The organism is Pseudoalteromonas sp. C8, assembly GCF_011378685.1.
In the GTDB taxonomy this organism is placed as follows: Bacteria; Pseudomonadota; Gammaproteobacteria; order Enterobacterales; family Alteromonadaceae; genus Pseudoalteromonas; species Pseudoalteromonas arctica.
Window position 1 is genome coordinate 1 of the sequence record NZ_WTKT01000015.1, and the last position, 115,243, is coordinate 115,243.

At 39.6% G+C, this 115,243-nt stretch carries 101 protein-coding genes; 43 read left to right on the forward strand and 58 right to left on the reverse strand.

Annotated features, from left to right (window positions below; translation table 11 throughout):
* Window positions 1-14: 14 nt before the first annotated feature.
* Window positions 15-578, reverse strand: a complete 564-nt coding sequence (locus GQR39_RS14325; RefSeq protein ID WP_007376691.1) for a hypothetical protein — start codon at window positions 576-578, stop codon at window positions 15-17.
* Between the two features lies 1 nt (window position 579).
* Window positions 580-1,035, reverse strand: coding sequence for a YaiI/YqxD family protein (locus GQR39_RS14330; protein ID WP_007376692.1), 456 nt, complete (start codon window positions 1,033-1,035; stop codon window positions 580-582).
* A gap of 130 nt (window positions 1,036-1,165) precedes the next feature.
* Between GQR39_RS14330 and GQR39_RS14335 the strand changes: the two genes are divergently transcribed.
* On the forward strand, window positions 1,166-1,687 hold the full coding sequence (locus GQR39_RS14335) for a lipocalin family protein (RefSeq protein WP_007376693.1): 522 nt from the start codon (window positions 1,166-1,168) through the stop codon (window positions 1,685-1,687).
* A 209-nt stretch (window positions 1,688-1,896) separates the two neighbouring features.
* Here GQR39_RS14335 and GQR39_RS14340 read toward each other — a convergent pair whose 3' ends face one another.
* From GQR39_RS14340 to GQR39_RS14350, 3 genes are read right to left on the reverse strand one after another with little or no spacing between them, the layout of a single operon-like run.
* Complete coding sequence (locus GQR39_RS14340; protein ID WP_007583595.1) at window positions 1,897-2,232, reverse strand: DUF3325 domain-containing protein; 336 nt, start codon at window positions 2,230-2,232, stop codon at window positions 1,897-1,899.
* The gene (locus tag GQR39_RS14345) at window positions 2,229-3,830 is read right to left on the reverse strand and encodes a PepSY-associated TM helix domain-containing protein (RefSeq protein WP_165735944.1); all 1,602 of its coding nucleotides are present in this window, start codon (window positions 3,828-3,830) and stop codon (window positions 2,229-2,231) included. Before GQR39_RS14345 ends, GQR39_RS14340 begins: the two co-directional genes overlap by 4 nt.
* A complete protein-coding gene (locus GQR39_RS14350) occupies window positions 3,827-4,168 on the reverse strand; it encodes a hypothetical protein (protein ID WP_007583591.1) in 342 nt (113 codons plus the stop codon). The genes GQR39_RS14345 and GQR39_RS14350 overlap by 4 nt, the downstream gene beginning before the upstream one ends.
* Before the next feature lie 343 nt (window positions 4,169-4,511).
* Between GQR39_RS14350 and GQR39_RS14355 the strand changes: the two genes are divergently transcribed.
* The 3 genes from GQR39_RS14355 to GQR39_RS14365 all read left to right on the forward strand — a co-directional run bounded on the left by GQR39_RS14355 (window position 4,512) and on the right by GQR39_RS14365 (window position 6,736).
* A complete protein-coding gene (locus GQR39_RS14355; protein WP_007583589.1) occupies window positions 4,512-4,868 on the forward strand; it encodes a VOC family protein in 357 nt (118 codons plus the stop codon).
* A 150-nt stretch (window positions 4,869-5,018) separates the two neighbouring features.
* Window positions 5,019-5,600: a uracil-DNA glycosylase family protein gene (locus tag GQR39_RS14360; RefSeq protein WP_165735945.1), complete on the forward strand. Its 582-nt coding sequence runs from the start codon at window positions 5,019-5,021 to the stop codon at window positions 5,598-5,600.
* Between the two features lie 257 nt (window positions 5,601-5,857).
* Window positions 5,858-6,736, forward strand: a complete 879-nt coding sequence (locus tag GQR39_RS14365; RefSeq protein WP_024591551.1) for a bile acid:sodium symporter family protein — start codon at window positions 5,858-5,860, stop codon at window positions 6,734-6,736.
* 317 nt (window positions 6,737-7,053) lie between these two features.
* On the opposite strand, the gene GQR39_RS14370 is transcribed toward GQR39_RS14365, so the two are convergent.
* Both GQR39_RS14370 and dgt read right to left on the reverse strand, forming a co-directional pair.
* Window positions 7,054-8,721, reverse strand: coding sequence for a cell surface protein (locus tag GQR39_RS14370; protein ID WP_165735946.1), 1,668 nt, complete (start codon window positions 8,719-8,721; stop codon window positions 7,054-7,056).
* Between the two features lie 72 nt (window positions 8,722-8,793).
* Window positions 8,794-10,260: a dGTPase gene (gene dgt / locus GQR39_RS14375; protein WP_007583580.1), complete on the reverse strand. Its 1,467-nt coding sequence runs from the start codon at window positions 10,258-10,260 to the stop codon at window positions 8,794-8,796.
* Between the two features lie 163 nt (window positions 10,261-10,423).
* Here dgt and GQR39_RS14380 point away from each other — a divergent pair, with 163 nt between their 5' ends.
* A complete protein-coding gene (locus GQR39_RS14380) occupies window positions 10,424-11,644 on the forward strand; it encodes an ectonucleotide pyrophosphatase/phosphodiesterase (protein ID WP_165735947.1) in 1,221 nt (406 codons plus the stop codon).
* Between the two features lie 91 nt (window positions 11,645-11,735).
* Here GQR39_RS14380 and GQR39_RS14385 read toward each other — a convergent pair whose 3' ends face one another.
* Both GQR39_RS14385 and GQR39_RS14390 read right to left on the reverse strand, forming a co-directional pair.
* Entirely contained in the window at window positions 11,736-12,479 is a 744-nt protein-coding gene (locus tag GQR39_RS14385; protein WP_007583576.1) for a zinc-dependent metalloprotease family protein, read from the reverse strand.
* A 126-nt stretch (window positions 12,480-12,605) separates the two neighbouring features.
* Entirely contained in the window at window positions 12,606-13,310 is a 705-nt protein-coding gene (locus GQR39_RS14390) for a hypothetical protein (RefSeq protein ID WP_165735948.1), read from the reverse strand.
* A 379-nt stretch (window positions 13,311-13,689) separates the two neighbouring features.
* Here GQR39_RS14390 and GQR39_RS14395 point away from each other — a divergent pair, with 379 nt between their 5' ends.
* A complete protein-coding gene (locus tag GQR39_RS14395; RefSeq protein ID WP_165735949.1) occupies window positions 13,690-14,847 on the forward strand; it encodes a benzoate/H(+) symporter BenE family transporter in 1,158 nt (385 codons plus the stop codon).
* 113 nt (window positions 14,848-14,960) lie between these two features.
* Here the strand turns inward: GQR39_RS14395 and GQR39_RS14400 are convergent, their stop codons facing one another.
* From GQR39_RS14400 to GQR39_RS14420, 5 genes are all read right to left on the reverse strand, one after another.
* A complete protein-coding gene (locus GQR39_RS14400; RefSeq protein ID WP_165735950.1) occupies window positions 14,961-16,010 on the reverse strand; it encodes a DUF2955 domain-containing protein in 1,050 nt (349 codons plus the stop codon).
* A gap of 10 nt (window positions 16,011-16,020) precedes the next feature.
* Entirely contained in the window at window positions 16,021-17,085 is a 1,065-nt protein-coding gene (locus GQR39_RS14405; protein ID WP_024591513.1) for an HlyD family secretion protein, read from the reverse strand.
* 8 nt (window positions 17,086-17,093) lie between these two features.
* Window positions 17,094-17,561: a MarR family transcriptional regulator gene (locus GQR39_RS14410; protein WP_007583567.1), complete on the reverse strand. Its 468-nt coding sequence runs from the start codon at window positions 17,559-17,561 to the stop codon at window positions 17,094-17,096.
* Window positions 17,562-17,695: 134 nt separating this feature from the next.
* Complete coding sequence (locus GQR39_RS14415; protein WP_121953523.1) at window positions 17,696-18,580, reverse strand: fused MFS/spermidine synthase; 885 nt, start codon at window positions 18,578-18,580, stop codon at window positions 17,696-17,698.
* Complete coding sequence (locus tag GQR39_RS14420) at window positions 18,573-19,196, reverse strand: fused MFS/spermidine synthase (RefSeq protein ID WP_165735951.1); 624 nt, start codon at window positions 19,194-19,196, stop codon at window positions 18,573-18,575. Before GQR39_RS14420 ends, GQR39_RS14415 begins: the two co-directional genes overlap by 8 nt.
* 275 nt (window positions 19,197-19,471) lie before the next feature.
* Between GQR39_RS14420 and GQR39_RS14425 the strand changes: the two genes are divergently transcribed.
* From GQR39_RS14425 to GQR39_RS14475, 11 genes are all read left to right on the forward strand, one after another.
* Window positions 19,472-20,125, forward strand: a complete 654-nt coding sequence (locus GQR39_RS14425; protein WP_165735952.1) for a thermostable hemolysin — start codon at window positions 19,472-19,474, stop codon at window positions 20,123-20,125.
* Window positions 20,122-21,591, forward strand: a complete 1,470-nt coding sequence (locus GQR39_RS14430; protein ID WP_165735953.1) for an AMP-binding protein — start codon at window positions 20,122-20,124, stop codon at window positions 21,589-21,591. The genes GQR39_RS14425 and GQR39_RS14430 overlap by 4 nt, the downstream gene beginning before the upstream one ends.
* A complete protein-coding gene (locus tag GQR39_RS14435; RefSeq protein WP_165726406.1) occupies window positions 21,584-22,273 on the forward strand; it encodes an iron-containing redox enzyme family protein in 690 nt (229 codons plus the stop codon). Before GQR39_RS14430 ends, GQR39_RS14435 begins: the two co-directional genes overlap by 8 nt.
* The gene (locus GQR39_RS14440; protein WP_165735954.1) at window positions 22,270-23,040 is read left to right on the forward strand and encodes an SDR family oxidoreductase; all 771 of its coding nucleotides are present in this window, start codon (window positions 22,270-22,272) and stop codon (window positions 23,038-23,040) included. Before GQR39_RS14435 ends, GQR39_RS14440 begins: the two co-directional genes overlap by 4 nt.
* A gap of 21 nt (window positions 23,041-23,061) precedes the next feature.
* Window positions 23,062-23,709: a hypothetical protein gene (locus GQR39_RS14445; RefSeq protein ID WP_165735955.1), complete on the forward strand. Its 648-nt coding sequence runs from the start codon at window positions 23,062-23,064 to the stop codon at window positions 23,707-23,709.
* 7 nt (window positions 23,710-23,716) lie between these two features.
* Window positions 23,717-24,376, forward strand: a complete 660-nt coding sequence (locus GQR39_RS14450) for a response regulator transcription factor (protein ID WP_165735956.1) — start codon at window positions 23,717-23,719, stop codon at window positions 24,374-24,376.
* A 26-nt stretch (window positions 24,377-24,402) separates the two neighbouring features.
* Entirely contained in the window at window positions 24,403-25,716 is a 1,314-nt protein-coding gene (locus GQR39_RS14455; RefSeq protein WP_165735957.1) for an ATP-binding protein, read from the forward strand.
* Window positions 25,709-26,062 (forward strand): cupredoxin domain-containing protein, encoded by a 354-nt coding sequence (locus tag GQR39_RS14460; protein ID WP_165735958.1) that lies wholly within the window; start codon window positions 25,709-25,711, stop codon window positions 26,060-26,062. Before GQR39_RS14455 ends, GQR39_RS14460 begins: the two co-directional genes overlap by 8 nt.
* On the forward strand, window positions 26,049-26,789 hold the full coding sequence (locus GQR39_RS14465) for an iron transporter (RefSeq protein WP_165735959.1): 741 nt from the start codon (window positions 26,049-26,051) through the stop codon (window positions 26,787-26,789). The genes GQR39_RS14460 and GQR39_RS14465 overlap by 14 nt, the downstream gene beginning before the upstream one ends.
* Window positions 26,786-27,502, forward strand: a complete 717-nt coding sequence (locus GQR39_RS14470) for a hypothetical protein (protein ID WP_165735960.1) — start codon at window positions 26,786-26,788, stop codon at window positions 27,500-27,502. The genes GQR39_RS14465 and GQR39_RS14470 overlap by 4 nt, the downstream gene beginning before the upstream one ends.
* 235 nt (window positions 27,503-27,737) lie before the next feature.
* Window positions 27,738-27,947: a cold-shock protein gene (locus GQR39_RS14475; protein ID WP_002959120.1), complete on the forward strand. Its 210-nt coding sequence runs from the start codon at window positions 27,738-27,740 to the stop codon at window positions 27,945-27,947.
* Window positions 27,948-28,772: 825 nt separating this feature from the next.
* On the opposite strand, the gene GQR39_RS14480 is transcribed toward GQR39_RS14475, so the two are convergent.
* The 3 genes from GQR39_RS14480 to udk all read right to left on the reverse strand — a co-directional run bounded on the left by GQR39_RS14480 (window position 28,773) and on the right by udk (window position 31,666).
* Window positions 28,773-29,483 (reverse strand): transporter substrate-binding domain-containing protein, encoded by a 711-nt coding sequence (locus tag GQR39_RS14480; protein WP_346774499.1) that lies wholly within the window; start codon window positions 29,481-29,483, stop codon window positions 28,773-28,775.
* A 306-nt stretch (window positions 29,484-29,789) separates the two neighbouring features.
* Window positions 29,790-31,016: a NupC/NupG family nucleoside CNT transporter gene (locus GQR39_RS14485; RefSeq protein ID WP_007583535.1), complete on the reverse strand. Its 1,227-nt coding sequence runs from the start codon at window positions 31,014-31,016 to the stop codon at window positions 29,790-29,792.
* A 17-nt stretch (window positions 31,017-31,033) separates the two neighbouring features.
* Window positions 31,034-31,666 (reverse strand): uridine kinase, encoded by a 633-nt coding sequence (udk, locus tag GQR39_RS14490; RefSeq protein WP_007583533.1) that lies wholly within the window; start codon window positions 31,664-31,666, stop codon window positions 31,034-31,036.
* Between the two features lie 192 nt (window positions 31,667-31,858).
* On the opposite strand from udk, the gene GQR39_RS14495 reads away from it, so the two are divergent.
* Both GQR39_RS14495 and deoD read left to right on the forward strand, forming a co-directional pair.
* Entirely contained in the window at window positions 31,859-33,091 is a 1,233-nt protein-coding gene (locus tag GQR39_RS14495) for a phosphopentomutase (RefSeq protein WP_010555228.1), read from the forward strand.
* Window positions 33,091-33,795 (forward strand): purine-nucleoside phosphorylase, encoded by a 705-nt coding sequence (deoD, locus tag GQR39_RS14500; protein ID WP_002959109.1) that lies wholly within the window; start codon window positions 33,091-33,093, stop codon window positions 33,793-33,795. The genes GQR39_RS14495 and deoD overlap by 1 nt, the downstream gene beginning before the upstream one ends.
* Before the next feature lie 667 nt (window positions 33,796-34,462).
* Here the strand turns inward: deoD and GQR39_RS14505 are convergent.
* On the reverse strand, window positions 34,463-35,353 hold the full coding sequence (locus GQR39_RS14505; RefSeq protein WP_007583526.1) for a tetratricopeptide repeat protein: 891 nt from the start codon (window positions 35,351-35,353) through the stop codon (window positions 34,463-34,465).
* Window positions 35,354-36,521: 1,168 nt separating this feature from the next.
* Between GQR39_RS14505 and katG the strand changes: the two genes are divergently transcribed.
* Window positions 36,522-38,702, forward strand: coding sequence for a catalase/peroxidase HPI (gene katG / locus GQR39_RS14510; protein WP_165735961.1), 2,181 nt, complete (start codon window positions 36,522-36,524; stop codon window positions 38,700-38,702).
* Between the two features lie 162 nt (window positions 38,703-38,864).
* On the opposite strand, the gene GQR39_RS14515 is transcribed toward katG, so the two are convergent.
* On the reverse strand, window positions 38,865-39,443 hold the full coding sequence (locus GQR39_RS14515) for a short-chain dehydrogenase (RefSeq protein WP_165735962.1): 579 nt from the start codon (window positions 39,441-39,443) through the stop codon (window positions 38,865-38,867).
* A gap of 192 nt (window positions 39,444-39,635) precedes the next feature.
* Between GQR39_RS14515 and arfB the strand changes: the two genes are divergently transcribed.
* Window positions 39,636-40,049 carry an alternative ribosome rescue aminoacyl-tRNA hydrolase ArfB gene (gene arfB / locus GQR39_RS14520; protein WP_007583522.1) on the forward strand — a complete coding sequence of 138 codons (414 nt, stop codon included), beginning with the start codon at window positions 39,636-39,638 and terminating at the stop codon, window positions 40,047-40,049.
* A 129-nt stretch (window positions 40,050-40,178) separates the two neighbouring features.
* On the opposite strand, the gene eat is transcribed toward arfB, so the two are convergent.
* From eat to GQR39_RS14535, 3 genes are read right to left on the reverse strand one after another with little or no spacing between them, the layout of a single operon-like run.
* Entirely contained in the window at window positions 40,179-41,582 is a 1,404-nt protein-coding gene (eat, locus tag GQR39_RS14525; protein ID WP_165735963.1) for an ethanolamine permease, read from the reverse strand.
* A gap of 59 nt (window positions 41,583-41,641) precedes the next feature.
* A complete protein-coding gene (gene eutC, locus GQR39_RS14530) occupies window positions 41,642-42,529 on the reverse strand; it encodes an ethanolamine ammonia-lyase subunit EutC (protein WP_165735964.1) in 888 nt (295 codons plus the stop codon).
* Window positions 42,526-43,932 carry an ethanolamine ammonia-lyase subunit EutB gene (locus GQR39_RS14535; protein WP_165735965.1) on the reverse strand — a complete coding sequence of 469 codons (1,407 nt, stop codon included), beginning with the start codon at window positions 43,930-43,932 and terminating at the stop codon, window positions 42,526-42,528. Before GQR39_RS14535 ends, eutC begins: the two co-directional genes overlap by 4 nt.
* Before the next feature lie 220 nt (window positions 43,933-44,152).
* Here GQR39_RS14535 and GQR39_RS14540 point away from each other — a divergent pair, with 220 nt between their 5' ends.
* Window positions 44,153-45,133 (forward strand): helix-turn-helix domain-containing protein, encoded by a 981-nt coding sequence (locus GQR39_RS14540; RefSeq protein WP_165735966.1) that lies wholly within the window; start codon window positions 44,153-44,155, stop codon window positions 45,131-45,133.
* A 907-nt stretch (window positions 45,134-46,040) separates the two neighbouring features.
* On the opposite strand, the gene GQR39_RS14545 is transcribed toward GQR39_RS14540, so the two are convergent.
* From GQR39_RS14545 to GQR39_RS14555, 3 genes are all read right to left on the reverse strand, one after another.
* The gene (locus GQR39_RS14545) at window positions 46,041-46,241 is read right to left on the reverse strand and encodes a ribosome alternative rescue factor ArfA (RefSeq protein WP_002963106.1); all 201 of its coding nucleotides are present in this window, start codon (window positions 46,239-46,241) and stop codon (window positions 46,041-46,043) included.
* Window positions 46,242-46,456: 215 nt separating this feature from the next.
* A complete protein-coding gene (locus tag GQR39_RS14550) occupies window positions 46,457-48,997 on the reverse strand; it encodes a TonB-dependent receptor (protein WP_165735967.1) in 2,541 nt (846 codons plus the stop codon).
* 253 nt (window positions 48,998-49,250) lie between these two features.
* The gene (locus tag GQR39_RS14555) at window positions 49,251-50,204 is read right to left on the reverse strand and encodes a HAMP domain-containing sensor histidine kinase (protein WP_165735968.1); all 954 of its coding nucleotides are present in this window, start codon (window positions 50,202-50,204) and stop codon (window positions 49,251-49,253) included.
* A gap of 199 nt (window positions 50,205-50,403) precedes the next feature.
* Here GQR39_RS14555 and GQR39_RS14560 point away from each other — a divergent pair, with 199 nt between their 5' ends.
* On the forward strand, window positions 50,404-51,732 hold the full coding sequence (locus GQR39_RS14560) for an HD domain-containing phosphohydrolase (protein ID WP_165735969.1): 1,329 nt from the start codon (window positions 50,404-50,406) through the stop codon (window positions 51,730-51,732).
* Between the two features lie 74 nt (window positions 51,733-51,806).
* Window positions 51,807-52,826: a ferrochelatase gene (hemH, locus tag GQR39_RS14565; RefSeq protein ID WP_007583511.1), complete on the forward strand. Its 1,020-nt coding sequence runs from the start codon at window positions 51,807-51,809 to the stop codon at window positions 52,824-52,826.
* Window positions 52,827-53,321: 495 nt separating this feature from the next.
* Here hemH and GQR39_RS14570 read toward each other — a convergent pair whose 3' ends face one another.
* From GQR39_RS14570 to GQR39_RS14600, 7 genes are all read right to left on the reverse strand, one after another.
* Window positions 53,322-53,642 (reverse strand): hypothetical protein, encoded by a 321-nt coding sequence (locus GQR39_RS14570; RefSeq protein ID WP_010555512.1) that lies wholly within the window; start codon window positions 53,640-53,642, stop codon window positions 53,322-53,324.
* Between the two features lie 9 nt (window positions 53,643-53,651).
* The gene (locus GQR39_RS14575; protein WP_165728790.1) at window positions 53,652-54,395 is read right to left on the reverse strand and encodes a nuclear transport factor 2 family protein; all 744 of its coding nucleotides are present in this window, start codon (window positions 54,393-54,395) and stop codon (window positions 53,652-53,654) included.
* A gap of 251 nt (window positions 54,396-54,646) precedes the next feature.
* A complete protein-coding gene (locus tag GQR39_RS14580; RefSeq protein ID WP_165735970.1) occupies window positions 54,647-55,390 on the reverse strand; it encodes a ferredoxin--NADP reductase in 744 nt (247 codons plus the stop codon).
* A 196-nt stretch (window positions 55,391-55,586) separates the two neighbouring features.
* Window positions 55,587-56,051 (reverse strand): transposase, encoded by a 465-nt coding sequence (locus tag GQR39_RS14585; RefSeq protein ID WP_121954143.1) that lies wholly within the window; start codon window positions 56,049-56,051, stop codon window positions 55,587-55,589.
* A gap of 869 nt (window positions 56,052-56,920) precedes the next feature.
* Window positions 56,921-58,519, reverse strand: a complete 1,599-nt coding sequence (locus tag GQR39_RS14590; RefSeq protein ID WP_010555514.1) for an ABC-F family ATPase — start codon at window positions 58,517-58,519, stop codon at window positions 56,921-56,923.
* Between the two features lie 294 nt (window positions 58,520-58,813).
* Window positions 58,814-59,554 carry a transporter substrate-binding domain-containing protein gene (locus tag GQR39_RS14595; protein WP_165735971.1) on the reverse strand — a complete coding sequence of 247 codons (741 nt, stop codon included), beginning with the start codon at window positions 59,552-59,554 and terminating at the stop codon, window positions 58,814-58,816.
* A gap of 13 nt (window positions 59,555-59,567) precedes the next feature.
* Window positions 59,568-60,308 carry a transporter substrate-binding domain-containing protein gene (locus tag GQR39_RS14600; RefSeq protein WP_165735972.1) on the reverse strand — a complete coding sequence of 247 codons (741 nt, stop codon included), beginning with the start codon at window positions 60,306-60,308 and terminating at the stop codon, window positions 59,568-59,570.
* 196 nt (window positions 60,309-60,504) lie between these two features.
* On the opposite strand from GQR39_RS14600, the gene GQR39_RS14605 reads away from it, so the two are divergent.
* The 5 genes from GQR39_RS14605 to GQR39_RS14625 all read left to right on the forward strand — a co-directional run bounded on the left by GQR39_RS14605 (window position 60,505) and on the right by GQR39_RS14625 (window position 66,573).
* Complete coding sequence (locus GQR39_RS14605; protein ID WP_165735973.1) at window positions 60,505-61,749, forward strand: UPF0149 family protein; 1,245 nt, start codon at window positions 60,505-60,507, stop codon at window positions 61,747-61,749.
* A 208-nt stretch (window positions 61,750-61,957) separates the two neighbouring features.
* Window positions 61,958-62,554, forward strand: coding sequence for a class I SAM-dependent methyltransferase (locus tag GQR39_RS14610; RefSeq protein WP_165722947.1), 597 nt, complete (start codon window positions 61,958-61,960; stop codon window positions 62,552-62,554).
* Window positions 62,551-63,651: an HNH endonuclease gene (locus GQR39_RS14615; protein WP_165735974.1), complete on the forward strand. Its 1,101-nt coding sequence runs from the start codon at window positions 62,551-62,553 to the stop codon at window positions 63,649-63,651. Before GQR39_RS14610 ends, GQR39_RS14615 begins: the two co-directional genes overlap by 4 nt.
* Before the next feature lie 495 nt (window positions 63,652-64,146).
* Window positions 64,147-64,506 carry a hypothetical protein gene (locus GQR39_RS14620; RefSeq protein ID WP_165735975.1) on the forward strand — a complete coding sequence of 120 codons (360 nt, stop codon included), beginning with the start codon at window positions 64,147-64,149 and terminating at the stop codon, window positions 64,504-64,506.
* Window positions 64,507-64,995: 489 nt separating this feature from the next.
* Window positions 64,996-66,573 carry a DUF262 domain-containing protein gene (locus tag GQR39_RS14625; protein ID WP_121954150.1) on the forward strand — a complete coding sequence of 526 codons (1,578 nt, stop codon included), beginning with the start codon at window positions 64,996-64,998 and terminating at the stop codon, window positions 66,571-66,573.
* A 134-nt stretch (window positions 66,574-66,707) separates the two neighbouring features.
* Here GQR39_RS14625 and GQR39_RS14630 read toward each other — a convergent pair whose 3' ends face one another.
* The 4 genes from GQR39_RS14630 to GQR39_RS14645 all read right to left on the reverse strand — a co-directional run bounded on the left by GQR39_RS14630 (window position 66,708) and on the right by GQR39_RS14645 (window position 71,885).
* Window positions 66,708-69,860 (reverse strand): DEAD/DEAH box helicase, encoded by a 3,153-nt coding sequence (locus GQR39_RS14630; protein ID WP_165735976.1) that lies wholly within the window; start codon window positions 69,858-69,860, stop codon window positions 66,708-66,710.
* Between the two features lie 817 nt (window positions 69,861-70,677).
* A complete protein-coding gene (locus GQR39_RS14635) occupies window positions 70,678-71,019 on the reverse strand; it encodes a hypothetical protein (protein ID WP_165735977.1) in 342 nt (113 codons plus the stop codon).
* Between the two features lie 234 nt (window positions 71,020-71,253).
* On the reverse strand, window positions 71,254-71,409 hold the full coding sequence (locus GQR39_RS14640) for a hypothetical protein (RefSeq protein WP_165735943.1): 156 nt from the start codon (window positions 71,407-71,409) through the stop codon (window positions 71,254-71,256).
* 209 nt (window positions 71,410-71,618) lie between these two features.
* Window positions 71,619-71,885 carry a helix-turn-helix transcriptional regulator gene (locus GQR39_RS14645; protein ID WP_165735978.1) on the reverse strand — a complete coding sequence of 89 codons (267 nt, stop codon included), beginning with the start codon at window positions 71,883-71,885 and terminating at the stop codon, window positions 71,619-71,621.
* A gap of 765 nt (window positions 71,886-72,650) precedes the next feature.
* Here GQR39_RS14645 and GQR39_RS14650 point away from each other — a divergent pair.
* The 4 genes from GQR39_RS14650 to GQR39_RS14665 all read left to right on the forward strand — a co-directional run bounded on the left by GQR39_RS14650 (window position 72,651) and on the right by GQR39_RS14665 (window position 75,961).
* On the forward strand, window positions 72,651-73,136 hold the full coding sequence (locus tag GQR39_RS14650) for a hypothetical protein (protein ID WP_165735979.1): 486 nt from the start codon (window positions 72,651-72,653) through the stop codon (window positions 73,134-73,136).
* A gap of 2 nt (window positions 73,137-73,138) precedes the next feature.
* Window positions 73,139-73,957: a DUF1570 domain-containing protein gene (locus GQR39_RS14655; protein WP_240918214.1), complete on the forward strand. Its 819-nt coding sequence runs from the start codon at window positions 73,139-73,141 to the stop codon at window positions 73,955-73,957.
* A gap of 332 nt (window positions 73,958-74,289) precedes the next feature.
* Window positions 74,290-74,538: a hypothetical protein gene (locus GQR39_RS14660; RefSeq protein WP_240918215.1), complete on the forward strand. Its 249-nt coding sequence runs from the start codon at window positions 74,290-74,292 to the stop codon at window positions 74,536-74,538.
* Window positions 74,539-74,866: 328 nt separating this feature from the next.
* The gene (locus tag GQR39_RS14665; protein ID WP_165735980.1) at window positions 74,867-75,961 is read left to right on the forward strand and encodes a Fic family protein; all 1,095 of its coding nucleotides are present in this window, start codon (window positions 74,867-74,869) and stop codon (window positions 75,959-75,961) included.
* A gap of 443 nt (window positions 75,962-76,404) precedes the next feature.
* Here GQR39_RS14665 and GQR39_RS14670 read toward each other — a convergent pair whose 3' ends face one another.
* The 3 genes from GQR39_RS14670 to GQR39_RS14680 all read right to left on the reverse strand — a co-directional run bounded on the left by GQR39_RS14670 (window position 76,405) and on the right by GQR39_RS14680 (window position 81,547).
* Window positions 76,405-77,904: a DUF2235 domain-containing protein gene (locus tag GQR39_RS14670; protein ID WP_165735981.1), complete on the reverse strand. Its 1,500-nt coding sequence runs from the start codon at window positions 77,902-77,904 to the stop codon at window positions 76,405-76,407.
* 110 nt (window positions 77,905-78,014) lie between these two features.
* Entirely contained in the window at window positions 78,015-80,111 is a 2,097-nt protein-coding gene (locus GQR39_RS14675) for a cupric reductase (protein WP_165735982.1), read from the reverse strand.
* A 131-nt stretch (window positions 80,112-80,242) separates the two neighbouring features.
* Complete coding sequence (locus tag GQR39_RS14680; protein WP_165735983.1) at window positions 80,243-81,547, reverse strand: NAD(P)/FAD-dependent oxidoreductase; 1,305 nt, start codon at window positions 81,545-81,547, stop codon at window positions 80,243-80,245.
* Between the two features lie 243 nt (window positions 81,548-81,790).
* On the opposite strand from GQR39_RS14680, the gene GQR39_RS14685 reads away from it, so the two are divergent.
* Entirely contained in the window at window positions 81,791-83,719 is a 1,929-nt protein-coding gene (locus tag GQR39_RS14685; protein ID WP_165735984.1) for a RecQ family ATP-dependent DNA helicase, read from the forward strand.
* A gap of 45 nt (window positions 83,720-83,764) precedes the next feature.
* The gene (locus GQR39_RS14690) at window positions 83,765-84,073 is read left to right on the forward strand and encodes a YkgJ family cysteine cluster protein (RefSeq protein WP_010554993.1); all 309 of its coding nucleotides are present in this window, start codon (window positions 83,765-83,767) and stop codon (window positions 84,071-84,073) included.
* A 72-nt stretch (window positions 84,074-84,145) separates the two neighbouring features.
* On the opposite strand, the gene GQR39_RS14695 is transcribed toward GQR39_RS14690, so the two are convergent.
* The 4 genes from GQR39_RS14695 to GQR39_RS14710 all read right to left on the reverse strand — a co-directional run bounded on the left by GQR39_RS14695 (window position 84,146) and on the right by GQR39_RS14710 (window position 88,372).
* Window positions 84,146-85,765, reverse strand: a complete 1,620-nt coding sequence (locus tag GQR39_RS14695; protein ID WP_165735985.1) for a methyl-accepting chemotaxis protein — start codon at window positions 85,763-85,765, stop codon at window positions 84,146-84,148.
* Window positions 85,766-85,989: 224 nt separating this feature from the next.
* Window positions 85,990-86,607, reverse strand: a complete 618-nt coding sequence (locus tag GQR39_RS14700; RefSeq protein ID WP_165735986.1) for a glutathione S-transferase — start codon at window positions 86,605-86,607, stop codon at window positions 85,990-85,992.
* A 50-nt stretch (window positions 86,608-86,657) separates the two neighbouring features.
* Window positions 86,658-87,686 (reverse strand): NADP-dependent oxidoreductase, encoded by a 1,029-nt coding sequence (locus GQR39_RS14705; protein WP_165735987.1) that lies wholly within the window; start codon window positions 87,684-87,686, stop codon window positions 86,658-86,660.
* Window positions 87,687-87,865: 179 nt separating this feature from the next.
* On the reverse strand, window positions 87,866-88,372 hold the full coding sequence (locus GQR39_RS14710) for a GNAT family protein (protein WP_165735988.1): 507 nt from the start codon (window positions 88,370-88,372) through the stop codon (window positions 87,866-87,868).
* A 149-nt stretch (window positions 88,373-88,521) separates the two neighbouring features.
* Here GQR39_RS14710 and GQR39_RS14715 point away from each other — a divergent pair, with 149 nt between their 5' ends.
* The gene (locus tag GQR39_RS14715; RefSeq protein ID WP_165735989.1) at window positions 88,522-89,727 is read left to right on the forward strand and encodes an anhydro-N-acetylmuramic acid kinase; all 1,206 of its coding nucleotides are present in this window, start codon (window positions 88,522-88,524) and stop codon (window positions 89,725-89,727) included.
* Window positions 89,728-89,764: 37 nt separating this feature from the next.
* On the opposite strand, the gene GQR39_RS14720 is transcribed toward GQR39_RS14715, so the two are convergent.
* The 3 genes from GQR39_RS14720 to GQR39_RS14730 form a co-directional block, all read right to left on the reverse strand.
* Window positions 89,765-90,250 carry a hypothetical protein gene (locus GQR39_RS14720; protein ID WP_165735990.1) on the reverse strand — a complete coding sequence of 162 codons (486 nt, stop codon included), beginning with the start codon at window positions 90,248-90,250 and terminating at the stop codon, window positions 89,765-89,767.
* A 376-nt stretch (window positions 90,251-90,626) separates the two neighbouring features.
* A complete protein-coding gene (locus GQR39_RS14725) occupies window positions 90,627-91,754 on the reverse strand; it encodes a zinc-binding dehydrogenase (RefSeq protein ID WP_165735991.1) in 1,128 nt (375 codons plus the stop codon).
* Window positions 91,755-91,852: 98 nt separating this feature from the next.
* The gene (locus GQR39_RS14730) at window positions 91,853-92,536 is read right to left on the reverse strand and encodes a glutathione S-transferase family protein (RefSeq protein WP_165735992.1); all 684 of its coding nucleotides are present in this window, start codon (window positions 92,534-92,536) and stop codon (window positions 91,853-91,855) included.
* Between the two features lie 173 nt (window positions 92,537-92,709).
* On the opposite strand from GQR39_RS14730, the gene GQR39_RS14735 reads away from it, so the two are divergent.
* From GQR39_RS14735 to GQR39_RS14750, 4 genes are all read left to right on the forward strand, one after another.
* Window positions 92,710-93,636 carry a LysR family transcriptional regulator gene (locus GQR39_RS14735; protein ID WP_165735993.1) on the forward strand — a complete coding sequence of 309 codons (927 nt, stop codon included), beginning with the start codon at window positions 92,710-92,712 and terminating at the stop codon, window positions 93,634-93,636.
* 120 nt (window positions 93,637-93,756) lie between these two features.
* Window positions 93,757-95,724: a hypothetical protein gene (locus GQR39_RS14740; RefSeq protein ID WP_165735994.1), complete on the forward strand. Its 1,968-nt coding sequence runs from the start codon at window positions 93,757-93,759 to the stop codon at window positions 95,722-95,724.
* 119 nt (window positions 95,725-95,843) lie between these two features.
* Window positions 95,844-96,302 (forward strand): thioredoxin family protein, encoded by a 459-nt coding sequence (locus GQR39_RS14745; protein ID WP_165735995.1) that lies wholly within the window; start codon window positions 95,844-95,846, stop codon window positions 96,300-96,302.
* A 453-nt stretch (window positions 96,303-96,755) separates the two neighbouring features.
* On the forward strand, window positions 96,756-97,202 hold the full coding sequence (locus tag GQR39_RS14750; RefSeq protein ID WP_240918216.1) for a hypothetical protein: 447 nt from the start codon (window positions 96,756-96,758) through the stop codon (window positions 97,200-97,202).
* Window positions 97,203-97,325: 123 nt separating this feature from the next.
* Here the strand turns inward: GQR39_RS14750 and GQR39_RS14755 are convergent, their stop codons facing one another.
* Window positions 97,326-98,204 (reverse strand): LysR substrate-binding domain-containing protein, encoded by an 879-nt coding sequence (locus GQR39_RS14755; RefSeq protein ID WP_165735996.1) that lies wholly within the window; start codon window positions 98,202-98,204, stop codon window positions 97,326-97,328.
* A gap of 121 nt (window positions 98,205-98,325) precedes the next feature.
* Here GQR39_RS14755 and GQR39_RS14760 point away from each other — a divergent pair, with 121 nt between their 5' ends.
* Entirely contained in the window at window positions 98,326-99,408 is a 1,083-nt protein-coding gene (locus GQR39_RS14760; RefSeq protein WP_165735997.1) for a YeiH family protein, read from the forward strand.
* Between the two features lie 224 nt (window positions 99,409-99,632).
* On the opposite strand, the gene GQR39_RS14765 is transcribed toward GQR39_RS14760, so the two are convergent.
* Entirely contained in the window at window positions 99,633-100,952 is a 1,320-nt protein-coding gene (locus tag GQR39_RS14765) for a DASH family cryptochrome (RefSeq protein WP_165735998.1), read from the reverse strand.
* A gap of 134 nt (window positions 100,953-101,086) precedes the next feature.
* Window positions 101,087-102,814 (reverse strand): DUF885 domain-containing protein, encoded by a 1,728-nt coding sequence (locus tag GQR39_RS14770; RefSeq protein WP_165735999.1) that lies wholly within the window; start codon window positions 102,812-102,814, stop codon window positions 101,087-101,089.
* A 228-nt stretch (window positions 102,815-103,042) separates the two neighbouring features.
* On the opposite strand from GQR39_RS14770, the gene GQR39_RS14775 reads away from it, so the two are divergent.
* The gene (locus tag GQR39_RS14775) at window positions 103,043-103,630 is read left to right on the forward strand and encodes a DUF4202 domain-containing protein (RefSeq protein WP_206007866.1); all 588 of its coding nucleotides are present in this window, start codon (window positions 103,043-103,045) and stop codon (window positions 103,628-103,630) included.
* A gap of 41 nt (window positions 103,631-103,671) precedes the next feature.
* On the forward strand, window positions 103,672-104,190 hold the full coding sequence (locus GQR39_RS14780) for a zf-TFIIB domain-containing protein (RefSeq protein WP_165736001.1): 519 nt from the start codon (window positions 103,672-103,674) through the stop codon (window positions 104,188-104,190).
* Window positions 104,191-104,270: 80 nt separating this feature from the next.
* On the opposite strand, the gene der is transcribed toward GQR39_RS14780, so the two are convergent.
* The 9 genes from der to ndk all read right to left on the reverse strand — a co-directional run bounded on the left by der (window position 104,271) and on the right by ndk (window position 115,004).
* Window positions 104,271-105,737 carry a ribosome biogenesis GTPase Der gene (gene der, locus GQR39_RS14785; protein WP_024592997.1) on the reverse strand — a complete coding sequence of 489 codons (1,467 nt, stop codon included), beginning with the start codon at window positions 105,735-105,737 and terminating at the stop codon, window positions 104,271-104,273.
* A 74-nt stretch (window positions 105,738-105,811) separates the two neighbouring features.
* Window positions 105,812-106,990 carry an outer membrane protein assembly factor BamB gene (gene bamB / locus GQR39_RS14790; protein WP_007583433.1) on the reverse strand — a complete coding sequence of 393 codons (1,179 nt, stop codon included), beginning with the start codon at window positions 106,988-106,990 and terminating at the stop codon, window positions 105,812-105,814.
* 10 nt (window positions 106,991-107,000) lie between these two features.
* Entirely contained in the window at window positions 107,001-107,621 is a 621-nt protein-coding gene (locus GQR39_RS14795; protein ID WP_007583431.1) for a tetratricopeptide repeat protein, read from the reverse strand.
* Between the two features lie 19 nt (window positions 107,622-107,640).
* Window positions 107,641-108,921: a histidine--tRNA ligase gene (hisS, locus tag GQR39_RS14800; protein ID WP_007583429.1), complete on the reverse strand. Its 1,281-nt coding sequence runs from the start codon at window positions 108,919-108,921 to the stop codon at window positions 107,641-107,643.
* A gap of 398 nt (window positions 108,922-109,319) precedes the next feature.
* The gene (ispG, locus tag GQR39_RS14805; protein ID WP_007583427.1) at window positions 109,320-110,438 is read right to left on the reverse strand and encodes a flavodoxin-dependent (E)-4-hydroxy-3-methylbut-2-enyl-diphosphate synthase; all 1,119 of its coding nucleotides are present in this window, start codon (window positions 110,436-110,438) and stop codon (window positions 109,320-109,322) included.
* Between the two features lie 5 nt (window positions 110,439-110,443).
* Window positions 110,444-111,313, reverse strand: a complete 870-nt coding sequence (locus tag GQR39_RS14810) for a RodZ domain-containing protein (RefSeq protein WP_101216262.1) — start codon at window positions 111,311-111,313, stop codon at window positions 110,444-110,446.
* Window positions 111,310-113,148, reverse strand: a complete 1,839-nt coding sequence (gene pilW, locus GQR39_RS14815) for a type IV pilus biogenesis/stability protein PilW (protein ID WP_165736002.1) — start codon at window positions 113,146-113,148, stop codon at window positions 111,310-111,312. The genes GQR39_RS14810 and pilW overlap by 4 nt, the downstream gene beginning before the upstream one ends.
* Window positions 113,149-113,274: 126 nt before the next feature.
* Entirely contained in the window at window positions 113,275-114,405 is a 1,131-nt protein-coding gene (locus GQR39_RS14820) for a bifunctional tRNA (adenosine(37)-C2)-methyltransferase TrmG/ribosomal RNA large subunit methyltransferase RlmN (RefSeq protein ID WP_007583420.1), read from the reverse strand.
* 167 nt (window positions 114,406-114,572) lie between these two features.
* Window positions 114,573-115,004 carry a nucleoside-diphosphate kinase gene (ndk, locus tag GQR39_RS14825; RefSeq protein WP_007377442.1) on the reverse strand — a complete coding sequence of 144 codons (432 nt, stop codon included), beginning with the start codon at window positions 115,002-115,004 and terminating at the stop codon, window positions 114,573-114,575.
* Window positions 115,005-115,243: the final 239 nt, after the last annotated feature.

The following is a 115,243-nucleotide window of genomic DNA, read 5'->3' on the forward strand; positions in this document are numbered from 1 at the left end:
ACCATTACATCAGGTTATTTAGTCATTTTTAGCTGCGCGACTAGTTCGCTTAATCTCGCAATTTTTATATTACTTAACTGTCTATAATCAAAATATGGGCACACAATAATGTTGTTACTGGTGTCTATTGCAAACTCGTCGTCGAGCCAATCAAATTGTGCATGTAACTTACCTTGTTGTAATAAGTTTTTAGCGTGCGTACGACCGGCAATTATGTGCAACTGGTTTTTATTGCTAGTAGCTTTATTTGCACACGTAATAGTAGTGTTAGGCGCGCTAAATAGCAGGGCAGTTTTACTGTTTTTTTGCAGTAAATACTCATCGCGATATTGTTGCCAAGTAGAGGCTTGTTTAGCAAATGAATAATGCTCACTTGGCAGGGCAAATAGCACTTTTGCGTACACGTTAAACACTTTGCGCCAACCATTACCACAGTGCTGGTTTATGGTATTTATTTGCTCATTTATAACCGGCTCAAGGCATTCGAGTGTTTCAAAAAACGGCATTGGCGGCGCTTTTGCTACGTATACCGCCACGCTAAATTGCGTATCACCTAAGCCAACTAATTGGGTATTCAAGTTAGTTAGCCTTGTTTTGCGCTAAAATACGGTCGAGGTTATTTGCAAAGTTTTGGCGATCGGTTTGGCTAAGTGGCGGCGGCCCACCACTCATTTCTACGCCACTTGAGCGCATGGTATCCATAAAGTCTCGCACGTTAAGTATTGAGCGGATATTCTCGGTGGTATAAAGCTCGCCACGCGGGTTGAGTGCTTGCCCGCCGTTATCAATTACTTCACTTGCTAGCGGAATATCGCCCGTAATAACTAAATCGCCTTTTTCAATACGTTTTACTATTTCGTCGTCGGCTACATCAAACCCTGACGATACTTGTACGCGGCTTATGTATTTTGACGGCGGGATACGCATTGCGTGATTAGCCACTAAAATAGTCTCGATTTTCATACGCTCAGCAGCTCTAAAAAGTATTTCTTTTATAACAACAGGACACGCGTCTGCATCTACCCAAATTTTCATGCTATGGTCATTTTTATTGCTTTAGAATTAATATGATCCTATAGCAATTTTTTTTAATCGGCTAGCAAACTTTATACTCATCTATATTTAGATAATACGTACTATTTATGTAATTTAAAAAGGAGCTTACATGAAGGCTATTAAATACGGTTTACTTATTACAGGGCTATTTTTTCTTAGTGCTTGCACCAGCCCTCCTGAGGGAATAACACCTGTTAAAAACTTTGATATACAAAAATATAAAGGAAAATGGTTTGAAATAGCACGGCTCAATCACTCATTCGAAGAAGGTATGGAGCAAGTTACCGCGACTTATTCAATTAACGACGACGGCACAGTAAAGGTCCTTAACAAAGGGTATTTAACGGATGATAAAAAATGGGATGACGCCGAAGGCTTAGCCAAGTTTGTTGAGGGCACTGACACCGGGCATTTTAAAGTCTCGTTTTTTGGTCCATTTTATGGCGCTTACGTGATTTTTGAACTTGACCAACCCGATTATCAATATGCATTTATAACCAGTTACAACAAAGATTACTTGTGGTTTTTATCGCGTACACCAACGGTTAGCAAAGAGCTTAAAGAACACTTTTTAACTAAAGCTAAAGAGCTGGGCTTTGCTACCGATGAAATAATTTGGGTTGAGCAATAAACAATGTAAAGCCCCTTTACAGTAGTAATAAAAGAGTCACCTAACTGTAAAGTAACTTAAATATATTATGGTTATATTGTGTGTACTTGCCGTGAGACAGTAAGTATTGGAAACACTGAATATCCCCTATTGTTGGCAAGCTATATAGCTTGCCATTTTTTTTGCCTAATCTATGGGAAAGTAACGGATCACGTTTTTACTAACTAAGGCTAGTTTAATGCTAAAAACAACCCACTTAGTACAACTAACACGCTATTTAAAACACTAAACCACTTTACGTAGCCTACTAAAAAATTATAAAAAACCATTATAATTAAGACACTTAGGCTCATAAACCCGCAAAATAGTAATGTTCCATAACCACCTTGAGTAACTATACAAAGCACCAAGCTTAGTAAAATACTGATCCAAGCAGCTAATAGCAGCTTTTTACGTTGGGATTCTGTAGGGCGTTTTTTAAATACATCTTTAAAATGATTATACTTAGCCAGCGCAAAACAGTTAAAACTGAGCAGGCATAGGCTAAACCCAAGTAAATCAATCATGGTTTTTGCCTTTTAAGGTTATTAGATTGACTAGGGCTGATTATTTTTGAGTTGTTTTTAGCAGTACGTAATTTTTCGGTTTGTATAAAAAATAATATACTAAATAACAAAAATAGTGCATCAAAAGTAAATAAAGCCCACTGTTTGTGCATCAAATAGCTAACTATATTACCGTTAGTTGTAAGTGCATTAATAACCGGTACGCTTAAACATGCAACAGCATTTATAGCTGCCATAACTCGCCATTGCAGTGTGTCGCGCTTTATAAGTGCTAAAAGAGCAACTGCTAGCCATGTTAAAAAGAACGCGAGTATTTCTTTATCGGCGCGCTCTGCGGTAGTTGGGCTAAGTAGTCTGTTAGCAATAAAAAATGCACACGTTGCCAGTGGAAGTCCCATAATAGTGGCTAGGTTTAACCCTTCAACTAGTTTTAAACCAAACGAAGGTTTAACGTTATTTTTAGTTCGCTCGCGAATTCGCTTAGCCCACATAATACAGCCAGAGCCAATCATTACACAGCCTGCAATACCGCCTAATACGTATAACCAGCGCAACAACCACGTAGCTAAACGCCCCGTATGCATTGAATTAAGCGACTCGTAAAGCGCTTTGCTGCTAGTTAGTTCGTCATCAGTTTTAGCGACCATTTGCCCTGTAGCACCACTAAATATTAAGCGTGGTGCTTGGTCACGTAGTGTTTTACCTGCGCTTACCAATACGGTAATTGTTGAAGCTGCCATATTTGGTTGGTTAACTTGTACGCGAGTAATATCTGCATGAGGCCACTTAGTATAAACCTGATCCAAAATGCTTTTAATCGGCACCATTGACGATTCGCCTTGGGCTTTATCGGTCATGGTGTTGCGAGGCGTTACATCATTAAAAAAGCCACGCATGCCGTCATCGTAAGACGTTTGCGCAGGGTAAGGGAACAACATAAATATAAGCGTAATAATGCCTGTGTAAGTAATCATTAAATGAAAAGGAAGGGCAAGCACAGAGCTTAAATTATGGGCATCTAACCATGTACGGCTGCCTTTGTTGCGTCTAAAGCTAAACATATCTTTAAAAATACGCTTATGAATAACCACACCCGATATAATGGCAATTAGCATAAAAAAGCTAGCAAAGCACACAATCCAGCGTGCGGTTATTGCATCCATGTAATGTAAATCATAGTGCAGCCGATAAAAAAAGTTACCACCTTTAGTATCTACAAAGGTCTCAAGCTCTTTCATGGTATTGGGGTTTAACTGTGTGTTTTTAAACTGGCTGCGGCGCTGGCCTGGCTCTTTTGGCTTTGCATAACCATAAATTAAATAAGGAATACGCGGCTCAGGTAATGTAATACGCCAGCTTGATGAGTTAGCTCCATGGTTAGCTAAGTAATCGAACCCTGTAATTATTTGTTGTTTTTGCGCTTCTATACGCTGTGTTTGGGCTTGTACATTATGTATGGCAGGTTGATTCCACAGCGTTATTTCGTCTCTAAAAAAGCTAAGTGTTCCTGCAAAAAATATTAAATATAATAACCAACAAACGAGTAACCCTACCCAAGTGTGTAACCAAGTCATCGATCTGAAAAAGCTGTCTTTCATACCCAACCCTTTAGTAATACAAGCAATCCGATAAACGCACCTGTACTTAGTAAAATACTGATCCACACTTTTCTTAATGATTTAACGCTAAAGGCATAAATAAATACTACGGCATAAATTAAAATGCTGATTGAAACACTAAACAGTACAGCGTCTTGCTTAGCTATTGGCAATACAAAACTTAATAACGCAGTACTTGCAGAGGTAAAGGCATAGCCACCAATTATGGCAATAAAAAAACGTAAAAATACCAAAACTCGATAACTGCTTACGCTTTTTACTATAAGCGCAATTACGTTAACCTTATCGAATGGCGCACTGTGCAAAGGTGCCTGCATAGTTAATTAATCCCTTTATTTAAAGCTGAGGATAAAACAAAGGCGCTATTATATATGTTACAAATACAAAAGATAGCTATTCTCATTTACGGCGACTAACTTTTAGTAAATTATCCTTCTTACTTAACCTGAACCTTGGTTAACAGGTTTTATACGTATTGAATTATGGTGATATTTAAATTTATTTTCTCTAGCGCTGAAAATAGCTGCTCGAGATAGATTTATTATCCAGAGTTCAGATTACTTAGTAAAATACTGATCTGTTATTGTTTAATGATATTGCACAGGCTGCATGTAAAGCTTAAGGTTAATAAACTGAGTAAAAATAAAGAGTGAAATAACGATGAGCGATCACGAAAAATTAAATTACGTAGAGTTTCCTGCATGCGACTTACCCGCAACTAAGGCCTTTTTTAGTCATGTATTTAATTGGCAGTTTACTGACTACGGCCCAGAATACACGGCGTTTAGTGGGCAGGGGTTAGATGGTGGGATTTTTCAGGCTCCATTAAAATCACTAACTCAGCATGGGGCAGCATTACTTATTTTTTATAGCGACGACATACACGCAACCTTTAAAAAAGTAGAGACATTTGGCGGAGTAATATTAAAACCTATTTTTGAGTTTCCTGGCGGTTGTCGGTTTCACTTTACAGAACCAAGTGGTAACGAATTTGCGGTATGGGCGAAAGAACACTAGGTACTATAAGGGCTGTAGGGCATTTAAGCTTAAAGATCAGGATTTTACTAACTAATCGCCATTTTAGATAAAATAAACCGATTTTTTACCAACTCATTTATCCTAAATGGCCATTTAGGATAAAAATTAAGCATTTAAGGCCAAATAAACATGAATAGTCACCAATTAATAGACCAAGTTAGTAAATGCGTGATCTGTGATCCTCATTTACCTTTAGGGGCTCGACCTGTAATACAATTTAACCCAAACGCACGTATTTTAATCGCGGGCCAAGCACCGGGTATAAAAGTTCACGAAACAGGCGTGCCGTTTAACGACGCAAGCGGAAACCGCCTACGAGAATGGCTTGGGCTAACAAGGGATGAATTTTACGATGCTAATAATATAGCAATTTTACCTATGGGCTTTTGCTACCCGGGTAGGGGTAAGTCGGGTGATTTACCACCGAGAAAAGAATGTGCCCCAGCATGGCGCGAGCAATTATTGGCTGCACTACCAAATATTGAGCTGACAATAGTATTAGGTAAATACGCGCAGGCGTATCATTTACCGGAGACTAAAAAAATGCCACTTACGGAGTTAGTAAAATCGTGGCATGAGTATTGGCCAAATTATTTAGTGCTTCCACACCCCAGTCCGCGTAATAATATATGGCTTAAAAAGAATCCATGGTTTGAGCAAGATGTACTTCCAGAACTGGGTAAACGCATTGCTACTATTTTAAATAAGTAATGCTTCTAGCATTAGGATTTATTGTAAAGGGGCGTTATACCAATCCGCAATAATACTTAATCATTTTGCGGGGCTAAACGTGTCGCTACCTGTGTTAAAAAATTCTCATTTAGAACAACTAAATAGCGAATTTTTTGCCTAGCTATCAACACGTTTTTCCATCCTCAAAATAGATCACTTAATTAAGCGAATTGGTATACAGTTAACTTAAAAATTAACACTCCAATTAAAAACAATAACAAACGAGGCTGTCTAATTTGAATGCATCTATATTAACCGAAGTAATACTTCCGCTCGCTCTTGCACTTATTATGTTTGGTATGGGTCTTGGGCTCACAACAAACGATTTTACTCGTCTATTTAAAAGCCCGCTTGCCATTGTTATGGGTTTAATAGGCCAACTTGTAGCAATGCCTTTATTAGCATTAGGGCTGTGTTATTTACTTAACCTACCAACGCCTATCGCTATTGGTTTAATGATATTAGCTGCCTGCCCCGGCGGTACTATGTCAAATGTAGTAAGCCAGCTTGCTAAAGCTAATTTAGCACTTTCGGTAAGTTTAACCGCTGCCTCTACCGCAATTAGTATAATAACCACACCGTTTATTATTGGCTTTGCTATGAGCCAGTTTGCCCCAGCAGACGATGCTACTTTTTCTATTTTAACTACTTCATTAGGGTTATTTTTTATTACCTTAGTGCCAGTTGCTATAGGCATTTGGTTACGTCACTTTAAAAGTGATTTTGCCATTAAAGCAGAGCCGTTTTTTAGACGCTTCTCGTTGTTTTTTATGCTTATGATGATTGCCGCACTAGTAATAAAAGAGCGCGATTTATTAGTTAGCTCATTTAACGATGTATTTTGGGCGTGCATAGCACTTAATATTGGTTCAATGGTTGTTGGTTGGTTAATTGCTAAGTGTTCAAAATTAAATTTAACGGATTCGCTGACGCTTTCAATTGAGGTTGGAATTCAAAATGCATCGTTAGCTATTTTAATTGCTATTAGCTTTTTGAATAAACCAGAATACGCGGTTACCGGTGGCGTGTATGGCCTTGCTATGTTTATAGGGCCACTGCTATTAATTGGCGGGTTAAAGCTTAAAAATAAACGTACCGCTAGGGCTGTTAACTAGGACTTTTAATTAGGGCATGTTGACCAAGTTACTTTAATTTAAGGCTACGGATAACGTAGCCGTAAACTCCAGTCTAAAAATACTACCTGTTAAATGTATGCTCTGCACCCATCGCGTCAACAAGTTGTAGGCTTACAAAAGACTCTTAAGCTTGAATATTGCACTAGGCGCTGAGCTTGTTTGCGCGAGGAGTGAAACTTCTAATTACTAAGGCGCATTTTAGGATGGGATAAGAGTGTAAGTAATACGGTGAAAAGCAGTTGATTATGTGGTTACTAAAACAGCGCCTCAAATATGAGGCGCTACTTTAAAACTTACTATTTGGTTTGCATGTTTTTAGCGCGTTCTTCTGCATCTATTAATGCTTGTGATTTAGGGGCGCGTTTTTTCTCTTCTATTGTGGGCTTTTCAGCCGAGTCAGGATCCCAGCTTGAGTCTAACGATAAGTTAGCAAATGGATTGTTACTGTCCGCTTTTTTAGGCTCAATTACTGGCTCATCAACTAGCGGTGTTGTTTGTGCTTGCTCAGGTATCGCGTCTTCTTTTTTAGGCATCGGCTTTTCACCAGGTAATGGTGCATCTGGGTTAAATGTACGCACCTCTGGTTCTTTAAAGTCTTGCTCGGTTGTATACGTAGTCGATTGAGCGTCAGATATTTGCTCTGGAGCGTGTAAATCTATAACCGGCTCACTCGCTGTTACTGGCTCAGGAGTAGTAATAACCGGCTCTACAGTGTTGTGTTCGGCTTCTATTGGCGCAGATTCCGTTACTTGCGCTGTATAGTGCTTACGTTGTTTTTTTACTTGCTTTGCATCTGGGTCAAAGTCGCGTACCTCTGGCTCATTAAAGCTGCTGGCATTTTTAATGCGCTCTAAGGTTGTTTTGGCGGCGGCTTCAAACTCGGCGGTATTAGGCTCTGGTTTTTGTTTTACTTCGTTAAACGTAGCGGTACTTGTTTGCTCTAAAGTATCTGCTGGCTCCATTTGTGCAGGCTCAATTTCGCTTGTTTGCGATGGAGTAACTACGTTATTTTGCTCATCTGAAATTTGCGGTGGTGTATGTTCAATATCAGCATTTTGTGTAGTGTTCGTAGGCTCTAAAGGCTCTTCATTTGTCGCTACGCTGCTCTCAACTGCTTTATTATTTTGAGTTGCTTCGTTAATGACGACAGGCTCAATCTCTGGCTCTTTTGTTGTTTGTACTGGCTTTGTTGCTTTAATTTCAGGTTTAGCTGGCGTAGCAATTTTTTCTGATTTAACTTCAGGTGGAGCCGCTATAGTCGGTTCTGCCATCGCTTTACTTTGTTTTGCACGGCGCAGGCGCACGACTATCATAGCGCCAATAAGTACCACTATAACAAGTATTAAAGTGGGTAAAAGTAACGAGCTTGGGCTCTGCGCTACAGGTTGCGGCGCAATTACAGGCGCTGGTTTAGTTAACACCGGTGCTGGTTTTACAGGTACAGGCTTTTCAGGCGTAGGTTGAACGCTTTGCTCTGGCGTCGCCGGTTTTACTTGCTCTATCACAGCTTCGTTTTTTTGCTCTATAACTACTTGCTCGGGTGCTGCTTTTGTTGGCTCTGCATCAATTACTATTTCGTTACTGTTGGTATTTAGCTGATCGTTTATTTGTTGTTTTTGATCATTAGTTAAATTAAGAGTTTGCTCGTTGATGCTTTCTTTAACAGCTTTTTCAGTGGGTTTAATTACAGGGGCAGGTTCAACAATTTTAGGTTGTGGCTGAGTAATAATAGTCGGCTCAGGCTCTATTATTTGGGGCTTAGGTTGTGCTTGAATTTCTTTTGGCTTATTACAGTTATTTTTGTAATCACGCGCAGCTTTACGATATTTTTGACTCGCTTTATTATTACTATTTTGCTGCATTTCTTGTTTAATTAAAATGCACATAGCTTCGTTGTATGCAGCACTTTGCGCACTATAAAATAAGGCAAAGCAAAGGGTAAATCTAATTAGTTTTGATATCATGAAGTTATGCGCGCTTAAATATTAATAGTTTGATTTTAAGCGCAAAATTAAAAATTATCCAGAGTAATACAACTAATCAATAACCATAAGGCTACGATATTCATCGTAAGCAAATTGGTCGGTCATACCGCTTATATAATCTTGGATTAATCTACAACGATAATAAAACTCGTATGCAGCAAAGTGATCGGGCTCTTCTTGCATCGCATCTATTGCGTGTTGGTAACTATTTAAGTGCTTTTTAGAGAGCTTTTTAACAAGTCGCGACTCTATTAATAAACGTGAATCGCCATTTAGTGCACGCTTAAAGTCATCCTTGTTTAGTAGCAGTAATGGTTTATAGCAATCGAGCAAACCATTAATTATGCGATACCCTTGTAGCTCTAATTTTTCGACTTCTTTGTTTGAAAATACATGCTCAAGCGCTACCTGCTTTAGTGTTTTAGTTACTGCATGTAGATGGCTTCTATCTTCTAAAAGCGCTTGGTTAAAATCGCCATGATAAATAGGTTCTATATTTTCGATAAAGCGTTTTGCGGCGTGATTTACTAGCGGATGTAGCAATGCAACCCGCAGGTATATAAAAAATTCACTATTAAAATTATAGGGTTGTGCTTGTGCACGCTCTAGTGCGTAGTCTACGGCTTTGTCTACAAAATTTTGATGTTGAGCGTCGTCGATTAACAGGTTTATTAATACTTTTTTGTAACTACTTTTAAGTTTTTCGCACAGCAACTCAGTGCTTATTATGTCTTTTTCTACGGCGTCTTCTATGTCGGCTAGGCAATAAGAAATATCGTCAGCGGCTTCCATTATGTAACTTGCAGGATGGCGGCAGTAAGGCTCAATAGTGAGCTCTTTTTGTAGCGCTTCAACAAAGTTTTTTTCGCTGTAGTAGTAACCCACTTTTTTCATTAAGTAGTTTTTATTTTGGGGTATGTCTTTTACATCAAGCCCAGCAGGGCGAGTGTATTTTAAAATACCAGCACTTTGGCTGTAGGTTAAATTAAGCGTTTGCAAAGAATGAATTATACGTATGCCTTGAGCGTTGCCCTCAAAGTTACAAATATCAAGCGCAAGGTGTTTAAAAACAACACCTATACCGGTGTTTGGTTCTTTACAGCGCTCGGGTGTTACGCTTGCTAGGTTGTTATTAAACCAGTGGTTAATAGCTGCTTCGCCAAAGTGCCCAAATGGCGGGTTGCCTATGTCGTGCATTAGGCAGGCCATTTCTACTAGGCTTTCTAGCGGGCGTTCTAGGTCGGTTAAGCCGTAATCTTTTTGTTGTTGGTAGCTTAAATTAGCAAAAATACGTTGCACTATAAAACGACCAACCTGTTGTACCTCAAGCGAGTGGGTAAGGCGAGAGCGTACAGCTGCGTTGCGCTCAAGCGGAAACACTTGTGTTTTTTGCTGCAGCCTGCGAATAGCGGCACTGTTAATAATACGGCCACGGTCGCTTTCTAGCGCCATCTGTAAGTTAGAGGTTGTGCGGTACATTCGTGCTGGCGTTATTTTTTTACTAAAATCTATGGTCATCTTTATACTTGTCCTTTTTTACAATTGATGACTGGCATAGTTTTTAGCACATAGTCATTTGTCTTTAATATACAGGGTTTAATCTATCAGTTTGTATCATAAAGTAACAACTTGCTTTAAAATAATTTTTTGAGTAATTGTTGTGCATTTATAGGTGTTTATAATGAAACAGTGGATTTTAAAGGCAGTATCAATTTGCCTAATGTTAGGAATGAACAGCGCATTTGCTGCAAAAGAGCAAACTGTGGTGCTTGTATCAATTGATGGCCTGCGTTGGGATTATATTGAAAAACACGGCGCGCCAAATTTAAAAGCAATGGCCGAGCGCGGTGTTCGCGCACAAAAGCTAATACCTGTTTATCCAACTAAAACGTTTCCTAATCATATTTCTATTATTACGGGCTTACTGCCGGTAAACCATGGCATTGTTGATAATAGCTTTTGTGATAAAGCGCGTAAAAACGACTGTTACAGCATGGGCAAAGCATTAGGCGATAGCACATGGGTAAAGGGTATTCCGCTTTGGAATTTAGCAAAAATGCAGGGGCTTAAATCGGCTACTTATTTTTGGCCTGAGTCAGATGCATTATTTAACGGCATGACACCAGATTACTTTTATCACTATTCTAAATACAGCGATTACCAAAGCCGTGTTGATCAAATTATTCAGTGGTTAAGCTTACCAAAAGCACAGCGCCCACGCTTTATTGCGAGTTACTTTTCGCTAGTTGATAGCATGGGCCATGAATTTGGGCCAGACGCACCACAAACGCGTGATGCAGTTAAACAGCTTGATGAATTAATGGGGCAATTACAAACTCGCTTAAGTAAATTAGAGCAAGAGGTAAACTTAGTTATTGTGTCGGATCACGGTATGACGAGTATAGATCCAGATAAAAGCATTGACACAACCACACTACCTCAAGATGAAAACTTTTTAGTTAAAAATACTGGCCCACGTTTACTTATTTATACTCAGCCTGATGCTAAAAACGCTGATATTGAAGGTTACAAAGCACGTTTACGAGATGCGTCAAACGGTCGTTATACAGTATTAACTGACGAACAATTAGTAGCGTATCATTACAATAAAGGCACTCGCGTAGGCGATATTGTGGTGCAAACTACAGCGCCAGCGGTATTTACCAATGGTAAAAAACCAACCTATTTAGGGACTCACGGTTATGCATATACCGAGGATATGGCAGCATCATTTATTGCTGTAGGCCCTGCATTTAAACAAGGTGTAAGCCTTAAAGAAGTAAATAACCTTGATATTTACCCAGTACTTGCAAAAGTGATGGGACTTAAATTGTTAAACAAAGTAGATGGCAATGGTAAAACATTAATGCCAGCAATTAAGCAAAAAATCGTTGTGCATTAGCTTAATCTAAAAGAGCGCGTAAGCGCTCTGCAGGGAAGAACATGTTAAAACTTTAAAGTGGGCTATTTAGCCCACTTTTTTATTGGGCAGCTTATTTAAAGTTAGCAATACTTGTTTTTGTAGCAGTAACTGTGCGAATTGCATGCGCTTGGTTTGTAATACCAAATGCAATACCGTTTACGCTCCAGCCAGGGTTAGAGAAGTAATCGTACTGAGTAGCGCTACCGTAAACGTGCGGGTAAGCCATTATACTTGCAAACTCGTTTTGTACGCCGTGACCCATGCCATCTACATATACACCGCCAGACGTATCACCTTGTTTGCGTGAATGCGCTAAACCTTGGTTATGACCAAGTTCGTGTACAAATGTAGTTGCACCACAATCAATTGCAGTGATTGAGTACATACGGCTGCTCATTGAGCTGTATAGATTGCCATTAGTGCCTTGGCCAACCCATGCTAAACCGCATGAAATAAGCCCATTGCCAGCACTTTGACCAGTACCTAATACGGCAATCATGTCGGCTTTCCAATCGCTGCGTAAACCATCTACGTAGCTGCTATTTGTAACCGAATCTAACCAATCCTCAGACGGCGTTACTGCATAGTCACCTAAGTTTTGTTTGCCAGCTAAGCGTAGTGTTATATCAACGCCATTTTGGCTATATACCTGATTACTAAAAGCAATTAGTTGATTTATTTTAGTGTCAATATTGCTAGTTGCAGCAGCTGATTGGTCGGTATATAAAATACCGATATCGATTGTTTCTGCTTGTGCAACACTTGCTGCACATAATGCCGCAGCCAGTGCGGTTGTTGTGATTACTTTTTTCATTATTGTATTTCCTTACTCTTGTTGTGGTTGGAACTTGTTTTTAACTTGGTTGAGCTCATAAAAAGCAGACACACTAAAGTTGCCCTATAGTGCAGCTTTAGTTGTTTTTTATATTTTGATTATTGGTTAGCCATCAATTTTTGGTGCAAATATATCGATGCTTTTATCTGATTTGGGTTTTGGTGCGGTTACATCATGCTCTATGTGGCTTTTATATAAATCGCGTTTTGCTGCAATCCATCCGTACTTACCTTTACTTTCGAATACATAATTGCCAGAAGGCGCAGTAAATTGACCATATACGGCATCTTTACCTACCGTTAAAACGGTATTATGCATGCGACCGTCAACACCCACTATTTTGCCAAATATGCTCTTATCGCCATTTTCAGACTCAACCACATTAGTCACTTCTGCGGTGAATGTTTCGGCTGTTTGCGGAATAGCTAAATCAAAATTTTCGCCAGTTTCTAAAGCCTGTAAAGAATTTAAATCAAACTCAATGTAGGCTTCGTTATGCAAGTCGGTAGGTAAAACTTTTGCGTTTATAAGCACTTGCTTTGCTTTGTCGGATAGGCGATTTACGGCATCAAATTCTTCAAACGGTAAATTATTGTTAGGGGCAACAATAGGTTTAACGGTAATTGGATCTTTACTCATATCAATAGGTGCAGGGGGATGTGTATTGCGCGTTTTTTGTAAATCAATAGGAACAAAATCAATAGCAACAGGCGCGATAGGTTCGCCCGTTTCATCTGCATTAAAAAATAGCCCATAAACTGCAAATGCCGATAATGGTATAGCAATTAGTAAGACGACAGATCTCTTCATTTGTTTCTCTTTTAGTGTTTTTAGTTAACTGTTTGTTACGTTTTATATTATTAAATGGATTAGATCAAGATAATAAATGTAACCGAAAAGAATTAATTCTAAATTTCATAATTCCTTATAAAATATAAGGATATTTATTTTTGGTATGTTTTTCACTCTTTTTAGTATTGGTTTTTTGTAGGGTTTATGCGGCCTTTGGCGCGTTTGTGGGTACTTGTTTGTTTAGTTAAATACAATGGTTAAAAGTGACTTTTTGACGTTAATTACAATGAAAAATAAAAAGTGAATTTTTTTCACTCTTTGTAAACTAATCGCTAATTGCAATGCATTTATCGGGCACGTATGTTGTGTGCTGCATAAATGGCATTACGAGGGATTTATGAAGGTGTCTGATCAGTTGCTTAACCGAATTACAGCAGGACTTGTGGCTGTAATTATTGGTTTTTCGAGCTCTATTGCATTGATTTATCAGGTAGTGATAACCCTTGGAGGCACGCCCGATTTAGTAGCTAGTTGGATTTTAATGCTTGGTTTAGTGATGGGCACAACGTCAATAGGTTTGTCGTACTATTACAAAGTGCCTGTTTTAATTGCGTGGTCTACCACGGGGGCTGCATTACTGATTTCAAGTGCACAAGGGTATAACTTAAACGAGGCTATTGGCGCGTTTATGCTCAGTGCATTGCTCGTTTTTTTGTCGGGGGTGACGGGCTGGTTTGAAAAAATAATGAACCGTATTCCAAGTGAGCTTGCGTGCGCCATGTTGGCCGGCGTACTTGTTACCTTTGGTATTGATGTTTTTAATTTTATGAACGACATGCCTTTAGTGATTGGCTTAATGGTTGTTATGTACTTTATTGGTAAACGCTTTTTTGCCCGCTTTGCTATGTTAAGTGTGCTTATTATAGGTGTACTACTCGCTTGGCAAATGGGCCATATTGATACCAGTGCACTGCATTGGAAAATGAGCGAATTTGCTTATATTGAACCCGTTTTTCACTTGCAAGCATGCATTAGCATAGGTTTACCACTTTATATAGTTACCATGACCTCGCAAAATTTACCGGGTATTGCTGTTTTAAAAGCGCACAAATATAAAGCGCCTATATCTGCATCTCTTAATGTGACTGGTTTTGTAAATATGCTTAGTGCCCCGTTTGGAGCTTATTCTATTAATTTAGCCGCTATTACTGCTGCTATTTGTATGAGTGATGAGGCGGATAAAAATCATGATAAACGTTATTGGGCGAGTATAGCGGCTGGCGTATTTTATATTTTAATGGCGTTGTGCGCAGCTACATTAGTTGGCTTGGTAGCAAGTTTACCCCAGGCACTTATTTTAGCTTTGGCGGGCATTGCGCTATTTGGCACCATTGCTAATAGTTTGCAGCAAGCCCTTAGTGGTACTGAATATACTGAGGCCGCAATAGTCACTTTTTTAGTAACTGCATCTAACTTAACATTGCTCTCAGTAGGGTCCGCTTTTTGGGGGATTATAGCCGGTGTGCTAACGCTTATTATCACCAGGAAAGACTAAAAACTGTGAATATGTAAAGCGAAATTATTGCTCATATAGATGATTAAAATAGTTTAACCAAGCTTATTAAAAAGGCTGCAATTGCAGCCTTTAGTTTTACAAACAGGGTTTACCTAATCATAAGTATGATGGCGAGTTACGCTAAACCGATTAAGTATGTGGTGCATAACATACACAACACATAAGCTTAAGATTATAGCCACAGATACCGAACTAAACCGGTACATTGCACTATAAACAAGATCTTGGCCTGGCCCGAGTGAATTTCCAAACAAAATACCAAATGTAGTCAACACACCAAAACCAATGCCAGGTATGCCTCCGCCTAAAATATGAAAGCGCGCAAAAACAAACGAAAGTATCCATAAAATAGCCATCGGAAAAAGTAAAAAATCAGAGTGACTATACAAAAATAGTTGCGATAGTAACGCTGCATTACAGCCTATAAGCGTTCCAATTGCTCGCTGCCAACCGGCCATACCTGCGGCTTTCCAGCACAACGAAAATAAAATAAGCACAGAAGCTGCCTGCGCAGATATTGAGTCTTGTAAATCAAGAACCTGAAAAACAACAAAAGAGAGCGTAGCCACGGTTGAGCATAACAATACCTCATGGCGAATACTTTCTTTTGCTTTAGCTGGCATTACTCGCCCAGGCCTTGCGGTTACATCAGGAAATAGGCCATGCATTAATGCTCCAATAATAACGGTTAAGAATATAGCCAAACCATTAGTTAAGATTAACGGATAAATACTGCTTCCTTGATCAACATAGCTGGAAAAATGTAGCTGAATAGAAAGGCTGATCACGCCTAAAGCGCCAAATAAAAAGGCACTACCGCTACTCATTTGGTAAAATAAAAAGCAAAAAACACCAAACACTAATAATGTCATAACGACTGGTAAGTGAGAAAACAATCCCTGCATTATCAGCACTATAAGCGCGCTAAATGCAGCAGATGCTATAAATTGATTTATAAGCCCACGACTTAACGTAGGTACCATGCCCAATATCAACATAGGATAAACGGTAAAAAATATACCATTAGGCCAGTTCATTAATTTACTAATAGTAAAGCCAAGGGTGCATCCACCTGCAATGCGTAGTGCTTGGCGAAGGCCATTAGAGTCTAATTGTGGGCCTTGGCTAACAATTTGAGTCATAAATCCTCCATTAATAAATGTAGTGTAACCAGCTAATAAACCTAATTTGTGCAGAGCCAAACCATTGCCCAATTGTCGATTCGGGCAATAATTGTACTGTTGCACGTGACCCGCTTGGCATGTTTGCTATTAAGTCTTGATGATTTACGAGCTTTAAATGAATACGTTGACGCTGTGCATCGCGTACCCAACGATTGCTGGTTTCTGTTGTACTTAGTAAACCATTAGCACTAAGTTGACCATTGCTAACACCTGCTTCAAATGTTTCTAGTATTGCGTCGTAAACTTCACCTGGGCGGCTATCAAATACTACGCGCGCTTGAGTGCCTTGCTTCATATTTGAGAGTGACTTTTCTCTAAAGTCGGCAACTAAATCGGCTTTTTTAGCGACAATAGCTAATAATGGGCTACCTGCAACAGCATACGCGCCGTCTAATAACTGTAAGTTAGCAACTACGCCGTCACTTAGTGCACGTACTTGCGTGTAGGATAAATTTAACTCAGCCTGCGCTAACTGGTTAGCAGCATGACGCATAGCTAAGTTTTTATTACCTGAGTCACCTCTAGCTAAAACTGCTTCAGCTAATTGCGCTTCTAGGGCCGCAACATTTGCTTTACTGGCTTCAAAATTAGCACGAATGCTTTCAAGCTCTTGCTCTGATATAGACTTTTGAGTATAGAGTTTTTCGCCTCTGCTTTTTAATAGTTTTTGCTCATGCTGCTTAGCATTTGCAGCGCTAATTTGTGCTTCAAGGGCTTTAACATTGGTATCAAGACGCTTATTTTGTAATTTGGCATCATCAAGCGCGAGTTGAGCTTGCTCTTTGGCTAAATTATATGGGCCTTCATCGATACTAAATAATATATCGCCCGCTTTAACTGATTGGTTATTATTAACTTGCACACTAGTGACTCGGCCACTAATTTGCGGTGATATTTGCACAACAGGGTGGTATACACGTGCCTGTGGTGTCACAGGCAAAACCATATCGGCCACTAAATAGTAAATAAATACTAAGATAAACCCTATGAGAGAAAACCTTACATAGCGTGCAAACTTTTGATCCGGTGTCATTTTTAGCCTTACTTATTAACTTGAATACATTTAAGGGCGTTTTGCTCTATTTTGATCAAACCAAATGCAATGGCATCTAGCTGCTCAACAGATAAACCGCTGTATAACTGATTTTTTATATCGGAAATGGTCTCTTGCAATGAATGTAAAATGGCATCACTTTGCTCAGTAAAATAGAGTCTTTTACTGCGCTTATCATGTTTGTCTACACGGCGAACGATTAACGATTGCTCCTCTAATTGCTTAAGCGTGCGAGTCAGTGAAGGCATTTCTATCCCTAAGCTATTAGCAAGTTCAAGTTGTGTTAGTCCCTCACCACGCATATTTATATGCATTAGTGCAGTCCAGCGCGACTGAGTAAGCCCCAAAGGCTCAACAGCAATGGTTACTGCTTCGCGGCATAAGCGATGAACTCGGCCCATATTACCGATAACTGTTAAATCGAGCGTCTCGTGAAAAGGTTTTTGTGTAGGCATAGCCATCCCAACATAGTTAGCAAGCTAACTATTTTATCATTACTTAGCAAGCTAAGTAAATATGTGTAAGTGCGGGAAGTGGCAAAATATTTGCTAAACCTCACCTGTATAAAAATGGTGAGGTTTAGGGAGTTTTAAAAGTTAAGTAAATTAGCTGGGGAGTATTGATCGGTAAGTACTTTTGTATCTGCAGGCCAATCTTGGCCGTCTTTAGTAAAGTGCATAAGTTGGCTAATCGCTTTTATATCTACACCGTATTTTACTAATTTAGGGGCGAGAGCATTAACACGCGTGTTAATTTGCGCTTCGCTCGGTATTGATTTAAGTCCCGCTAAAATAATACGGTTGCTGCGATTTTCGCGGCTTACATTTATAAAGTCGCCAAATACAGCGTGGTAAGTTGCCGACTCATGCTCATAAAGTTTACTACTTGAAAACGTATTTGCGGCAATGACGCCACCATCGGCTAATACGCTTTGTACTTCTTCAAAAAACTCTTTAGTGAGCAAATGCTCCGGAATATAGTCACCGTTAAACGCATCCAAAATAATCCAATCGTACTTTTGCTTTTTAATAGCGGCGCGCTTTATAAAAATACGGCCATCTTGCACGCTTGATGTCACTAAGTCGTTTTCTATAAAGTTAAAGTAATCGCGTGCAACTTTAGTTACTGCAGGATCTATTTCAACATTATGAATATTTGCAGTGGGGTATAGCTCATGAATAACGTTAGAAAGCGTACCGCCACCTAATCCTATAATAAGTACACTTTTAGGGTTGTCGGTTACTAAAAGGCTCGCAAACGTCAATTTTGTGTAATTAAAAACAAGTTTGTCGGGATTGCTTTTATACATGCAACTTTGGCTTGTTTGGCTACTTTTAGTATTAAATTTAAGGCAACGTAAGTCGCTCGTTTCTTCAACAATAATATTGCGATAAAGCGAGCGTTCTTCATGAATAACGTTACTAAACGCAGAACCTGAAAACACAATTAATGGCAGTAGCAAATATTTAAGCATGAGCAAGCTCCTTATTATTAACCAAGGTATTAATAGCAATCGCTACTAAACCCAGTGACCCAAGCGTTAAAGCAAAGGCGCTAATAATTGTATTCACGTCAAACGCGAGTACAAAGTAAAAAGAGGTAATTATAGTACCCAGGGCACTGCCAAGCGTACTTACAAAGTATAAACGCCCAGCCACTTGGCCGCTTTTATCGCTATCTGTTACCAGTAAGCGCACAGAGTAGGGCGAGATCATGCCTAAAATAACGGTAGGTATAAAAAATAAAGCAGTTGACGCTAAGAGTGAGCCGTAGCGGCTATCTTCAATATGGGTAAATATAAATTCCATTATAGGCTGCGAAAATAATGTAATAGGCACAACCATAATGCTGGCAATTAAAAATATTAAACCATATTTGGTAAGGGATGCATTTTTAGTGCTGAGTTTACCACCAAGTAAATATCCAAAAGATAAACTAAGCATAAACACAGTAATTATACTGCCCCAAATATGCACGCTACTGCCAAAAAAGGGGGCAAGAATTCTCCCACCTAAAAGCTCAATGCCCATAATGCAAAAGCCGCTGCAAAAAGCTAAAAAGTAAATTAACGCGTTTGTTTTTATGCTCATGTAATTATCGTTATGTAACTTAAATAGATCACCATACTAACGTGATGCATACAAAGCTGCTAGGGTAATAATTAACCTAAGTTTAATTTTAAAAAAGAAGTTTTGTTATAGCGATTTTTTAGTTAGTTGAATTCTGATCTATTTAGCTTGCCTAGGCCCTCGCGATTTAACACTTAAGACGCTTTTTCATTTAAATTAAATTTCTTAAGTTTTCTTTAAGTTTCACTCGTTAAGTTTAAACCCTGAAATATAAACAGGTTTAAATGAGCGAGCTTATGCAATTAGCCCACACTTCTACATCATTAGGTTTAACACAAAATAACAGTCAGTTTATTAGTGCTCGTATTGATGATGTGCATCGAAAAAATCTCGAAAACACAGTGAAAGAAGGTTTTTTAGTTACGTATAACGCTAAGCTTACTTCTTTTATGCCACTACTTTGCCAATACGTTGCCGAGCAAGGAAAGTGCACGTTAGGGCTAAGGCAAGCAACTTCGCCATTGTTTATTGAGCAATATTTAGCATCACCCGTTGAAGATTTTTTAGATGAGAGCATTTCTCGCAATAAGATTTTTGAACTTGGTAATCTCTGCTCTACAAACCGAAGAGCAACACTTGCACATTTTATTATTGTTAACGAAGCTCTGCAAAGTGTGGGGGCAAAACATTTAGTGTTTTGTGCAACCAACAAAGTGCGTGCTTTATTGCGCTTACTTGGTGTTACGTGTACCGAAATTGCACTTGCGAGCAGTTTTGTAGTTGAGAACCCATTAAAGTGGGGCAGCTATTACGCCAACCAACCAACAGTATGCATTGTGAGCCTAGAGCAAGCTCACCAACAAGTATTAAATACCCCAATGCTTTATAGTTTGATGCAGCAAAACCACTCAAGTATTAATTCTTTGGTAAATGCATTGGTGAATGTATGAATTACTATAATACACATTCAATATCGCCATTAATTATTGCCCATAATAAAGAGCAAACACTTGAAATTAACGGTGGTGAGTTTAACCAGCAAATACAAAAAGTAGTAAAAATACTACAAAGCTTTAACGGCAAATGTGTCGCTTATAAGTTCGATAATACGCCAGCTTGGCTTGTTATTGATGCCGCTACTGCAGTTTCTAACAAAGTGGCTGTGCCAATTGCTCACTTTTTTAGTGAACAACAAATTCAATATGTACTAGCTCAATGCGGCGCTAATTTACTTATTAGCGACACGCTAAACCCTTTACTTGGGGAGCCGACTGCATCGATTACTTTATTTGAGTTTTACACATTATATATTTACGAAATCGTTGTAGCTAAACCCGTCAGTTATTTTCCAGAAACTCAAAAAGTAACGTTTACATCAGGATCGACTGGGCAACCAAAAGGCGTGTGTTTATCTGCAAAGAGCCAAATGCAGGTAGCTCAATCTCTGTGCGATAAGATTAATATTAAAAAGCCTGTTCATTTATGTTTATTGCCGCTTGCTGTATTGCTTGAAAATATAGCCGGTGTGTATGCCCCCTTAAAAAGTGGCGGTACAGTGCATTTAATGCCGTTAGATAAATTAGGATTTGTTGGAACTGCATTAAAACAGCCCGCACAGCTTATAGCTGCTATTGATAAAGTTAAGCCAAATACGCTTATTTTAGTGCCTGAACTATTAGCATGCTTAGTTACTTTTGCAGAAGATGGGTGGCAACCGCCTAATTCGTTACAGTTTATTGCCGTAGGTGGTGCGCGTGTCAGCGAAATGCTATTAACCAAAGCGCGTAGCTTAAACTTACCGGTATACCAAGGTTATGGGCTTTCTGAGGCGGCATCTGTAGTTAGTTTAAATACGCCCACAAACGATAACTTTCACAGTGCAGGCTCTGTGTTACCTCATATTCAAACCAAAATTGAAAATGACCAGCTTTTTATAAAAGGCGATTTGTTTTTAGGTTACTTAAATCATCAACCTCACAACAAAAACCAGTGGTATGCAACCGGCGATCTGGTCGAGCAGCGTAAAAATACTTTATTTATTAAAGGCCGATTAAAAAACCTAATTATTACCAGCATGGGTCGCAACATCAGTGCCGAGTGGCCTGAATCACTATTACTAAGTCAAAGCGGAATTTTACAAGCGGTTGTGTTTGGTGAAGGTCGACCTTTTTTAACCGCCATTATTTACGCCGATTCAAAGCTAAGTAACCCAGCGTTAGCTCAATACATTAACGCAATTAATAAACAACTACCTGACTATGCACGAATTCAAAAATGGCATCGTTTAGCTGCCCCATTAAGTGTGCAACAAGGATTATTAACCACAAATAATCGCCCAAAACGAGATGCCATAAGTAAGCAGTACCATGCTGTGTTTGAGCAATTTTACCGACTTGGAGAAGTAATTAATGAGTGATTTTTTTAACACCCTTAAAGAGCAAACTAAACAAGAGCAAAACTATCTGCTTGCAGCACCTATTATTCAGCGTGTTTTTAAAGGCGAAGCATCACTTGAAGAATACGCCTCGTTTTTAGCACAAGCGTATCACCATGTTAAGCACACCGTGCCATTAATGATGTCGGTTGGTGCGCGATTAACCGATGATCAAGAGTGGCTGCGCGAAGCCGTTGCAGAATACATTGAAGAAGAGATAGGCCATCAAGAGTGGGTACTTAATGATATTGCAGCCTGTGGTTTTGACAAAGAAATAGTACGGTGTAGTCAGCCGCAATTTGCTACCGAAATGATGGTGTCGTACGCGTACGACTCTATTGCACGTAAAAACCCATTGAGCTTTTTTGGCATGGTACATGTGCTTGAAGGCACTTCTATAGCACTTGCTGATGGCGCAGCTTCAAACATTGCAAGCGCTGTGGGCTTACCTAAAAAAGCATTTAGTTATTTAACCTCTCACGGCGCACTTGATATAGAGCATGTGAAGTTTTTTGAAAACCTAATGAACCAAATAACAGATGAGGCGGATCAACAAGCCATACTTCATGGTGCAAAGCGCTTTTATCGTTTATACGGCGATATATTTCGTGGACTCGATGACGAACCGTTTTTTAAAGCTAGTGCACAAGGCAAATTGGCATGAGTAGCACTTTATGTGTGCTCACTGGCGCAACAGGCGGAATAGGGCAAGCGATTGCTAAAGCCCTATATGCAAAAGGGTGGAAGTTACTGCTTGTAGGGCGAAATACCCAAGCCCTTGAAAAACTGAGCCGTGCATGCCCTGACAGTGAAATATTTGCTGGCGATTTAACCGACGATACAACACGTATTAACTTAGCAATAAAAGCCAAGCAACTCGGCGGCGTTAAGTTACTTATTAACAATGCCGGTATAAATACAATGCAAAGCTTAGAGCACACAAGTAATGAGCAAATAGACAATATGCTCATTACTAATTTGTCGGTGCCTATTAAATTATGCCAGCTATTTTTAGGGCAGTTAGCGTATACCAAAGGCACCATTGTTAACGTGGGCTCATCGTTTGGCAGTATTGGCTACCCGTTTCAAACACTTTATTGCGCCAGTAAATTTGGTTTACGTGGTTTTACAGAAGCGCTCTCGCGTGAGCTTAACGGCTCAGGCGTTAAAGTGACCTATTTAGCGCCTAGAGCAACAGATACATCTATTAATAGCAGTAAAGCGCGTGCAATGAATAAAGAACTCGGTAATAAAATGGACTCGCCAGAATTAGTTGCTCAAGAGTTATTAGCACTTATAAATTCGAATCAAACAAGGCGTTTTATTGGTTTTCCTGAAAAATTATTTGCACGCATAAATGGCGCATTCCCAAGCGTTGTTGATAACGCTATTGCAAAACAACTTCCTAAAATTAAACGTTTTTTAAGTTAACAAACACACAAGGGCAAAATTATGTATAAATTTATACTCGCATTTTATTTAGTATTAACAACTGTATTTGCAACCGCAGTACACGCAGATGAAACACAAGACTTAACCTCTATTCAACAAAAGTGGGCAATTGCTAATTACGAACTTGAAGATGATGCGCAAATAGACGCGTTTACGCAACTAAGTGAGCAAAGTGCATTGTTTGTTAAAAACTACCCAAACTCGGCACAAACACATATTTGGAATGGTATTGTGTTAGCCAGTTTTGCAGGCGCAAAAGGCGGGTTGGGTGCACTTGGTTTAGCAAAAGAGGCAAAAACGTCACTCGAAAATGCACTCTCAATAGATGGCAGTGCATTAAATGGCTCAGCTTACGCAAGCCTTGCAACGCTTTATAGCAAAGTACCCGGTTGGCCAATTGGTTTTGGTGATGACGACAAAGCTGAAAAATTATTTAAACAAGCGCTCGCTTTTAATCTCGAAGGCATTGATACTAATTACTTATACGGTGAATATTTGTATGACGAAGGCGATTATAAACAAGCTAAAGCACGACTACTTGTAGCACAAGCTGCGGGCATTCGTGATACTCGGGCAAAAGCAGATGAATATCGCCAACAAGCAATAAGCCAGCTATTGGTAAAAGTAGATAAAAAACTAAAAAGATAAACACATAATGCATTTATTACTCGTTGAGGACGATCATTTAGTGGCGCAAGGGCTTATTCGCTCTTTGCGTCAAGAGGGCTACAGCGTAGAGCATAGTGGCACAGTTAAGCATGCCTTAGAGTGCCTTTCTAGTGGTGAGATTGAGCTTATTATTCTCGATTTAGGATTACCTGATGGCGACGGCTCGCAAGTTTTAAAGCATATTAAAGCACAAAAAAAAGTTATTCCGGTGGTTATTTTAACTGCTCGCGGCAGTATTGATGACAAAGTCCAAGGGCTTGACATGGGCGCTGACGATTACCTTGCAAAGCCGTTTGACCCCGCTGAGCTATTTGCCCGTTTACGTGTAGCAAGTCGGCGCATTAACCAAACACAATCAAGCTTATTGCGCTGTGGTGATGTGGTAATGGATACATCTGCTCATACAGTTACACTAAGTGGGCAGTCACTTACACTGCCGCGAAAAGAATACATGCTTTTAAAAGCGCTGATGGAAAATCAGGGAAGGGTGCAATCAAAACAACAGCTCGAAAACAAACTTTACCAATGGGGTGAAGAAGTTGGCTCTAATGCCATAGAGGTCCATATTCATCATCTTCGTAAAAAATTCCCTAGCGATTTTATTAAAACCTTACGTGGCATTGGCTACGTAGTTGGTAAGCGTTAGAGTGTGTTTGTTTTTCGAGGTTGAAAATGTCTATTCGTAAACGCCTGACCTTAATTTTACTTTCAATGATGGTGCTAACTTGCTTTTTAGCTTTAGTAAAAGGCTACCAAAAAAGCATGCACCACGGCGAAAACTTGCTTGATAATGAACTTAAAATAGTGGCTGGCGTTTTAATTGAGCAACCATTAGCACTAAGCACAAATGCAGTACAGGTAAGCAATAATAGTGCTCAGTTGTTGTATCAAATCTGGCAAAACAATAGTTTACTTAGCGGCTCATCGAGTTTAACGAATAACCAAATTAGTTTTAGCGAGGGCTTTCAAACTGCCAATGTAGCAGGGCAGCGTATGCGAGTGTTTGTGATGAGAAAAAATACTCGTAAAGTCATCGTTGCTGAGCCTATGTCAAAGCGGTTTGAATTAGCTGAAGCCGTTATTTTATCTGCAATGTTACCTATGCTATGGGCAGTCCCTCTGCTTGCTATTTTTATTAGCTTTTTTGTTAAATACGCATTAGCCCCTCTTACTCGATTATCTAAGCAGCTGGCTACTCGCCAAGCAAACGACTTTACGCCAATTAACTGGCAGGTAACCGACGAGGAAATTAAACCTGTTATTAATCGTTTAAACGACTTATTTAAGCGCGTAGAAACTGCCTACTTACGAGAGCGCTTTTTTGCCTCAGATGCAGCTCACGAATTACGTACCCCGCTCAGTAGTTTAAAAATTAATGTACACAATTTAGCTAGTAAGCAAAGCAACTCGCAAAACCATCAAGAATTACAAGCCATGTCGCAGGGCATTAATCGCTTAAGTAATATTGTTGAACAAATGCTAATTTTAGGGCGCACCCAGCCTGAGCAATGGCAGAGGCAGTTTAGCGAACAATCATTACTAACGATTACTCAGCAAGTCGTATCGGAGCAATACGACAAAATAGATGAAAAAAACCAAACTATTAGTCTTGAAGGTGATGATTTTATTATTAATGGTGATGAGTTTACATTAACCACACTCATCGCTAATTTACTTAGCAATGCCATAAAATACACCCCCAATAATGGTCAAATAATAATTAAATTAGCATCAAATAATAACAGCTATAGTTGGCAAATTGATGATTCTGGTGCGGGCATGACTGAAGAGCAAAAAGAGCGAATATTCAATCGCTTTTATCGCGTAGGTGGCGATCAGCATCCATCAGGCGAGCAAGGTGCGGGTTTAGGTATGGCGATTGTTCAACACATAATTGCTATTTATGGCGCAAGTATTCATTTAGCGAATAGCCCTTTAGGCGGACTAACCGTTAAGGTTACTTTTACAGGAGTAAAAAGTGACTAAACGTTTATTCAATCAATGTCTTTGTTGTTTGCTATTTTTGTCGTTTAACGCGGTGAGTAAAGAGTACCTTATTATTTTAAAAGATCATTTGTTTTATCCCTCGCAAATAATTATTCCCGCAAATAAAAAAGTAAAACTATTGATAGAAAACCAAGACAGCACACCAGAAGAGTTTGATAGCTTTGATCTAAACAGAGAAAAAGTACTCTACCCAAATCGTAAAAGCATTATTTATATAGGGCCACTAAGTAAAGGGCATTACGAGTTTTTTGGTGAGTTTTCGCCAAATACAGCAAGGGGCGTTGTTATAGTTAACGATGAAGGGGCGCAGCATGCTAATAACTAGTTTAGTCATGAGCCTTAACCAATTACTACCAGTGGCTATTTTATTAGTGCTACTACAAGTAGTTAAAAAACAAAGCTCTTTAAAAATAGGCTCTGCTTTAGTAATAGGCGCGGTAATGTCGTTTTTGTACATGCAAAGTGCGTCGTGGGTTAGCCAGTGGTTTGAACACCAAGGGTTAGAGTACTCACAAATAGGGCTATGTATCACTATATTTATTGCTGTATTGGTATTTGCACTAAAGCAAAAGTCAGCGGCATTTTATATCGCAATTATAAGCACAATAACGCTGTATTTAAGCCATTATATTATTTACCTCACCAGTTTTTGGCAAAATAATGATGCAGGGCAAAGCTTATTTATTGGCACTTTATTAGGTGTGGGAATTTGTTTAAGTTTTAGCGTATTGCTGTACTTTTTAATGAATGCAATTAAGCACCGTTTTGGTATGTATCCGCTTTTTACTTTGCTTGCTTTTAACAGCGCGGCTAAGTTATTAGTTGCACTGGATTTAGCGAGTCAAATAGATTTAATTACAAACACCTCAACAGTGTGGGATTTACGTGATTTGTTAAACGAAAACTCTGAGCTAGGCCGCGTACTGCGTGCTCTTGTTGGTTACGAGGCCACTCCTGATTTAATGAGTGTACTTATATATAGTACAAGCAGCGTGTTATTTTTATTACTTTGTTATGTTATTCCAGCCTCAATAACTAAGGAACGTGTATGAAAGCACTCAACCTATATTTAGCGCTTAGCTTTACCGTTTTTTGTTTGTTGGTACTTTCAACCCCAGCAAAGGCCGATGGAATTGTTGTTGATAAGGTATATCACCCCTATGTTTTACCTTTTGAGCGAGAGTTTGAATGGCGGTTAGTGTCGCACCAAACAGATAGTGGCAACATACTAGCGCAGCGTTTGGGTGGCGGTGGTGCTATTAACGATACAATGGCACTCGAAGGCTATTTAGTTGGTGAGCGAGACGATAACGGCGACTTTGGATTAGAAGCTTATGAGCTTGAGCTACGTTGGCAATTAATTGAGCAAGGTAAATTATGGGCTGATTGGGGCGCGTTATTTGAGCTTGAAAAAAAACATAACGAAGATGTGTATGAGGCAACTTCGGGTTTTGTGATCGAAAAAGAGTTTGGTAAAACAAGCTTAACTATGAATGCCTTTTTAGTGTACGAGTGGGGGCAAGACATTAAAAATGAATGGGAAAGTGAGTTTAGAGCACAATATCGCTATCGATATCGCTCTGCTTTCCAGCCCTCTATAGAGGTTTACGCAGGAGAAGACTTTATTGGTATAGGACCTGGCTTTATAGGTTTACAGCGCTTTGATGGGCAAAAGCAATTAAAATGGGAGGCGGGTTTCATCACTGAGATAAGCCAATCAGAAAAAAACCATAGTTTTAGGCTCGCATTAGAATTTGAATTTTAATAACAACTAAAAGTAGTTTTGATTGTTTATTATTCTGATTATAGATAGGTACTTGACATATTATTTAAACTCTATATAGTGGGCCGCAGCTAGAAAGAAAGCATGTAAGCTATAAATCTCCATTTCGATATAAGTAATACTTGTAGTACCGTCCTGAAGTTTTTAAAGTACCATCTCATTTTTTGCTACACCCGCTCTTATGAGCATATTTTTATTTTTATTTCAGGATATTACAATGTCTAACATCGTATCAGGTACAGTTAAGTGGTTTAACGAGTCTAAAGGTTTTGGTTTCATCGAGCAAGAAAATGGCCCAGACGTTTTCGCACATTTCTCAGCAATCAAAAGCGAAGGTTTCAAAACTTTAGCTGAAGGCCAACGTGTAGAGTTTACTCTTTCACAAGGTCAAAAAGGTCCACAAGCTGATAACATCACAGCTGTATAATTTTACTTTTTAAGTAAAATGAAAAAAAGCGCTTAAGGCGCTTTTTTTGTGTCTGAAATTTGACTCAAACCAAGCAACGCCCATTATCAATGTAAATTAACTAAATGATATTGCTATTATTTAGCCCCTCCTAATATTCGTTTTTCTATTCTTCTAAGCCATTGCGCTAATGCAAGTGAGTTTAAGCTTGTAATTTATACCGAACATTTCTCCCTTATAATTTCAAAACAACAAATTCAAAACGACAAAGACCAGCTTGTTAGTAGTACTCTCGATATTGTAAAAGATATTTGCACAGCTATTGATATAACCTGCGAGTTTAAATTGCTTCTTTGGAAGCGTGCTTATAACTTAGTTCATAAAGACCCTCACTTAGGCATTGTTTCAATAGCGAAAACACCGAACGTGAACCTCTATTTATTGGAATTGGTATTAGTATAAATAATCAAAAAGATGCAAAGCTGTTTTCTTTAAAATTGTAAGGGGTGATATATACGAATCATAGTAAATAAAATTGGTTTTAAAGCGGGTAAAAACTTACTAATGTTTGGAGGCGAAAACAATATATGGATTTGTTTTTAAAAAGAAAAATAGATCTAATTTTGGGCTCATAATGACAATAATGCATCAGCTGGAACCTTTGACTATAGAGTTTGGAAGGTGCTGAAAGGCTGCAAAAATTACATCTTTGTGCGCTTGCTAGCAATTGCATCGCATTTAATAAGTAAGTAGTTGTGTGTGCCATAAAGCGATTTAACAAAGAATATAAAAAGTTAAAAATGAAAGATGATTTTGCCGCCTATAAGCATACTTACCTTCAATGATTTATCTTTCGTAAGGCAGCCCTTTATTTTGCTTTATTTTTAAAAATGCAGCTTGCAGTGCTTCTATTAAATGCATATCTGTTTTTTTATTTGCAGCTAAATAAGCATCAATTGTTAGCTCATCTATTTTATAAATAAACTTTAAGTGTGCTGGTTTGAGCTTTAGATAATCACTCATCTGCTGCATGAATAAAGGATCGTCTACAATTAAATCTACTTTTTTAGCTAATAGTAAGGAGTATGATTTTTGAATATCAGAGGTTAAAACAACTTCAAAGCCAAGTCCCGTGAGGGTTTGTGTTGAAAAGTCATTGCGTTGCATTGCAATTTTATACACTTTTGCTTGTTCAGTATTATTTATAATAAGATCATTTCGCTCTGATAGGCCGATAAAGCCCATCTCAAATCGTCCAACTGGTCCAATCCAATAAAATTTATTTTCTCGCTTTACAGTGCGTGCAAGGCTGTATATAAAGGTGTTTTTTAACTCATCTGCAATTTTATAAGCACGTGCCCAAGGATACATTTGAATGTTAGGTGTGAGATCAGCCTCAGCAAATATATCTCTAATAAACTGAGTACCTTCACCTGCTACCTCGCCATTAATCAATACTTGGTTTGGTGGTGCTAACTCTGTAACAACAAGCAGGGCTTCCTTTGCTTGAACATACACAGAACAAATTAAAAAAAGAGAATAAAGAATATATTTCACAATAGCGAATCGTCATTCGGTTAGCTTAAGTAATAATAAGTGTGGCTGAAAATATGAAAAACACAAAAATTATTTATGTGAACTTGTTACTAAGATATTGGTTTATTTGAGTTATGTATAACTATAAAGGGGGCTAGATAGATAAGTGGTTCGAGGTTAGAAGTAGTTGAGGCTAAAAATTAAGGCCTAAAACGATAAAAGGGCCTTGCGGCCCTTGGTGAAGTATCGTTCAAGTCAGATAGAGCTTTAACCCCTTAAAGCGCTATCCTCTTGTTTTGCAACACCGGTGTTCATCTCAATAAGTTTCTAAGCTAGCGAGAGGAAAAACCCAGCAATTGCTGCGCTCATAAGGTTAGCCATAGATCCTGCTAACACTGCTCTGAGCCCTAAGCGTGCGATATCCTTCCGCCGACTAGGCGCCATACCGCCTAACCCACCTAGTAAAATGGCTATCGATGATAAGTTAGCAAACCCACATAAAGCAAAAGTAACGATTGCTTGTGTGTGCGCGCTTAACGTATCGCGATAATTTATAAAGTCTAAGTAAGCAACAAACTCGTTTACTACTATCTTTTGACCAATAAAGCTGCCGGCTATAATCGCTTCATCCCATGGCACACCTAGTAACCATGCAACTGGAGCAAATACATAACCTAATATTTCTTGAAGCGTTAATGTTGGGTAATCAAACCACCCGCCAATACCGCCTAATAAACCGTTTAATAATGCAATTAGCGCTACAAAAGCAAGTAACATTGCACCTACATTAAGTGCTAAATGCATACCGTTTGCAGCACCTGATGCAGCTGCATCAATTACATTTACAGGCTTATCTTCGTCATCTAAATCTAAATCAGCTAAGTTATCTCTAGGCGTTTCAGTTTCTGGCACAATCATCTTGGCCATTAAGAAACCACCTGGTGCAGCCATAAAGCTCGCAGCAATAAGATACTTAAGATCTACGCCAATAATTACGTAACCGGCCATTACAGAGCCTGCTACAGTGGCTAAGCCACCTACCATTACTGCAAACAATTCCGATTTTGTCATCGTTGCTATAAATGGCTTAACTATTAACGGTGCTTCAGTTTGGCCTACAAAAATATTTGCAGTTGCTGAAAGCGATTCTGTGCGCGAGGTCTTCAATAATTTTTGTAAACCGCCGCCTAAAATCCTAATTATCCAATCCATAATGCCAAGGTGATATAACACAGCAACAAGCGCTGAGAAAAACACGATAACTGGCAAAACTTGAATTGCAAAAATAAAACCTAATGTGTCTTGTGAGGCGAGTGGACCAAATAAAAACCCAATACCATCATTAGCATAACCAATAACCGATGAGACGGCTGATGACATGCTAGTTAACACATTTTTTCCTGCTTCGAAAAACAGAACAAAACCGCCTATAACAATTTGCATCGCAAATGCTATACCAACGGTTCTTAAATTAATTGCCTTGCGATTAGTTGACGCAGCAAAGGCAATGCTTAGTAGCACACACATGCCTACTAAGCTCATAAATGTTGTCATACAAATGTTTCCCGTTGTTATTCTTGTAGTAAATATTTAATTTTACTTTTTATTATATCAATCGCAACGCGGTTCATGCCGCCTCGAGTCACAACTAAATCAGCATTATGCTTAGAAGGCTCAATGAATTGATAAAACATCGGTCTAACAGTTGCCTGATATTGCTCAACAACAGATTGTAATGTTCTGCCTCGTTGCTCCATATCACGTTGCATACGACGCATTAAACAAATATCTAAAGGTGTGTCTATAAACACCTTAATATCAAATTCTTTATTAAGCGCTTTATCACTCAATAGTAAAATACCTTCAACAATCAGTATTTTAGCAGCTGGCACTCGGCGTGTGGTTGCGCTACGCGTGTGCTGTGCATAATCATACGTTGGTACTTCTACTGAGTTACCACAACGAAGTTGCGTTAAATGCTCAAGCATTAATGCGTGTTCAAATGCATCTGGATGGTCGTAATTTGTTTGCGTACGATGAGCCATCGGCAAATGCGACTGATCCTTGTAATAAGCATCTTCTTCAATAATGGCGATAGCGCCTGGTTCAAGCTCATTAACCAATTCATTGTAAATTGTTTGGCTAAAAAGAGATTTGCCCGACGCTGATGCGCCTGCAATGGCTATAATAGTAGTTCGTGTCACTAAAGTTCTCATCCACACAGAAAGATATATTGTTGGTAGATCACAATAGCAAAAAAGACACGATTAATCTCTTTTGCTTCGCTCAAGGGTGCAAATTTATAATGTTTAGGTTTTATGAAACAGGACTTTTGTCCTGTACGGAAAATTCGATCAGCGGATAAAGTAACCACCTAGAATCAAAGTGAGGTCAAAATGGCAAGAGCAATTATTTTAATGGCAGATAGCCTAGGAATCGGTGCAGCACCAGATGCAGATAAATTCGGCGATCTTGGGGCTAATACATTCGCTCACTTACTAAAAGCATATTACGACGAAACAGGCAGTGCGCTGTCGCTTCCTAACCTATCAAAACTTGGGTTAGTGGATGCATGCGAAGCTGCCGGTGGCGAACCGTGTTTAATTTCAGACCGCCAAGCTCCTCAAGGTGCATGGGGTTACGCTAAAGAAATCTCTAGCGGAAAAGACACGCCATCAGGTCATTGGGAAATGGCAGGCGTACCTGTGTTATTTGATTGGGGATATTTCCCAAAAACACAGCCAAGTTTCCCACAAGAATTTATAGACGAGTTTATTGCTCGTACAGGTATTCCAGGCATTTTAGGCAATTGCCATGCATCAGGAACTACCATTTTAGAACAGCTAGGTGAAGAGCACGTAAAAACAGGTAAACCAATCTGTTACACCTCAGCTGATAGCGTGTTTCAAATAGCCGCGCATGAAGAGTCATTCGGCCTAGAGAAGCTTTATCAAGTTTGCGAAATCGCACGGGCGCTACTTGATGAAATGAATATAGGACGAGTGATTGCGCGGCCATTTTTGGGTTCAAATAGCCAAGACTTTGCTCGAACGGGTAATCGTCGTGACTATTCAGTACTTCCGCCTGCACCAACATTGCTAGATGTACTAGCAAAAGACGGCGGCGAAGTAATTAGTATTGGTAAAATTTCAGATATTTACGCGCATCAGGGCATAACCCAAAAGCATAAAGCACCTGGACTTATGAACTTGCTAGAAAAAACTAGCGAAGTAATGGAAAGCGCGCCAGATCGTAGCTTAATCTTTACTAACCTAGTTGATTTTGATGAAAAATTTGGTCATCGTCGTAATCCAGTAGGATACGCAAAAGCATTAAAAGAATTTGATGACTATTTACCAACTATACTAAATCAGTTAAAAGCAGATGACGTATTAATGATCACTGCAGATCATGGCTGTGACCCAACCTTTCCAGGTTCTGAGCACACTCGTGAATACGTACCTGTTATTGCATACCAGCCAGGTATGAGTAACACACCATTAGGTGAACGCAACAGCTTTGCAGATATAGGTCAAACACTGGCACAGTGGTTTAGCTTATCTGCGCTTGATTACGGCGACAGCTTTTTAAATGAGCTAAAAACGCCAAATAAAAAGGAAAACAATTAATGAGTACTCCGCATATCAGTGCAAACGTTGGTGATTTCGCCGAAACAGTATTAATGCCAGGCGATCCGCTACGTGCGCAATATATTGCTGAAAACTTTTTAGATGATGCAGTACAAGTTACAGGCGTTCGTAACATGTACGGTTTCACTGGTACTTACAAAGGTAAGCCAGTAAGTATCATGGGTTCAGGCATGGGCATTCCATCAATGTCTATTTATGCACGTGAGCTAATTGTAAGCTTTGGCGTTAAAAATATTATACGTATTGGTACGTGTGGCGGTATTGGCACAGATATCAAAATTCGTGACGTAATTTTTGCACAAGGTGCAAGCACAGATTCAAACGTAAACCGTGCACGCGTACGTGGCTACGATTTTGCTGCTATTGCTAACTTTGACCTACTTTTAAACGGCGTAAACGCTGCTAAAGAGCTAGGAATTAAAGCAAAAGTAGGTAATGTATTTACGACAGACACATTCTATCAAGCAGATGACTCGTTCTATAAAGACTTAGACAAGTTAGGCATGCTAGCAGTAGATATGGAAACAGCAGGTTTATACGGCGTTGCAGCTGAATACGGCGCAAACGCAATGGCATTATTTACAGTAAGTGACCACGTAATCACTGGCGAAGCAACACCTGCTGATGAGCGTCAAAGCACGTTTAACGAAATGGTTAAAATTGCTTTAGAGTCAATAGCTTAAATAATACATAACAGTTCCTTGGTAACGTATTCACTAAGTTTTGGAGACACGCCCAAAGTGAAGTGAGACTAAACCTCCAAAGCCGCATTTATGCGGCTTTTTTTATGCCTGAAGAAAATGGGTAGCAGCTTCTAATTACTTATACCAATTCGCTTAATTAAGTGATCTATTTTGAGGATGGAAAAACGTGTTGATAGCTAGGCAAAAAATTCGCTATTTAGTTGTTCTAAATGAGAATTTTTTAACGCAGGTAGCGACACGTTTAGCCCCTAAAAATGATTAAGTATTATTGCGGGTTGGTATTAATTCAACCATCTAAAAACTGCGTTTTTAAACGCCTGCAAGCAGCGCGTCTACAGGTGGATTTTAGCCACCGCGTTAAGTTTTCCACGTAGGCGCAGAGCTTGCTCGCGCGAGAAGCGCAGCTTCTAATTACTTAATCACCCATCCTAAAAACTACGTTTTTAAACGCCAGCAAGCAGCGCGTCTACAAGTGAATTTTAACCACCGCGTTAAGTTTTCCACGTAGGCGCTAAGCTTGCTCGCGCGAGAAGCGTAGCTTCTAATTACTTAATTACACAACAAACATAACCTTTAAAAACAAAAAAAGGACCAAGGCCCTTTTTTATGATGTTGCGCCTAATCATACAGGCCAAATACTGAGTGCTTAAACAACTTCACCAGCTACTATCGTATTAAAGCTGTCGTTGTCATGTAAGCTTGCAAATGCGCTCTCATGTAATAGCTCATTACGTAAATTTGGAGAGTATTCGAGTGCCATTTTAATGTCGGCTAATGCATCAGCATGCTTATGTGTTAGCGCATAAGCACATGCTCGTTGCCAATAGGCATAACCATAGACACTATCTATATCAATGGCTTGATTACACAACTCAATGGCTTGTGCTGTTTCATTTATTTCTAATAACGCATCGGCCTTATAAGCAATGGCTTCAACATCCTCTGGTTTGCGTTTTAAAATCTCATCAAATATTTCAATTTTATTAGCAAAATCACTTTCTAAATTGGCACGCATCCATAACGAATGAACCTCGTTGGTAACCGATATGCGCTCTTGGTTACTGAGTATTTCTTCTGAGCGTACGCGTAGTTTTTCTTCAAGAATTTTTAATCGGTCTTCATACTCGTCAGTAATTACACTTACACGTGTATTTACAATATCTTCTACTTTGTTTTTAACATCGCGTAGTGAGTTCCAGCCCACTAAAACCAAAATAGAAGCCGTAGCGGTAATTATAAAAAATACATTATTAATAGTATCGGTAGTGTATGTTAATGCGCGATCTGCAGTATCAAGCTGTGCATGAGTAACTTGCTTAGTTACATCCTCACGGAGTTTTTGTTGATCTTGCCTTACGGCTTTTAGCTCGTCGAGTATGTAGCGCTCCATTAGCGGTTTAAACATAGACTCTTTAAGTTGTTTGAGGGCTTGTTGCTCTTGTTGTGCTGTAGGGGCTGCTGGTTTTTGTTCAGCAGAATTTACTATGCCCGAAAAAAAAGTTAAACAAACAAAAAGTGTAGATAGGTAATAACGCATCGGTACGCCTAATTAAATTAATTACTGTAATAACTTTAACATGCAGGGCTGAATGGCACTAGGGCGCGTTGTTATTTGTGGATTAAAATTGACCTAATTTAGATAGGAGCAATAGTTGTAAGAATTTTTTAGTCTAGAGGCTAGGGCGTGTTGATCTTTCGTGATTAATTTTGCAGCTGTATATTTGGTTTTTAGGCAAGGCAGAGCCTATGTAGTGTGGTTATTCCCCATAAATAGGCGATAACGAAGCATAAATGCCAAACATGCGCTGCCCTTAGGGTTCTTTCTAGGGACGATTTACTCTTTGTTGCTCGGTTTTTACTTAGCCCACTAGGTTACAAACCTCGCGCCGGATTAAATCGTCCCTAGATTAAACAAATTTCAATCCACAAAGGTCAACACGCCCTAGCAATAACAGGTTAAAGCATGAGCATTTTGCTAATACTAAGGTGGTTTTAGGAAAAAATAGGCAAAAAAAACCAGCTCAATATGAGCTGGCAAAAACTGCTTAAAACAACAATATGTCGTAGGGATTCACAGGAGAACAACTTCATACTAACTGAATCTTTATGAACAAATACTTAATTCAATTCAATTAGTTAAAAATATAAGAATACTCAAAGTATTCGGTTTATAAAGTAAAGGTGCATTGGGCTTAAGTAATGCACCTTTATAATTATAACTATATAACTACAATTTCATGGTGAAGGGGGGTATTCCAATGTGCGCTTCAAATAAATTAAAGCCACTTTCAAACCCTTCACATACCATTACGCCGAAATTTTTCAATTCGATCACAGGTCTAGTAAAAAGGTTAAGGTTAATTCACTAATTTGTTTTTTTATCTTACGTAATACCTTACACGAGCGTCGTCAGATTTATTTTTACTATTATTTTGAATGTAATTACAAGCTATTGTTAAATACATCATTAGCAAAAGGCCAATCAAAAATATAAATTGGAGCAATCGTTTTAAATAGTATGTTGAGGCTGGCGAAGCATAATTTATGCGCCTATATTAAGGATACGTAAGTGTTTAGGCAGGCACACTAAATAATAAGTAAGCCGATTAAATAAAAATAACCGTTACTTTTTAAAAAGTTATAAATACATAAACAACAATACTGATTGATTAAGTATTTTACTTTTCTATTATAAGGATTCCAGAATGAGCAACCCTAAAGCAGGCCAATGTCCGGTCATGCACGGCAGTAATACTAAAACGTCTAATCCCAATACTGATTGGTGGCCAAATGCCCTAAACTTAGACATTCTTCATCAGCACGACACCAAATCAAATCCATACAATAGCGACTTTAATTACGCTGAAGCATTTAAATCAATCGATCTTGACGCGCTAAAAACAGACGTAAAAAGCTTAATGACCGATAGCCAAGATTGGTGGCCAGCCGATTGGGGACATTACGGCGGTTTAATGATTCGTTTAGCATGGCACTCAGCGGGTTCATACCGTTTAGCCGATGGTAGAGGGGGCGGTGGTACAGGTAATCAACGTTTTGCGCCACTAAATTCATGGCCAGATAACGGTAACCTCGACAAAGCGCGCCGTTTACTTTGGCCAATAAAGAAAAAATACGGTAACAAGCTTTCATGGGCCGACTTAATTATTTTAGCGGGCAACATGGCATACGAATCAATGGGCTTAAAAACCTTTGGTTTTGCCGGCGGCCGAGAAGATATTTGGCATCCTGAAAAAGACGTTTACTGGGGAGCCGAAAAAGAATGGTTAGCGCCAAGTGACGGCCGTTACGAAAGTGTAGATAAACCAGACACCATGGAAAATCCATTAGCCGCAGTACAAATGGGCTTAATTTATGTCAACCCTGAAGGTGTAAATGGTATTCCTGATCCGCTTAAAACAGCGGCCCAAATTCGCGAAACTTTTGCACGTATGGCAATGGATGACGAAGAAACCGCCGCATTAACGGTAGGCGGACACACAGTAGGTAAAGCGCACGGTAATGGCAAAGCAGAAAACTTAGGACCAGAACCAGAAGCAGCTGACGTACACGAGCAAGGCCTTGGTTGGAATAACACTACAACCCGTGGGATTGGCCGCGATACAGTTACATCAGGTGTAGAGGGCGCATGGACTACGCACCCAACACAATGGGATAACGAATACTGTAAGCTTTTATTAACCTACGAATGGGAACTCACTAAAAGCCCTGCAGGCGCTCATCAGTGGGAGCCTATTAATATTAAAGAAGAAGACAAACCTGTCGATGTAGAAGATTCATCAATTCGTTTAAACCCAATGATGACAGATGCTGATATGGCCATGAAAGTGGACCCAACGTACCGTAAAATTATTGAGCGTTTTTATAACGACTTTGACTACTTTTCAGACGTGTTTGCACGTGCCTGGTTTAAACTAACTCACCGCGATTTAGGCCCTAAATCATGTTACTTAGGTGCTGACGTACCAAGCGAAGACTTAATTTGGCAAGATCCAATTCCAACCGTTGATTACACATTAACAGACGACGAAATTAGCAATTTAAAAACGACATTATTAAATTGTGGTGTTAGTGCCGCTGATTTAATAAATACAGCTTGGGATAGCGCACGTACTTATCGTGGTTCTGATAAACGTGGCGGCGCAAATGGTGCACGCATTCGTTTAGCACCGCAAAAAGATTGGCAAGGTAATGAGCCAGAACGTTTAGCATCAGTACTTAGTGCGCTTGAAAAAGTGCAGGCTGGCTTGAGTAAACCTGTTAGCATCGCCGACTTAATTGTTTTAGGTGGTACAGCAGCCGTAGAACAAGCTGCAAAACAAGCCGGTGTTGATGTAAACGTGCCGTTTGCTCCAGGACGTGGAGATGCAACAGACGAAATGACTGATGCAGAATCGTTTGATGTACTAGAACCCATTCACGATGGTTTTAGAAACTGGCTGAAAAAAGATTACGCAGTGTCAGCGGAAGAGTTATTACTAGAGCGCAGCCAACTAATGGGATTAAGTGCACCAGAAATGTCGGTACTTATTGGTGGGATGCGAGTACTAGGTACTAACTATGCTGGCAGCGAGCATGGTGTATTTACAAATAGCGTAGGCTCATTAACCAACGACTTCTTTGTAAACTTAACTGACATGTCAAACCGTTGGGAGCCAACTCAAAAAGGTTTATACAATATAGTAGACCGTAAAAGTGGCACTACTAAATGGACTGCAACACGCGTTGATTTAGTATTTGGATCAAACTCTATATTGCGCGCACTTGCTGAGTTTTATGCACAAGACGACAACAAAGAGCGCTTTGTACATGACTTTGTAAATGCATGGGTAAAAGTAATGAACGCAGACAGATTCGATCTTAAATAATCTGTACGCTAAATAAAAACGGGGGAGTAATAATTTACTCCCCCGTTTTTGCATATAGTCCCGGTCAGTATTACTTATAAAATATTGTAATTTATCTAAGTCATATAAAAATTAGGCATTAAAAAAGGCGGCAAAAGCCACCTTTTTATAAAACAATAAAACTTATAGAAGTGCAAAAAGCTTTTGTAGTTGTGGCATGTATTCGCTCACAAGTTCAAGGTTGCTTTCGCTTACTAAAGACTCTGTAGACTCCTCAGCTGCGCTTGACGATTTACCAAACGAACCCATTAACGAACTAGCGCCTTTATCTTTAGCACTTTTCATACTTTGAAAACCGCCCATTACTTTATTCGCTGTTTCTTGATTATCAGCAGATAAACCCGATTTAAGGTTTTCGATATAAGCCATTGATACTTCAGAACCTACAGTTACTAGTTGCTCTGGTGTAAAGCCGTAGCGGCCTGTAACACCCGCGAAGCTTTTGTATAGGTCTTGCTCTTTAATCATGCTTAGTGCGCTATTAGCTAAAGAGCTTTGTTCGTCAACACTTTGATCTGCAGAACCACCTAACATACTTGCTAAGTCTAAGTCTAAGTCTTTTAAAGACTCTTGGCTGCTTGCCCAGCTCGTTACAGCTGGCAGTGCTTTCATATAGCTTTGAAGTTGACCTTCGTTAATATCTACTGCAAGGCTTGAGAAACTCATTGCTAATAAGCTAAGTGATACAAGTATTTTTTTCATTGAGCATTTCCTAGTATTAAAGTTGTGCCAATTAGAAACTAATAAGCAACACTTGCCAACACAAAATAATATATTGGCTGATTTTATAGTACAATTTATGAGAATTTATTTAAGTTCTAAGAATTTAGTTCATTCACCACAAGCTAATGTACTGATGATATAATACATTTTTGACAAATAGAGCTGAACACAATGTTAACAATTTCAAATACTGTCACTATCGATGAATGGGAACTAGAGCTAACGGCTATTCGTTCGCAAGGTGCCGGTGGTCAAAATGTTAACAAAGTCGCAAGTGCAATTCATTTACGCTTTGATATTAACCGCTCTAAATTACCTGATTTTTATAAAGAGCGTTTGCTAGCCTTAAATGATACAAGAATTACCAAAGAGGGCGTTTTAATAATTAAAGCGCAAAGCCATCGTACTCAAGAGCTAAACCGAGAAGATGCCCTTAAGCGCTTAAAAGATTTAATACTTAGTGCTACCGTTGTTAATAAAGCGCGTCGTGCCACCAAACCTAGCCGTAATTCACAGCGAAAGCGCATGGACAAAAAAACCAAACACGGGCAAAACAAAGCGCTACGCGGCAACATAAAGTTTTAGTTTTAAACGGTATTAATAAAGTAGATAAAGGACTTGATGCCTACATGCAGGCACCATTTTTACATCGTATTGTACGTATAAAAATATAAGTGAGGGGTAGCCTCACTTATATTTAATAACTATTAATACCTACTTAGCCATTTCTAAATCAGATTCTGCATTTGCCAACATTGCAAACTCTTCATCAGCGCTTTTAGCAACTAAGTGTTTTGAGCTATAGCCAAAGTAATATGCGGCGCCCACAATAAACAGCACCATAGTGTATAAAAATGCACGAGGGTCAAACGCATACACACCCGTTAATGCTATAAGCGAAAGTACTAAAGCAATACTTGACGTAACTACGCCACCTGGAGTTTTGTACGGGCGAGGTAAATCAGGTTGTTTAACGCGAAGTAAAATATGGCTCAGCGCCATTAATGCATACGAGAGCGTTGCACCTACTACTGCCATTGCAAGTATTAAATCACCCTCACCACTGAGTGATACTAAAAAGCCAAATACTGCAGGTACAATCAACGCACGTGCTGGCACTTTGCGATTAGTCGTAATAGACAACGAACGTGGTAAATAACCGGCTCTAGATAGAGCAAACACTAAGCGACTATAACCATAAATAATAGAGAAAAACGAAGCAACTAAACCCGCAAGCCCTAATATATTTACAACGGTTGCTAAGCCCTCACTACCGGATGCATTTAATGCATCAACTAAAGGCACTGCACTTGCCCCCATTGCAGCAGCACCGCCAGCACCAGGCACTAAAACAACAACTAAAAAAGCAGTAAATAACAAAAAGATCATTGCACCAATAATGCCTTTTGGCACATCTTTAGCGGGATCTTTTGCTTCTTCAGCAGCAAGCGGTACACCTTCAACCGCCAAAAATAACCACATGGCAAACGGTAATGCAGCCCAAACCCCGTACCAACCTAAAGGTAAAAACTCACTAGCTCCCACTGCATCGGTTACGGGGACGTCAAATAAGCGCGATGCATCAAAATTTGTGATTAAAACAAAAGCCGTTGCAATAATAGCTAATACCGCTAAACCACTTATTACCATCATTACTTTAAGCGCTTCTCCTACGCCCGCTAAATGAATTCCCACAAATAGTAAGTAAAATAATGCATATACCCATGGGCCATTAAATCCGGTGAGGGCTTCAACTGCCGAGCCTATAAAAATAACAATAGCAGCGGGCGCTAAGGCGTATTCAATTAATACGGCAAGCCCGGTTAAATAGCCTCCCGCTGGCCCGATAGCTTGACGCGCAAAACTATAACCTCCGCCTGCAGCAGGTATTGCAGCTGACATTTCAGCAAGCGATAGTACAAGCGCTAAATACATAACCGCCATTAATACTGCAGCAATGGCAAAACCACCCCAACCGGCTTCGGCGATACCAAAGTTCCAGCCTGCAAAGTCACCCGATATTACATACGACACACCCAAACCTGCGAGCAATAACCACCCCGCAGTACCCTGTTTTAACTGTCTTTTAGCAAGGTACTCTGTATTATTAGTAGACATAACCTTTCTCCGTTGATGTTTAGTTTTTATTTTTTTATTTCATGTGTTTTTAATTAAAATTACTCAGCAATTAAAAAGTTAGTGGTTGAAACCTGATGCTCAATTACATCATCTTGTGTGCGGTCTTTTAAATTAACCCCAGTTAGTTTTAGTTTTTTAGCTTCACGTAATAAGTACAGTGCGCGTCTCGCCGCTTCTGTATAAGATAGGCCTGCAGGGCGAATATTCGATATGCAATTACGACATGCATCGTTAAGTCCTGTTTTGGGCTCCCATGTTAAATACAAGCCAAGGCTATCTGGCGAACTAAGTCCTGGGCGCTCTCCTATTAACACCATAACCACCTGCGCATTTAGCAACTCACCTATATCGTCGCCAATCGCTACTCGCCCTTGCTCAACCAAAGTAATGGGAGCAATTTTAAATTGCTTGTCTGTTGTAAGATGCGTTAATAGCTCTGTTATAAATGGGTATGCATTTTTTTGTACCGCCAACGACGAAAGTCCATCAACCACTACAATTGCTAAATCGTATTTAGCCTGCGCAGTGTGCTTTTGTTTATTCATATAGCTGAGAAGTACTTGCCTACCATTTTCATCAAGTTTGCGGCCTAAATCGGGTCGCTGAAGGTAAGTAACCCTGTCAACGGCTTGGCTGTGTAAATGCAGGGGAGGGGCAACCTCTTTTAGAGCACTAATACTGCCTAGTTGCTCAGTCATTTCGTTAATATCAAGCGGAAAACTCACCGCATCACGCGCTTGTGCATGAGATAGCTGAAAAGCCAGCATTTCTGAGGTTGGCAAACTTATACCAGCGCGACCAAGCCCAATACGGGCGTCGGTAAAACGCCGTAAATCACTCCAAGGATTGTGCACTACATTACCGTTATTTTTATGCTCGTTTACTGAGTTATCTAATGGAGTGGTCGGTTTTGAACGTGATTTCATGAGCCACCTCCAGTAATTGCACCCAGAGGTTTAGCAAAAGCGGGAGGCAAGGTATCTGAAAGTGTGATGTCGGTAGTGCTTTGCATAATTTTCATTTTGCTTAGCCATGCTTCAAACTCAGGGGCGGGTCTAGAGCCAAGAACTCGACGCACATATAATGCATCATGAAACGACGTAGTTTGGTAGTTAAGCATAATATCGTCAGAGCCAGGTATTCCCATTACAAACGAGCAACCTGCAACACCTAATAGCGTTAGCAAATTATCCATATCGTTTTGATCGGCCTCTGCATGATTGGTGTAACACACGTCGCACCCCATCGGTATGCCTAGTAACTTAGCGCAAAAGTGATCCTCAAGTCCTGCTCGGGTAATTTCTTTACCATCAAACAAATATTCAGGGCCAATAAACCCCACCACGGTATTAACCAGTAACGGATCAAACTTACGAGCAACTGCATAAGCGCGAGCTTCACACGTTTGCTGATCAAGCCCATGATGCGCATTTGCTGAAAGCGAACTGCCTTGCCCAGTTTCAAAATACATCACATTATTGCCAACAGTGCCGCGCTTTAAACTCAAAGCGGCATCTTGCGCTTCAACTAAGGTATTTAAATTAAAACCAAAACTTGAGTTAGTAGCCTCCGTGCCGCCAATCGATTGAAATACCAAATCAACCGGTGCGCCAGCTTCTATACATTCAATAGTGTTAGTAACATGGGTAAGCACACAGCTTTGCGTCGGTATGGCGTATTTTTGAATAACATCATCCATTAATGTCATTAATTTAATGGCTTGGGCAACGTTATCGGTTGCTGGGTTTATACCTATTACGGCATCGCCATTACCGTATAGCAGCCCATCAAGCATGCATGCAGCAATACCGTTAATATCGTCAGTTGGATGATTTGGTTGTAAACGTGTAGATAAATGCCCAGGAAGGCCAATAGTGTTTCTAAAAGCACTCGTAACATGGCACTTTTTAGCAATTAATATGAGATCTTGATTGCGCATTATTTTGCTAACAGCAGCAGCCATTTCGGGCGTAATACCTTGCCTTATACTTGCAAGTATAGCGGGTGTTGCAAAGTCGCTTAAAAGCCAATTACGAAAATCGCCTACGGTTAAATGTGCAATAGCCATAAAGGCATTGGCATCGTGCTCGTCAATAATTAAGCGTGTAATTTCGTCATCTTCGTAGGGAATAAGTACCTCATTTAAAAATGTTTTAAGAGGTACATCGGCCAATGTCATTTGAGCCACAGCACGTTCTTGTGCTGATTGTGCAATGACGCCCGCTAAGCGATCACCCGAACGTTGCGGCGTTGCTTTAGCCATTAACTGGGCTAAGTTCTTGAATTTATAAGTGTGTGTACCTAAAGTGTAACTGTACGCTTGCCCCATGATTTACTCCACATAACTAATATGATAAACCTTGGTATAGGTTTTGCTGCATCTTTAGCTATAAATCAATTTTCAATAGTTACAAGACAGCTTATTTTGTACCAAGTAACTATCGAATTTCGGCAAAAGATTATTTATTAATCCAATTCAATTGGTTACATACGCAAAGCGGTGTTAACTTAACCATAATAAAAGTGTAACGAAAAAGAGCATCCCCTATATGGCGCAGCAAAGTAGCTACAACGCACCACTAAAGAGCAAGGTGCAAACACATGACATAGACGAGCAAGCGCATAGCCTTACTCAATGGCAGCAAAAATACGATCAAATGAGCGACGGCAGCTTTTATGGTTTTATTGAAGAAACAGATTACGTCAATATTCATGTGTTTAAAGAATACACCGAGCGAGCGCTTCGTCAGCAATGTAACATCGCCCCCAATTCTGTTTGGCTTGGCATTCCTTGTCAGTCGCAGCAAAGTAAGATTAATGGTCTAAGTGTGGCAAGTAATCAATTTATGTGCCGTACAAGTGATAATGACTTTGAGCTGATAACCCCTGAGCAATTTAATATTTATGGTTTGGTAATCGATTGGAATTCAATTGAATATATGGCGCAACTACAAGGCGTAACATTGAAAAACCTATCATCTGCCCAATCAGCTCGCTTATCGGTGAGTAACTCATCATTGCAAACGGCAAGGCAAATAATTAATAGCATGGTTGTAGGCAAGGGCTTTGGACTTAAAACCGAATCGCAACAAGATATGCTAAACATGTTGGCACTACACTTATTACAAGCAGATAATCCACAACAAAATATTGCGCCAAGTTATAAACATAGAAAAGCCGTAGTAGATAAAGTAAAAGATTACGTGGCCACAAATCCACAAAACCCAATAACCATAACCGAGCTGTGCGAGCTTGCTTTTGTAAGTAGGCGCACACTTCAGTATAGTTTTGAGAGTATTTTAGGAATTAACCCTTTGCGGTTTTTACGTTTAACACGCTTAAATAATGTAAGGCGGGAACTAAAAAAATTAAACCAAGATAAGCCAATTTCAGTAATAGCAGCCAATTGGGGATTTTGGCATGCGGGACAATTTGCTAAAGATTACACGCAACTATTTGGTGAAAACCCATCACAAACAGTTAAAAATTCAGCACAGCAGTTTAAACCACCGTGCTCTACAAACTTGTAGGTGCGAATTTACTTCGCGCTCATGTAACGTAGCTTTAATGCTCTAAAAGTGAAAGCGAGGTATAAAACCTCACCTACATCGTGCAAACACCAAACCCGTAGCTGCGAATTTATTTCGCGCTTATGTAACATGGCTTGAATGCTCTAAAAGTGAAAGCGAGGTATAAAACCTCACCTACATCGTGCAAACACCAAACCCGTAGGTGCGAATTTATTTCGCGCTAATGTAACGTGGCTTAAATGCTCTAAAAGTGAAAGCGAAGTATAAAACCTCACCTACATCAACACCGAACCCGTAGGTGCGAATTTATTTCGCGCTCATGTAACATGGCTTTAATGCTCTAAAAGTGAAAGTGAGGTATAAAACCTCACCTACATCGTGCAAACACCAAACCCGTAGGTGCGAATTTATTTCGCGCTTATGTAACATGGCTTTAATGCTCTAAAAGTGAAAGCGAGGTATAAAACCTCACCTACATCGTGCAAATACCAAACCCGTAGGTGCGAATTTATTTCGCGCTAATGTAACGTGGCTTAAATGCTCTAAAAGTGAAAGCGAAGTATAAAACCTCACCTACATCAACACCGAACCCGTAGGTGCGAATTTATTTCGCGCTCATGTAACATGGCTTTAATGCTCTAAAAGTGAAAGTGAGGTATAAAACCTCACCTACATCGTGCAAACACCAAACCCGTAGGTGCGAATTTATTTCGCGCTTATGTAACATGGCTTTAATGCTCTAAAAGTGAAAGCGAGGTGTAAAACCTCACCTACACCGTGCAAATACCAAACCCGTAGGTGCGAATTTATTTCGCGCTTATGTAACGTGGCTTGTATGCTTTAAAAGTAAAAGCGAGGTATAAAACCTCGCTTACTATATTCAAAAGCCCTATTTGATCGGTGCTATTTAAGCCGCGATTAAATAGGACTCTTGTCCTGAATGCTTGTTGTTGCGTTTAAACGAACCTTTGCCTTTTTTAGCTTTAACCACTTGTGGTTTAAATAATTTAGAGGTGACCATCGCCGCTAGTGCATTGTGGTTTATAACGCCTCGCCCTGTATCTACCGCGCTGGTGTTTGCGGTTTTTGCTTTAGATTTTTTAGTCATATATTTCCTATCAACTAATGGTTATTTTAAGTTAAATAATAAAGAGGCTTTTATATTAGCCTATTTAAGAGATGGCGATTGTAGGCTTAATTTTCAACCGCGCAAGTATTTTTAATGCCCAACAGGTACTTTTTTATAATAAAAAAGCATAAAAAAAGCGCAGTTAATAACTGCGCTTAATATTACTTAGTTTGCTTTACTTTTTTATAAGATAATTAAAAACTAAAGCTTACTTTTGCATAGTACGTTCTGCCGTCAAAGCCGTATGGCAATGCGCGTACAGGGTATTTAAATGCACCGTTGGTGATAAAGTTAAGTACTTCGTCGTCGCCTAGCTCGTCTGGCGTTTCGTCAAATACGTTATCGGCACCCACTGAAAGCGCAAACATGTCGTTAATTTGGTAGCTAACATTTAAATCAACTAACACAGCAGACTCAACCGTACTTGTTGGTTTAAACGATCCTGTTGGCGAAAGCTCACCTGGTAATGAAATATGGTCATTACCAAAGTATTTTACATCTGTTTCGCCAAAGTAGTTAAAGCGAATGGTTGATGTGTAGGCATCGCGTTCGTAGTCAAACGTAAGCGTTGCACGTTCACTAGGTTGTCCGTCGGTAAAAAAGCTACGTTGTAAATCATCAAAAGCAACCGCTTCAGGAATACCGTCTTCAGCATTTACGCCGTCAATTTTAGTATCGTTTAGGTTACCTGCAAAGGTTACTCCTAAATTGCCACCTTCAACTTCTGTACGGTACGATGCAATAATATCAACGCCTTGCGTAGTAGAATCAACCGAGTTTGAGAAGTAATTAGCTTGTACTGCTCCCGTTGCTTGTAGCGCTGCTACAGCGTCTGAGCTAAACGATACGTCGTCAGCCGTAAGTAAGCTGCCAAGCGTAATACGGTCTTCAATTTCTACGCGGTAAAAATCAACCGTTAGCGAAAGCTCGCTTGTTACATCGTAAACAAAACCAGCACTGTAGTTTGTTGATGTTTCAAGCTTTAAGCTGTCTACACCTAACGCACTTGGGAAGGCTGTACCGGTGTTTGCAGTGAACGACTGCGTTAATGTACCGTCTGAGCCTAAGTTAGTTGTAAAGGCTGTATAACCACTTTGTTGAAGTGATGGTGCTCTAAAACCAGTAGATACCGCACCACGTACAGCAAAGTCATCTGAAAATTCATAACGTGTTGCTAATTTACCAATTAAATCGTCGCCAGCATCTGAGAAATCTTCATAACGTAGCGCACCACTGACGTTCCATGCGTCGGTGATCATTGTTTCTACGTCTACATAAACTGCGTAGCTGTTACGGTCGCTGTCGTTAGCCGCTTCAGGGCGTAGGCCGTTATAAGCCTGAAAACCACACTGTGCAAATTGGTCTGGATCGTTTACTGATGGGTACGAGGTATCCATATTTGCTAGTCCACAGGCGTATGATGCTTCATCGCCAGGTACTATTTCGTAGTTTTCTTTACGGTATTCAGCGCCTACTGTTACATATAAAGGTTCACCACGGCCAATATCTACAATACCGTTTACATCAAGGTTAACCGTTGTTTGATCAAATCTAAAACCACCTGAGTAACCGCCACTAGGGCCTGAATTTGCTGCAATATCGGCATCGCTTGCACTTGGGTTGTTAAATAAATACTCAGCCGCGTAAGAAGCGTTTAATGTATTGCGTGATGTAAAGTCGTATTGATTTTCACCATAAACGGCCGATACATCGTAATTCCAATCTGTGTTTATATCGCCTTTAAAACCAAGCGCGACTGAAATATCTTGTGCTTCGTTATATATGCGCGGTAAAAAACCATCGCTATATACTTGGGTTACGTTTTTAGACGCTTCGTTAAAGTTACGGTAAAAACCATTACCCAGCGCCGTGCGCTCTGAGTAGCCACCAAACGAGTAAAGCTCGCCGTCGCCCATTGGTAAAGCCATGTTGTAAAATAACGATGTAAATTCACTTTCTGAGTTACCTTGGCCCCAGCGCACATCTTCACTTAACGTACCTGGTTCAACATTAAGCGAACCACCCGTATCACGCTCGGCGCGGTTAGTGCCATCGGCATCACGGTACTCAAGCGATAGGTTAATAAAGCCGCCTTCGTTACCTAATTCAAAACCACGGTTTAAACCTGCTGAAATAGTGTCGCCGTCACCTTCACTTGTGCCGCCGTATTGTACAAAACCCGTTGTAATACCGGTTGAGTTATTAAGAGATAAGTTAATTACGCCTGCAATAGCATCAGAGCCATACTGAGCCGCTGCGCCATCGCGTAATACTTCAACGCCTTTAAGGGCCGTTAGCGGAATGGCATTCATATCGGTACCCGCAGCGCCTGCGCCAACCGTACCGTTAAGGCCAAAAATTGATTGGTTATGGCGACGTTTACCATTTACTAATACAAGGGTTTGATCTGGCTGTAAGCCACGAAGTGTGGCGGGTCTAAATAAATCAGAACCGTCAGATACTTGTGTACGCGAAAAGTTAAATGAAGGCGCTGTCGCTTGCAGGCTTTGGCCAAGCTCGGTAAAGCCACCTTTGGTTAAATCATCTGCGTCAATTAAATCAATAGGAGAAGAAGACTCAGTAGAAGTACGGTTAGATACACGCGATCCTAATACAGATATTTGCTCAATGTTTTTAGCAGCTTGCACTGGTGCTTCTTCTGCGTTAACAATGCTTGGTGCGCTAAACGCGAAAGCAACGGCTACAGCAAGTGTGTTTAAACGGTATGTTGGCATAGTGACGACCCTGTTTTTTTGTGTTCTTATAATATGTGTGTGGTTATGATGCTCATAACCTGTTGCAAACATCCTAGCAACATATGCAAACAAAAAGAAATGAAAAAAACTAAATATTTGGTCTAAGTATGCAAATAAATTTCAAGATAAGAAAAAACCACCTTTAATCGATTAAAATACATGCTGCAAGGGCATTAAACTTCAAAAAAAGATATATTAACTTTTTATTTACATTGTGGTTTTGTTCGTTAGTTTACGCTTTTAAAGGTAATAGGCAGCGGATGGTCGTACCTGTCCCTAATGTGCTGTTAACTTCTATTTTTCCACCATGATCGCTCACCATAGCGTATACAAGTGTCATACCCATACCGGTACCTTCACCAACTTCTTTTGTTGTATAAAAAGGGTCAAACATATGTGCTATTGTGTCTTCACTCATTCCACAGCCATTATCTTTTACCTCAATACATATATTTGTGCCTTGTTCAAAAATACTCACCTCAATAATGCAGCCTTTTTCTAAATCAAGCTCGCATGCTTGCCAAGCGTTCATTAATAAATTTACAAAAATCTGATTAATAGATGATAAATTGCACCAAATAAGTGGTAGTGGTTCAAAGCGTGTTTTTATTTCGCACAACTTAAGTTTGTTACTCAATAATCTTAAAGCGTTATTAGCGCCAGTCGTTATATCGGTGAGTTGTTTATCTTGCGAAGAGGTGGGGTGAGCAAAGTTTAATAAGTCATGCACAATTTGTTTTATTCGTTTGAGTCCTTCAACGCTGTCGTTAACTTGTCCCTGCAAATTGTTATAAAGCCACGCATATGGATACTGTAAATTGAGTATGTCGATTTCGTGTTTAAAACGGCTCTCTTTAATTTCGTTGTTTAAGTATTGCTCGTTAAGCTTTAGCAACGTGATGACCAAAGGGGTAGAATTTTGTAAGCTTTCTATATTACTCATTGCATAGGCAAGCGGGGTATTTATTTCGTGGGCTACGCCTGCACAAAGCGTTCCTAAGGTCGCCATTTTTTCAGTTTGCACAAACAGCATTTGTTGATGTTCTAAATCGGCTACTTTTTTTTGTAATTCATTATTTATGGCAACTAAAACGGTGCTTTTATCTTTAAGTAATTGTTCTGCGGCCAAGCGCAGCTTTTGTTCGTTTAAAAAAGCACGTTCAAAATTACCATCTGATCCATTCATTCCTTTCATCCATATAGATAACTTTATACTTAATGTTTAGTTGGTTACACGCAAATTTGCAACTTTAGTGTTAGCAATTATCTACTTATGGGTAATAACTACATTACTTAGATCCAGCTATAAATAAAGGCAGGACAAACTCACCATAGAATATTTTTTTAAGCTATTATTTAGCCAGAAGTAATTTAAAGGCGGCGCAATGACTCAAGCAACACCAAACACACCAATGAATCAGGTTGATGTACTTTGTATTGATGATGACGAAATAGTACTACGTACGTTAACACGACTACTTGAAGTAAATGGCTTAACGGTTATTGTTTGCGATAATCCGCAAAACGCATTAACACTTTTTAAAAATCATGAATTTGGTTTAATTATTAGCGACATGCGGATGCCAGTAATGAACGGTGCCGAGTTTTTAGAAAAAGCGCGTGCGCTGGCACCCGACACTCAACGCATTTTATTAACCGGTTACGCCGATATACAAACAACCCTAGCAGCTGTTAATCAAGGGCAAATAAATGGTTATATTCAAAAACCATGGCAAAACGACTTATTACTTCGAAGCATTAAAGATAGCCTAGAAAAATTTGCGCTAAAAAAGCAAAACAAAAAATTAGAAACACAAGTTAAGGCACAAAACCAAGAACTACTTGAGCTAAACAACACGTTAGAGCAACGAGTAGAAAAACGTACCTTACAAATCAAACAAGTTTTAAAAAAGCTTGAAGACGCCAACGAACGCGAAAAACAAGAGCACAAATCGACCGTTGAGCTGCTATATAATTTTGTTAACGCGAATCCTTACCTTGATGGCAACAAAGCACAAAATATTGCAAATACCTGCACACAAATAGCGCTTTACCTAAACCTGTCGCAAAAAAGCATTGATCTTGCCCCAATGGCTGGTTATTTAGCACAAATAGGTTTGCTTGCTATGGACCCTGAACTTTATAAAAAACCGTTAAATCGGTTAAATGAGCAACAGCGTAAGACCTTTTATACTCACCCAAGTACTGCACAATTAATGCTAATGCCAGCAATACATTTACACGATTTGTCGGATGCTATTTATTATCAGTTTGAACGTTTTAACGGAAATGGAATGCCCAAAGGCCTTGCTGGAAACGATATACCGATAGGGGCTATGGTATTAGGGTTAGCGCGCGACTATTGGGATGCGTTTGAGCAGAGCAATGCAAGCGATGAAAAGCAGCGCCATGAGGATGCACTCGAAAGTGTAAAACTTTATAGTGGTTCGTTTTACCACCCTAAAATAGTTCGTGCGCTTGAAGCAAGCCATGCAAAACTACACGAACAAAAAAGTTCAGCAGGATCAGTATTAATTTGTAATGCTCATGAACTCAAAGATCAAATGATACTCGGCCATGCTCTGCACAGCCATTCGGGTATAATGCTGCTGCCTAAAGGTCATGTGTTTAGCCGCAAATCAATAGAAAAACTGCAGCAACTAGAATCTAAAAAACCAGCCCCATTTAGAATTATGGTTAAAACTGCTAAATGATTGATCTAAACGGCAGTTTTTTTCGTTACAATGTGCATAAAATACATTATTGAATTTGCTTGAAGGAGCACTCTGTGTCGCGATTTTCTGCTGTTACTGACAATCCCCATGATGGGCGTTTTAACCAAAAAACGGGAATACTACTTACTAACCTAGGTAGCCCTGATGCACCAACAGCTGCTGCGCTTCGTATATACTTACGTGAGTTTTTATCAGATCCACGCATTGTAGAAATACCACGCCTAGTATGGATGATAATTTTACATGGCATTATTTTGCGTGTGCGCCCTAAGCGTTCGGCTAAATTATACGAAAGTATATGGACCGAAAATGGCTCACCGCTTACTCACATTACTCGCCAACAAAGCGTAAAGCTAAATACCTTATTAAAAGAACAAGGTTATACCAATACTGAAGTGGTAATGGCTATGCGCTATGGTAATCCCTCAATAGAGGCCGGCCTTGAGGAGCTTCGTGATAAAGGCTTAACGCGTATTATTATATTGCCAATGTATCCGCAATATTCTAGCCCAACCACGGGTTCAACGTTCGATGCTGTATCAAGCGTACTGCGTAAATGGCGCTGGGTGCCAGAGCTTCACTTTATTAATGGCTATCATAAAAACACCCGTTATATTGAGTCACTTGCTAATAGTATTAGTGAGGATTTAGAAGCGAATGGTATGCCACAAAAAATTGTTTTTTCGTATCACGGTATGCCTAAACTCTTCTTAGAGCGCGGCGATCCGTACCATTGCCTATGTTTACAAACCACGCGCTTAGTTGTCGAAAAACTAGGTCTTGATAAAGACAAAGTAATTAGTACTTTTCAAAGTCGATTTGGTAAAGCCGAGTGGTTAAAGCCCTACACCGATGCAACGCTTGAAGCCCTGCCTGATGAGGGTATTACCGATGTAGCCATTATCAGCCCTGCTTTTAGCGCCGACTGCCTAGAAACACTTGAAGAGCTAGAAGGTGAAAACCGTGAAATATTCGAAAATGCAGGCGGCAAAAAATACCGTTACATAGCGGCACTAAACGACAGAGACGATCATATAGAAGCTGTGTTTGATGTTATAAAACCTATGTTGTAACCCAAGCTTACTAAAGCACATAGCTAAACATATTTCGCATTAAGCGGTGTTAAAATTAACACCGTTTTTTTGTTTTTAGGGCTTTTAAAATTTTGTTGTAGAGGGGCAGCCATGGCAGCATGTAAAAACATAGTTTTTAGGTGAGTAAGTAATCAAAAGCTGTGCTTCTCGTGTAAGAAAGTGCTCTACAAGTCATACTCTTAAACTTTGGTATAAACACCTGTAGACGTGCAGCTTGCTGGCGTTTAAAAGCAACGCTTTTACAAAATTGTTAAGCTACATATGTATCAAACCCTATACACAAAACAAGGAGAAGCTAAGCTTCTAACGTGAGCAAGCTCTACATCTACAAAACAACGTATTACGTCAAATTCGATGCAATGTTTACCGTAGACGCGCAGCTTTTTGGCGAGTAAAAACGTAGTTTTTTTAATAATAATTAAAATAAAAACGTATTGTGGAGGGGGAGAATACCTAAGCAACAGCAATTAAACGCTATCGCTTAAAGTATAAATCAATCGCTTTAGTGAGGAGCTCGTCGAGTTGTTCTTCAAATTCTTCAATATTAATATCAAAGTGCTTTAAGTAAGCCCGAGCCTGCACAAGGGATAAATTACGGCTGTTAACGCTATATTGTCGCTCGTCTATGGCTTTATCGTAACGAGGTAAAAATACAAATTGGCCATAAAATGGTGACTTAATATGTTTATTTGCAAAACGACAAAAATCTTCAACATGCTCAGCACCCTTAGGGCCAAGGCAACCGGGCTCGATGCGATACATTAAGCGAATTTTTTTGTCGTCATTTATTTGCATATAAAGCCTTTATCTAAAAAACAGTACGCGTACTATTTTTCCATCTTTAATTTGGTAACTCGAAATAAGTTCTGAGCGTTTATCAACTACCTTTTCGTCAGTTGAGCAGGTTTCTGATAGTTCGTGATCAATCACTATATCACCGTGCACTATGCGCTTAATTGGTGATGAGTGAATACACTTTAACTTTTTAAACATTAGCCCATAACGTTCTATTAGTTTTTCTTTACCTTTAAATAATAGCTCATTAGGGAAAATATAAAACTCAACATCTTCGGCATACACACGAAGAAACTCTTCAATGTTACGCGCGTTATACGCTTTAACTAACTGCTCTACTACCGCAAGTGATTCGCGCGATTGCTTAGCTTTAGTTTGTTGCTTAACTGTCAGCGCTTCTTTTGCTTGCGTAACTGCTTTTTCAGCTTCGGCTACAGCCACTGCTTTTTCTATTTTATTTTTAGGCTTTTCAGTAGGTTTAATCTGCTCGTTACCCAATACCTTTGAATCGTCTGGTTTAGTCGCATCAATTGTTGGCTTTTTAAGCTCAGGTGCTTTGTATTCAAGCGTATTTACTTTGTCGTCAGCTTTGACTTGAGTTACTGATTGCTCATCTTCAACTTTTGGTTTTTCAACGTTTGCTTGAGCTTCAACTTGCTGCTCTTTTTGCTCAGGCTCGCTTTGTTCTGCGGCGTAAGTAATAAGCGCAACGGTGGTAATTAACGAGGCAAAAATAATAGATAACGGTTTCATAACTTTCCTAAAATGAACACTAAACACGTGTAATACCAATTACATTAAATAAGCGATCTATTATAGCGTCAAGAAAATAGCACTATAACAAGGCGAAAATTATGACATATAGTTGTTCTATATGAATAATTTTTAACGCAGTTAGTGAGTTATTTAATGCGATAGAATGATCATATTTTTGATAAAATTGGCATAAGGGTGCAACATAGCAAATTTTAACGTTATCGGGTAGTTAATACCACCACTGTAGCTTACCAGTACTGCTCTACGGTAATGTTACCGGGTGCTTTGCGGCGGTTACGCGTAAAGTTTTTATCGAGAAGTAGCGCGGTTGTGTCTTTTACCATTTGTGGATTTCCGCAAATCATAAATTGCGCGTTACTAGGCTCAGGGTTTAATTTTACATGTTTAAACAAGCCGTTGCTCTCAATAGCGTTAGTAATCCGCCCACTTAAGCCTTGTAATGGCTCTTCTCTACTTACAACAGGAATATAGTTGAGTTGTTCTGGGTACACTCTTAATAACTCGTTAATAAGTGCCTGATAGCTTAAATCGTTATTAAAACGTACACCATGGACTAAGTTTATGCTTTTGTATTTTTTCCACACATCGGGCTGTTGCAATATTGATAAAAAAGGCCCTATGGCAGTGCCAGTACCTAACATCCAAAGCTGATCGCTTTGTGGTATTTCATCAAGGGTAAAAAAACCAGTTGCGCGTTGTTCTATAAGTACGGTTTCGCCAGGCTGTAATTTAGCTAAACAGGGCGATAATAAACCGTCAATAACGTTAATAAGGTAAAATTCAAGATCGGGATTTTCAGGGGCATTCACATATGAATAAGCCCGAGCAATACGCTTGTCGCCATCCATAATAGAAAGCTTTGTAAATTGCCCTGCTTTAAACGGCTCTACATTAGCATTAACGGTTAAGCTAAAGAGCGTTTCGCTCCACCATGTTACGCTTTTTACTGTTGCTTCAACCCAATTAGACATAGTTACCTCTTGGTTTAGCCATTAAAGTTTTAAATAACTCACTCCATAAACATTAGCATTAAGTGACAAAGACTTACAGGAGAATATGACTAGATTTAAAGCAGTAATGTATGCAGAATTTACCAATAAAATAATGTGAATAATTAGCTCTGCGATGCTGTATACGTTGAGCTTGCTCACGTCAGAAGTGAAGCTTCTAATTACTTAACTCATGATCACAAAGATAAACACAATCCCAAAATGGATATTCCTCAGCTTTATTCACAAGCCCAGCGCGTAAAGGGTTAGCGATTATATAACGTGCTTGGTTAATTAAATCATCCTCTGCTTTAAGCTGGTGCTCAAAATAGTTTTGCTGCCAAATTTGCCCATTAGAACAATTAAACTTATTAATGTTCACCGTGGTAATACTTTTATATTGCCTTACAACGTCATTAAGAGGTAAATCTTTCAATTGAAACAACCAATGGAGATGATCTGGCATTAGGGTATAGCAGATTGTATTCACCTTATTTTGCATATAAACCAAACCTCTTGTGGCAATACATGCATTTTCAAAGCTCTTGAATAACGGAGTTCTTTGTTTTGTGCATATTGTTACAGAGTAAAATTTATTTTTTGAGGAGTGACGTCCTGTTAATAGCTTTTTAGAGGAATACATAAAGATTTTAATTTATTGGTTTTTATAAATATAGATAAAATGTGTTATACGACAAGTTAAATAAAACCACGGCGTTAAGTTTGGCGGTAGGCGTAGAGCTTGCTCACGCGAGAAGCGCAGCTTCTAATTACTCAACCACCTATAGTAAAAGCGTTGCTTTTAAACGCCAGCAAGCTGCACGTCTACAAGTTAAATCAAACCACAGTGTCAAGTTTTGTGGTAGGCGTAGAGCTTGCTCACGCGAGAAGCGTAGCTTCTAATTGCTCAATCACCTATTGTAAAAGCGTTGCTTTTAAACGCCAGCAAGCAGCGCGTCTACAAGTTAAATCAAACCACAGTGTCAAGTTTTGTGGTAGGCGTAGAGCTTGCTCACGTGAGAAGCGCAGCTTCTAATTACTTTGTATATATAGGAGTAATTGTATGTGTGGTTTGAATTTTGTAAAAGCGCTGCTTTTAAACGCCAGCAAGCAGTGCGTCTACAGGTTAAATCAAACCACAGTGTCAAGTTTTGTGGTAGGCGTAGAGCTTGCTCACGCGAGAAGCGTAGCTTCTAATTGCTCAATCACCTATTGTAAAAGCGTTGCTTTTAAACGCCAGCAAGCAGCGCGTCTACAAGTTAAATCAAACCACAGTGTCAAGTTTTGTGGTAGGCGTAGAGCTTGCTCACGTGAGAAGCGCAGCTTCTAATTACTTTGTATATATAGGAGTAAATGTATGTGTGGTTTAATAATTTTTGTAAAAGCGTTGCTTTTAAACGCCAGCAAGCTGTGCGTCTACAGGGATTATGACCTCTAAAAATTTAACTATTCACCACACATAAAAAAACGGTGCTAAATTTAGCACCGTTTTTATAAGCAATTAGAAAAAGTTTACGCTTTTTTCTCTTCACAACTTGCTAGGTATTCGTCAAACGTACCTTGGAAGTCGATTACTTTTTTATCTTTAATATCAATGATACGCGTAGCTAATGACGATACAAACTCACGGTCATGGCTTACAAAAATAAGCGTACCTTCAAAGTCTTTAAGCGCATTGTTAAGCGCTTCAATAGCTTCCATATCCATGTGGTTAGTTGGTTCGTCCATAACAAGCACATTAACGTCTTGCATCATTAACTTACCAAATAACAGGCGGTTTTTTTCACCACCAGAACAGTTACGCGCTTTTTTGTTTGAATCGTCTGCTGTAAACAACAAACGGCCTAACATGCCACGAACCATTAAATCGTTGTGCTTAGCTGTACGCCATTGCGACATCCAATCAAACAACGTTAAATCGTTTTCAAAATCTTTTGTGCTGTCTTGCGGGCAATAACCAAAGGTCGCATTTTCAGACCATTTAATTTCGCCTTCATTACTTTTAAGCTCATCTACTAAACAGCGTAAAAATGTAGTTTTACCCACACCATTTTCGCCAATTACAGCAAGCTTAGCGCCAGCTTCTAGTAGTAAGTCGCCACCAGTAAATAACGTTTCGCCATCAAAACCATGGCCAAGCTTATTAACTTCAAGCGCTTGACGATACATTTTTTTACCTTCGTCAAACGAAAGTGATGGGCTCATACGGCTTGAAGATTTAACTTCATCAAGCTTGATTTTATCCATTTTTTTAGCGCGCGAACTCGCTTGTTTAGCTTTTGAAGCGTTAGCACCAAAACGGTTAACAAAGTCTTGTAGCTCGTCAATTTCAGCGCTCTTTTTAGCGTTTTCAGCTAAAAGTTGCTCGCGTTGTAGGCCCGCAGCATCTAAAAACTTCTCGTAGTTACCAGGATAAATACGCAGCTCGCCGTAATCAATGTCGGCCATGTGTGTACATACCGAGTTTAAAAAGTGACGGTCATGCGAAATAATAATCATCGTACATTTACGTTTGTTAAGCTCGTTAGCAAGCCATGTAATTGTATGAATATCCAAGTTATTGGTAGGTTCATCCAGTAGCAAAATGTCAGGATTTGCAAATAACGCTTGTGCTAAAAGCACACGTAATTTCCAACCTGGTGCTACGTTTGCCATTAACCCGTAATGAAATTCTTTATCGATACCCGCTTCAAGCAAAATTTCTTCAGCGCGGCTTTCTGCCGTGTAACCGTCCATTTCAGCAAATACGCTTTCAAGATCGGCTACTTTCATGCCGTCGTCTTCGCTCATTTCTGGTAACGAGTAAATACGTTCGCGCTCTTGCTTTACTTTCCAAAGCTCCACGTCGCCCATAATTACCGCGTCTACAACGCTGTATTGCTCAAAAGCAAACTGGTCTTGGCTTAGGTTTCCTAATTTCAACCCTGGAGTAATAGATACATTACCCGCACTTGGAACAAGCGCACCGCTTAAAATTTTCATGAAAGTCGACTTGCCGCAGCCGTTAGCGCCAATTAAACCGTAACGGTTACCGTTACCAAATTTAGCTGAAATGTTTTCAAACAACGGCTCTGCGCCAAACTGCATCGTAATATTTGCGGTGGAGATCAAAAAGGGTAATCCTAGATTAGTACTGACAGGAGTACGCTGCAGCAACACGCCACAAACAAGAACCAGACAATAGGGTAAATTAGCTGGCGAATTATACAGATCAGCCACAACTAATGAAAGATAAAAGGCAGCTAATTTATAACCAAGCGAAAATAACGGCAATTCTCGTTTTTAAGCCACTATTTTTAGCGTATGTAGTGTTGAATGTGCTTACAGCCACAATGTAAATAATTACTAACGCCAGGCAATATTAAAGAAGTGTTGCAGCTAAAGAGCTAAGTTATTGCCCATGCTTTAATGCACAGGTTGATAAATTAACTTTATAGCAGCCGCATTTTTAGTAATTAATTGATTAATGGTCGCCACGTCATCAAGTGTTAGCGACTCCTTGCTTAGCATAAAATGCACATTGTTAACGTTAATCGGTGTAATAGACTTTACCTGCGTAATTGAGGGGTGTTTTTTTACAAAGTACTGCGCAACCACTGAGTCTTCAATAACATAGTCGATTCGTTTTTTATCTAACATGCTAAATCGATTATTTGCTTGAGCAGTAAGCACTACCTGTGTTGAATACTTAGTTTTTAGTTGTTCAAGCTCGTTACCAGAAAAGCTTCCTCGGTTAATACCAGCTGTAAACTCCTTACTAAAAAGCTCAGGTAAGCTTGTCACATCAGGCGAGTCTTTATGTTTATAAAGATGCATAACTTCTTCGCGGTAGGGCAAACTAAAGTGCGCATATTGAGCGCGTTTTTTTGTGTAACTTGCCGCGTAGGTCATATCTACTCGGCCATTTTTAAGCTCAGCTTGAACACGCGAAAAACTCGGAAAATAAGTCCATTTAATACAAAATTTTGAATCTTTAAAAATAGCGTTTACAGCATCCACTTCTGTGCCTAAAAATGTATCACCTTGTTTAACAAGATAAGGCGGCCAATTGGTTTCGTTAGTGCCCATTACTAATGTTTTTGAACACGCAAGGGCATTAAAGTGAGTAAATAGCAGTGTAGTAAATGCTAAAAATAAAGTTTTCATTACACTCCTTAAATTAGTGTTCAAACAACGCTTTAAGTGCTGTTTTATTTTTGTTTATATATTCATTAATTACCGCAAGCTCAGTAACCGACACCGTTTGTTTGCTAAACATTAAATAAATATCGTCTTTATTTACATGCTCAATATTGGTTACTAATTTTATATTTGAGCCTTTTTTGCCAAAATAAGCCCCCACTAACTCGTCTTCAATAGCAAAATCAATACGTTGTTTATTAAGCATTTCAAAGCGTTTACTGGTTGCACTGGTGTATTCAATCTGCTTTTTATATTTAGTTTTATATTGCTCAAACTTCTCGCCGTAATAGCTTCCAAAGTTAGCGCCAACAATAAAGCCTTGTTTAAAAATGTCTTCGAGGTTTTTAACACTATGCTGATTATTTTTGTTTTCGTATAAGCGCATAACCTCAGTTCGGTAGTTATCACTAAAGTGCACATATTTAGCGCGCTCGTCTGTATAACTTGCAGCCCATCCTAAATCAATACGGCCGTATTTAAGCTCAATAAAAGCCCGCTTAGAATTTGGCAGTAACTTAACTTCAAAACAAAAAGGGGAGTCAGCAAATATAATGTTAAGCGCATCAACCTCCAAGCCTTGCAGCTTACCGTTAATGCCCATTACATAAGGCGGCCAAAAAGCATCGTGCGATGCCACGCTAAAGGTTCTCTCACAAGCAAATACATTAAATGGAGCCGTAAACAGCAAACATAAAAATACAGTAATTAATTTATTCATTGCGCCTCATAGTTATTATTTTTGCTTATTATTACAACAGTATAAACCAGCTTTTGTATTTTAGCGGCGCGGGCTTGTTAAATTTGTAAATATTCCGTTAAAAATTCATTTTTAGGATAAAACAACTAAACTAGCGTTGTTGGTAGCTTTATCTATGGGTACACTAATAATAAATTTATACATAGCAGGGCACGTTATGTCACCAGCCAAAATACGCAGTGATGTTATAAAACTCAGTGAATTAAGCACTAAAAAACCAGATTATTACTTTATCCAAGGCTACTTAATGGGATTAGGTGTATTACCTCAACTACTTGTTCCCAGTGAGTGGCACCCAGATCTATTTGGAGAGTTTAATATTCAAAACGAGACTGAGCTAAAATACCTCGAAAGCTTAATGGCTCTGTATAACCAAAGCATGGATAAAATAATTCAAAACGAATTAAAAATGCCAGCAAAATGCAGCCTATCTAAACAAGACTACCGTGAGTCACTAAAGCCGAATATGCCCCTACCAAATTACTGTAAAGGGGTTTTACAGGCGCTTAAACACATAAATAAACGTGCACTTAATGCACTACAAAAACAGGCTGTTGATAGCCTAAGTGGCGTTTTAAAAGCTTTTACTAGCGAAAAAGCAGCGGCAAAAGTATTTGGTGAATTTGCCCAATACAATGCTCAAGAATACAAACGTAATTATGTTTATTACATGGCCGACGCTATTTTTGAGCTTCGCTTTAGTAACGACCTAACTTTAAGTGATGAAGATGAGGCCGAATTTAACAGCACCTTTTTAGACGAAGAACCAAATGAATTAGATGAGCTTGATGAATTACTTGAACTGGTACTTGCCGATACAGAGCTAAAAGCACTTGAACCAATGCAAATGCTTTTAGAAATAATGGAAAGTGGGCTCATAACAAAGCAATTTATTAAAGACAACACCGGGTACTTTTGGGGCTTGCACGAAACCCGACCTTATATGATGCTTCGCGCGCATCGAGCCAAAATACACGCACTGCATGGTTATACCCAAAAAGCGCAATCAGAACTCGAAGAGTTATTAAAGCTAAACCCAAACGACAATCAAGCAAACCGCTTTTTATTAATGAACTGCCTAATTATTAATAAACAATGGGAAAAGTTAGAAGCGCTATTGGCCGACTTTGATTTTCAAGAACTACACACAACAGCAAGCCGTGCGCTAAGTGCTTTTGTAAAGCATGGTGATTCAAAACCAGCTAACGATTACAAAAAAATGCTCCAGCAGCAAAATAAACACTTTACCAAAATACTCACCGGCCAAGAAAAACTAAAAGAACAACAGCCGCCATATTTCAGCCCAGGCAGTAAAGAAGAGGTAGGTGTTTATCTTGATTCGTTAGGTAAACAAGCGTGGATTTCGGTGCCTGCGAGCCTTTTTTGGTTGAGAAAAAAGTAATAACAATTCGCGTAAAAAGTGCTAAGCGTGATTTATGTCGCGCTCAGTGCTCAACATAAGCACTTAATAACAACGGCGTATTAATTTAAAAATTTCTACTTATTAAGCCTATATTTAATGCGCTTGTTCCTGTAGATTAAACAAATAATGAATGCAGTATTAACAGTGTCTTAGCTGTTAAACGATTAGCCAAGGAGCGGTAAGTCTCGTGTCAAACACCACACTTACTTATTACAACCAAAATGCCAAAGCCTTTAGCGACTCAACACTTAACGTTGATATGTCGGCGCTTTACGCTGAGTTTTTACCGCACGTTGCACAACATGGACGTATTTTAGATGCCGGTTGTGGCAGCGCGCGCGATGCCGCATTTTTCAAAGCGCAGGGTTTTACTGTAAGTGCGTTTGATGCAAGCCCAGAGCTGGCAGAGTTGGCAAGCAGTTACTTACAACAACCTGTAGCGGTTAAAACATTCCAAGAGCTAAATAGTGTAAATCAATACGACGGTATTTGGTGCTGCGCTAGTTTATTACACGTTCCAAAAGCTGAGTTACCGCAGGTATTTTTAAACCTACGAAATGCGCTCAAACCGAATGGTGTTTTGTATGTATCGTTTAAATATGGCGATACAGAGCGTGTGCATAATGGTCGTGAATTTACCGATTTAAACGAAAATGCTTTAACGCATTTACTTAGCCATACGCAGTTAAAAGCTATTAAACAATGGCAAAGCGTTGATCAGCGCCCAGATCGCGAAAGTGAAGTGTGGCTAAATGCGCTTATAAAAGTAGTACACGTTTTATGATTGGATCAATGCAGCAACAGCTCGACTTTATTGCTTACATTCAGCGCTTATTAGTTGAAGGTGATTTTAGTGCTACTTATAAGTTTGCACTTTTACATGCACTGGCTGATATTAGTATCGAAAAACATCACGCCGATCCGCAAGCACAGTTACAAATAAAATTTGATGAATTAGTCGATAAATTTATTACTTTATATTGGCACCAAGCATCGCCATTTGGTGCAATTGGTAATAATAGAGAGCAACTACTTTTACAAAATACCAACTCTAATAAACAAGCCAAAATTATAACCACGCTTCATGATGCAAAATTAAATAATATTAATTCAATTAGCCAATTAAAAAAGAGCCAAGGTTGGAAAAATATACGTAGCTCAACACTAAAAACCATTAAAGACGGCCCGCTATGGCTCTTACAAAAATTAAATGGCAAAGAAGAGTGTTTCTTGTATCCCCATATTAAAGGCCAATCATACATTACCTTAAATGAAGGTATTGCAGGCTGCTTTAGGCGTTTTTACGACCTAGTTGTTTATTTAGCAAAAAATGCATGGCTGCAAAAAATTCAAAGTATTAAGCATAACCAAGCCTTAATTGGCCCACAAAGCCAACTACATGATTTTTTATTCGGCTTTGATCGCAATGCACTGAGTAAGGCAAAGCCTGTGTTGATAGAGCTTCAGCACGGCAATTGTTTTTATTGCCAAAAACCGTTGAACAGTAAAACCGAGGTTGATCACTTTATACCGTTTGCTCGTTACGCAAATGATTTAGGTCATAACTTTGTGGCAGCACATAGCACCTGTAATAACAGTAAAAGTGACTTTTTAGCTGCGCAACTTCACCGTGAACGTTGGCAAGAACAAAATTTAGTGACTAATAGCCAGCATTTAACAAATCAACTTAGTGATTATTTTAATTGCGATTCAGATAAGTCGCTTTCGGTTAGTGATTGGGCGTATCAGGTTGCACAGGCTAACAGTGCAAAGTTATGGGTAAAGAAAGGTTATTTTGAAGAGGCGGCTGGTTTTAAATATCAGCAACCAAGTACAGGGCTTGATTTAGTGGCGGAAGAAAAGCCAAGGTATGATGTTTAAGGCAGAACTTGTAGTTCGTGCCGTAGGCGGGAGTTTATCTCGCGCTTTTGGGTTGTAGGCGCAGAGCTTGCTCGCGCGAAAAGCGAAGCTTTTAAATTTCGGTGTAATTAATGTGTAGGTGCGATTTTATATCGCGCTCATAAGTTGTTTTTTACTTCGGATTCAAGGGATTAAAAACCTCTATTCGAGGTTATATCGCGTTGGCGATGGCAACCAAAGGGCGGCTGCCGCCGACCGCCCTTTGGAATCCCACGGCGCACCCGAGGATCACACTGTATCTTCAACTTACGTTTATGATGTGAACGTAACCAGCGTAGATAGGCCATCCATGGCCAAGCTACGCTTTGTACAGCATCCATGCTGTACATTACTCATCATTAACTAAGTTTCAGGTGTGATCACGGGGAATTGGAGTGTGTTGGTAGATTGGTGTTTATGAATACTTGCAGGTATTTATTCATGCTTTTAGTTATATGAGACATATACAGGAAAATTATGTACGAAAATCGTTTTACTAATTGGATGCGCTGGGTTGATCGAGAACAAAGTGAGGGTATCCAATATCCGGGTATTTATATCTGTGCAATTACAGATGAAGATTTATCTAGTAAAGATTTTTCATGGATTACAAACATAGTGTATGTAGGAATGACGAACTCTGTAAAAGGCTTAAAAGGAAGGCTAAAACAGTTTGATAACACAATAAAAGGCAAAAGTGGTCATGGTGGCGCGGATCGCATGCGATACAAATATCAAAATTATAATGAGTTAGTAAACAAGTTATATGTAGCTGTAGCACCATTTACATGTAATGTTAAATCAAACAGTCCTGAAGACTTACGAACTATGGGTTAAGTAGCAAAGTTCGAATATGATTGCTTTGCACGCTTTACAGAATTATTTGGTTATCTTCCTGAGTTTAATGATTACGCCAAATCGCCTAAATATAGTTTAGCAACAGGGCATGAAGAATAGACTTTTGAGGGAAAAATATATTCAAATAGCTTTAAAGATTAGATACATGCTTCACCTTGATTGGCAACAAAGCGCTATTAGCATTGACTAAATATAATAGTTAATTGAATGGTGAAATTATTGTTTGCTTATATATTCAAACAAACAGTGTGCGCATATTTTCCATTTCACTTTGTTCAGAGATAATGAAAAACTTATTTATAGCAATATGTTAGGTGATTTATTAAAACTATATGAAATAGATAAATGAGCGTGAAGGCTGCAGAAATGTGCGATTCACGCACTACTTAATTGTGATAAAACTAATCGGGCACCGAGTATTATCGTAAAGTTTTTACTGTCAGAGAAAATAAAATAAAAGGAAGTAACATGGCTGCTAAGTCAAATTTGGTAAACCTAGATGCAATGATCAAAAGAGCCGATTTTGCACACAAACAAGATGAAAATTCATCTTTCGAAACCTTTAATAGTATTCCTGCTAGGGAGCTAGCCTCGGGTAGTCCTATAGTGGCTTTACTAAGAAAGCCTGATTTTCAAAGAGAAACAAACCATTGGACGCCAGATCAAGTTGTTTCTTTACTTGAATGCTATATCAATGGCGATCTAATTCCTTCTGTAATTTTATGGATGTCTCCTTCGTTTTTATTTGTTATTGATGGAGGGCATAGACTAAGCGTAATCCGCGCATGGATGGAAGATGATTATGGTGATGGGCAAATATCACACAAGCTATTTGGGCATGATATCTCTTCTGAACAAAAAAAAGCAGCGGAAAAAACGAGGAAACTAGTTAAAGAAAAAATCGGTGCATGGAGTTATTATCAAAGTCTTTTAAAAGACAATGATAATGACGATATAACACATGAACAAAGAAAAAAGTTAAGTACTTTGACTGCCCGTGGGTTACCGGTGCAATGGGTGAAAGGAGATACTGATAAGGCAGAGACATCATTCTTTAACATAAATATGAAAGGGACTCCCCTAGATCCTCTTGAGGAGTTGCTATTGAGGAATAGAAAAAGACCTGTCCCAATCGCTGCACGAGCAATTATTCGAGCAGGCAAGGGACATCGTTATTGGTCATCATTTGAGAAAGAGAAAACAGAAGTTATTGAAATGCAGTCTCTTAAATTGCACCGTTTATTATTTGACCCCGAGATAAAAAAGCCTATAAAGACTTTGGACTTGCCACTAAGTGGTTCAAAAGGTATTAGAACAGCAATTCAAATACTGATCGATTTTATCCTAATTGCAAACTCCAATCAGAAAGATGGTGTGCTGAAATTAGATAAATACCCTGAAGATCTATCTGGTGAGGGCACTCTTAATGTTTTGAAAAAAACGATCACGTTAGCATCAAGGATTACAGGTAATGATCGCGGTAGCCTTGGGCTTCACCCTGCAATATATTTCTATGGTCCTACAGGTCGTCACTCAAGCGCTATGTTTTTAGGTGCTATAACTCTTTTCAATGAAAAACTAATACAAAACAATAAATCTTTTTTTACTAAGTTCACAGATGTCAGAGCACAGTTAGAAGAAATACTTATTAATAATAAAGAGCTCGTCGCTACTATATTACAAAAACACATTAGTCATAAACGGGTTGATATCTTTAAAGACTTGCTAGAGAAGATTGTTGTTAAGTTATCAGAGAGAGAAGAAATAACTCAAAATGACTTAATTGTATTCTCTCAATTGGACGGTAAGTTAATTTCTGGTGATGTTCAAAATGGTAACTCTAAAATAACAGATGAACAGAAAAGTAAATTATTTATTAATGTGGCTTTAAAGAATGCTCTTACATGTCCTATTTGTAATGGTTATTTAGATGTAGATAAATCAGTATCTTATGACCACATACAAAGAGTTAGAGACGGTGGTGTGGGCAGCTCGAATAATGTACAGCTAACACACCCTTATTGTAACCAATCTATTAAGCAGTAAGTATTTATAGCAAGACGTTATCACTGTCCTTTCATGGTATATAACAGTCAACGAAGAGAATTGTTGACTGCTTTTAATTTAGTTAATTCCTAAATTAAAACTGTATAGACCCATCCTTAAATATATCAAATCCATTACCCAACAGCCAACTTCCCAGCCTCATGCCACATTTCACTCGGCATGGGGTTGGTTAACTTCCACGTTATATTCATTGGCTGGCTGCCGTTGTGGCTTTGGTATTTTACCTCGCCGTAGTTTACAAATCCCATAGTTCGGCCGTTTTCATCTTTGCCTTGTTCGCGCACAAATAACAGGATGGTTTTGCCTGTTTGCTGGTGCTGAATATAACTAAGGCCACGGCCGTGTTCTGGGCGGGCGCTGTTTTGCGTTTGCCAATGGAACAAAGTAGGGCTGATTGCGTAGTCGTGATACAACGTGGTGGGTGAATAGGTTTTTTCACACTTATTAAGTGTTACAAATAACAGCTCTAGGTTTTGGTTTTTAAATTCTAAAACACCTTCGCGGGCGGTCGATTTTTTATCAAACGCGTGCGCGCCAAAAGCTGCTAGTATTTGCTGGCGAGTGTAGCGGCTGTGTAATTTTATGGCGTGATTTGGCAGGCTCGCTAAATAGCTTTCTTGCTGGTGAATACGGTTTATTAATAGCGTAATTACTTGAGCAAGTTCGTGCTGTAGCTCTTTGTGTTTAAGCGCTTGTAAGCTTTGTTCAAGCGTTTTAAACCCCAAGCTTTTACCAGTGCTATCCCAAAAATTGTAATGCGCCATAAGCGCGTACTGTTGGTTTTGTGATGTTGGCGTAAAACTAAAGTCGTTGTTACATAAATCACGTAAAAAGCATAAGTAGCTGAGCGAGTCGCAGCCGAGTAATTGAGTGTTGATTGCGCGGTAATACGCGGCGTAGACATCGGCTTGGTCTGCGGGTATTTCATCACCTTTTAACCATTGCCAGCCGCCGAGCTTTTTATCTTTTGGTTTGTATATATCTTCAAGCGTAACTTGCGGGTTTATACGTAAAAAGTTACTTAGTGTAAGCGCGTCATTAGTGTGTTGCGAATAGCTATTTATAAGCTGCTGTAAACGGCGTTTAGAGTTTATAGCTTGCTGAATATTTTTTAATATTGTTTGTTGTGTGCGCTTTTGTAGCTCAATACGGCAACCCAGCGGTAAATGCGGGAAGTTGTTTTCAATCTCGGTTTTTATTGGCTGGTTACTTTTACCAATAAGTGCGCGAAATTTACTAGCAAAGTCGTATTCTGGGCGGGCATTGCCTACAAAGTCGAGTACGGTACAGCACTGCTTTTGGCTGTTATCGGGTAGGCGTAAACCTCGGCCGAGTTGCTGTAAAAACAGCGTTAGGCTTTCAGTCGGGCGTAAAAATAACAGAGTATCGACCTCTGGAATATCGACACCTTCGTTAAAAATATCAACCACGCAAAGTATTTGTATTTCGCCTTGGCGTAGTGCTTGCTGTTTGGCCGCGCGCTCATTGGTGTTTTTACTGGTCAGCACATCGGCGTTTATGCCTGCTAAGCTAAACTTTTTAGCCATAAATTCTGCGTGTTTTTGGCTTACGCAAAACGCGAGTGCTTTAATAGCGTGAACATTGGTTACGATATCAGCAAGGCTGGATATAATTTTGTTAGCGCGGCTGTTCTCGCCTGTATAAAGGTTACTTAGCTCGCTTATATCGTAACGGCCGCCTCGCCATGTTATTTGGCTTAGGTCGGTATCGTCATCTAGTCCAAAGTATTGAAATGGGCATAAATGGCGTTGATTTATAGCCTCTGGTAAGCGAATTTCAGCGGCTATTACCCCGCAAAAATCATCGAGTATATTTGCGCCATCTTGTCGCTCTGGTGTAGCGGTTAAGCCAAGTAATATTGTGGGTGTAAAGTAACTTAAAATAGTGCGATAACTGGCAGCGCTTACGTGATGTACTTCGTCTATTACTATGTAGTCGTAGTAATCATTGGTTAAATTGAGCGATTCAATTTGGCTATTAAGCGTTTGGATGGATGCAAATAATTGGTTATAGCGTTGTGGTTTGTAGTTACCTACCCACAGCTCGCCAAAGTCGTTATTTTTAAGCACGCCACGGTAAGCGCTTTGCGCTTGTTTAAGTATTTCTTCGCGGTGGGCTACAAACAAAAAGTGTGCGTTTGGGTTTTTATCGTAAACAGTTTTAAAGTCGAACGCCGATATTATGGTTTTACCTGTGCCGGTTGCGGCAACTACTAAGTTTTTAAAACGATTATGTACGCTGCGCTCAGCACTTAGCTTTTCTAAAATAGCGAGCTGATGCGTTTTTGGTGTTATATCAAAATAAAACTGGCTGCTTGATTGCCCAACACCGCGCTGCTCGTTAAGTGAATTGATGAGCTTTTCTTTACACTCAACAGCGCCTGTAAATAGCTCGAAGTCTTTTGATTCCCAGTAGGTTTCAAACGTACTTTTGGTTTTAGCTATTATGTGCGGGATTTCTTGTGCGGTAATTTTTAAGTTCCATTCAAGGCCGCTGGTAAGCGCCGAATGCGATAAGTTAGACGAGCCAATATAGCCTGTATGAAAACCCGTATTGCGCATAAATAAGTAAGATTTAGCATGTAGGCGTTCTTGCTGATTATTATAACTTAGCTTTACTTCGGTATTTGGTAGGTTTGCTAAAAACTCAACGGCTTTAGCATCCGTTGCGCCCATGTACGAAGTAGTAATAACTTTGAGCTTATTACCGCTTTTGGTAAACGCTTCAAGCTCATTTTTAAAAATGCGCAGCCCTGTCCATTTTATAAATGAGACTAGCCAGTAAATAGTGTCGGACGATTTAATCTCGCGCTTTAGCTCGGTTTCGAGCGATATACCTGCATTAGCACCGCTAAATAACTCGCTTTGTGTGAGCCCTGTGAGTGGAAATATATCGCTTGAGTAATCTTTAAGGTTGGCCGCAATAGGGTTTTGGGTATTAAATAGCGCGGTAAGTATTCGGCCTTGGCTGTCGATAAGATTTTCGTTGATTAGTTCGTCATCACGAATGTGATCTTTAAGCCAAAGTACAAGGCTATTAGCTAGGCTAATTTGTTCTTGTAGGCGCTCGTTCGAGTTAGGAATGGCATCGATTGCATGCGTTACAAGTTTACTTAAAAAGCGTGAAAGCCATGTTGCGGCTTCGGCCGTTTCAAGCTGGCGTTCGCCCACATAAAATTGATCACTATTTAAGTTTTGCTTAATTACTTGCGTAATTAACTGCTCGTAAATACCAATTTGCTGCATTAAAACCACTCCCTGTTTGCGAGTGGTTAGTTTACTAAAATGCGGTACAGCTACAAGTATTAATCGACTAAGTTACTAGTAATTAAGTACAAACGTGTGAGTTAAGTATTAGCCGATAGAGCAATTAAAGGATGGTGCTAAGAAACCATCCCCTTCAACTTCACCTGCAAACACATAATTAATGAGTAATTACTTCGCATGGATTCGAGGAAAGCGATGCTTGCACATGGATGTGCGTTCATCGCGTTTACGTTCAAATTAATTTAGTGTTTAAAGATAAGTGAAATTGAGGGGCGCCGAGAGATTCCAAAGAGAAGTCGGCGGTTACTTCTCTTTGGTTGCCATCGCCAACGCGATATAAGTAAATTATTTTAAAAGCTGCGCTTTTCGCGCGAGCAAGCTGAGCGCCTACAGCCAATTTTAAGGCCCCTGCTAAGGAATTTCCCCCTTCGACTTCACCTGCAAACACATAATTAATGAGTAATTACCTCGCATGGATGCGAGTAAAGCGATGCTTGCACATGGATGTGCTTTCATCGCGTTTACGTTCATATTAATTTAGTGTTTAAATATAAGTGAAATTGAGGGGCGCCGAGAGATTCCAAAGAGAAGTCGGCGGTTACTTCTCTTGGGTTGCTATCGCCAATGCGGTATTTGTAAATTATTTTAAAAGCTACGCTTTTCGCGCAAGCAAGCTGGGCGCCTACGGTGAATCATCAACCTTGAGTAAATAGCTGTGTTTATACCTTGTAGACGCAATACTTGTTGGCGTTTAAGAGGTTCGCTTATTACATTATGGGTATGCATTAATGTGTAACTAGTCAGAAAAATAAGAAACAATACACAGACACAGCATCATCCCTGTAACTGAAATTAAGTGGATCATGCCTATTGTTTTATCAACGGGACGTGCATATTTGGTTACAAGACGACCATCAAACATCGGAGTTGGTATGCGGGAGCGTTCAAAAAACATCGAAAATATATAAAATGAAACACTAGCGCCAATGCCTTTATCCCAACTGGGGGGAAGCACACCATCTTTTTCCATATTTTTATTAATATGTTTAACAGAAATTCTTGAAAACAATATGCCAGAGGCAAAGGTACCTATCATAAATACGATAAGAGAATATCCAGCAAAATGAGCTGCGGGCATCTAAAATACCCCTTCAAATATAGGTTTTCTGTCGTATATGTTTTCAGAGGTTTGTTTCATAAAATTATTCATTTTAATACTTGCTGTAAAACCGACATATAACCCTACACCTATATCAATAACCCATCCATAAGGAGTTAACATAAGTAAAGAACTTAAAGCTGTTGTTGTAATCGTTCCGACATAAATACCAGTTGCAGTATTTGCTTTTAAATTATTGGCACTTAAATACTTTTAAAAGCCTTGAGGAAGAGACACTTTTTGCTCTTTGGCTTGCATATCTTGTAGTAAGCTGTGAAATATCACTTGTTCATCCTTGATTATTGAAAAATAAAAGTACGTACGACCGCGCTTTTCAAACTTAAGCTCACCACGTTCACGTCGATGCATTAACTCGCAGTCTGTTATTTTTAGATGTTTTAGGGCTTCTTTACTTGAAAGCCATTTCCCTTTTTATTTTCCATTTAAGCCACTCAAATTATATAAATAACTCTTCGTATATCGATAATTTTGCTTTAGTTCTGTAAATAAGCGTTTTTGGCCATAGGAAAGTCCTGGCTACTTCACGCTTTTTGAGTCGTATAAAATTTAATCGATGTTTAATTTTTTTGCTGCATGTGCTTTTTTTGAGCTTCTAAGCTGAAGAGTGTTTCTACATCAAAGCCAAAATGATGGCTCAATTTAGCCGCTAAGCTAATGCTTAAGTCAGAACCATTAAAAAAACGACTTAGCGTTGATGGATTAACACCTATTTTATGGGCGGCGGTGCTTGAGTTTATGCCCTTTTTGTCAAGTTTGCGTTTAACAATTGAAGCCGCTCCTTTTGATGTAGATATTACGCCTAATAAATCTTTATTTATATTCATGTAATGGTGCCTTTCTATAGATATTGGAAACTTAATCAGCAAGGGCTTTTGACCGATATAGTTATCCTCTTTGGTATTAGATATAAATCATACTAAATAGATAAGTACAAACGATAGCTCTTTTTGCGTCAGCAAGTTTAACGCCTTCAGTAAACTTAAACGCCGAGGTTAATAACTCTCCCCATGATCACACCTGAAATTGAATTAATGATGAGTAATTAACTACATGGCGGAATTTTGTTCCCGACAAATTCCAAGTACCTAAATCCCTTTAGGCAATGCTGTTAAAAGCGTAGCTTGGCCAAGGATGGCCTATCTACGATGGTTACGTTCATATCATTAATTTAAATTGAGGAAATAGTGTGATCCTCGGGGCGCCGAGAGATTCCAAAGAGAAGTCGGCGGTTACTTCTCTTTGGTTGCCATCGCCAACGCGATATTTGTAAATTATTTTAAAAGCTTCGCTTTTCGCGCGAGCAAGCTGAGCGCCTACAGGTGTTTTGTTGAGCTTTGTTTGTTGATTGGGGTAATGAGCTAGTTACTAAAGAGAAAGCGCGATGTAAAATCGCACCTACGGTTTTGTTGAGTGTGGTGGTTTAAATATTGTAGGTGAGGTTTTATACCTCGCGGGTGCTTTATAAAAACCAGACACAAGGTGCACTCCCACCCACAGCTTTAATTTTTGCTTTTTGGATTAGTAATGTTGATGTGTTTTTTCACATTTATAGGTACACTCTTTTAAAGTTTTAATTCAGGGAATGAATAATGATTAAATGGATTTTACTGGTATTTATTAGCGTATTTACAACTTTTCCTCAAGCTGGTGAGGCTTACACACAAGCCCAATGCGATAGCATTAAAAAGCAGCGCGAAGCTATTCGCTCTCAATTTAGGAGTGGCTACAGTAATAAAGAAGGTGAGCGTTTAACTGCGCGCGATAAAGCGCTATTTACCTTACTTGCTAATCACTGCAGTAAGCCTAAAAAGAGTGGTAGCGCTTATCAGGCTACTTCTTCTACCCCAACTCGTACGCCTAATAGCAATTGGTTACTCAATCAAAAAGTGTCAAACATGTCTTTGCACAGCGATAGCTATAAAGATGCCGCTAAGCTTGATGCTTGGTCGAAGTTTTATAAGTTGCCTAAACGTTGCCGCAAAAAAGGGATGGAGTCGGCCGACTTTGTATGGTGTAGCGAGTATCGGGGTCAGCAAAAAGAGTTGTTTGAAGCACAGTGGCAAGGGCGCCAATAAAGATGTTTAAAACAAAATTGCGCGTGGTGTTTGTATTTTTTGTGCTGCTAATTGCATCGGCGCTCATTGCTAATCATTTTACTGGGCGGGTATTTAATTATCATGATCCTATAGGCGAGGTTAAACGAATTTATAGTAGTTTGTCGTCGCAGGTAGCTACTGAACCGTTAGCAACTAAACAACTCAAAAATGTAAGCTCGGCAACTTTACAAAACGCATCAGTACCTGCCGATAATCATTTATCGCAAGCTAACAATACGCGCTGCGTGGATGTGTCGTTGGGTAAGGTTAAATATAAACGCAATGGCGATATATTTACATGGACAGACAGTGACGGTGTACCGCATTTTAGTGATAAAAAACCGGATTTTGCAGTAGCAACTTACGATACTGGTTTTATTGAACCGTTAGATTACTTTGATCTCACTCTAAATACGCCTAATTTACCTTCGTCATTTAACCAAGAGTTACGCATAAAACTCAATACTGTATTTAAAGTATACGGGCAGATTATTGGCGTGCATGCACTTAAAAAGGTAAAGCTTAATTTAACGGTATTGCCTACGCGCCGCGCTTATGAGGCCGCAATAAAGCAACGCAGTGCTGACCCGACAAACACTGCGGGTATGTATTTTCACGCGAGTAATTCTGCTTTTATTCATTATGATAATGCACGCAGTGCAATGCGAACTGCAGTACATGAAGCAGTGCACGCCATTAATAAAGCTGTGTTAGGTTACACACCAAGATGGTTAAATGAGGGATTTGCAGAATACTTTGAGCTTACTAAAAATAATATGCAAATGGCTAGGGCGTGTTGACCTTTCGTGATTGATTTTGCAGCTGTATGTTTGGTTTTTAGGCAAGGCAGAGCCTATGTAGTGTGGTTATTCCCCATAAATAGGCGATAACGCAGCATAAATGCCAAACATGCGCTGCCCTTTGGGTTCTTTCTAGGGACGATTAACTCTTTGTTGCTCGGTTTTTACTTAGCCCACTAGGTTACAAACCTCGCGCCGCGATTAAATCGCCCCTAGATTGAACAAATTTCAATCCACAAAGGTCAACACGCCCTAGTGTTGAGCCGAATAGTTCATGGACGAAAAATAACAATATTACTAAAAATGTATTTTCGATTGATTCGTTAGTTGGTTTGGATGACTCGTGGAAAAAAGGTGATATCAGTAAGTTGTATGCAAGCAGTTGGGCTGCAATTTACTTTTTAATGGATACCCAAGCAGGGCGATCGTTACTTAAGAATATAATGCTTGCTGAGCAAGAATTTCTCTGTAATAAGCTATCTGAAAAGCAATTAAAAACGATGATATATAAGCAATTTCCTAATCTTAATCGTGAATATTCTAAGCGGTTAAAAAAGCCTTTAAAAGCGCATATATTTTAAATTATAAACCAAAAGCGCGAGGTAAACTCCCGCCTACAGCTTTTCGCGCGAGCAAGCTGAGCGCCTACAGGTGTTTAGCTTGGCCTTATTTCAAAGGCAAAGCGCGATGTAAAATCGCGCCTACGGGTTTGTTAAGAGTGGTGTTTACATTAATGTAGGTGAGGTTTTATACCTCGCTTAAAAATGGATTGTTTTTACCACAGAAAAGTGAATTATTGTTCTATGTAGCGCTTAAAAGTAATGAGGCAATTAACCCTGCTATTCGCCTCATTGCATGAGGCAAATAAATAACATAGACTGAAGCTAATTACCTTTAGGACTAAAGACTATGTGGATATGGCAACAGCAAAACTGGCCAAACTTTACGTGGGATGCTGCAGCGCTTGCTCCTTTACTAAGGGAGCTTTCATATAATCAAGGTTTATTAGTAGGGCGTATGGGCGCGCAAAGTGCTCAACAAAAGCAGCAGGCCCTTGATATCTTACTAGCAAATATTATTCACTCCAGTGCGATTGAGGGCGAAAAGCTTAATGCATTTTCGGTTCGCTCTTCTCTTGCTAAAAAGCTCAATATTAATGAGCAACCTTACCCAACAACAGTGCAAAGCGATAATCTTGCAGAGATTATGCTTGATGCAATAAATAACACAGACTCACCGCTTAATTTAGAGCGAGTGCTTAATTGGCATCGCTTATTGTTTGCAGGTGAGCAAAGCTTATTTACTAAAATTGAGGGCGGGCAATTGCGTGCTGACGAGCCAATGCAAGTGGTATCGGGGCGCTTAGATAAACCGGTATTACATTTTACGGCGCCTCCTAAAGAGCGAGTAAATAAAGAGCTTTCGCTATTTTTTAACTGGTTTAACAAAACGCAAAACGATCCTCAAATAGACCCTTTTATTCGGGCAGCTATCGCACATTTATGGTTTGTAACAATACACCCACTTGAGGATGGTAATGGGCGTATTACACGGCTTATAACCGACCTGGCATTAGCGCAAGAATATGCTGAGTCAATTCGGTTTTACGCTATGTCGGTGGCTATTTTAGAAGACAGAAAAAGCTACTACGAGGTGCTTGAAGCGACTCAACGTGGAGAACTTTGTATTACGCAATGGATTAAGTGGTTTTTATGTACGCTTAATAATGCGATACACCATACGCTTAATAATATTGAGCAAACAATTTTTAAAACCAATTACTGGGCAAGTAAAGATCAAACAAAGTTAAGTGAGCAGCAAGTAAAAGTGCTTAATAAGTTACTTGATGGCCAATTTGAACAGGGTATTAGTGCGAGTCAGTATCAAAAGGTGGCTAAGGTTAGCCGTGCAACCGCAACACGCCATTTATCGGACTTGCAAGCGCTTGGATTTTTAACAAAAACCGCCGCAGGTGGGCGTAGTACACGTTACAAAATTGCCTAATGAGGCAATTACACATATTGTTTGCCTCATTGTGTGAGGCGAATAGGTGTTTTAAATTGTTACAGGTGAGGTTTTATACCTCGCGGGTGTTTTTATAAGAGCAAAGCGCGATGTAAAATCGCACCTACGGGTTTGTTGAGTGTGGTGTTTGAGTTGTTGTAGGTGAGGTTTTATACCTCGCATGGTGTTTTTATAAGAGCAAAGCGCGATGTAAAATCGCACCTACGGGTTTGTTCAGTGCAGTGGTTTAATTGTTGTAGGTGAGGTTTTATACCTCGCGGGTGTTTTTATAAAGCCAAAGCGCGATGTAAAATCGCACCTACGGTTTTGTTGAATGTGGTGTTTGAATTGTTGTAGGGAGGTTTTATACCTCGCATGGTGTTTTTATAAAGCCAAAGCGCGAGATAAACTCACGCCTACAATTTTAAATACTGTGCAACCTCTTATCCCAACCGCGTTACTTTCACTTTTATTTTACCGGCATTAGCGCCGTAAAAGCGGCTTAGGTCGTTTGCGAATGGGCAAAACTCGCCTGATTTATCTATTTTAATATCGGCGCCGTTGGCTATTTCAAAAAGGTGGTCGTCGTTTTTATTTATAGCACCAATGAGTGAAAACCATTGTGCGCGAGGAAATCGTCTAAATGGTTCGAGTACGGCCATTGGGATTTCTTTTACGCCAAGTTGTACGTTGTCGCGGTTCCAGCCTAATGGCGTGCACTTTATGCCATCGTCAAACCAGTATTGATTTGGGTATGGGGTAAAGCGGTACGTAGCGCTTTGCTCTAGCATGAGCCCGGTTGCGTTGTATTGCTCAGAGGCAAATACCATTACATCTTGGCTTTGGTTAATGCTCAGCACACTCATGTTTTGATTAGCTAGTTCTATATGTTGGCTTAAACCAATAAAGCTAAGTGTGGTGTTGTCGTTGTAGCTAATTTTGTAATGCAATTTTTTAAGCGATTCTGGGCGGTAACTGGTTAGCTTATTAATGCGTTCGGCTACGCTGTAGTGTACTAAGGGCTCAAGGTTGCTGGCTTCGTCATCAATTAATACATAGCACTCTCTATCTACTAATTTAAAAAACGGGTTAAACCAAAAGTAATTTTGTTGATGACTTAATGCGAGCGGATCGGGCGTTACGGTTACGTCATCTTGTGCTACTAAGTTGCTATCGGGGAGTAGGGTTTCGTAATCTATGTCGTGGCTAGTGAGTAACGATATATTAAGCGGTTGTTCTATTAACCACTCAAGTGCATAGCGCAAGCTAATATCAGCTAGGCCATCGCGGTAGTAACCGCCGCCAATGTCTGAATGCGCACCTGCAAACCATAGCTCGGTAATATTGTTTTGATGGTTCATGAGTGTGGGTTCAAAGGCGCGGCGTTTTTCGTCAAGGGCTACGCAGTGCAGCGCGTGAGTAATATTGTTGGCAATGGTGTGGTTTTCAAAAATAACGTGTTCTGCGCCGCGTGTAGCTTTACTTACTTTTGATAAGCCAATAGAGGCAACGGTATCAAACACACATATGTAAACATTATCAGCAACTAAAGGTTCTAGGATTTTGGCAAAACGCCTTGCAAGTGCAGCGCCTCGGCTAAAACCCGTTAGCAGTATGGTATCGCCTAGTTGATAGTGAGCTTTAAAGTCGCTTAATGCTTGATTTAAAATACTGGCTACGTCGTCACCACGAGGTGCAAGAGTTTGGTTTAAAATACGTTTAAGGCGGCTGCCTTTAGTACCAATACCTTGATAATAAAAACTGAGTTGGTTAGCAAAAGGAGTAATAGGGGAGTCTTCTAATTTACCGCCAAGCAGTAAATGCAGTTTTAGAATGTTGGTAATATTAGAGTCTTCTTTAAAATGATCTGAGCTAAATTGTTCTGCGTCACGGGGCTCGTTTCCTGTGCCGTCAAAGTTAAAAATTAGCGTTTTACCTGTCATAACCCAATTCCCTTAGTTGTTTTAAATACTCTACACAGACAATGTTAAATATTAAAGACAATATTCATCAGGTAATGACGAGCTAATTTATGGCTCGCCTGCTATGAAGATCAGTGATTATAAAAAGTATAGCTATTTAACGTTGTTTCCTCTAATGGTTTAAGCGCAGAGTTAAGTTGTACTAACTGCTGATAAACTTCAGGATAAAATGTTTTTAATCGGGCAACGCGAGAAAAGTGGTTTGGTTCAAATTTTTCAACAAGCTGCAAAGCTAAAGGAACCATTGGGCTTAACTCACCTTGGGTGTAGCTTTGTTCTAGCGCTAAGTCTAGTATATCTACGCCAAGTTTACTGGGAACAGTCGGTATTTTGTTATCAATTAGAAATTGGACTGCTTCGACAGAAGACGACGCAGCTTGTGTATAAACGTCGCGTCCATGTATATCGGTAATCGAAAAATCAAAACCAAGTTGTGCAAGTTCTTGCCATTGACTAAGCGGAATCCAGCTTAGTCTAACCAACTCTGTTGGAGGGATAGGTAGCGTTCGACTATTCCAAATAGGCACTAAGTCATATGGATTCTTAAGTAACCTAATAAATAGCACGTTTGTCTCTGTTTGATTTAGTGGAGTTGTCTGGCTGTATTCATGTGCTTTTTGAAATTCTTTTTTAGCTAAATATTCACGAAATACACTATCGCTTCTATCTGAAGAGGTACGGCGGGCAAGAGTGTTCCACCAATAATTAACTAAAACAGGGTCTATATTTTGTAATACGTCTTCAAAGTTACTGCCATATTCTTTTTCAATTTCGCGAACTTTTGCGTAAGCGTCTCTATCTTGTATGAGCTTTTGGGTTGCAAACAGCTTTTCTGTTAATTGATTACAATTGCTTGAGGCTGAATCTAGGTCTTCTTTTTTATGTTGTAGTTCTAGTAAAAATTGAGATATTTCAGAGTTATCTGGCTCAGTTACTCTAGGCAGCATAGAGTTTTCAATTATAGAGATTTGGCTAAAGTAGAGGTAACTTAAAGGGTTTGTTTGCTCACTAATAAAGGTACCTTGTTGATATTTAAATTTGTTTTCAAAAAGTAGAGTCTTATCTGATGAATTTTTATAATTAAACTCACCATGGGCTTTATATCCTTCGGCGATTAAGTAATCCAGCATATCAGTCTTACTTTTATCTAAATCCTCTAAAGTTAAGTTTCCGTTTTTAGGTAAATTAATTATGGCAATATCTAACGCTGTAAATAGGCCTACCTTATTGGTTGGTGAGACTCCTGCTTGTTTTAATGCTTTTACTAAGGGTAAATTAAATTGGCTAATAGCTAAATCGGCTAAGTTATATAAAACGGTAAAATTGTCATAAATAGGCATATCATTAAGTGAAGGTACTTGCTCCATTAGCGCAAAAATATACTCATTAGGTAGACCGTTATTTATAGCTACTGCGAGTTCATTTACCGTAAATTGATTTACTGCAATTACATGCTCAAATTCGTCAATTGAAAGTTTATTTGCATTGAGCATAAGTAGCGTGGCGGGAGAGATAACATTACTACCTTCAATACGAATAAACGACTGCAAATAAGTGGTAAACGTGTCGGAATTGTTTAATAGCGCATAGAGGGTTTCTTTTTTTACATTTTCATCAAGTGGAACGTTAAATGTTAAACCAGCAGGGCTTTGGGTAGCCGAACCTAACTGCTGCACTATCTCTTTTACTTTATCACTGGTGAAATTTTGAATAGCTTCAATGCCTTGCCAGTCAGCTAAAATAGCTATGCTTTCAATTATTTTATAGTCTTTTTTTTGTTTATCTTTAATCGCTTCTTTAAGTAGCGTTGTATATGACTGATAAGATGCCTCATACAAACCTGAATACATTAATAGGTCGGCGACAGAAGTACCTTTGTTGAGCTCATTTTTAAAAAATGAAGTAAGCGATTGATTTATTTCATTTATTTTTTGGGCTTTATCAGCCGATTTATTTTTACAAAGGCTAATCTCGTGTTTTAGTTTTACTACTTTCTGTTGTGGGGATGCTTGAACGATCTGCTTTTGTTGTTTTATTTTGGGCTGAACTATATTTGAGGCAGGTTTTAAATTTTGCTTTACTACTGATGAGCTGGATTGAGCTATAAATATATAAGTTGCCAATACAACCGTAGCAATGGTAATAAGCGCCAGGGGTCCTTTTTTCATAAACGTTAATCCTTTAGGTTCACTATTTCAATTATCCACATGGTACTATTTTAGATACTAATAGTGTAAGAGGCTTTAATAAAGTATTAATTTATTAAAGCCATTTTATAGGCTGCTAATTCAGTTTGCTTTTAATGCAATTTCATTTTAGGACGCACTACACGCAACACTTTTTCGCTTATCCATAATGCAAAGGTTTTTGCGCTGCCATGTATGGCACGTTGGTGCATACGGTATAAAGATATATACATAAAGCGGGCAATTTTACCTTCAATAAAAAAGGTATTGCTGGTGAGGTTACCCATTAAGTTACCCACGGTGCTGTAGCTCGATAAGTTAACCAACGAGCCATGGTCGCTGTATTTAAAGCCGCGTAATGGTTGCTGCTTTAATGTTGCGATTAGATTTTTTTCGACGCACAACGCCATTTGATGCGCCGATTGTGCGCGTGGTGGTACTTGCTTGCCGTCGGCTTGGGTAAATGCGCAGCAATCGCCTAATACAAAAATGCTTTCGTCTACGGTGCTTTGTAAAAACTCGTTTACTTGAATTTGATTGCTGCGAGTAAGCTCAAAAACACCTAAGTCTTTAATAAAATCAGGTGCTTTTACGCCTGCCGCCCACACCATTATATCGGCATCAATGTGTTCTTCATCTTTGGTGATAAAGCCTTGCGCGGTGCCTTCTTTTACTTGCGTTTGCTCGCGCACGTTTACGCCAAGCTTTAATAGCTCACGCTTGGCACTTACGGCAATACGCTCAGGTAATGCAGGTAAAATACGCGGGCCAGCTTCAATTAAATGAATGTGTAAACGCTTAGACGACATATTTGTTAAGCCATAAAGCTTTAATAGCTCAGACACATGATAAAGCTCAGCTGAGAGTTCAACACCTGTAGCACCGCCGCCTACAATGGCAATATTAAGTGATTGCTGTTGGTTGTCGTCTTGGTGAAGGCGCGTAAAGCTATCTAGTAATGAGTGCTGAAAGCGCTCTGCTTGTTGGCTTGAATCTAAAAAGTAGCAATGCTCTTTTATACCTGGGGTATTAAAGTCGTTACTTACGCTGCCAATGGCAATAACAAGGTGATCGTAACGAACTGTACGACCAGGTAAAATAGTGTGGCCTAACTCGTCGTTAAGTGGGGAGAGGGTAATTGTTTTATTGCTTTGGTCTATATTGCAAAAAGTACCAAGTTGAAAACGATAATGATGTTTTGCGGCATGGGCTGAATACACAACGCCATCTAAATCAGGGTCAATAGAGCCTGTCGCTACTTCGTGCAGTAACGGTTTCCATATGTGGGTACGGTTTTTGTCTATTAACAGTATATCTGCTTGTTTTTTTTCCCCTAGCTTATGCCCCAGTTGGGTTGCAAGTTCTAATCCGCCAGCACCACCGCCAATAACGACGATTTTAGGTATTGTAATACTCATAACGTTGCCCTTAAAAATAATATACCCAAGTGATCTGTATTTTTTATTAGTTTTTTAAGGTGACTTGGGTATGGCAAAAAGTTATTTTTGGCAAACGTGACTATTTATTTTTACGCTATTAGTCTGCGCCTAAATAAAGGATATGTCAGCAAAAAATGCTGAATAAAGGCATATAAGTTATACTCACTTTTTTATCGTTTAGCTGTGCAGTTAAATTGCTGTTAAAACACCAAAAGGACATTTATGACCACGCCACTAATTCAATCACTTGAGCAGCACTTTGGTTTTAGCCAATTTAGAACAGGGCAACAACAAACTATAGAGCAGCTTTTAAATGGTCAATCGTCGTTGGCTATATTTCCGACCGGCTCGGGTAAATCGTTGTGCTATCAATTAACTGCGTTGCATTTACCAAATTTAACCTTAGTGGTTTCGCCTTTACTTGCATTGATGAAAGATCAAATTAGCTTTTTAAATAGCAAAGGTATTTACGCGGCAAGCCTTGATTCGAGCCAAGATCAAATGCAAAGCAGCACCGTAATGAATGATGTGCGAAATGGTAAAATTAAAGTATTAATGGTGTCGGTTGAGCGCTTTAAAAACGAGCGTTTTAGAGAGTTTATAAGCCAAGTGGCGCTTTCGATGTTAGTGGTAGACGAAGCGCACTGTATATCAGAATGGGGCCATAACTTTAGACCCGACTACCTTAAACTACCGCGTTACCGCGAAGAGCTTAATATTCCTTTAGTGTTGTTACTTACGGCAACGGCCACTAAAAAAGTAAAACGCGATATGGCAGAGCGCTTTGCTATATCGCCTGAGTGCATTGTGCAAACGGGCTTTTACCGCGCTAATTTAGATTTAAGTGTACTGAGCGTTAAAACCGCCGATAAAAACACCGAGCTTACCAACATTGTGCGTGCGCAAAGTGGCCCAGGCATTGTGTATGTAACGCTACAGCAAAGCGCTGAGCAAGTTGCTAATGTGCTAAGTGCGCAAGGTATTCATGCGGTTGCTTACCATGCAGGGCTTGAAGATACGCTACGCTGGCAAATTCAAGATGACTTTATGGGCGGTAAAATTAACGTTGTTGTGGCAACTATAGCCTTTGGTATGGGCGTTGATAAATCTGATATTCGCTTTGTTATACATTACGACTTACCAAAATCGATAGAAAACTACAGCCAAGAAATTGGCCGAGCAGGGCGCGATGGCAATCCATCAAATTGTTACACGCTTGCTAACCTAGACGGCCTAAATACGGTTGAAAACTTTGTATATGGCGACACGCCAGAGCTTAGCGGTATTGAATATGTAATTAACGATATTCGCCAAAGCCACCAGCAATGGGAAATGCAAGAATACAGCTTATCAAGCGAAAGTAATATTAGGCAACTGGCCCTTAAAACCTTGTTAGTACAGCTTGAAATGCAAGGCGCTATAACGCCGCAATATGCTTACTACGCCGATTTTAAATATAAATTTTTGGTTGATAAGAACGAGCTACTAGGTCATTTTGATGAGCAACGCCAAGCATTTTTAACACAAATATTTAGCCATACCGATTTTAAAAAAATATGGGGCACGCTAAATTTTGACTCCCTTACGCAAGCTGCGCAGGTTGATCGAAAACGTGTAGTGGCTGCTCTTGATTACCTAGCCGAAAAAAACCTAATAACGCTCGAAACCAAACGTATTACCCAAGTATACAAAGTACATGCAGAGGTTATAAATAACCCTGAACTTGCCCAGCAACTTCACGCCTACTTTACCGATAAAGAACAAGCCGAAATTAAACGTATTGCTGCACTGGTACGCTTTTTTGAGCTACAAAGTTGCTTAAGCTATAACTTAGCGCGCTATTTTGACGATCAAAATGCACCTGAGCAATGTGGGCATTGTAGTGTATGTAGAGGCCATGCGGTTAAGCTTGAATACTCTATAGAGCCTGCATATATTGACGAGCAACTTATTTATCAAAAGGTCGATGAGTTTTTAGCGCATATGGCAGGCAAAGGTAACCATAATGTGGGTATTGAAACCCAATGCCGCTTTTTAGCGGGGATGAGTGTGCCATTATTTGCACGTAATAAAGTGCGCCAGCTGAGTGGCTTTGCACTATGCGAGCAGATGCGTTACAGCGATATTAAAGCAAAACTACTAGCGCGTTAAATTAGTTACTGTATCCTAGTGGCTTATTCAAAAAAGTAAGCCACTATGCCTCATATTGTTATTCCCGTTGAAAATATTTCTACTACCCCAGAGCCAGTTACCTGTGCTAACTGCCAAGCCTGTTGTTGTCAATTAGAAGTGCGCATAGTAACCGACACCGGCGTGCCTTTTAACTATATAGAATACGATAAATGGGGCAGCGAAGTAATGAAACGCGCTGACGACGGCTGGTGTCAAGCACTCGACCGCAATACGCTTATGTGCTCTATTTACGAAAACCGCCCATTAGTATGTCGCGAGTTTGAAATGGCGTCGGGTGAGTGCATTACCGAGCGTGATTTAGCGGGTATATAGTCCGCTATTATTAAAGTATATAAACAACAAAGGGGCTTAAAAGCCCCTTTGTTTATTACTTACTATAAAAAATTAAACTTTAAAGTAGCTAATATACTTTTTAAGTGTGTTTGAAAGGTCAGCTAATGCAACGGCTTCTTGTGCGTTACTGTTAAGCGACATGCTGGTTTCTTTGGACATACTGGCAATTTCTTCAACGCCGGTACTAATTTGCGCCACGGTGGCGACTTGGTTTGATGTTGATTCAACAATTTCAAGCACGTTACTTAATGAGTCGTTAGCTTGTTGCTGTATTTGATGCAGTAACTCGTTTGCCTCATGGGTAAGCGTTAGGCCATTTTCTACTTGTGGTACTGTGGTTTCCATAGCTGTTACCGACGCTTGCGTGTTTTCTTGTACTTGCAAAATCATCTTTTCGATATCGCCAGTTGCATCACCAGTACGCTGGGCAAGTTGTCTTACCTCGTCAGCAACAACAGCAAACCCTCGGCCTGTTTCGCCTGCTCTTGCAGCTTCTATTGCCGCATTTAGTGCAAGCAAGTTTGTTTGATCAGAAATACTGCGGATCACACTTAAAATATCGCCAATGTGTTTTACATGTTCTTGCAGCACGTTTACTTGGGTAACTGTGGCTTTTACGGTTACTGAAATTTGCTCAATTTCGGCCGCTACTTTTTGCACTGCAATACTACCTTGCTGCGATAATTGCGCGGTTATTTTTGAGTTATCTTCTGTTTGCCTAACTGAGTCGGCTACAGCATGGATACTACGGCTCATTTCTTCTAGGCTGCTTACTGCCGAGTTTGTATAAGTTACTTGTGCGTCAGCGGCACTAAGTGCTTGCTGCGAGCCAGACGCTACGCTTGCAGAGTGCGTAGAAAGCTCTTCAGATGAGTTAATAATGCTATCTACAATGGTTTTTAATTTAGATTGCATCACCCCTACAGAAGCCATCATGCTATTTGGGCAACACGACTGTACATCACCTCTTAAGTCGCCTTGCGCAATAAGGGCAATTACTTCAGCGGCTTCTTGTGGTTCGCCACCTACTGAATTTCTGATCAGTTGGCTAATAACATACGCAACGCTTATGCCTATTAAAAAGGCAAATGCGGTGAGCGAAATCATCCAAATTTTAAACGAGCTGGCAATATCTAGAGTATCGATAGTGGTGGTTTGATTTGCTTGCTCTTGTAGGTTTATAAATTGGTTTATAACATTTAGCCACTGGGTAAACGCAGGGCGCGCATCGGTTAATAAAATACGTTCAGCTTCGTTTAGGTTTCCTGCATTTTTAGCGTTTATAACACCTTGAATAAAAGGCTGAGTGCGCTGCTCTATTTGATTTATTTTATTAATTAAAGCGCGTTCTTCACTATTCATATTACCCATTAGCTCGGCCATAGACCGGCTTGACGTTTGGTAAAATGCGTTTAGCTCTTTTATGCTCTTTAACACGGAGCTTAAACTGCTTTGATCGGTAATTAGCACTACATCGCGCACGGCTATTGCTCTGTCGTGTACGCTGCCTCTAAAGTTAATTGCGTAACGTTGCTTTACCGAATTTACGTCGGTCATGTGGGTAATGTTATTATTAATGAGGCTAACGCGCGAAATGCCAATAATGGTTAAAATAAGCATCATTGATAAAATTACGCCAAAGCCGGTCGTTAAACGCATGTTTATGGTCATGGTTGATCCCAAGTGTGAGTCAATACGCGCAAGAGCAGCTTGTATTATTAGTGATTATTCTAAAACAATAGCAGCATTATGCCTTATTAATTAAAGTTTTATTAGCAATAAGGGATTGTTTGTTAATTTAGTTTACAAGCGTAACTTTAATGGGGAGTGTTTTTCAGGCATTAAAAAAGGGGCTAAATGCCCCTTAGTGTTATATAAAAATATTATATAAAAGTTTAGTCGTACTTTGCTTCTAGCTCATTAGCTGTATGAAACTTCTCATGACTTTGTAATTGCTCGTCGTATTTAACGAGGTTTTTAAAGTGCGCTAATTGACCTGAGTTTTTAACTATTTCAACAATAAACGACATCATAAAGTCAGCGCCCGTTAGGGTATCGCCCACTAAATAACGTTTACCTTCAAGACGGTCGTTAAAGTAGCTAATTACTTTAGCTGTTTCAGCGTCGGCATAGCCTTCTAGAAACTGTGTTTTAGCGCCATCTTTTAGTACAAACATTTTAAGTAAAAGCGGTAAAATTGCTGAGCTTTCTGCAAAGTGCAGCCATTGCTGGTAGTCAACATATTCAGCGGTATTTACTTTTGGAGCAAATTTACCGTTACCGTATTTAGTAATAAGGTAGTCGGTAATAGCGCCTGACTCAGCAATAATTAAACCGCCGTCTTCAATCACTGGTGACTTACCAAGTTGATGAATATGCTTTAGTTCGTCAGGGGCTAGGAAGGTGTCTTTGTTGCGCTGATAAGCGACAATTTCGTAGTCAACATTTAGCTCTTCTAAAAGCCAAATTACGCGTTTAGAACGTGATTTATTTAAATGGTGTAGTTTGATCATGTCAGTCCTTTTTTGGCTTGTAAGGACTTGGCCTTACAAGCCGTTTAAAATTAAAGTGGGTTATTAATTTTAACCACAGTTTTACCAAAGTTTTTACCGCATATCATATCGTTGAACGCGCCTACTGTATTTTCGATGCCTTCTACCATGTGCTCACGGTATTGAATTTTTCCGTCTTGTAGCCATTTTTGCATGTCTTGTGCAAACTCGTCATAACGGTCGCCGTAATCATCAAAAATGATAAAGCCTTGCATTTTAATACGCTTAGTAAGCAATTGACCCATTAGCATACCTAAACGGTCTGGGCCTTCTGGCAAGCTAGTTGCGTTATATTGCGATACTAAACCACACAATGGTACGCGCGCTGCGGTATTTAATAGTGGTAATACGGCGTCGAATACTTTACCGCCCACATTTTCGTAGTAAACATCAATGCCTTTATCGCAGGCTTTTTCTAACTGCTCTGCAAAGTCATCAGCTTTGTGATCAATACAGGCATCAAACCCTAGTTTTTCAACTGCGTGTGCACATTTTTCGCTACCACCAGCAACACCCACTACTTTACAGCCTTTAATTTTAGCTATTTGACCAACCGTTGCACCTACTGGGCCTGTTGCTGCTGCAAGAACTACGGTTTCGCCTTCTTTAGGCTGGCCAATATCAAGTAAACCCATGTAAGCCGTAAAGCCAGGCATACCCATAATACCTAATGCGTATGAAGGGTTTGCAGGCTCTTTACCTAATTGCATTAAGCCTTCGCCATCGGTAATGGCGTAGTCTTGCCAACCTGTGTAGGCAAGGACCCACTCGCCTTCGCTAAATTTATCGTTTTTAGACTCTTCTACTTGGCACACTGTTGCGCCAACCATTACATCGCCAATATTAACTGGGTCAGCGTACGATTTAGCATCGCTCATACGACCACGCATATACGGGTCTAGCGATAGGTAAATAGTGCGTAGTAAAACTTCGCCGTCTTTTAGAGCAGGAAGCTCTACCGTTTTTAATTTAAAGTTTTCATCTGTTGGAGCGCCATTAGGGCGTGATTCAAGAGTAAGTTGGCGACTAGTCGTAGACATAAAAGATCTCCTATTAATATAAATAAACTACTTACCGAATGTTTACGCTTTAAAAATCGTGTTCAGCTAAACAATAATGCGCGGCTAAGCAGTATGGATATGTACAATGCGTACCTTAATAAAGGAGTTTTGGGCGGGTGGTTGATAATTCAACCTTTGCGTAAATTTAATTAGAATAATTACTCTGCTTTGAGCTTATTAAATATATGATTGTTGTAAAACATCCCGTTTTTATAAATGGCCTGTTTAAGCACAGCCTCTTGCTCAAAGCCACTTTTAATAAGTGCTTTCATAGAGCCGGTATTACCAGCAAACACAGCGCCAAAAATTCTGTTTAAGTGTGAGTTTGCAAACGCTTCTTCGCATATAAGTTCAATAGCGCGAGTAATGATCCCTTGCCCCCAATAGGCTTTATTTAGCCAATAACCAATTTCGCCACTGTGGCTGTATTCAAATTCGCCGGGAGTTACACCAATACAACCCGCAAATTGCCCATTTACCTCAATGGCTTTAACCGTTGCATCAATTACGCCGTTTTTTGAGCCTTGGTTTATCCACCAATCAGCATCGGCTTGCGTATACGGAAACGGAATTTTTGACGATAAATAACGCGTTACCTGTTCATCATTTAAGGTATTAATAATAAAAGGCGCGTCTTGGGCTTTAAACTCTCTGAGGGTGATCATATTTTTTCATAAATTTTTAGTATGCACACTAACTTAACAATCATTTGAGAGTTAAACAATCAGAACCCAAATTAAACGGTTTACGGCTATTACTTTGTTTTAAAGTCCTCTAATATAAGCAAAATATTACACCTATTTTAGATGCCACTATGCACCCTCACATTAAAGCGCTTTATAACAGCGCCCAAAAACCAAGCCGTTTAATTATTGGTTTAATGAGCGGTACCTCGTTGGATGGGCTTGATGTTGCACTGTGTAAAGTAACGGGCGCGGGCTTAAATACACACATTGAGGTTTTAAATTTTACCACTGTTGATTACAACGACGATTATAAAACTAAAATAAAGCAGGTATTTGCTAAGCGAGAATGTGATTTAGAGCTTGTAACTTTACTGCACCCGTGGGTAGGTAAACTCCATGGCAATATGGTTAATCAGTGCTTAGCTAAGTGGAATATAAACCCAGCAAGTATTGATGTAATAGCAAGTCACGGGCAAACCATTTATCACTGCCCGCAGTCGCAGCATAACCACAAAAGCTTTACTAATGGCACCTTACAAATTGGCGATAGCGACCAAATAGCCGTTACTACGGGTATTACTACCATTGGTGACTTTAGGCAAAAACACATAGCCGCAGGAGGCGAGGGTGCACCACTTGCTGTGTATGGCGATTATTTGTATTTTTCGAGCGCTGCTGAGAGTCGGATTTTGCTAAATATGGGCGGCATTGCTAACTTAACGTTTTTACCCAAAAATGGTGATGCAAACGGCGTATTTAGCTCCGACATTGGCCCAGGTAATACCATTATGGATGCCTACGTACAGCAACATTTTACTGGGCTACATTATGACGATGGCGCAAAAATAGCAAAAGCAGGCAAGGTAAATACACCATTATTAAATGCATTATGTAATAACGCATTTTTTAAACTCCCAATGCCTAAAACCACAGGGCCTGAGGTATTTAACTTAGCGTATTTAAACGCCGCGCAGCAGCTTACAAATACTCACCATTTAAGCCATGAAGATGTAATGGCCACCTTAAATACCTTTACTGCAACCGTTATAGCAAATGCATTAAACGAGTGTGCGGAGCGCGAACAAAATTGTGTGGTGTATGCAAGTGGTGGCGGTATTCATAACCCGTTACTAATGGCGCAACTTACAGTGCTTTGCCCACGTATTAAGGCTTTTAAAAATACCGACGATTTAGGCATAAATCCCGACGCAAAAGAGGCCGTACTATTTGCCATTTTAGCCAACGAATGCCTAGCCGGAGAGCAGCAACACCTAAGTAATACTGCACAAGGTATTGCGGGAGTTACTATGGGTAAAGTGAGTTTTGCAGATTAATAACTTGTCGCATCGCGTAATTTAAGTGCAGTCAGCACTAAAACAGCGATAAAAACGTAGAACCCATACTCGCAAAGTAGCTACGAACGCCCTGTGACTTGGTATGTTCAGTTTTTATTTGCTCAGGAATATAGCCTTGCTCAAATGCTTTAATGTACACATCGAGTTGCTGGCTTTCTTTTAAGGTCGTGTTTTTTCCGTGCAGCATCATTTGCACTACAAAACACTGGCTTTGTGTAATGTTATTTAAAGTTAGGTTTACAGTACCAGATTCAAGGTCTGCATTGCTCAGCGTTTTTTCAGTAAAATACTGCGCCCCACGCGCACTGGGCTGCGTTGCACTTAGTGAAATAACATCGCTCTCATTTGCGCCATCAGGCAACACACACTGCAGCGTAATGTTATGCGCAGCATTGGCTTTTAGCGATAGCTTTTCATATTCCATAGCGTGGCTCATCGCCGCAGACATAGAATCATCAAATGATTGCAGTGCAAATGTTAGTTGCACTAAGGGTGTACTCATCTTACTTAGTCTTCTTGAGTCTATTCATTTATCGGATAGAGATTATCGCGGATCAAAGTTACAGATTTATGACTAATTGCATTAATTAGTATAATTATTGAGTAGTTTGATCAAAGAGGATCTTTGTTGAAGTTTTATAATGCTAGAAGGTGATTCCAGGTGATATTTCTAAAGATACGTTCTTAAATGCGTTAAGTAATTTAGATATTCATTTATACCAGAATTTCATTGATGGCTTGAGTGTATTAAAAATTATAAATTCAATAACAATTAGTGAGCCTATTGCGCATTCATTATATTTTAAAGTTTTTAATACGACAAAAAAGCAGATACCTAATTAGCATCTGCTTTTTAATTTTTAACGAAGAATATTTAGTTAAGCTTGAGGTTTAATTAAGTACTTTTCGCCTGTTGCTTGTTTAGAATAAGCCGCGATTGATTGTAAATGTAACACCTCAGCTAATGACACTTCGTGCGTGTAGTTGCTCGCAAATGTAGTGGTAATTTCATCAGCAACGCGTTTGCGCATTTTCATTACTGTATCTGTGCCTAATTTACCTAAAGCATTAAATAACAAGAACCCGTTTACAGCCCAAGCAAAGCCAAAGTTACGGTTTAATGTAATAGGGCCGCGGTCTAGCGCGCCATAAATGTACACTTGTTTAAATGTATCAGAGCCATAAATTGTGTGCTCTTTCATATCGCGCGCAGCTGCAACTTCCATACAGTTAAGTATGTCACTTGTTAGTTGGCCGCCACCAATAGGGTCAAACGCTATAGTTGCACCGGTTTCGATTATTGCAGCTGTTAGGTCAGCAAGAAAAGTGTCGCTGCTTGAGTTAACAATATATTTTGCACCCATATCGCGCAGTAATTTTTCTTGTTCTGGTTTGCGAACAATATTAATTAAATCAACGCCATCGGCAATACAAATACGGTTTAGCATTTGGCCAAGGTTAGAGGCCGCTGCGGCGTGGATAATAGCTTTATGGCCTTCAGCGCGCATGGTTTCTACCATTGCTAGTGCGGTAAGTGGGTTAACAAAAGATGATGCACCTTCTTTTGCGGTAGTCCCTTCTTTTAACTCTAGGCAACTTTGTACATTGGCACATATAAATTGACGATACGTACCGCCGCCAATTACTGCAACGGTTTTACCCATTAATGCTTGTGCGGCTGGTGATGAGCCTGCTGCTACTACGGTGCCCGCGCCTTCATTACCTACTGGTGTTGCTTTACCTACACGGGTTTTAAGTGATGGCATAAATTGCGCTGGAACATCTGCAGTAATTACTGGGTCTTCATCAGTACCCGATTGCTTTGCAGTAGACATATCAGCTGCGCTGAATAAAACGCCTAAGTCTGATGGGTTCAATGGTGCAGCTTCAATGCGAATAACTACTTCATCGGCACTTGGCTTTGGCATCTCGATGTTTTTTAAGACAAGTGTTAGTTTATTGTCTTCGCTGATAGTTGAAGTCAGTTGGATATTTTTATCTGTCATAGGTGTCTCCTGCAAAGAATTAAATTTGTTAAGCCAATCACATTATTGTATTGGCGATCTGTATTAGTAATTAAAAATTAGAATAGATACTTTTATAGCTACGCGTTATTTAGCTTTGCTGCTTGAATTTGCGCTTTCACTTTTTGCATAAATTCAGCCATATTCGCTTGGCGATCGGCCTCTATACTTTGGGTAATAGCTAATTGGCTCATTGATTCGTTCCACTCTTTCATGCCGGGTACTTGTTCAAGTACATCCCAATCAAGCTGGCTTGAGCCAAAGGCGCTAACTATGGTGTTTACGTAATAAACGTAAATGTCTGCCATGGTAAATTGCTCGCCTGCAATCCAAGGCGAAAACTTACACACGCTACTCAAAGCGGTTACGCCACGCGTTAATACTTGGCGTACTTCGGCTTTAGTTGTTTCAGGTACTTCAGCGCCTGAAAATACATAAGGGATGAACCGTCTGCTTGGCAGTTCAAAATAAAGCTCTGCCATTTTCATAATTTGACGTACAACTGCGCGCTCACCTGCATCTTTAGGATATAGCGGGGTTTGCGGGTACGACTCTTCTATAAAGTCGCAAATAACACTCGACTCTGAAATATTAAGGCCATTAGCTGTTGTGATTGCAGGCACTTTGCCTGCAGGGCTGATTGCTAATAACTCTTCACTACCGCCGTAAACAAGGTGTTCTTTAAATGGCAGTTGTTTGTGTAAAAGTACATGTTTAACTAGGTTGTAATAGTTGCTAGCAGCAAAACCGTGCAAAGTAATCATAAGTCAGCTTTCCATCATTAAGTGAAGGTGTTTAATTGCCAAAAATGCAATTTAAGTCCCTGTCTTTAGGTTGAGTACATTATTACTTGTTTTAATTTGCTTATATATAGGGGAAAATGCGAATCACTTTTGTCTTTAAGACAATAAAGCATTTTATTTAATGGAGAGGCGACTTGGATCAACTAAAAGCCATACGGTATTTTATTAAAGTGGTTGAAACGGGCAGTTTTACCAAAGCCGCAAAAGCATTTGATGTGCCGCCCTCGTCGTTGTCGCGGCGGGTTGCTGATTTAGAAAAAAGCCTAGGGGCGACGCTTTTAAAGCGTTCGACCCGCATAGTTAAATTGACCGAAGTTGGGCAAATTTACTATAACGATGTTCAGCAAATATTAAATCAGCTAGAGCAAAGCCACGAAACTGTACGCAGTTATCAAACAACACCAATGGGGCGATTATGTATAAGCTCAATGGTGAGTTTTGGTGACAAAATATTACTGCCACTGCTAGATGAATTTAGCGCGCTATACCCTGAAATTATATTAGATGTTAGCTTAAATGATGAGCTGTCGACACTTGGGCGTGACGATGTTGATATTGCGATTCGTGGTGGTTACGCGCCAAATGAGCGCGTGCTAGCAATAAAACTAATGGATAATGGCTTTATTCCTGTCGCGTCACCCTGCTATTTACAAAAATACGGTGTGCCAAATAACGCCATGGAATTAAAGCACCATAATGGGCTTTATTTTAAAACGCCAGCGGGGCCAACGCCGTGGTTATGTAAAGTAGATGAGCAATGGCACGACGTTTCTGGGCCTGCGGTCGCTATTTCAAATAACGGTTCGTGGCTGGCTAAAAAAGCGTGTAATGGTGAGGGCATTTTAATGTCTACTCGGTGGGCGCTCGACTCATACCTTGAGTCTGGCCAGTTGCAAGAGCTTAAGTTTGAGCATGAATTAGCGATAAGCCAAAATGCGACTATGGCGGTTTATTTGTTGTATCAAAAACAGCGTTATTTAGTACCAAAGGTGAAAGCGGCGGTCGACTTTTTAGTAAAAAGAATAAAAGAAACAGATGAAGGTAGTAAGCGAATAAAATAGGCCTTAAGAGTTAGGCCTATTGTTTGTATAAATAATAGGTAAAAAATATCACCTTAAGCTAAAGCTTTTAGCTAAGCGCCCGATACATTACTTAATAGGGTTTAGCGATTAAGGATAATCATGGTTAATAATGCACTTGGCAGCCAGTCTAATTTAAGCACTTTACTTGCCCAATCAGTTAATAACGCTAACCAAACCTCTGTGAGTCCTTCGCTGCTAACCGGTAGCGACCTTCAAGCTATTAATGATTTACAAACTAACGCCCCCAAAATATCCGATGAATTATTAAGCCAGCTAAATAACGAAACTATTGACGAAGCACTAGCTAGCAATCAAAAAGTAGGGGATATTTTACAACAGCAACTTACCTCGCTATTTACTATTTCAAGTACGCCTAGCACGCTTAACTATAAACTCTCCGATGAAGAACTCGCCCTGCGCACCGTAATAAGCTCTCAGCATGAGGGGTTATTAAAAAACGAAAACAGTACCCAATTAATTGAGCGATTAAATACGTCGGTTAAAAATATTCAGGGTGCTTATGCTAATACCAGCGATATTTTATCGAGTTTAGGTCAGCTTGGGCATGAGCAAAAAACGTTTTTAGCCTCAAGTCAGCAACGTGTTGAGCGCTCACTTAATCCCTACATGGAAAGCCTCAATCGCGCAAAATACGAGGATGACGATAACTACCTGTTTGAGCTCTCGGTAAAAACTAAAGAAGGTGATGTTATAAACATTACCTTTAACTCATCGCAAGGGTACGATGAAAAGACAGGCGAAGCCGTTGATGGCTTTAGTTTAAGTTACGAAGTAAATGGCGATTTATCTGAGGCTGAGCATAAAGCACTTACGCAGGTGCTCAGTGGTGTTGGCGAAATGGCCGATGAATTTTTTAAAGTGAGTGAAAACTCATTTAATCCTCTTATAGTGCCAAACCAAACAGACATGAGTTTAGATTTTTTAGCAGGGTTTAATAGTGAGCAGCTAACAGGCTTTGATGTGTCGTTTTCAACAACGCAAAATAAAGATCTTGATTCGAAAGAGAACACGCTTGATTTAAGTTACTCCATTGATGAAGCATCAAACCAGCAAGCACTTGTGTTTAAAGCCGCAGGTGGGCAAAACGACATTGATTTTGCACTTGATATGTCAACCATTGGCGCTAAAGACACGCAGCAAATGCAGCAGTATTTAGCGTCGCTCGATCAAAGCTTAGAAGATAGCCGAGTAAACAGTACCAAAGACGATAAAGAGTCGGCATTTGGGCGAAAAGGCGACGAAGCAATGCTGCAGGGCTTTGCATTATTTAAAGGCGCTTTTGCGAGTATGTCGTCGGCGGCTGAGCGTTATAGCAATTTGGAGTCGCTTGCAGATCAGCACTTTAATGACGGGCGCGCTATGGTAGCCGATTTAGTTGATAACATGGTCGCAAACGATAGCCGTTATCAAGGGCTAGGTAATAAAGCGCCGAATACATTAGGAGCGGGGATTTCTAAGCTCGCTGATTTTGATGCTACATTTTCTTATGCGCTGGATAACGGCGACTATCAGCCTAAAAGTACCATTGAGCTAAGCCAAGCGACTGAGCAAGCCCAATTAGGGGAGCTTAGCGGTGTAACGCAAAGTAAAAATGTAAGCAGCCACTTTGATTATCAATACAGTCGCCCTGATTATTACGACAAAGAAGAGAGTTATAACGTAGGTACCGCAGTTAAAAATAAAGAACTTGTGGGGCTCGATCAGTCTCACGAGGTTGATGTTGATACAAAAATGTATGCGTTTAACCCGCAAACTAATCAATACGAGCTGCAAATGGCGATGCAAGAGCAAACCATTAGCAAAAGTGACATTCGCTTAATTGATGATATTTGGCTTGAAGAAAACGAAAACAGCTACAACATGAATAAAAAAGAGCGTGTTGAGAGCGACGAAAAACAAGATGAGTTTAAAAAAACAAGCAGCCATTCTCATAATAAACTAGTTACCTTGATTGGTGATTTAGACAAGCTAGCTGAGAATAAAGACGTAAGGCGAGAATATTTAACTAACTTATCGCAAGTAAACTTTTTTATGGATAAAAAGTAACGCCTGAGAATTATTCACTCCACGCTCAATATTGGGTATAGTCGTTTAATACCTAAATTAATACCTAAATTAATACCTAAATTAATACCTAAATTAATACCTAAATTAAGAGCATCCTTATGTTTAAACAATTAATTTTACTGTGCGCTTTAAGCATGCCGCTTGTAAGCTGCGCTGCTGATGCACCTTTTTCGGGCGGAATTACCACTGATGTACTGCTAAGCGACTACGACAAGTTTAACGAGCAATACAAAGCATTTACGCCAACAGCACAGGACATTGCATTAATGCAAAAGCTAGAAGGTAAAGAGCTAATTGTATTATTTGGCACATGGTGCCACGACAGTGAGCGCGAAGTGCCGCGTTTAATTAAGTTACTAGATGAATCAAAAGTACAACTTGCAAGCATTGAATATGTGGCCGTAGGTTACAACAAGCAAGACGATGCAGGTATTGCACAGGCTAACGACTTGCAATACACCCCTACGTTTATAGTAAAAGATAATGGTAAAGAGTTAGTACGCGTAATTGAAAAACCAACGGGTACATTGGCACAAGATTTAACTAAGGGTTTGTAAGGTCTATTCTTATGTTATGGCAATTCAATTAAAAGGATGTATAAAGCTTGGCATTCTTTGATTTGTTGCTAATTATAGCCTGTCATTTAACGTCAATTAGGTAAGCGTTATGTGAGCATCATCCCGCGATTTTATTTATAATTAATATGGATATTTATGAAGTGCAAAAAGTGTAAATCAGGAATTACCTCCCCAATAGTTAAAACGACAAATCTTAACGGTACTCCAATCGCGTCATCATCTTGCCCAGTGTGCGGTGAAAATTTAGATGGTTCAAAAAGATATTGGGTTTTATTAATTATTTTACTTATCGGCATTGGTGTAGCATCAAGGTATTTTTCTTAACCTTAGTTATATTATCCACACATGTGAATGAGCAAGACTTTAGTTTTGATTATTAGTCTTTTATTTTATCCGACTGATTTAGTCTTTTACTTAAAAGTTATGTGACTTATGAAATTAATGCGATCTGAAAAAGTTCAATTGTGGTTTTTGATAAATGCCAACAAATTGTTTGTAGCTGCAGCTGCTTTTGGCGTTATTTTTGTCTTGATTTGGGGGGATGCTTCTCAATGGGAATACGAAGAAGATAAAAATCACTACAGCGCTTTTTTTTCATCTATTGATAGCCGAATTAGTTTTGTAAACTATGGCTATTCAGGTACCAGTTTAAGAGTTGTTTTGAATTTTGATGCCGAAGGGCTCATTCCGGATGACATTAAAAGCATAACTCCAAAGTATAAATATTTAATTCTTAAACGCATTTGCAATGATTTAGAAAGTTTGGAACTTTTAGAAAGCGGCTACTATTTTGATGTGGATTTAAGGGATATCAGTTCTGAACACATGTTTAAAAATTATTTTAATTTAATAGTGAAGCATGAAAGGTGTATCACGTAACACAAGTGAGTTTTAACTTAGCTAATAGGCATCAGAAAGACTGAAGGGCTCAAATTTTGACTTCATATATTAAACTTTATCTAAATTTGCTACTGGTGCCTTACTACTTACAGATTGTGAGCATTATTCACTAAACAGGCTTTTTTCGAATGCTTGCGCAGCATGCGAAGACGGTCTGTCTTTATAATGTAGTTGATACAGTGGCCGAGAGAGGTGCTCGTTATTTTTTTGACTCAGGCGTGTTAATTTACCAAGCTGCACCAAATCCTCAGTAACTACATTTGGCAATAAAGCGACCCCCATACCTTGAGCGACGGCCCTTGCTATGGCTTCGTTGCTGCCTAATTGCATACTTTGCTCTGTTTGTACGCCATGCTCTGCTAATAACTTTACCGACATTTCTAAAGTGCCAGAGCCTGGCTCGCGCAGTAGCCAAAACTGCTCGTTTAACCATGCTTTTAAGTCTTTAGTGAGCTTAAAGTTACTGGGTATAACGATACTCATTAAATCGTTTTGCCAGTGCTTACTTATTATATGCGGCTCGGTAGGTGTGCCTTCAACCAGTGCTAAATCTATAGTGCATTCAAGTAAGGCATGCTCAATTTGCGCGGTATTAGCAACTTGTACTTCTACTTTTATATGCGGGTACTGCGCACAAAATTTGGCTAAATAAGGCGGTAGCCAATAACTGGCAATGGTTGTACTGGTGCCTATAACGAGTGTGCCGCGCTTAAGCCCTGTGCGTGATTTAATATCTTCAATGGCTGCCTTTTCAATAGCAAAAATACTACGAGCATGTTCAAAAAGTGCTTGTCCGCCTTCACTTAAGGTGAGTTTCTTACCCTTAGATGCACGCTCAATAAGTTGTATATTTAGCTGATACTCAAGCTCTTTTAAAGCTTTAGACACAGCTGGTTGGCTTATAAAAAGCGCCTCAGCTGCTGCTGAAAAACTGCCTAATTTAGCAACCGTATAAAACACCCGAAGTGCATGCAAGTTCATTGTGCCTCTCAAATCACATAACCTTAAGTTATCGAATCATGATTTTAATGTATTGGAGTTATATTTTGCGCTTTCTTAAAATGAAGTCAATTAATTACGATGACTTTATTAAGGGATGACTATGCTTAGTGCAATTAAAGATATGCCACAGCTTTTTAGTATTAATACTAAGCAGTATACCAACTCGCGTTGGTGGCTAGGAATGCTATTGGTTATTGTTTTAGCGGGTGTTGCTGTTGCCATGAGTAAGTTACCGGTAATGCAAAGCGCGCAGTTTAGCTCCTTAACTATTGGTATTGTGCTTGGCATTATTGTGGGTAACAGTGTGTTTTCGCGTATTGCTACGCAAACCGATATAGGTGTTGATTACGCTAAAAGTATTTTACTCAAAGCAGGTATTATTTTATTTGGTTTTAGAATTACCTTTGCACAGGTAGCTGGCGTTGGCTGGCATGGCTTACTAACCGACATTGTTATGCTCAGTGGTACGTTTATATTAGCAATACAGCTTGGCAAACGAGTATTTAAGCTTGATGAGCAAACAGTAATATTAATTGGCGCAGGTAGCTCTATTTGTGGCGCAGCAGCTGTAATGGCAACCGAGCCTGTAATAAAAGCGCAGGCACATAAAGTATCGGTAGCTGTAGCAACGGTGGTGGTATTTGGTACGTTGAGTATGTTTGCCTACCCAATCATGTTTGAGTATATAGGGCTGAGTGAGCACGCATATGGTATTTTTGTAGGCTCAACCATTCATGAAGTAGCACAAGTGGTTGCAGCGGGCACAGCTGTAAGCGCCAATGCTGCTGATACCGCCGTTATAGAAAAAATGCTACGCGTGATGATGCTCGCGCCATTTTTAGTGGGATTATCGTTTTGGCAAAGTAAAAAGCATGCAAAAACAAACAATAACGTGCATGGAGGTGAGCAAAAAGCGGGTATTACCATCCCTTGGTTTGCAGTGTTATTTATTGTGGCAAGTGGTGTGCATTCACTCTCTATTATTCCTCAAGTGGTTTCAAGCGCTATTGTATGGTTTGATAATATATTACTCACTATTGCTATGGTGGCTTTGGGTTTACGCACACATTTTGGGGCAATTCGCCAAGCCGGTATTAAACCGCTGCTACTGGCGCTGTGTTTATTTTTGTTTTTAACATTGGGTGGTTACGCTATTAATATAGGCATTGCTGAGCTGTTTTAAATTTTGTATGAATAACCTGAATTCTGGTTAAGAGATTTAAAAACGCTATAAATAATAACGATATTTAAGCTTGTTTCTCTCTGGCTAGAAATTTTTGTTGAAAACAAGGCGAACTTACGCGTCAATAGCTGGCCTATTGCAAGTAAATTCAACGCAGTTAGCGCTAAAAATAGCTGCTTGAGATAGATTTATTATCCAGAACTCAGGTTAACTAGATTGGCGGCTTAAATTGGCCAATCAACTTCGTTTAAAGTATCCAGCTGTGTGCTGGTATTTTCATTGCCTTGCCATTTATTAGTGTAAACAGCGTGCGGATCAAACTGCGTGGTTTGTTTTTCAATATTAAAGTGCCTACCACCACGCGGATCGACCCCTACACCCGCTATATATTGCCAATTACCCCAATTAGCGGCTACATCGTAATCAATCAATTGTTGTTCAAAATAAGCCGCGCCATAGCGCCAATCAAGGCCAAGTTCGTTAACTAAGCAGCTTGCAGCAATTTGCCTTGCTCTATTTGATATATAACCCGTAGCATTAAGCTCGTTCATAATGGCATTGACTAATGGGTAGGGTGTTGAGCCATTACACCACGCAGCAAAGCGGTTTGGTATAAACGTAGTAAGGGGTTTTGTTTGCTTTTGACCTTTAAAGCTAAATAGGCTGTTGCCTGCTTTAAGTGTATGCCATTTAAAATACTCTCGCCATAGCAATTCAAATTTAATCCAGTAGGTAGACTCGTTTGTTATTTGGTTATGTTCGTACTGTTCAACAGCTTTATAAACTTGCCTCGCACTTACACAACCAAAGGCAAGCCAGGTACTAAATTTTGTGGTGTTATTAAAGCCATCAAGCTCGTTTCGAGTTGTTTTATAGGTACTTGGTAGCAAGCCTGAAAAGTATTGCGTTAAATGAGCTTGCGCACTTTTAAATCCGCCGTGCATTATCGCGTTGTTGTCATCAGTATATTCACTAAGCTCAACTGGTTTGGCCGCACATAATGTTATAGGTTGAGGGAGTAAACCTTTAGGCAGGGTTGAGGTTGTTATAGGTATGTTTACCGCCTCTACTTTTTTTCTAAATGGGGTAAAGCTTTTGGGCAGCTCGTCTAAATCAAAAGGGAGGTCGCTTTGTTGAAATAGAGTGTCTTGTTGAGTTGTTTTAAATATGACATGTGAGCAATGTGCTTTTAGTCGCGCAAGTTGGCGCTGCTCATAGGTTCCAACATGTTCACTGCACACTACTTCGTCAATATGTTGCTCAGCTATACGCTGCTTTAAAACACTAACAGGTTCACCCTCAAGTACGTGCAGTGTTTGCCCGCGTTCAATAAGCGCTTGTTGCATCTCAAATAAGCTTTGCATTAAAAACTGCTGTTTGTGCACGCCATATGGCTTTTGTTGATAGTTATTATTTTTAAACCAGTGTGGGTTTATTACAAATACAATATCGAGCGCACATTGCTCAGTAGCAAGTTCGCTTAAAATAGGGTTGTCGTCTATTCGTAAATCGTTTTGTAGCCAATATAAAATACGTTTGCTCATAGGTTTGCTCAGGTTTTTAAACTCTAAAGTGGTACGAAGCAAAAGCGGGTGAGGATTAATGGTTAGGTATTTTAATTAGCTCGGCAGTTTACTTAACTAATAGAGACGGCTAAGTAAGCCGCCTCTATTAAAATTTAAATAGCTGATTTTTGCTCTGCTATCCAATCGTTTATTACATCTTCTAGCACTTCCATAGGGAGTGACCCTTGGCCGATTACGGTGTCGTGAAAGCTGCGTATATCAAACTTAGCACCTAGCTCTTTTTCGGCTTTTGCACGCAGTTCGCGTATTTTTATTTCGCCCATTTTGTAAGAGAGCGCTTGGCCTGGCCATGAAATATAACGATCTATTTGATCCTCGACCGCGCTTTGTGGCAAAGCAGTGTGATCTGCCAAGTAGTCAATTGCCTTTTGGCGGCTCCAGCCAAATGCATGAATACCGGTATCAACAACGAGTCTCACGGCACGCCACATTTCGTAACCTAAACGACCAAAGTCGCTGTATGGGTTTTGATAAAAGCCGGCTTCTTTACCTAAACGTTCGGTGTAAAGTGCCCAGCCTTCGCCAAATGCTGAGTGGCTAAGTGTGCGTCTAAATTCGGGTACATCTAACTCCATTGCAATAGCGTTTTGTAAATGGTGCCCTGGTATTGCCTCGTGCAGGCTTAGCGCTTCTAAATTATACAAAGGTTGCAATTTAGGTGTTGAGGCTAAAAAGTAAGTGCCAGGGGAGCGGTTATCAGCAGGTGGCATATAAAACGCGCCGCGACTCGCTGAGCCTTTTATAGTAAAGGTATTACGTGGTAAATGATTAAAATAGGTTGGTAACTTGCCATACATTTTTTGCGTAATAAAGGCTGTTTTTTCAAGCAAGTCTTGCGCGTCTGTTGCGTAAAATTGCTCGTCGGTTGCTAAAAATTCTAAAAAATCGCTGTAAGAGCCATCAAAGCCTACTTTATCAATGATGTTTTGCATTTGTGTTTTTATACGTGCCACTTCTTTTAAGCCAAGCTCGTGTATTTGCTTTGGTGTGGCATTGGTTGTGGTGTAGTAATTAACTGCATATTTGTAATACTCAAGCCCGCCTTTAACGCTTGAAATACCCGGCTCTGCTCTACAGTTAGGCATGTAATCGTTTTCAAAAAAGTCGTAAAAGTGTTGATAAGCCGGAACTACTTTTGAGCTAATTAAGGCTTTTGCTTTGTTTTGGTATGTTGCCTTTTGCTCTGCTGTAAATGTATTTGGTATGCGTGTAAAGGGCTCGTATAAGGCGCTGTTTTCAGGTTGCTTAACAATATGAGCGTTAATACTCTGGCTGTAATTTTCAAATGTTTTGCAGTAGTGCGTGTAACCCTTTTCAATACCTTCTTTCATCAAGTTAATGTTTTCTTGATTAAAGCGAGGGTAGTCGGCAAGGCTTACTAAAAATGAGTTGTAATCATCAGGTGTTAAAAATGCCATATTAGCCGGTGCTTCGGCAACGTAGGTATGCCAGCCACTTAAAAAGTTAACCTGAAAATACTTATCTTGAAAAAGGTAACTTTGCTGCTCTGTTTCTCGCTCGTATTTAAATAAACGGTAGTTCATTAATTGCGAGCTGCTCAGCGTTTTAGGATCTATTTTACTTAAGTTTTTTAATACATTGTTATTATAAGCTTGGCGCTTTGCAATGGCTTGTTCGGTCCAATTTGGTAATGTACCACTGGGTTTCCAACCATCAGGGTCGGTACGAAAGAATATTTTTTCGGCTTTTGCATTTTGCCAATGGTTATCGATAATGGTTTTTAAATCTGCATTGCTATCGGCTGCGCTCGGCAGTGATGCTACAGCTAAGCAAATAGCTAAAATTGTTTTTTTAAACATATTATTCTCATTTTTAGCGCGTTAATTTTTATTAGTGTACGCACATTTATCATTTTTGTTTTTAATATAGTACCAAGTTAACTTAATCAATGCGCTTACTTTTATAATCAGTATTTATTGGTTTTATATTTTGATTGAACAAATTTCACTGCATAACTTAGAGCAGCTCTAGTTTATTGTTTTATCAGCGTTTAGAATGATTAAAACTAATTACAATAAATGACCGTCATGTTTAATAAAGTAATCACCTTAATTGATGAGGCCAACAGCCAAGACCCAAATAGCGAGCAACTCAATGGGCAAAGCGTTCCAAAAGAAAGTTTATACGCCTTGCGCATGAGCGAAATGCTAACTCGTTTTAAACCTGATGCCGATGCACTCATGCAAATTGCAGTGCGTGCACAGCATATTCAGCGTTGGAAATCGCCACGTAGCGACTTTGAAATGAACAAGCAGGGTTATCATCAATGGCGTAGCGCACTTTATATTTTTCATGCGTCACTAGCCGTTGAATTAATGAAACAAGCTGGGTTTAACGATACTGACCAAAACCGTGTTTATAACGCTGTTGCTAAAAAAGATATTAAGCGCAATCCAGATAGCCAATTAGTTGAAGATGTAGCAAGTTTGGTGTTTATTGAACACTACATGCTTGGGTTTGCCAGTGCAAAACCAGATTACAATGAAGAAAAATGGATTGGTATTATTCGCCGCACATGGCAAAAAATGTCAGATGAAGCCCATGAGTTTGTACTTACAGGTAATATTACATTACCAACGCCGCTTGTTGGGCTTATTCATAAAGCGCTTGAGTAAAGTAGTGTAAGCTAGGTATTAAAATAAAAAGGATTTTTAGAATGTTTTGCCCACGTACAAATGCCTCTCTTGAGCCGTTATTAATTTGCGGTATTACTGTTTACACTTCAGTGCAAGGCGGCGTATTTTTTGATAACAGCCAAATTTTTAAATTTAGTTCGCCAGAGCTAAAGCATGGTCAGGTGTTGCTAAAGCATTTGAGTGAACATAGCGAGAGTGAACATAGCGAGAGTGAATACGATGTATCGCTACGAATTAATTGCCCAAAGTGCAAAAAAATTGTAATGATGCGCAGGTATTTTTCGCCAGTAAAGGCCGTCGAAATAGATGAATGCCCAGGTTGTGCAGGAATATGGCTTGATAGCGGCGAGCTGGCAAAAATACACGAAAACCATTTAACACCTAAAGAGCGAAAGCTATTAGCTCATGAAATGGCAACCAATCATGGCTTTATAACTATTAAATCACCTACTTCTAGGTTTACGCCAACTAATAAAAATAAAAATGCACATGAAGCCACGGTGGAGAACTTAGTGCGCTTAGCTTTACTTGGTTTGTAACTCTTAATAACATATTAAAACAAAAACGGCGTACTAAAAAGTACGCCGTTTTTATTGTAATAAACTAACTCTTGAAAAGTTTATTTATTACGGTTTTCTTTAGCAAATGCACGTATTTTACGCTTTTGCGACAGTGTTACTTTATTAACACGACCAGCAAATGGGTTTTCACCTTCTCTAAATTCGATTTTGATAGGTGTGCCCATAATTTTAAGCGCTTTACGGTAGTAGTTCATCAGGTAGCGTTTATAGCTATCTGGTAAATCTTTAACTTGGTTACCGTGAATAACAATACGTGGTGGGTTATAACCACCGGCATGCGCATATTTTAGCTTAACACGACGACCACGAACAAGTGGCGGCTGGTGATCGGCTTGAGCCATGTCCATAATACGACGTAACATTGCAGTACTTATACGTTTAGTAGCTGACTCGTACGCTTCGTCAACAGACTCGAATAAATGACCAACACCTGTACCATGCAGTGCAGATATAAAGTGTAAGCGCGCAAAGTCTATAAAGCCTAAACGGCGATCGAGCTCTGATTTAATACGATCTTTAACGTAATCATCTAAGCCATCCCATTTGTTCACTGCAATTACCAATGAACGACCTGAGTTAAGAGCAAAGCCTAATAAGCTTAAATCTTGATCAGAAATACCATCGCGAGCATCAACAATCAATAACACAACGTTACAATCTTCGATTGCTTGAAGCGTTTTAATGACAGAGAACTTTTCAACTACGTCGCTTACTTTTTTACGCTTACGAACACCTGCGGTGTCAATTAACACATACTCTTTTTCATTTCGAGTCATCGGAATGTAGATAGAGTCACGTGTTGTACCTGGCATGTCGTATACAATTACGCGATCTTCACCCAGTATACGGTTTGTAAGCGTTGACTTACCAACGTTAGGACGACCAATAATCGCAAGCTTTACAGGTTTGTCTGCAAATGCCTGATGATCGGTATCGCTGTCTTCATCTTCTTCGTAAAGATTAATAAGCTCTTCGTCATCGCCTGTTACGTCTTCGTCTTGTGCAGCTAATTCAGCAATAAGCGGCTGAAGTGTTTGCTCAAGTAATAACGTAATACCACGGCCATGCGATGCAGCAATGTGATGAATTTCACCTAATGATAATTGGTAAAATTCAGCACAGTTTGAATCTGCATCAATACCATCGGTTTTATTGGCAACAACAAAACACTTTTTATCTTGTTTACGCAAGTGATTAGCAATTGCTTGGTCAGCTACGGTCATACCTACACGAGCATCTACTAAAAACAGAACAATGTCAGCTTCTTCAATAGCTAGCAGAGATTGATCTGCCATTTCGATTTCGATGCCTTCTTCTGAGCCATCAATACCGCCCGTGTCTACCACGATAAATTCATAGCCATCGTAACTAGCTTGGCCATATTTTCTATCTCGTGTTAAACCTGGAAAATCGGCTACGAGTGCATCACGAGTACGTGTTAAACGGTTAAATAATGTGGATTTGCCCACATTGGGTCGCCCAACTAGAGCGATCACGGGAAGCATAAACTACCTCTTTAAAAAACAACAAAAGGCTTCGCAGTGCGAAGCCTTAAAAAAACCATATGACTATTAGTAACTTAGTTTGGTATTTTTACCATACTAACTTCACCATCACGGGTGTATAAAATTAGCTTATCGTCGGCAACAACTGGCTCAACAAAAAAGCCCGAGCTGTCAAAGTCTTCACGAGATACTAGCTCGCCAGTTTCTTTATTTAGCCAATGTAGGTTACCTTCTTGGTCGCCTAAAGCTAAGTGGCTACCTGCAACTGCAGGGCCTGTTAGGTACCAACCGCGTAGAGCGGGTTGGCTCCAACGTTCAATACCTGAATTTTTATCTAATGCGTAAATAACACCATCGCTATCTACTAAATAAATTGTTTGTGCATCCATCGCAATTTCGCGGTAGCTGCTGTACTCGCGTTTCCATACAACATTGCCAGAGCGAATATCTACAGCGGCTAAGTTGCCGTTGTAAGCTATAGCGTAAGCGTATGGACCGCTAATAAGTGGTTGAGTGTCTACGTCAACTAGGCGTTCAAATTCTGATGCGCCTTTAGCAACCGCAATTTCTGCGCTCCATGCTGAGTAACCACTGTCTGAAATTAATACGCTTAGCTTGCCTGTTTCAAGGCCTACTAATACACCACCGTTAGCAACGGTTGGCGAGCTTTGTCCGCGTAATGTTAGTGGTGGAACTTCTTGTTCAAAGCTCCAACGCTCTTCGCCTGTATCTGGGTGAAGGGCTAACAATTTACCAGAGCCTAAATTTACAAATATTAAGCCATCGCCTGCTGTTGGTTTAGACAGAGATTCGCCTGGTACGTTTTTACGCCAAACTTCTTCACCAGTTTCGCGATCAAGAGCAATAATAAAGCCGTGTTCAGAACCAATATAAATTTTACCATAGGCTTGCAAAATACCACCTGATAATTTTGCATTACCGTTGTCAGCCCAAGGCCAAAACGATAAATCTTGGCGTACATCGGTTTCCCATTTTGTATCGCCATTATCAAGCGAAAGCGCTTCTACTTGGCCTTCGCGGCTAGCAACATACACAGTATCTTTGTAAACTGCGGGTGTTAAACGAGAAAAATAATGCTCTACGCCATCACCTACAGATTCTTGCCAAACAACGTCAGTTTCAAATTGGTTTACAATTTCAGGAAGTACTAGTTCATCTTCATCATCACTTGATGAACAACCCATCAATGTTGCCATACATAGGGCAAGGGCTGCTGTTGTAAATTTTTTCATGCCTAAAACCTTATGCCGCTGGGCTAGTTACTGCTAGGTCATCTAACTTAATTTGTAATAGTGGGTTACTTGTTAATCCACCCGCATCTATTGCTGCTTGGTATGCAGTACGTGCTTGATCTTTATTACCTTGCTCAGTGTAAATGTCGCCTTTAAGCTCGGCCACGTTTGCATTGAACGCTTCAGGTAATGGTGCATTTAATGTCGTTAATGCATCGTCATATTTAGTTTGCGCAATTTGAACACGTGCTAAACGTGTAATCGCAATTGCTTTTAATTCTGTATTTGGCGTATTAGACACAACCCAGCTTAGCTTTTCGCTTGCTACGTCTAGTTTTTTCGCTTCTACTGCGTCTTTTGCAGCAACGAATGCAGCAAGTGTTGCGTAGTTTGTGTCTTTATTTTCGCTAATAAACGCATCAGCTGAAGATAAAACATCATCGCTTTCAACAAGCGCTGTATATGAATCGGATGCTTTTTCAGCGGTAGTAATTTGGTTTTGGTTATATGCTTTCCAGCCATATAAGCCACCTAGGCCAACAAGTATACCTAGCGCAAGTGAAATGCCGTTTTCACGGAAAAAGCGTTTAATGGCTTCTGCTTGTTGTTCTTCTGTTGAATAAATATCCATTCTTACCTCTAATGTTCGCTTAGCCGTTAATAAGCTCAGCTAATAGCGCTTTAGCTTGTTCTAATTCTAATGTGACTTGTTCTTTACGCTCGCGTAAATACTTGATGGTCACAACGCCTTTTTCTAATTCATCTTCACCAATAATCACTGCAACAAGTGCATCGCTTTTATCAGCACGTTTTAATTGTTTTTTAAAGTTGCCGCCGCCCGCATGTACCATAACGCGTAAACCCGGTACGTCTTTACGTAGTTGCGCTGCAATTGCAGGAGCTTGAATGCTTGCTTTGTCGCCCATTGCTGCTAAATATACATCAGCATTACGACGAATGTCACCTACACACTCAAGTGCTTGTAGTAATAATACTAAGCGCTCTAGACCCATTGCAAAACCAACTGCTGGCGTTGCTTTGCCGCCAAGTTGTTCAACTAAGCCATCGTAACGTCCGCCAGCACATACAGTGCCTTGTGCACCTAAACTGTCGGTTACCCATTCAAATACAGTGCGGTTGTAGTAGTCTAAACCACGTACTAACTTTTCATTAACCGTATATGAGACGCCAGCAGCGTCTAAACGTTCACATAAATTTGCAAAATGTTCTTTTGATTCAGCATCTAAATTTTCAGACAATTTAGGCGCATCAGTTAAAATTGCTTGTACGTCTGGATTTTTGCTATCAAGTACGCGTAATGGGTTTGAATACATACGACGTTTTGAGTCTTCATCAAGCACATCAATGTGTTGCTCAAGGTAGGCTACTAACGCATCACGGTAATCTGCACGCGCTTCGTTAGATCCTAGAGAATTTAGCTCTAAACGAACGTGGTCAGTAATACCAAAGGCTTCCCATAGTTGCGCTGTTAATAAAATAACTTCTGCGTCTATATCTGCTGTAGCAATACCAAATGTTTCTAAACCAAATTGGTGAAACTGACGGTAACGACCTTTTTGCGGACGCTCGTGACGAAACATTGGACCCATGTACCAAAGGCGTTGTTCTTGATTATATAGTAAGCCATTTTGGTTGCCAGCACGTACGCATACTGCGGTGCCTTCTGGGCGAAGTGTTAATAAGTCGCCATTGCGATCGGCAAAGGTGTACATTTCTTTTTCTACTATATCGGTAACTTCACCAATAGAGCGTTTAAATAAGTCGGTTGATTCTACAATAGGAAAACGAATTTCTTGATAACCGAACGATGCTACTGTCTCGCGTAAAATGTTTTCTACTTTCTGCCAAACTTGTGTATCGCCCGGCAGACAATCGTTCATACCGCGAACTGCCTGAATTTGTTTTGCCACTGATAAATCCTAAATGCTGTTTTTTTGTGTAATGAAAAATGCTTACACAACAAGAATGCTAAAAATTGACCCGCCATTATATACCCAAACCACCCCAAGATGCGAGTTTCAGTTGGAATTAAAAGCGATTTAGGCAAGGCATTGATTGAAAGTAATAGTGGTTCTATTGTTAAAATCAATAACGCAGTATAAATCGCTTTTAAACCAACCCGTTGGGTGTTTCACAGACACTTACTCTCATCGTTGTTACTTTTTAAAAGGGATTGCCATTCTTGCAAAGTAACGCCTTGATATTAAGAGCCTGTGAAACGCTGAATTCTGTATCTTGGGGTCGTTTGGGTATCCACTAACTATAAAGGTAAACGCCAAACACCGCTGTTTGGCGCTTTATGCGGTATTTATTCGACTATTTTTATGTCAATCGGTGTTTGGCTCTGCTTTTTCTCTATAAAGTCGCGTACATAACCTTCAAGCTGGTCAACAATGTTGTTGTTATCAATGCGCGCCTTTTGGCGTTCGCCATTTATATACAAACCAGAACGACGATTTGCACCGGCAAGCCCTATATCACTCACAAGCGCTTCACCTGGTCCATTTACAACGCAACCAATTACCGAAACTGACATAGGTTCGATAATATCCTCTAAGCGCTCTTCAAGTTGGTTCATGGTGCTTACTACATCAAACTCTTGGCGTGAGCAGCTAGGGCAGGCAATAAAGTTAATTCCACGCGAACGAATGCGCAATGAATTTAAGATATCAAAGCCGACTTTAATTTCTTGAACAGGATCGGCAGCAAGTGATACACGCAGGGTATCGCCAATACCTTCGGCTAATAACATACCTAAACCTACTGCAGATTTAACAGAGCCTGAGCGCATGCCGCCCGCTTCGGTAATACCTAAATGCAGTGGTTGGTCTATTTCTTTAGCGAGTAAGCGATATGCACCTACAGCTAAAAATACGTCAGACGCTTTTACTGATATTTTAAATTGGTCAAAATCAAGGCGGCGCAATATATCTACATGGCGCATTGCTGATTCTAATAAGGCTTCTGGTGTTGGTTCGCCGTATTTTTCTTGTAAGTCGCGCTCTAGTGAACCGCCATTTACACCAATACGAATAGGAATGTTGTGCTCGCGTGCTGAGTCTACTACGGCTCTAATACGCTCTTCACTACCTATATTCCCCGGGTTTATACGCAGGCAATCTACACCGTATTTTGCTACTTTTAAGGCAATACGATAATCAAAATGAATATCGGCAACTAGCGGAATCGTTACTTGCTCTTTTATACTTTTAAACGCTTCGGCTGCATCCATTGTTGGTACTGATACACGGACTATGTCGGCACCTGCATCTTGTATTGCCTGTATTTGTGCAACAGTTGCATCAACATCCATGGTGTCGGTGTTGGTCATTGATTGCACTGCAATAGGGGCACCATCACCAATAGGGACGTTACCTACATTGATTCGGGTGGATTTTCTGCGTTTAATTGGAGATTCTGAAAACATAGCGACTACTCTGCTAGTGGTAATGTAAATTTGGCTAAACGGTTTTGAGGAAATGCAGAAACATCTACAGGTTCACCGTTTAAAGTAATGTCTACAGCGTCATGCTTACCAAGCACAACTGAAAAAGGAGGCGTACCGCTTACGGTCATAATGTAGCCTGCTTTTTTAACGCCGAATGCTATTTTTTCGCCTTCGCCGTCGTAAATTTCAACCCAACTTTCGCCATTAAAGTTCATGACAATTGTACTGCTAGCATCTTCTTGACTTGCGCTGTTAGAAGCAATAGGAGCCGTTTCTTTAACTATTTCTGGGCTTGTTGATGTTTCACTAGACGTGCTTTGTGATTCTAATAATGATTCATCGTCAATTTCGGCTTGTTGCTGTTGCTCTGAGATACTGGGTTGAGCGGCTTGGCGCTCGCTCATTTTTGAGTTGGCAACGTTTATGTTACTTGTTTGCTCTTCAATAGGTGTCGCGTTTTGCCAAAACCATAAAGCAGATGAGCCAATAACAATCGCTAAAATTAAATAGCTAAAAAACATTAAACGACTGTCGTTTGCTTCTTTTTCTGTACGGCGTGAAAAACTCTGCATATTAGCGGGTTTAGCCGGCTCTGGTGGGGCTGGCATCATTGCTAAAATAGGTGCGCTATCTACTTTTAATTCACGGCAATAGTTTTTTATATAGCCTTTAACAAAAGTAATAGGGCCGAGTAATGTAAATTCATCATTTTCAAGGCGTTTAATTTGAAGTTCAGACAGCTTTAACGGTGCAGCAATAGTCGCTATGCTAACGTTCGCTTGTTCTCTGTGATTTTTTAATATTTGGCCTACAGTTGGCTGTTCGCTCTGTGTTTGCGTATTTTCTTCATTCATAATGTGTATGAGTCTGGATCCACTAGTAAAAGTTTGTGCCCTGGTTTTAGTGCTATATCAGGACTTAATTTATTCCATCGCATTAATTCATCAATTAATACATGCCGCTGGGTAGCTATATCGTAAAGGGAATCACCAGCTTTAATTTCGTAATAAATATTTGGATCGTTTAGGTATATTTTACTTCCATTCATTACCCGATCCGACTCTTTTAGACCATTCCATTGCAGGAGCTTTTGTAGTTTAACATTGTATCGCACCGAAATGCTAAATAGGTTTTCGCCAACAGCAATTACGTGAAATGGCACGCGTAAAGGCGATACTTTAGGGTTAAGCATTGGGAGCTCTGTTTTTTGTACTGCTTCGTAACTTTTAAATTCAATATCTGCATCATTTTGATAGCTGCTATTTTCAAATACAGTTGTATTTTTAGTCGCTTCGTAGAATACCACGTCACTATTATTTTTTTGAGCGGTAACTGCAGGAACTGAATTACTATAGTTACTAGTTTGCTGCGAATTAAACTGGCCTGTTTTAGGAGCGCCAAACGAAATTATTGTAACTTCGTCATCAGCTTTAGTTGGTTGCTTTGCTGCTATAGCTTCTTTTTGAGGTTCGTAAACGGGCTTAGCTTTTTTAGGTGCAGCTACTACGGAATCTGCAGAGTCGTGCTCAGTAGTAAGTGCAAGCATAACAGCCGATGTATCGGTAGGTTTGCTTGGCGCGACGACTTTAGGAACTTCTTCTTTTTGAGTTGTTATTTGTTTTGCTATTACGGTTGCTTCGTCGGCTTGCTTACTGGCCGTGTTTTGTACCGCCTTAGCTTGCTTTTCTCTTACTATAACTGGATTTACATCTTGGTTATTTGCTGTTGCGATCTTTTTATCTGTTTTTTGTTCGTTGTTTGTTACCAAGCTTGTTGAACCGTCTTGTGGTGAACGTTTCTTTCTGATTACTTTTATTTTTGGTTTTGAACTAACGTGCGCGCCGCTTTCGTCATTTTTTAGTTCTTTTAACTGCGCTTTGCGGTATTTTTCTCGCAGTATTTCAAACTCATTAAAACGTGTTCTTTTCTCTTTTAATGCATAGGCTTCGTTACTGCTAGAGTAAGTTTGTAAAATAGTGCTGGAAATTTTTTCAGCCTCTTCTATTCTGCCCATTCTGTTTTTTACAAGATAGCTAAGCATTAATGCGCGAGAAGATACTCGACCTGTGCTTTCGTAGCGTTTTAAAAGTTCACTGGCTTTGTATAAGTCACTTTTTGCGTAATACAGCGCTGCTAAACTAATTAACGTAGATGTACGCTGAGAGCTGTGATTAAGTGCCTGTTGAAAGTAACTTTCTGCATTTTCAAAATCATCAAATTCAATAGCACACAAGGCTAAATTTTCGTAACTTTCGGCAACGCGAATATAACTTGGTACTTCAATGGCTTTTAAAAATTGATCAGTTGCACGATCGTATTCATCAATACCACATAAAAACACGCCGTAGTTATTAAGGGTATTAGGATCGTCAGGCTTTATTTCGAGTGCTTTTTGGTAGGCTTTATCAGCTAGCGGGTTTTCGCCTACTTGTTGATAGTAATAAGCAAGAGAGTAATGTACTTCAGGTAGGTCAGGAGCAAATGCAGCTGCACGTTCTAAATTGTATTTGGCTTGAGAGTTATTACCCGTTTTTAAATACTGTAGGGCTAAAGCAATTCGTGTTCGTGCTGCGCCAGTATTATTAATTTTATTTTCGACGACGGGCTTATTACTGCCGTTATAACTACTTTCGCTAACACAGCCACTTAAGGCAAGTGTTGATAGTGTTATAGCAAGTATAGATCGCATTACCTTATCTCTTTATTTTTAGTCCATGGCGCCTATCTTACCTAAAACCTTTGTTGTTGCATCATTTATTTAAAAATAAACAACTTAACCACCCTACATGACTAATTAACATAGGGTGGTTACAGATTATGCTTGGTGGATATTAACGCTAATTGCGTTATCGTCACGCATTTTCTTTTTAGCTAAACGTTTAGTACGGTCAACTACATCACCGACTAACTGTCCGCAAGCAGCGTCAATATCGTCACCGCGAGTACGACGCACAATACAGGTAACGCCTGCTGCTTGTAATACTTTTGAAAAACGGTCAATACGGCTATTGCTTGAGCGCGTGTATTCATTACCCGGAAACGGGTTAAACGGAATAAGGTTTACTTTACAAGGTGTGCCTTTTAACGTTTGCACTAATGCATGCGCCTGATCGGTGCTGTCGTTAATACCGTTAAGCATCACGTATTCAACCGTTACATCTTTATTTGCTTTTGAGCCATCGATATAACGACGACACGAGGCTAAAAATTCTTCAATAGGGTACTTTTTATTAACTGGCACTAAAATGTCACGCAGTGCGTTATCGGGTGCGTGAAGTGAAATAGCCAGTGCTACGTCAATTTTCTCTTTTAGTAAATCAAGTGCAGGTACAACGCCTGAAGTACTTAATGTTACGCGGCGCTTAGATAAACCAAAGCCCCAATCGTCCATCATTAGTTCCATTGCTGGCACTACGTTTTTAAGATTAAGTAAAGGCTCGCCCATACCCATCATTACAACGTTAGTTACTGGGCGCTTTTCGCTATGGCCATCAAGGCCTATATCTTTAGCTACACGCCAAACTTGACCAATAATTTCAGATACTTTTAAGTTACGGTTAAAGCCTTGTTGAGCAGTAGAACAAAAAGTACACTCAAGAGCACAACCCACTTGTGATGATACACATAACGTAGCGCGCTCTTTTTCAGGGATCCAAACGGCTTCTACTTCTTGGCCGCCTTCTAGAATAAGTGCGTACTTAATAGTACCGTCGCTTGCTTGTTGGCGCACAGTGATTTCTGGCGCTACAATTTCGCACTCAGCTTTAAGTTTTTCTTTAAGCTTTTTGTTTACGTTGCTCATATCGTCGAAGTTATCTACGCCAAAATGATAAATCCATTTCATCACCTGGTCACTACGAAACGGCTTTTCACCGAACGATGCAAATAGCTCGCGCATTGCTTCTCGGTTTAAATCTAATAAGTTAATCTTTTTTTGCTCGGTCATGAAACAACCTCAATCGGTGACGGTGGAGATAAAATTTACGAGGACGAATTGTACACAATTCACTCACTTTAATCATTAAGTAAAACATCATGAGTTTCTGATTAATACTTTACGTAATGACTAAAAAAGGGCCCGAAAGCCCTTTTCAATATGTTAACGAATTCGAATTAACGAGTACGTGAACAAAGCTCTTCGTCAGCGAAGAAGTACGCGATTTCGCGAGCAGCAGATTCAACAGCGTCAGAACCGTGAACAGCATTTTCGTCGATGCTATCAGCGTAGTCTGCACGTAAAGTACCAGCTAGTGCTTCAGCAGGGTTAGTAGCACCCATGATTTCACGGTTTTTAAGAACAGCGTTTTCGCCTTCAAGAACTGTAACCATTACTGGACCAGATGTCATGAAAGATACTAAAGCACCGAAGAAAGGACGTTCGCTATGTTCAGCGTAGAAACCTTCAGCTTTCTCTTGTGAAAGGTGAACCATTTTAGCTGCAACGATTTTAAGGCCAGCAGATTCGAAACGGTTGTAGATAGCGCCAATGTGGTTTTTAGCAACTGCATCAGGTTTTACGATTGAAAAAGTACGTTCTAAAGCCATCTTTATGCTCCAATAATTTTAAGTAAAAGTGTGAATATTAACGGGCGCGAATTATACGCGTTTTAAGTGAAAAATCCTAATTTTATTAAAAACCAGTTTGGTTGCCGTTTTGTGATCTCGATCAAATACAAATTATTGACCGCATTTATACTGCCGCGCTTCTGTTTACTTATTTGTTAATGGCTAATCTGAATCCTGCTTGGGATAGATTTATTTTTCAGAGTTCATATATGGTCTCC

Coding starts and splice junctions, on each gene's coding strand:
- GQR39_RS14335 (WP_007376693.1), top strand. CDS start 1,166: ATGAAGGCTATTAAATACGGTTTACTTATTACAGGGCTATTTTTTCTT.
- GQR39_RS14380 (WP_165735947.1), top strand. CDS start 10,424: ATGAAACAGTGGATTTTAAAGGCAGTATCAATTTGCCTAATGTTAGGA.
- GQR39_RS14425 (WP_165735952.1), top strand. CDS start 19,472: ATGCAATTAGCCCACACTTCTACATCATTAGGTTTAACACAAAATAAC.
- GQR39_RS14360 (WP_165735945.1), top strand. CDS start 5,019: ATGAATAGTCACCAATTAATAGACCAAGTTAGTAAATGCGTGATCTGT.
- GQR39_RS14650 (WP_165735979.1), top strand. CDS start 72,651: ATGATTAAATGGATTTTACTGGTATTTATTAGCGTATTTACAACTTTT.
- GQR39_RS14350 (WP_007583591.1), bottom strand. CDS start 4,168: ATGCAGGCACCTTTGCACAGTGCGCCATTCGATAAGGTTAACGTAATT.
- GQR39_RS14435 (WP_165726406.1), top strand. CDS start 21,584: ATGAGTGATTTTTTTAACACCCTTAAAGAGCAAACTAAACAAGAGCAA.
- GQR39_RS14625 (WP_121954150.1), top strand. CDS start 64,996: ATGGCTGCTAAGTCAAATTTGGTAAACCTAGATGCAATGATCAAAAGA.
- GQR39_RS14545 (WP_002963106.1), bottom strand. CDS start 46,241: ATGACTAAAAAATCTAAAGCAAAAACCGCAAACACCAGCGCGGTAGAT.
- GQR39_RS14470 (WP_165735960.1), top strand. CDS start 26,786: ATGAAAGCACTCAACCTATATTTAGCGCTTAGCTTTACCGTTTTTTGT.
- GQR39_RS14465 (WP_165735959.1), top strand. CDS start 26,049: ATGCTAATAACTAGTTTAGTCATGAGCCTTAACCAATTACTACCAGTG.
- GQR39_RS14395 (WP_165735949.1), top strand. CDS start 13,690: ATGAAGGTGTCTGATCAGTTGCTTAACCGAATTACAGCAGGACTTGTG.
- GQR39_RS14740 (WP_165735994.1), top strand. CDS start 93,757: ATGGTTAATAATGCACTTGGCAGCCAGTCTAATTTAAGCACTTTACTT.
- ispG (WP_007583427.1), bottom strand. CDS start 110,438: ATGTTTTCAGAATCTCCAATTAAACGCAGAAAATCCACCCGAATCAAT.
- GQR39_RS14390 (WP_165735948.1), bottom strand. CDS start 13,310: ATGAAGAGATCTGTCGTCTTACTAATTGCTATACCATTATCGGCATTT.
- GQR39_RS14370 (WP_165735946.1), bottom strand. CDS start 8,721: ATGATATCAAAACTAATTAGATTTACCCTTTGCTTTGCCTTATTTTAT.
- GQR39_RS14415 (WP_121953523.1), bottom strand. CDS start 18,580: ATGCTTAAATATTTGCTACTGCCATTAATTGTGTTTTCAGGTTCTGCG.
- GQR39_RS14720 (WP_165735990.1), bottom strand. CDS start 90,250: ATGAGTACACCCTTAGTGCAACTAACATTTGCACTGCAATCATTTGAT.
- GQR39_RS14810 (WP_101216262.1), bottom strand. CDS start 111,313: ATGAATGAAGAAAATACGCAAACACAGAGCGAACAGCCAACTGTAGGC.
- GQR39_RS14745 (WP_165735995.1), top strand. CDS start 95,844: ATGTTTAAACAATTAATTTTACTGTGCGCTTTAAGCATGCCGCTTGTA.
- GQR39_RS14330 (WP_007376692.1), bottom strand. CDS start 1,035: ATGAAAATTTGGGTAGATGCAGACGCGTGTCCTGTTGTTATAAAAGAA.
- GQR39_RS14385 (WP_007583576.1), bottom strand. CDS start 12,479: ATGAAAAAAGTAATCACAACAACCGCACTGGCTGCGGCATTATGTGCA.
- GQR39_RS14345 (WP_165735944.1), bottom strand. CDS start 3,830: ATGAAAGACAGCTTTTTCAGATCGATGACTTGGTTACACACTTGGGTA.
- eutC (WP_165735964.1), bottom strand. CDS start 42,529: ATGAAATCACGTTCAAAACCGACCACTCCATTAGATAACTCAGTAAAC.
- pilW (WP_165736002.1), bottom strand. CDS start 113,148: ATGCGATCTATACTTGCTATAACACTATCAACACTTGCCTTAAGTGGC.
- deoD (WP_002959109.1), top strand. CDS start 33,091: ATGAGTACTCCGCATATCAGTGCAAACGTTGGTGATTTCGCCGAAACA.
- GQR39_RS14605 (WP_165735973.1), top strand. CDS start 60,505: ATGTCACCAGCCAAAATACGCAGTGATGTTATAAAACTCAGTGAATTA.
- GQR39_RS14670 (WP_165735981.1), bottom strand. CDS start 77,904: ATGACAGGTAAAACGCTAATTTTTAACTTTGACGGCACAGGAAACGAG.
- GQR39_RS14685 (WP_165735984.1), top strand. CDS start 81,791: ATGACCACGCCACTAATTCAATCACTTGAGCAGCACTTTGGTTTTAGC.
- GQR39_RS14495 (WP_010555228.1), top strand. CDS start 31,859: ATGGCAAGAGCAATTATTTTAATGGCAGATAGCCTAGGAATCGGTGCA.
- GQR39_RS14770 (WP_165735999.1), bottom strand. CDS start 102,814: ATGTTTAAAAAAACAATTTTAGCTATTTGCTTAGCTGTAGCATCACTG.
- GQR39_RS14795 (WP_007583431.1), bottom strand. CDS start 107,621: ATGGATATTTATTCAACAGAAGAACAACAAGCAGAAGCCATTAAACGC.
- GQR39_RS14575 (WP_165728790.1), bottom strand. CDS start 54,395: ATGAAACCGTTATCTATTATTTTTGCCTCGTTAATTACCACCGTTGCG.
- GQR39_RS14450 (WP_165735956.1), top strand. CDS start 23,717: ATGCATTTATTACTCGTTGAGGACGATCATTTAGTGGCGCAAGGGCTT.
- GQR39_RS14725 (WP_165735991.1), bottom strand. CDS start 91,754: ATGACAGATAAAAATATCCAACTGACTTCAACTATCAGCGAAGACAAT.
- GQR39_RS14755 (WP_165735996.1), bottom strand. CDS start 98,204: ATGAACTTGCATGCACTTCGGGTGTTTTATACGGTTGCTAAATTAGGC.
- GQR39_RS14440 (WP_165735954.1), top strand. CDS start 22,270: ATGAGTAGCACTTTATGTGTGCTCACTGGCGCAACAGGCGGAATAGGG.
- GQR39_RS14475 (WP_002959120.1), top strand. CDS start 27,738: ATGTCTAACATCGTATCAGGTACAGTTAAGTGGTTTAACGAGTCTAAA.
- GQR39_RS14615 (WP_165735974.1), top strand. CDS start 62,551: ATGATTGGATCAATGCAGCAACAGCTCGACTTTATTGCTTACATTCAG.
- katG (WP_165735961.1), top strand. CDS start 36,522: ATGAGCAACCCTAAAGCAGGCCAATGTCCGGTCATGCACGGCAGTAAT.
- GQR39_RS14750 (WP_240918216.1), top strand. CDS start 96,756: ATGAAATTAATGCGATCTGAAAAAGTTCAATTGTGGTTTTTGATAAAT.
- GQR39_RS14675 (WP_165735982.1), bottom strand. CDS start 80,111: ATGAAAAAAGGACCCCTGGCGCTTATTACCATTGCTACGGTTGTATTG.
- GQR39_RS14645 (WP_165735978.1), bottom strand. CDS start 71,885: ATGAATATAAATAAAGATTTATTAGGCGTAATATCTACATCAAAAGGA.
- GQR39_RS14655 (WP_240918214.1), top strand. CDS start 73,139: ATGTTTAAAACAAAATTGCGCGTGGTGTTTGTATTTTTTGTGCTGCTA.
- GQR39_RS14555 (WP_165735968.1), bottom strand. CDS start 50,204: ATGAATGGATCAGATGGTAATTTTGAACGTGCTTTTTTAAACGAACAA.
- GQR39_RS14580 (WP_165735970.1), bottom strand. CDS start 55,390: ATGTCTAATTGGGTTGAAGCAACAGTAAAAAGCGTAACATGGTGGAGC.
- GQR39_RS14560 (WP_165735969.1), top strand. CDS start 50,404: ATGACTCAAGCAACACCAAACACACCAATGAATCAGGTTGATGTACTT.
- GQR39_RS14585 (WP_121954143.1), bottom strand. CDS start 56,051: ATGTATTCCTCTAAAAAGCTATTAACAGGACGTCACTCCTCAAAAAAT.
- GQR39_RS14455 (WP_165735957.1), top strand. CDS start 24,403: ATGTCTATTCGTAAACGCCTGACCTTAATTTTACTTTCAATGATGGTG.
- GQR39_RS14410 (WP_007583567.1), bottom strand. CDS start 17,561: ATGCCTACACAAAAACCTTTTCACGAGACGCTCGATTTAACAGTTATC.
- GQR39_RS14700 (WP_165735986.1), bottom strand. CDS start 86,607: ATGATCAAACTACACCATTTAAATAAATCACGTTCTAAACGCGTAATT.
- GQR39_RS14420 (WP_165735951.1), bottom strand. CDS start 19,196: ATGAGCATAAAAACAAACGCGTTAATTTACTTTTTAGCTTTTTGCAGC.
- GQR39_RS14705 (WP_165735987.1), bottom strand. CDS start 87,686: ATGTCTACGACTAGTCGCCAACTTACTCTTGAATCACGCCCTAATGGC.
- GQR39_RS14600 (WP_165735972.1), bottom strand. CDS start 60,308: ATGAATAAATTAATTACTGTATTTTTATGTTTGCTGTTTACGGCTCCA.
- GQR39_RS14820 (WP_007583420.1), bottom strand. CDS start 114,405: ATGACCGAGCAAAAAAAGATTAACTTATTAGATTTAAACCGAGAAGCA.
- GQR39_RS14445 (WP_165735955.1), top strand. CDS start 23,062: ATGTATAAATTTATACTCGCATTTTATTTAGTATTAACAACTGTATTT.
- GQR39_RS14485 (WP_007583535.1), bottom strand. CDS start 31,016: ATGACAACATTTATGAGCTTAGTAGGCATGTGTGTGCTACTAAGCATT.
- GQR39_RS14690 (WP_010554993.1), top strand. CDS start 83,765: ATGCCTCATATTGTTATTCCCGTTGAAAATATTTCTACTACCCCAGAG.
- GQR39_RS14630 (WP_165735976.1), bottom strand. CDS start 69,860: ATGCAGCAAATTGGTATTTACGAGCAGTTAATTACGCAAGTAATTAAG.
- der (WP_024592997.1), bottom strand. CDS start 105,737: ATGCTTCCCGTGATCGCTCTAGTTGGGCGACCCAATGTGGGCAAATCC.
- GQR39_RS14635 (WP_165735977.1), bottom strand. CDS start 71,019: ATGCCCGCAGCTCATTTTGCTGGATATTCTCTTATCGTATTTATGATA.
- GQR39_RS14400 (WP_165735950.1), bottom strand. CDS start 16,010: ATGACTCAAATTGTTAGCCAAGGCCCACAATTAGACTCTAATGGCCTT.
- GQR39_RS14680 (WP_165735983.1), bottom strand. CDS start 81,547: ATGAGTATTACAATACCTAAAATCGTCGTTATTGGCGGTGGTGCTGGC.
- GQR39_RS14775 (WP_206007866.1), top strand. CDS start 103,043: ATGTTTAATAAAGTAATCACCTTAATTGATGAGGCCAACAGCCAAGAC.
- GQR39_RS14640 (WP_165735943.1), bottom strand. CDS start 71,409: ATGCATCGACGTGAACGTGGTGAGCTTAAGTTTGAAAAGCGCGGTCGT.
- GQR39_RS14540 (WP_165735966.1), top strand. CDS start 44,153: ATGGCGCAGCAAAGTAGCTACAACGCACCACTAAAGAGCAAGGTGCAA.
- GQR39_RS14550 (WP_165735967.1), bottom strand. CDS start 48,997: ATGCCAACATACCGTTTAAACACACTTGCTGTAGCCGTTGCTTTCGCG.
- dgt (WP_007583580.1), bottom strand. CDS start 10,260: ATGACCATAGATTTTAGTAAAAAAATAACGCCAGCACGAATGTACCGC.
- GQR39_RS14355 (WP_007583589.1), top strand. CDS start 4,512: ATGAGCGATCACGAAAAATTAAATTACGTAGAGTTTCCTGCATGCGAC.
- GQR39_RS14405 (WP_024591513.1), bottom strand. CDS start 17,085: ATGACACCGGATCAAAAGTTTGCACGCTATGTAAGGTTTTCTCTCATA.
- GQR39_RS14505 (WP_007583526.1), bottom strand. CDS start 35,353: ATGCGTTATTACCTATCTACACTTTTTGTTTGTTTAACTTTTTTTTCG.
- GQR39_RS14665 (WP_165735980.1), top strand. CDS start 74,867: ATGTGGATATGGCAACAGCAAAACTGGCCAAACTTTACGTGGGATGCT.
- GQR39_RS14535 (WP_165735965.1), bottom strand. CDS start 43,932: ATGGGGCAAGCGTACAGTTACACTTTAGGTACACACACTTATAAATTC.
- GQR39_RS14710 (WP_165735988.1), bottom strand. CDS start 88,372: ATGATCACCCTCAGAGAGTTTAAAGCCCAAGACGCGCCTTTTATTATT.
- GQR39_RS14620 (WP_165735975.1), top strand. CDS start 64,147: ATGTACGAAAATCGTTTTACTAATTGGATGCGCTGGGTTGATCGAGAA.
- GQR39_RS14595 (WP_165735971.1), bottom strand. CDS start 59,554: ATGAAAACTTTATTTTTAGCATTTACTACACTGCTATTTACTCACTTT.
- GQR39_RS14430 (WP_165735953.1), top strand. CDS start 20,122: ATGAATTACTATAATACACATTCAATATCGCCATTAATTATTGCCCAT.
- GQR39_RS14780 (WP_165736001.1), top strand. CDS start 103,672: ATGTTTTGCCCACGTACAAATGCCTCTCTTGAGCCGTTATTAATTTGC.
- GQR39_RS14765 (WP_165735998.1), bottom strand. CDS start 100,952: ATGAGCAAACGTATTTTATATTGGCTACAAAACGATTTACGAATAGAC.
- GQR39_RS14695 (WP_165735985.1), bottom strand. CDS start 85,765: ATGACCATAAACATGCGTTTAACGACCGGCTTTGGCGTAATTTTATCA.
- ndk (WP_007377442.1), bottom strand. CDS start 115,004: ATGGCTTTAGAACGTACTTTTTCAATCGTAAAACCTGATGCAGTTGCT.
- arfB (WP_007583522.1), top strand. CDS start 39,636: ATGTTAACAATTTCAAATACTGTCACTATCGATGAATGGGAACTAGAG.
- GQR39_RS14340 (WP_007583595.1), bottom strand. CDS start 2,232: ATGATTGATTTACTTGGGTTTAGCCTATGCCTGCTCAGTTTTAACTGT.
- GQR39_RS14760 (WP_165735997.1), top strand. CDS start 98,326: ATGCTTAGTGCAATTAAAGATATGCCACAGCTTTTTAGTATTAATACT.
- GQR39_RS14515 (WP_165735962.1), bottom strand. CDS start 39,443: ATGAAAAAAATACTTGTATCACTTAGCTTATTAGCAATGAGTTTCTCA.
- GQR39_RS14715 (WP_165735989.1), top strand. CDS start 88,522: ATGCACCCTCACATTAAAGCGCTTTATAACAGCGCCCAAAAACCAAGC.
- GQR39_RS14570 (WP_010555512.1), bottom strand. CDS start 53,642: ATGCAAATAAATGACGACAAAAAAATTCGCTTAATGTATCGCATCGAG.
- GQR39_RS14730 (WP_165735992.1), bottom strand. CDS start 92,536: ATGATTACTTTGCACGGTTTTGCTGCTAGCAACTATTACAACCTAGTT.
- bamB (WP_007583433.1), bottom strand. CDS start 106,990: ATGAAAAAATTTACAACAGCAGCCCTTGCCCTATGTATGGCAACATTG.
- eat (WP_165735963.1), bottom strand. CDS start 41,582: ATGTCTACTAATAATACAGAGTACCTTGCTAAAAGACAGTTAAAACAG.